At 62.6% G+C, this 105,242-nt stretch carries 87 protein-coding genes and 3 pseudogenes; 57 read left to right on the top strand and 33 right to left on the bottom strand.

The window, feature by feature from the left end:
• From NKH36_RS27170 to NKH36_RS27150, 5 genes are all read left to right on the top strand, one after another.
• Window positions 1–1,673, top strand: a 1,673-nt coding sequence (locus NKH36_RS27170) for a pseudouridine synthase (protein WP_352965230.1), incomplete at its 5' end; no start/stop codon positions are given.
• On the top strand, window positions 1,654–2,208 hold the full coding sequence (gene rsmD, locus NKH36_RS27165; protein ID WP_352965228.1) for a 16S rRNA (guanine(966)-N(2))-methyltransferase RsmD: 555 nt from the start codon (window positions 1,654–1,656) through the stop codon (window positions 2,206–2,208). The genes NKH36_RS27170 and rsmD, both read left to right, overlap by 20 nt.
• Window positions 2,209–2,305: 97 nt before the next feature.
• The gene (locus NKH36_RS27160) at window positions 2,306–3,670 is read left to right on the top strand and encodes a M16 family metallopeptidase (protein ID WP_352965226.1); all 1,365 of its coding nucleotides are present in this window, start codon (window positions 2,306–2,308) and stop codon (window positions 3,668–3,670) included.
• A gap of 262 nt (window positions 3,671–3,932) precedes the next feature.
• On the top strand, window positions 3,933–5,183 hold the full coding sequence (locus tag NKH36_RS27155) for a M16 family metallopeptidase (protein WP_502912120.1): 1,251 nt from the start codon (window positions 3,933–3,935) through the stop codon (window positions 5,181–5,183).
• A gap of 20 nt (window positions 5,184–5,203) precedes the next feature.
• Window positions 5,204–6,088: a patatin-like phospholipase family protein gene (locus NKH36_RS27150; protein ID WP_352960111.1), complete on the top strand. Its 885-nt coding sequence runs from the start codon at window positions 5,204–5,206 to the stop codon at window positions 6,086–6,088.
• A 47-nt stretch (window positions 6,089–6,135) separates the two neighbouring features.
• On the opposite strand, the gene NKH36_RS27145 is transcribed toward NKH36_RS27150, so the two are convergent.
• Both NKH36_RS27145 and NKH36_RS27140 read right to left on the bottom strand, forming a co-directional pair.
• Window positions 6,136–6,999 carry an ADYC domain-containing protein gene (locus NKH36_RS27145; RefSeq protein WP_352960113.1) on the bottom strand — a complete coding sequence of 288 codons (864 nt, stop codon included), beginning with the start codon at window positions 6,997–6,999 and terminating at the stop codon, window positions 6,136–6,138.
• Window positions 7,000–7,094: 95 nt separating this feature from the next.
• The gene (locus tag NKH36_RS27140) at window positions 7,095–7,544 is read right to left on the bottom strand and encodes a hypothetical protein (RefSeq protein WP_352960115.1); all 450 of its coding nucleotides are present in this window, start codon (window positions 7,542–7,544) and stop codon (window positions 7,095–7,097) included.
• A 316-nt stretch (window positions 7,545–7,860) separates the two neighbouring features.
• On the opposite strand from NKH36_RS27140, the gene NKH36_RS27135 reads away from it, so the two are divergent.
• Window positions 7,861–8,571 (top strand): cation efflux transmembrane domain-containing protein, encoded by a 711-nt coding sequence (locus NKH36_RS27135; RefSeq protein WP_352960117.1) that lies wholly within the window; start codon window positions 7,861–7,863, stop codon window positions 8,569–8,571.
• 41 nt (window positions 8,572–8,612) lie between these two features.
• On the opposite strand, the gene NKH36_RS27130 is transcribed toward NKH36_RS27135, so the two are convergent.
• On the bottom strand, window positions 8,613–9,326 hold the full coding sequence (locus tag NKH36_RS27130) for a response regulator (protein ID WP_352960119.1): 714 nt from the start codon (window positions 9,324–9,326) through the stop codon (window positions 8,613–8,615).
• Window positions 9,323–11,986: a hybrid sensor histidine kinase/response regulator gene (locus NKH36_RS27125; protein ID WP_352960121.1), complete on the bottom strand. Its 2,664-nt coding sequence runs from the start codon at window positions 11,984–11,986 to the stop codon at window positions 9,323–9,325. The genes NKH36_RS27130 and NKH36_RS27125 overlap by 4 nt, the downstream gene beginning before the upstream one ends.
• Before the next feature lie 292 nt (window positions 11,987–12,278).
• Here NKH36_RS27125 and NKH36_RS27120 point away from each other — a divergent pair, with 292 nt between their 5' ends.
• Entirely contained in the window at window positions 12,279–12,980 is a 702-nt protein-coding gene (locus NKH36_RS27120; RefSeq protein WP_352960123.1) for a response regulator, read from the top strand.
• 10 nt (window positions 12,981–12,990) lie between these two features.
• Here NKH36_RS27120 and NKH36_RS27115 read toward each other — a convergent pair whose 3' ends face one another.
• Complete coding sequence (locus NKH36_RS27115) at window positions 12,991–14,142, bottom strand: helix-turn-helix transcriptional regulator (RefSeq protein ID WP_352960125.1); 1,152 nt, start codon at window positions 14,140–14,142, stop codon at window positions 12,991–12,993.
• Between the two features lie 378 nt (window positions 14,143–14,520).
• On the opposite strand from NKH36_RS27115, the gene NKH36_RS27110 reads away from it, so the two are divergent.
• Both NKH36_RS27110 and NKH36_RS27105 read left to right on the top strand, forming a co-directional pair.
• Window positions 14,521–14,880: a hypothetical protein gene (locus NKH36_RS27110; protein WP_352960127.1), complete on the top strand. Its 360-nt coding sequence runs from the start codon at window positions 14,521–14,523 to the stop codon at window positions 14,878–14,880.
• A 91-nt stretch (window positions 14,881–14,971) separates the two neighbouring features.
• Window positions 14,972–15,403, top strand: a complete 432-nt coding sequence (locus NKH36_RS27105) for a c-type cytochrome (protein WP_352960129.1) — start codon at window positions 14,972–14,974, stop codon at window positions 15,401–15,403.
• 17 nt (window positions 15,404–15,420) lie between these two features.
• Here the strand turns inward: NKH36_RS27105 and NKH36_RS27100 are convergent, their stop codons facing one another.
• The 3 genes and pseudogenes from NKH36_RS27100 to NKH36_RS27090 all read right to left on the bottom strand — a co-directional run bounded on the left by NKH36_RS27100 (window position 15,421) and on the right by NKH36_RS27090 (window position 17,782).
• Complete coding sequence (locus NKH36_RS27100) at window positions 15,421–15,621, bottom strand: hypothetical protein (RefSeq protein WP_352960217.1); 201 nt, start codon at window positions 15,619–15,621, stop codon at window positions 15,421–15,423.
• A gap of 105 nt (window positions 15,622–15,726) precedes the next feature.
• Window positions 15,727–16,483, bottom strand: a pseudogene (locus NKH36_RS27095) (CapA family protein); the annotation flags it as partial.
• 402 nt (window positions 16,484–16,885) lie between these two features.
• Window positions 16,886–17,782 (bottom strand): MBL fold metallo-hydrolase, encoded by an 897-nt coding sequence (locus tag NKH36_RS27090; RefSeq protein ID WP_352960131.1) that lies wholly within the window; start codon window positions 17,780–17,782, stop codon window positions 16,886–16,888.
• A 170-nt stretch (window positions 17,783–17,952) separates the two neighbouring features.
• Between NKH36_RS27090 and NKH36_RS27085 the strand changes: the two genes are divergently transcribed.
• Window positions 17,953–18,861 (top strand): LysR family transcriptional regulator, encoded by a 909-nt coding sequence (locus NKH36_RS27085; RefSeq protein ID WP_352960133.1) that lies wholly within the window; start codon window positions 17,953–17,955, stop codon window positions 18,859–18,861.
• Window positions 18,862–19,112: 251 nt separating this feature from the next.
• Here the strand turns inward: NKH36_RS27085 and NKH36_RS27080 are convergent, their stop codons facing one another.
• Window positions 19,113–19,655, bottom strand: coding sequence for a dihydrofolate reductase family protein (locus NKH36_RS27080; RefSeq protein WP_352960135.1), 543 nt, complete (start codon window positions 19,653–19,655; stop codon window positions 19,113–19,115).
• A 684-nt stretch (window positions 19,656–20,339) separates the two neighbouring features.
• Between NKH36_RS27080 and NKH36_RS27075 the strand changes: the two genes are divergently transcribed.
• Together NKH36_RS27075 and NKH36_RS27070 are read left to right on the top strand one after the other, a co-directional pair.
• The gene (locus NKH36_RS27075; RefSeq protein WP_352960137.1) at window positions 20,340–21,077 is read left to right on the top strand and encodes a protein-L-isoaspartate(D-aspartate) O-methyltransferase; all 738 of its coding nucleotides are present in this window, start codon (window positions 20,340–20,342) and stop codon (window positions 21,075–21,077) included.
• Window positions 21,078–21,184: 107 nt separating this feature from the next.
• On the top strand, window positions 21,185–23,530 hold the full coding sequence (locus NKH36_RS27070; RefSeq protein ID WP_352960139.1) for an SAM-dependent methyltransferase: 2,346 nt from the start codon (window positions 21,185–21,187) through the stop codon (window positions 23,528–23,530).
• Between the two features lie 880 nt (window positions 23,531–24,410).
• On the opposite strand, the gene NKH36_RS27065 is transcribed toward NKH36_RS27070, so the two are convergent.
• Window positions 24,411–24,587: a hypothetical protein gene (locus NKH36_RS27065; protein WP_023799002.1), complete on the bottom strand. Its 177-nt coding sequence runs from the start codon at window positions 24,585–24,587 to the stop codon at window positions 24,411–24,413.
• A 581-nt stretch (window positions 24,588–25,168) separates the two neighbouring features.
• Window positions 25,169–25,744: pseudogene (locus NKH36_RS27060) on the bottom strand (NRAMP family divalent metal transporter); the annotation flags it as partial.
• Window positions 25,745–25,872: 128 nt separating this feature from the next.
• Between NKH36_RS27060 and NKH36_RS27055 the strand changes: the two are divergent.
• From NKH36_RS27055 to NKH36_RS27035, 5 genes are all read left to right on the top strand, one after another.
• The gene (locus tag NKH36_RS27055) at window positions 25,873–26,052 is read left to right on the top strand and encodes a hypothetical protein (protein WP_352960142.1); all 180 of its coding nucleotides are present in this window, start codon (window positions 25,873–25,875) and stop codon (window positions 26,050–26,052) included.
• 244 nt (window positions 26,053–26,296) lie between these two features.
• Window positions 26,297–29,410, top strand: coding sequence for an MFS transporter (locus NKH36_RS27050; RefSeq protein ID WP_352960215.1), 3,114 nt, complete (start codon window positions 26,297–26,299; stop codon window positions 29,408–29,410).
• A gap of 451 nt (window positions 29,411–29,861) precedes the next feature.
• On the top strand, window positions 29,862–30,245 hold the full coding sequence (locus tag NKH36_RS27045; protein ID WP_352960144.1) for a hypothetical protein: 384 nt from the start codon (window positions 29,862–29,864) through the stop codon (window positions 30,243–30,245).
• Window positions 30,246–30,252: 7 nt separating this feature from the next.
• Entirely contained in the window at window positions 30,253–30,612 is a 360-nt protein-coding gene (locus tag NKH36_RS27040) for a cyclic nucleotide-binding domain-containing protein (protein WP_352960146.1), read from the top strand.
• Between the two features lie 136 nt (window positions 30,613–30,748).
• Window positions 30,749–31,213, top strand: coding sequence for an SET domain-containing protein-lysine N-methyltransferase (locus NKH36_RS27035; RefSeq protein ID WP_352960148.1), 465 nt, complete (start codon window positions 30,749–30,751; stop codon window positions 31,211–31,213).
• 373 nt (window positions 31,214–31,586) lie between these two features.
• Here the strand turns inward: NKH36_RS27035 and NKH36_RS27030 are convergent, their stop codons facing one another.
• Window positions 31,587–31,892, bottom strand: a complete 306-nt coding sequence (locus tag NKH36_RS27030; RefSeq protein WP_352960150.1) for a hypothetical protein — start codon at window positions 31,890–31,892, stop codon at window positions 31,587–31,589.
• Between the two features lie 342 nt (window positions 31,893–32,234).
• Between NKH36_RS27030 and NKH36_RS27025 the strand changes: the two genes are divergently transcribed.
• Both NKH36_RS27025 and NKH36_RS27020 read left to right on the top strand, forming a co-directional pair.
• Window positions 32,235–32,480 carry a hypothetical protein gene (locus NKH36_RS27025; RefSeq protein ID WP_352960152.1) on the top strand — a complete coding sequence of 82 codons (246 nt, stop codon included), beginning with the start codon at window positions 32,235–32,237 and terminating at the stop codon, window positions 32,478–32,480.
• 72 nt (window positions 32,481–32,552) lie between these two features.
• On the top strand, window positions 32,553–34,079 hold the full coding sequence (locus NKH36_RS27020) for a hypothetical protein (protein ID WP_352960154.1): 1,527 nt from the start codon (window positions 32,553–32,555) through the stop codon (window positions 34,077–34,079).
• 179 nt (window positions 34,080–34,258) lie between these two features.
• Here NKH36_RS27020 and NKH36_RS27015 read toward each other — a convergent pair whose 3' ends face one another.
• Complete coding sequence (locus NKH36_RS27015) at window positions 34,259–36,973, bottom strand: hypothetical protein (protein ID WP_352960156.1); 2,715 nt, start codon at window positions 36,971–36,973, stop codon at window positions 34,259–34,261.
• A 21-nt stretch (window positions 36,974–36,994) separates the two neighbouring features.
• On the bottom strand, window positions 36,995–37,192 hold the full coding sequence (locus NKH36_RS27010) for a hypothetical protein (RefSeq protein WP_352960158.1): 198 nt from the start codon (window positions 37,190–37,192) through the stop codon (window positions 36,995–36,997).
• A gap of 1,195 nt (window positions 37,193–38,387) precedes the next feature.
• Between NKH36_RS27010 and NKH36_RS27005 the strand changes: the two genes are divergently transcribed.
• From NKH36_RS27005 to NKH36_RS26975, 7 genes are all read left to right on the top strand, one after another.
• On the top strand, window positions 38,388–39,449 hold the full coding sequence (locus NKH36_RS27005; RefSeq protein WP_352960160.1) for a LacI family DNA-binding transcriptional regulator: 1,062 nt from the start codon (window positions 38,388–38,390) through the stop codon (window positions 39,447–39,449).
• A 57-nt stretch (window positions 39,450–39,506) separates the two neighbouring features.
• Entirely contained in the window at window positions 39,507–40,763 is a 1,257-nt protein-coding gene (locus tag NKH36_RS27000) for an ABC transporter substrate-binding protein (RefSeq protein WP_352960162.1), read from the top strand.
• 478 nt (window positions 40,764–41,241) lie between these two features.
• Window positions 41,242–42,168, top strand: a complete 927-nt coding sequence (locus NKH36_RS26995) for a carbohydrate ABC transporter permease (RefSeq protein WP_352960164.1) — start codon at window positions 41,242–41,244, stop codon at window positions 42,166–42,168.
• On the top strand, window positions 42,168–43,025 hold the full coding sequence (locus tag NKH36_RS26990) for a carbohydrate ABC transporter permease (RefSeq protein ID WP_095496181.1): 858 nt from the start codon (window positions 42,168–42,170) through the stop codon (window positions 43,023–43,025). Before NKH36_RS26995 ends, NKH36_RS26990 begins: the two co-directional genes overlap by 1 nt.
• A gap of 27 nt (window positions 43,026–43,052) precedes the next feature.
• Window positions 43,053–45,062, top strand: coding sequence for a glycoside hydrolase family 127 protein (locus tag NKH36_RS26985; RefSeq protein WP_352960167.1), 2,010 nt, complete (start codon window positions 43,053–43,055; stop codon window positions 45,060–45,062).
• Window positions 45,063–45,217: 155 nt separating this feature from the next.
• Window positions 45,218–46,336, top strand: a complete 1,119-nt coding sequence (locus tag NKH36_RS26980) for a putative hexosyltransferase (RefSeq protein WP_352960169.1) — start codon at window positions 45,218–45,220, stop codon at window positions 46,334–46,336.
• The gene (locus NKH36_RS26975; RefSeq protein WP_352960171.1) at window positions 46,323–46,955 is read left to right on the top strand and encodes a hypothetical protein; all 633 of its coding nucleotides are present in this window, start codon (window positions 46,323–46,325) and stop codon (window positions 46,953–46,955) included. The genes NKH36_RS26980 and NKH36_RS26975 overlap by 14 nt, the downstream gene beginning before the upstream one ends.
• Here the strand turns inward: NKH36_RS26975 and NKH36_RS26970 are convergent.
• The 3 genes from NKH36_RS26970 to NKH36_RS26960 are packed head-to-tail and all read right to left on the bottom strand — an operon-like array spanning window position 46,952 to window position 49,113.
• Window positions 46,952–47,392 (bottom strand): GtrA family protein, encoded by a 441-nt coding sequence (locus NKH36_RS26970; RefSeq protein ID WP_352960173.1) that lies wholly within the window; start codon window positions 47,390–47,392, stop codon window positions 46,952–46,954. The two genes, NKH36_RS26975 and NKH36_RS26970, sit on opposite strands and share 4 nt — an antisense overlap.
• A complete protein-coding gene (locus tag NKH36_RS26965) occupies window positions 47,385–48,077 on the bottom strand; it encodes a class I SAM-dependent methyltransferase (protein WP_352960175.1) in 693 nt (230 codons plus the stop codon). Before NKH36_RS26965 ends, NKH36_RS26970 begins: the two co-directional genes overlap by 8 nt.
• A complete protein-coding gene (locus tag NKH36_RS26960) occupies window positions 48,052–49,113 on the bottom strand; it encodes a glycosyltransferase family 2 protein (protein WP_352960177.1) in 1,062 nt (353 codons plus the stop codon). Before NKH36_RS26960 ends, NKH36_RS26965 begins: the two co-directional genes overlap by 26 nt.
• Before the next feature lie 346 nt (window positions 49,114–49,459).
• Here NKH36_RS26960 and NKH36_RS26955 point away from each other — a divergent pair, with 346 nt between their 5' ends.
• The 6 genes from NKH36_RS26955 (at window position 49,460) to lpxK (ending at window position 55,056) form a co-directional block, all read left to right on the top strand.
• Entirely contained in the window at window positions 49,460–50,803 is a 1,344-nt protein-coding gene (locus NKH36_RS26955; protein ID WP_352960179.1) for a TldD/PmbA family protein, read from the top strand.
• On the top strand, window positions 50,790–51,596 hold the full coding sequence (locus tag NKH36_RS26950) for a 3'(2'),5'-bisphosphate nucleotidase CysQ (protein WP_352960181.1): 807 nt from the start codon (window positions 50,790–50,792) through the stop codon (window positions 51,594–51,596). The genes NKH36_RS26955 and NKH36_RS26950 overlap by 14 nt, the downstream gene beginning before the upstream one ends.
• Window positions 51,597–51,672: 76 nt before the next feature.
• A complete protein-coding gene (locus NKH36_RS26945) occupies window positions 51,673–51,918 on the top strand; it encodes a DUF4170 domain-containing protein (protein WP_352960183.1) in 246 nt (81 codons plus the stop codon).
• Window positions 51,919–51,924: 6 nt separating this feature from the next.
• Window positions 51,925–52,713 (top strand): lysophospholipid acyltransferase family protein, encoded by a 789-nt coding sequence (locus NKH36_RS26940; RefSeq protein ID WP_352960185.1) that lies wholly within the window; start codon window positions 51,925–51,927, stop codon window positions 52,711–52,713.
• Window positions 52,710–54,026 carry a lipid IV(A) 3-deoxy-D-manno-octulosonic acid transferase gene (gene waaA / locus NKH36_RS26935; RefSeq protein WP_352965213.1) on the top strand — a complete coding sequence of 439 codons (1,317 nt, stop codon included), beginning with the start codon at window positions 52,710–52,712 and terminating at the stop codon, window positions 54,024–54,026. Before NKH36_RS26940 ends, waaA begins: the two co-directional genes overlap by 4 nt.
• A gap of 1 nt (window position 54,027) precedes the next feature.
• A complete protein-coding gene (lpxK, locus tag NKH36_RS26930) occupies window positions 54,028–55,056 on the top strand; it encodes a tetraacyldisaccharide 4'-kinase (protein WP_352960189.1) in 1,029 nt (342 codons plus the stop codon).
• Between the two features lie 25 nt (window positions 55,057–55,081).
• Here the strand turns inward: lpxK and NKH36_RS26925 are convergent, their stop codons facing one another.
• Entirely contained in the window at window positions 55,082–55,315 is a 234-nt protein-coding gene (locus NKH36_RS26925; RefSeq protein ID WP_352960191.1) for a DUF2093 domain-containing protein, read from the bottom strand.
• 143 nt (window positions 55,316–55,458) lie between these two features.
• Window positions 55,459–56,385 carry a LysR substrate-binding domain-containing protein gene (locus tag NKH36_RS26920; protein WP_352965211.1) on the bottom strand — a complete coding sequence of 309 codons (927 nt, stop codon included), beginning with the start codon at window positions 56,383–56,385 and terminating at the stop codon, window positions 55,459–55,461.
• Between the two features lie 90 nt (window positions 56,386–56,475).
• On the opposite strand from NKH36_RS26920, the gene NKH36_RS26915 reads away from it, so the two are divergent.
• Window positions 56,476–57,369: a DMT family transporter gene (locus NKH36_RS26915; protein ID WP_352960195.1), complete on the top strand. Its 894-nt coding sequence runs from the start codon at window positions 56,476–56,478 to the stop codon at window positions 57,367–57,369.
• A 204-nt stretch (window positions 57,370–57,573) separates the two neighbouring features.
• Here NKH36_RS26915 and mutL read toward each other — a convergent pair whose 3' ends face one another.
• Together mutL and NKH36_RS26905 are read right to left on the bottom strand one after the other, a co-directional pair.
• Window positions 57,574–59,463 (bottom strand): DNA mismatch repair endonuclease MutL, encoded by a 1,890-nt coding sequence (gene mutL / locus NKH36_RS26910; RefSeq protein WP_352965209.1) that lies wholly within the window; start codon window positions 59,461–59,463, stop codon window positions 57,574–57,576.
• 306 nt (window positions 59,464–59,769) lie between these two features.
• The gene (locus NKH36_RS26905; protein ID WP_352960199.1) at window positions 59,770–60,678 is read right to left on the bottom strand and encodes a LysR substrate-binding domain-containing protein; all 909 of its coding nucleotides are present in this window, start codon (window positions 60,676–60,678) and stop codon (window positions 59,770–59,772) included.
• 92 nt (window positions 60,679–60,770) lie between these two features.
• Between NKH36_RS26905 and NKH36_RS26900 the strand changes: the two genes are divergently transcribed.
• The 5 genes from NKH36_RS26900 to NKH36_RS26880 all read left to right on the top strand — a co-directional run bounded on the left by NKH36_RS26900 (window position 60,771) and on the right by NKH36_RS26880 (window position 66,375).
• Complete coding sequence (locus NKH36_RS26900) at window positions 60,771–62,321, top strand: trimethylamine methyltransferase family protein (protein ID WP_352960201.1); 1,551 nt, start codon at window positions 60,771–60,773, stop codon at window positions 62,319–62,321.
• 42 nt (window positions 62,322–62,363) lie between these two features.
• Window positions 62,364–64,013: an ABC transporter substrate-binding protein gene (locus NKH36_RS26895; protein ID WP_352960203.1), complete on the top strand. Its 1,650-nt coding sequence runs from the start codon at window positions 62,364–62,366 to the stop codon at window positions 64,011–64,013.
• A 132-nt stretch (window positions 64,014–64,145) separates the two neighbouring features.
• Window positions 64,146–64,625, top strand: coding sequence for a DUF3828 domain-containing protein (locus NKH36_RS26890; RefSeq protein ID WP_352960205.1), 480 nt, complete (start codon window positions 64,146–64,148; stop codon window positions 64,623–64,625).
• A gap of 4 nt (window positions 64,626–64,629) precedes the next feature.
• Entirely contained in the window at window positions 64,630–65,184 is a 555-nt protein-coding gene (locus NKH36_RS26885; RefSeq protein WP_352960207.1) for a hypothetical protein, read from the top strand.
• Window positions 65,185–65,190: 6 nt separating this feature from the next.
• The gene (locus NKH36_RS26880) at window positions 65,191–66,375 is read left to right on the top strand and encodes a mandelate racemase/muconate lactonizing enzyme family protein (RefSeq protein ID WP_352965205.1); all 1,185 of its coding nucleotides are present in this window, start codon (window positions 65,191–65,193) and stop codon (window positions 66,373–66,375) included.
• 29 nt (window positions 66,376–66,404) lie between these two features.
• Here NKH36_RS26880 and queF read toward each other — a convergent pair whose 3' ends face one another.
• The gene (gene queF, locus NKH36_RS26875) at window positions 66,405–66,866 is read right to left on the bottom strand and encodes a preQ(1) synthase (protein WP_352960211.1); all 462 of its coding nucleotides are present in this window, start codon (window positions 66,864–66,866) and stop codon (window positions 66,405–66,407) included.
• A gap of 138 nt (window positions 66,867–67,004) precedes the next feature.
• Here queF and NKH36_RS26870 point away from each other — a divergent pair, with 138 nt between their 5' ends.
• The 3 genes and pseudogenes from NKH36_RS26870 to NKH36_RS26860 all read left to right on the top strand — a co-directional run.
• Window positions 67,005–69,050 (top strand): oxidoreductase, encoded by a 2,046-nt coding sequence (locus NKH36_RS26870; RefSeq protein WP_352965203.1) that lies wholly within the window; start codon window positions 67,005–67,007, stop codon window positions 69,048–69,050.
• A gap of 138 nt (window positions 69,051–69,188) precedes the next feature.
• Window positions 69,189–69,431, top strand: coding sequence for a type II toxin-antitoxin system Phd/YefM family antitoxin (locus NKH36_RS26865; RefSeq protein ID WP_352964317.1), 243 nt, complete (start codon window positions 69,189–69,191; stop codon window positions 69,429–69,431).
• 18 nt (window positions 69,432–69,449) lie between these two features.
• Window positions 69,450–69,875: pseudogene (locus tag NKH36_RS26860) on the top strand (type II toxin-antitoxin system VapC family toxin); the annotation flags it as partial.
• A gap of 136 nt (window positions 69,876–70,011) precedes the next feature.
• Here NKH36_RS26860 and NKH36_RS26855 read toward each other — a convergent pair.
• Window positions 70,012–72,084, bottom strand: coding sequence for a putative bifunctional diguanylate cyclase/phosphodiesterase (locus NKH36_RS26855; RefSeq protein WP_352964314.1), 2,073 nt, complete (start codon window positions 72,082–72,084; stop codon window positions 70,012–70,014).
• A gap of 292 nt (window positions 72,085–72,376) precedes the next feature.
• On the opposite strand from NKH36_RS26855, the gene NKH36_RS26850 reads away from it, so the two are divergent.
• Together NKH36_RS26850 and tdh are read left to right on the top strand one after the other, a co-directional pair.
• Entirely contained in the window at window positions 72,377–73,564 is a 1,188-nt protein-coding gene (locus NKH36_RS26850; protein ID WP_352964311.1) for a glycine C-acetyltransferase, read from the top strand.
• Window positions 73,565–73,616: 52 nt separating this feature from the next.
• Window positions 73,617–74,651, top strand: coding sequence for an L-threonine 3-dehydrogenase (gene tdh / locus NKH36_RS26845; RefSeq protein ID WP_352964307.1), 1,035 nt, complete (start codon window positions 73,617–73,619; stop codon window positions 74,649–74,651).
• A 4-nt stretch (window positions 74,652–74,655) separates the two neighbouring features.
• Here tdh and NKH36_RS26840 read toward each other — a convergent pair whose 3' ends face one another.
• Window positions 74,656–75,093, bottom strand: coding sequence for a MarR family winged helix-turn-helix transcriptional regulator (locus tag NKH36_RS26840; protein WP_352964331.1), 438 nt, complete (start codon window positions 75,091–75,093; stop codon window positions 74,656–74,658).
• Between the two features lie 174 nt (window positions 75,094–75,267).
• Between NKH36_RS26840 and hmgA the strand changes: the two genes are divergently transcribed.
• The 5 genes from hmgA to NKH36_RS26815 are packed head-to-tail and all read left to right on the top strand — an operon-like array spanning window position 75,268 to window position 79,674.
• Entirely contained in the window at window positions 75,268–76,581 is a 1,314-nt protein-coding gene (gene hmgA / locus NKH36_RS26835) for a homogentisate 1,2-dioxygenase (protein WP_352964304.1), read from the top strand.
• A complete protein-coding gene (locus NKH36_RS26830; protein ID WP_352964301.1) occupies window positions 76,578–77,480 on the top strand; it encodes an MBL fold metallo-hydrolase in 903 nt (300 codons plus the stop codon). Before hmgA ends, NKH36_RS26830 begins: the two co-directional genes overlap by 4 nt.
• On the top strand, window positions 77,477–78,490 hold the full coding sequence (locus tag NKH36_RS26825) for a fumarylacetoacetate hydrolase family protein (protein ID WP_352964299.1): 1,014 nt from the start codon (window positions 77,477–77,479) through the stop codon (window positions 78,488–78,490). Before NKH36_RS26830 ends, NKH36_RS26825 begins: the two co-directional genes overlap by 4 nt.
• Window positions 78,491–78,494: 4 nt before the next feature.
• A complete protein-coding gene (locus tag NKH36_RS26820) occupies window positions 78,495–79,112 on the top strand; it encodes a hypothetical protein (protein WP_352964296.1) in 618 nt (205 codons plus the stop codon).
• 1 nt (window position 79,113) lies between these two features.
• Window positions 79,114–79,674: a DinB family protein gene (locus NKH36_RS26815; protein ID WP_352965200.1), complete on the top strand. Its 561-nt coding sequence runs from the start codon at window positions 79,114–79,116 to the stop codon at window positions 79,672–79,674.
• Here the strand turns inward: NKH36_RS26815 and NKH36_RS26810 are convergent.
• The 3 genes from NKH36_RS26810 to hppD all read right to left on the bottom strand — a co-directional run bounded on the left by NKH36_RS26810 (window position 79,653) and on the right by hppD (window position 81,436).
• Window positions 79,653–80,030, bottom strand: coding sequence for a type II toxin-antitoxin system VapC family toxin (locus NKH36_RS26810; RefSeq protein WP_352964291.1), 378 nt, complete (start codon window positions 80,028–80,030; stop codon window positions 79,653–79,655). The genes NKH36_RS26815 and NKH36_RS26810 overlap by 22 nt on opposite strands.
• Entirely contained in the window at window positions 80,027–80,251 is a 225-nt protein-coding gene (locus NKH36_RS26805) for a type II toxin-antitoxin system Phd/YefM family antitoxin (RefSeq protein WP_352964289.1), read from the bottom strand. The genes NKH36_RS26810 and NKH36_RS26805 overlap by 4 nt, the downstream gene beginning before the upstream one ends.
• A gap of 72 nt (window positions 80,252–80,323) precedes the next feature.
• On the bottom strand, window positions 80,324–81,436 hold the full coding sequence (gene hppD / locus NKH36_RS26800; RefSeq protein WP_352964328.1) for a 4-hydroxyphenylpyruvate dioxygenase: 1,113 nt from the start codon (window positions 81,434–81,436) through the stop codon (window positions 80,324–80,326).
• A gap of 140 nt (window positions 81,437–81,576) precedes the next feature.
• Between hppD and NKH36_RS26795 the strand changes: the two genes are divergently transcribed.
• Window positions 81,577–82,044, top strand: a complete 468-nt coding sequence (locus NKH36_RS26795; RefSeq protein WP_352964287.1) for an Lrp/AsnC family transcriptional regulator — start codon at window positions 81,577–81,579, stop codon at window positions 82,042–82,044.
• A gap of 16 nt (window positions 82,045–82,060) precedes the next feature.
• Here the strand turns inward: NKH36_RS26795 and NKH36_RS26790 are convergent, their stop codons facing one another.
• The 4 genes from NKH36_RS26790 to aztA all read right to left on the bottom strand — a co-directional run bounded on the left by NKH36_RS26790 (window position 82,061) and on the right by aztA (window position 85,287).
• On the bottom strand, window positions 82,061–82,399 hold the full coding sequence (locus NKH36_RS26790; RefSeq protein WP_352964285.1) for a protein tyrosine phosphatase family protein: 339 nt from the start codon (window positions 82,397–82,399) through the stop codon (window positions 82,061–82,063).
• A gap of 233 nt (window positions 82,400–82,632) precedes the next feature.
• On the bottom strand, window positions 82,633–83,571 hold the full coding sequence (gene aztC / locus NKH36_RS26785; RefSeq protein ID WP_352964282.1) for a zinc ABC transporter substrate-binding protein AztC: 939 nt from the start codon (window positions 83,569–83,571) through the stop codon (window positions 82,633–82,635).
• A gap of 22 nt (window positions 83,572–83,593) precedes the next feature.
• Entirely contained in the window at window positions 83,594–84,469 is an 876-nt protein-coding gene (gene aztB, locus NKH36_RS26780) for a zinc ABC transporter permease AztB (protein WP_352964325.1), read from the bottom strand.
• Window positions 84,469–85,287, bottom strand: a complete 819-nt coding sequence (gene aztA / locus NKH36_RS26775) for a zinc ABC transporter ATP-binding protein AztA (RefSeq protein WP_352964280.1) — start codon at window positions 85,285–85,287, stop codon at window positions 84,469–84,471. The genes aztB and aztA overlap by 1 nt, the downstream gene beginning before the upstream one ends.
• Before the next feature lie 226 nt (window positions 85,288–85,513).
• Between aztA and NKH36_RS26770 the strand changes: the two genes are divergently transcribed.
• Complete coding sequence (locus NKH36_RS26770; RefSeq protein WP_095496140.1) at window positions 85,514–85,858, top strand: RidA family protein; 345 nt, start codon at window positions 85,514–85,516, stop codon at window positions 85,856–85,858.
• A gap of 160 nt (window positions 85,859–86,018) precedes the next feature.
• Here the strand turns inward: NKH36_RS26770 and hutC are convergent, their stop codons facing one another.
• Window positions 86,019–86,753 carry a histidine utilization transcriptional repressor HutC gene (gene hutC / locus NKH36_RS26765; RefSeq protein WP_352964278.1) on the bottom strand — a complete coding sequence of 245 codons (735 nt, stop codon included), beginning with the start codon at window positions 86,751–86,753 and terminating at the stop codon, window positions 86,019–86,021.
• Between the two features lie 2 nt (window positions 86,754–86,755).
• Complete coding sequence (locus tag NKH36_RS26760; RefSeq protein ID WP_352964275.1) at window positions 86,756–88,108, bottom strand: formimidoylglutamate deiminase; 1,353 nt, start codon at window positions 88,106–88,108, stop codon at window positions 86,756–86,758.
• Window positions 88,109–88,206: 98 nt separating this feature from the next.
• On the opposite strand from NKH36_RS26760, the gene hutI reads away from it, so the two are divergent.
• The 7 genes from hutI to NKH36_RS26725 all read left to right on the top strand — a co-directional run bounded on the left by hutI (window position 88,207) and on the right by NKH36_RS26725 (window position 105,045).
• Entirely contained in the window at window positions 88,207–89,442 is a 1,236-nt protein-coding gene (hutI, locus tag NKH36_RS26755; protein ID WP_352964273.1) for an imidazolonepropionase, read from the top strand.
• A complete protein-coding gene (hutH, locus tag NKH36_RS26750; RefSeq protein WP_352964271.1) occupies window positions 89,439–90,980 on the top strand; it encodes a histidine ammonia-lyase in 1,542 nt (513 codons plus the stop codon). The genes hutI and hutH overlap by 4 nt, the downstream gene beginning before the upstream one ends.
• A complete protein-coding gene (hutG, locus tag NKH36_RS26745; protein WP_352964322.1) occupies window positions 90,980–91,798 on the top strand; it encodes an N-formylglutamate deformylase in 819 nt (272 codons plus the stop codon). Before hutH ends, hutG begins: the two co-directional genes overlap by 1 nt.
• A gap of 40 nt (window positions 91,799–91,838) precedes the next feature.
• Window positions 91,839–93,509, top strand: coding sequence for a urocanate hydratase (hutU, locus tag NKH36_RS26740; protein WP_352964269.1), 1,671 nt, complete (start codon window positions 91,839–91,841; stop codon window positions 93,507–93,509).
• 8 nt (window positions 93,510–93,517) lie between these two features.
• A complete protein-coding gene (locus tag NKH36_RS26735) occupies window positions 93,518–94,105 on the top strand; it encodes a HutD/Ves family protein (protein WP_352964267.1) in 588 nt (195 codons plus the stop codon).
• A 246-nt stretch (window positions 94,106–94,351) separates the two neighbouring features.
• Complete coding sequence (locus NKH36_RS26730) at window positions 94,352–102,913, top strand: glycoside hydrolase family 94 protein (RefSeq protein ID WP_352965195.1); 8,562 nt, start codon at window positions 94,352–94,354, stop codon at window positions 102,911–102,913.
• 359 nt (window positions 102,914–103,272) lie between these two features.
• Window positions 103,273–105,045, top strand: a complete 1,773-nt coding sequence (locus tag NKH36_RS26725) for a glucan ABC transporter ATP-binding protein/ permease (RefSeq protein ID WP_352964263.1) — start codon at window positions 103,273–103,275, stop codon at window positions 105,043–105,045.
• The last annotated feature ends 197 nt before the right edge of the window (window positions 105,046–105,242 follow it).

Below are 105,242 nucleotides of genomic sequence, written 5' to 3'. Positions count from 1 at the left end.
ACTTCAAAAGTGGCGACAGGCCATTCAGCAAAGGGCCGCGTCCAGAAGGCAAGCCTTATGAGAAGCGCGAAGGTCCGCGCAAGCCTTACGCGCCGCGCGGCGACCGGCCGGCGGCTGCCGAAGGCGAGCGCCGCGAAAGGCGCTTTGACCGTCCCAAGGGAGACTTCAGTGATCGCCCCAAGCGCGACTTCGGCGACCGGCCCAAGCGCGATTTTGGCGGTGATCGACCCCAGGGGGCACCAGGCGGCTTCAAGCCGCGCCCGCGTCCCGCCGAAGCGACGGAAGAGGCTGGCGAGCGCATTGCCAAGCGGCTGGCCCGCGCCGGCCTTGCCTCACGCCGCGATGCCGAGGAGCTGATCGCGGCCGGCCGCATCAAGGTCAATGGACGGGTGCTGTCCTCACCCGCCTTCAATGTGATGCCCGGCGACATCATTCATCTCGACGGCATGGAGATCCCGCCGATTGAGCGCACCAGGCTGTTCCTGTTCCATAAGCCGGCCGGCGTGGTCACCACCAACCGTGACCCTGAGGGCCGCAAGACGGTCTTCGACGTGCTGCCGGCCGACCTGCCGCGGCTGATGACCATCGGCCGGCTCGACATCAACACCGAAGGCCTGCTGTTGCTTACCAATGATGGCGGCCTGTCGCGCGTGCTCGAACTGCCGGCCACCGGCTGGCTCAGGCGCTACCGCGTGCGCGTCCACGGCAAGGTTGAGGAAAGTGCGCTCGCCGGCTTGCGCGAAGGCATCGCCGTCGATGGCGTCTTCTACGGCGCCATCGAGGCGACGCTCGACCGCGAGCAAGGCACCAATGCCTGGCTGACGCTCGGCCTGCGCGAAGGCAAGAACCGCGAGGTCAGGAACATACTGGGTTCGCTTGGCCTCGACGTGACACGGCTGATCCGCATTTCCTACGGACCGTTCCAGCTCGACGACCTGCCCGAGGGCCATGTGCTGGAGATCAAGGGCCGGGTGCTGCGCGACCAGCTCGGCGAACGCCTGGTCGAGGAGTCCGGCGCCAATTTCGACGCTGAGATCACCAAGCCGTTTTCCAACAGGCCGGTGCGGCGTGAAGCGGTGCGGGAAGCGGAACCGGAGCGGCCGAAATTCACCCGCGACGGCGAACGCCGCCCGATCGGCGAAGGCGGGCTGATCAAGAACCGCAAACGCCGCGAAGGCAGCCGCGACGAGGCGCTGGGCAAGCTGTCGACAAGTCCCGGCAGAAGCTTTGGGCCGGAAAAGAGCTTTGGTGAGCGTGGCCCCAAATCTGAACGCAGCGGCCCCGAACGCGGCGGCTTTGGCGATCGCGGCCCCAAATCTGAACGTAGCGGGCCGGGCGGGTTTGGCGGCAAGCCGGGCGGTGGGAAAAAGTCCGAACGCGAGCAGCGTCCGATCGAGCCGCCGGGCCAGCGCAAGGCGAATGTCTGGATGGCGCCGGGTGCGCGGCCGATCGGCAAGGGCAGGGCGGACGCCGATGCCGCCAAGGCGGCCGAAGCCAAGGAACGCAAGTCGTTCAAGCCGTCTTACGGCAAGCCCGCCAAACCCGGGGGCGCAAAGCCGTTCGGCAAGCCGCGTGGCGAACGCCCAAATTCCGGCAGCAGTGATAGCGGCGGCGACCGGCCGCGCAGCGGCCCCAAGGGATCAAGGGGAGGCAATGCGGATCGTCGGCGGTGAGTTTCGCGGGCGTCCGCTGGCGACGCCCCACTCAAGCGCCATCCGCCCGACCACCGACCGCACCCGCGAGGCTGTCTTCAACGTGCTGGCGCATCGCTTTCCCGATAGGCTGGTCGGCGGGCGCGTGCTCGACCTGTTCGCCGGCACAGGCGCGCTCGGTCTCGAGGCGCTGTCACGCGGCGCATCTTATGGCGTCTTCATCGAAGAATCGGCGGAAGGGCGCGGCCTGATCCGCACCAATGTCGAGGCCTTCGGCCTCACCGGGCGTACCAAGATATTCCGTCGCGACGCTACGGCTCTGGGCGAGGCGGGCACGATGGCCGCGTTCGGCCTAGTGTTCGCCGATCCGCCCTATGGCAAGGGCCTGGGCGAGCGTGCCTTGCGCTCGGCCAAGGCCGGCGGCTGGCTCGCCCCCGGCGGGCTCTGCGTCGTCGAGGAGGCGGCAATGGCGCCGTTCGAGGCGGGGCCGGGCTTTTCGGTTGTCGACGAGCGCAGCTATGGCGAGACGGTTATCCGCTTCATCGAAGCCGCCTGAGTTCGGCCTCCTTTGCGCGCGAAAATGACGAACAAATCACTTTGCCTGTATCGCCATCCCCGCCTATCGTCCCACCCCACGACAACCGGAGCCATTGATGACACCTCAGGCTGAATGGCTGCGCGGAACGCTCTTGGCGCTGGCTCTCGTGATGACCGGCCCGGTTCTGGCCGACAACAAGCCGAACGACGGCAAGGTGACGAATTTCCTGCTCGACAACGGCATGGAAGTTGTCGTCATTCCCGATCACCGCGCGCCGATCGTCACCCACATGGTGTGGTACAAGATCGGCAGCGCGGATGAGCCGCCCGGCAAGTCCGGCATCGCCCATTTCTTCGAGCATCTGATGTTCAAGGCGACGACCAATCACGCGGCCGGCGCGTTCGACCGCGCCGTCTCCGCCATCGGCGGTTCGAACAACGCTTTCACCTCCTATGACTACACCGCCTTTTACGAGACGGTGGTGCCGCAAGCGCTCGAGCAGATGATGGATTTCGAGGCCGATCGCATGCGCAACCTCATCCTCAACGACGATGTCATCGCCACCGAGCGCGACGTGATTCTCGAGGAACGGCGCTCGCGCATCGACAGCAATCCGCAGGCAGTGCTCGGCGAGGAGGTCGACGCCACGCTGTGGCAGAATCAGCCCTATCGCATTCCGGTGATCGGCTGGATGCAGGAGATGGAGAAGCTGAACCGCGCCGACGCCAAGGCTTTCTACGACAAATATTACACGCCCAACAACGCCGTGCTGGTGGTGGCCGGCGATGTCGAGCCGGAGGTGGTCAAGGCGCTGGCCGAAAAGACGTATGGCAAGATTGCGCGTGGTCCAGACCTGCCGCCGCGCATCCGTCCGGTCGAACCCGAGCAGAACACCAGGCGCACGGTGACGCTCACTGACGCGCGTGTCAGCGTGCCCAACTTTTCGACGCAATGGGTGGTTCCGTCCTACCACACTGCGAAGCCGGGCGAAGCGGAAGCGCTGGACCTGCTGGCGGAGATCCTTGGCGGCGGTAGCCGCAGCCGGCTCTATCAGCAGCTTGTCGTCAAGCAAGGCATTGCCGCCGAGGCCGGCGCCTTCTTCCAGGGCACCATGCTCGACGCCACCAACTTCACCGTCTATGGCGCCCCGCGCGGCGACGCCAAGCTGGTCGATGTCCAGGCGGCGGTCGAGGCCGAGGTCGCCCGCATCGCCAAGGACGGCGTAACATCAGGCGAGCTGGAGAAGGCCAAGGATCGTTTCGTCCGCTCGATGATCTTCGCCCGCGACAAGCAGGATTCGATGGCCAACATCTACGGCGCGACGCTCGCCACCGGCGGCAGCGTCAGGGATGTCGAGGAATGGCCGGGCCGCATCCGCAAGGTCACCGCCGACGAAGTCAGGGACGTTGCAGCGCGCTATCTCAATCTCAACCATTCGACATCCGGCTATCTCTTGCCGCAGATACAGGCAGGGAATTGATTTGATGAGGAGCCAGCTTAGCGGCGCGTTTTGCCTTCTCCCCTTGTGGGAGAAGGTGGATTGGCGCGTAGCGCCAAGACGGACTAGGGGTGTTGGCCGGAGCGCCATCGATGCCAAGCTGGAACATCCCTCATCCGACCGAGCTTCGCTCGGCCACCTTCTCCCACAGGGGGAGAAGGGAAGGTCGCGCATAGCCCCTTTGGCCACCCTGCTCCTCTCCCTGCTCTTCCTCGTCCTGCCGGCGCTTTCCGCTCGTGCGGCCATGAGCATCCAGGAGGTGACCTCGTCAAAGGGCATCACTGCCTGGCTGGTGGAGGACTATTCCGTGCCGCTGGTCGCCATCCGTTTCGTCTTCGATGGCGGCACAACGCAGGATCCCGCTGGGAAGGAAGGGCTTGCCAATCTGATGAGCGGCCTGTTCGACGAGGGCGCCGGCAATCTTGACAGCGAGGCCTTCCAGATAAAGCTGGACGACGTCGGCGCCGAGATGAGCTTCGAAGCGTCGCGCGACGGCACCTACGGCTCGATGCGCATGCTGGCCGAGCAGCGCGACGCGGCGTTCGACCTGTTGCGGCTGGCAGTCACCGAGCCGCGTTTCGACCAGGCGCCAATCGACCGCATCCGCGCCCAGGTGCTGTCCGGCATCATCGCCAACGAACTTGACCCCGACACGCTCGCCCAGCGCAAATGGCTGGAGGCACTATACGGCACCCATCCCTATGCGCGACCCGACCAGGGCACCAGGCAAAGCATCGCCACGATTAAGCCGGCCGATCTTATCGCCTTTTACAGGGCGAACTTTGCTCGCGATGGCCTGCATGTGGCGGTGGTCGGCGCCATCGATGCCGAGACGTTAAAGAAAAAGCTCGATATGGTCTTCGGCGACCTGCCGCAACACCAGGCGCTCGCGCCCGTCGCCGATGTCGATCCGAAACTCAACCAGCAGCTCGAGGTCAATTACGACCAGCCCCAGACGTCGCTGCAACTGGCCTATCCCGGCGTCAAGCGGAGTGCGCCGCATTTCTTCGCCGCGGTGCTGATGAACGAGATCCTCGGCGGCAGCGCCTTCACCTCGCGGCTGTTCGACGAGGTGCGCGAAAAACGCGGCCTGGCCTACAGCGCCAGCTCCGACCTGGTCGACCACCAGCATGCCAACGCCCTGGCCATCACCACAGCGACCCGCGCTGACCGGGCGGCAGAGACGTTGGCTGTCGTGCGCGAGGTGGTGAGGCGCATGGCGCAAGAGGGGCCGACCGAAGCGGAACTGGGGGCGACCAAGAAATACTTGATCGGTGCCTATGCCATCAACAATCTGAACTCCTCCGGCGCCATCGCCGCGACGTTGCTCGAACTGCAGCTCGACAAGCTCGGCATCGACTACATGCAGCGCCGCGCCGCCCTCATCAACGCGGTGACGCTGGATCAGGTCAAGGCGGCAGCGAAAAAGCTGCTCTCCGCCGAGCCGGCCATCATGATCGTCGGGCCGAAGGTCGGCGAAGCCAAGAAGGAATGAGCCCAAATGGCGGGCAAGGGATGAGCCCGAGCTTCGGCATCGCCTTCGGCGGCGGCGGCGCGCGCGGGCTGGCGCATATCCATGTCATCGAGGCGTTGGACGAACTGGGTATAAGGCCGGTCGCGATATCAGGCTCATCGATCGGCGCCATCATGGGCGCCGGCATGGCTTCGGGCATGGCCGGCAGCGACATTCACGACTACATGCGCTCGATCCTCGGCCGCCGCGCCGAGGTGGCGGCGCGCATGTGGCGGGCGCGGCCAGGGACCTTTGCCGAGGCGCTGCAGGGCGGGCTGCGTGTCACCCAGTTCAATGTCGAGCGCATCCTCAAGGCATTCATGCCCGACGCCATACCCGAAAGCTTCGCCGAGCTGAAAATACCGCTGAAGGTGACGGCCACGGATTTCTTCGGCCATAAGCTCGCCGTGCTTAGCGACGGCGACCTGCATTCAGCGCTTGCCGCCTCTGCGGCTATTCCCGCGGTATTCCGCCCGGTGATGCGCGACGGCAGGCTGCTGATCGACGGCGGCATCTACAATCCGGTGCCGTTCGACCTGATCGAGCACGACGCCGACATCATCATCGCCGTCGACGTCGTTGGCGCGCCGACCAAAGGCGGGCGCAAATATCCGACCTCCGTCGACCTGATGTTCGGCGCCACGCAATTGATGATGCAGTCAATCATCGCCGCCAAGCTGAGGCAGTGCCAGCCGGACATACTGGTCAGGCCGGCGGTGTCGAAATACCGCGTGCTCGATTTCATGAAGATCGACGCCTTGATGGCCGAAACGGCTGATATCAAAGACGAGCTGAAGCGGGAGATCGAGAAGGCGGTGGAGGCGCGGGCCAAGGTCGACACGGGCAAGCGCACCAAGCAGGTGGGGGGCGTGGCGCGGAAAGTCTGACGCCTGGTGGCCACTCCGATAAGTTCAGCAGACCTTTCGCGATATGACTATTCCGCCGGGGCTTGAACCGTTCGCCGGTCGATCGAACGGTTGAGGATCAGCGCCCCGGCACGGCTTTCGCACGCTGTTCGCGGCTGTTGCCGCACGCCCGGGCAGATCGCCGCCAGTCCCTCCATGGTCAGCACGTCGGGTATTCTCGTGTGGCTGACGCAAAGCGCACCGTCGGCACCCCACGCCGCTTCGAACGACATATCAGGCGCGGCCTCGTCCTGTTGAATGCCCTTGCGGTCGAAGATGACGATCGGAGTCCCGTTCCGGGTGTGGCCAACGCCATCGCCGCAATAATCGGCGCGGATCATGCGGGTGCATGCCTGATGATGATCCCAGAGCGGTGTGCCGTCCGGGGACGTCTCCCAGGGCCGATATCCGAAGCGCGCGCATTTCGCCTGCGCGCCGCCGGTGCAGGTAATGCTGAACGCCGTATCGGACGGCAAATGGCGACCGTCCTGCGTCCAGGTGCCGGCAAGCGGGAAGCCCATGCGCCGACCCTCGATGTCCGGTTCGCAGATGTTGCGCCATGCACCGCTAGCCCGGTCGCGGGTCGACATGGCGTAGAGCATGATCGCGCCATCCGGATTCCTCGGATCGGCCTCGACCGCGTCGATGCGCAGCGGCATCCGGTCTTGTCCGTCGGCAATCGTCAGAACGGCGCCGACGAGATGCTCTTGAGCGACAATGCGACCATCTTCCGTCGTCACCTCGAACCTTGTGCCAACAACGGAGATCGAACTGATCGCGGGCCTGGTCCCGGCCTCCGCATGGGGCACCGCGGCCATGCTGGAAATGGCTGCGGCGACGGCGACTAAGGTGTGGCGGCCGATATGGGCGCGGCGGTTTCTGTGGGCTGACATTGTTGGCTCCTGACGGCAGGTTTTGCTGATGAAACGCGGCCAACGAGAACGGACAGCACAACGCCATCCGTTCCATTGACGACGAACGCCGGACCTTAACGCCTCGGAGTGGCGGTCGGCCTGTCATGGTTGGTCCCGGCGCTGCTGCCGGTGCCGTGCTGGCCAGACGGAAGGCCGCTGCTTTTCTTAGCGGCGGTCGAGGATTGGACATTGCCTTTCTGGACAGCCGGCAAACCGCGGATGCTTGGGTCGATGACGGAGCGGTCGTTCGGATCAATGACAGACTTGCCGGTCGGAGCGAGGCTTTTCGCCAGAACGATGCCGTCGGCATGCACGCCGTTTAGCGCAAGGACGCCGAGGCCGTTGGCGAAAATGGCATTGCTGGTCAGCGAATTGCTGGTCAACGAGTTGCTGGTCAGCGAATTCTGCCTCAGGCCGTTCAGCGATTTGCCGTTCCCGGTGGTGACCGGCCAGTCGGCGCTGGCCGGTGAGGCGAGGCAGACCATTGCCGAGGCAGCAGCAAGGTAAGTCTTGAAGCGATTCATCTCGATTTCCTTTTTCATTTTCAGCGGAGCCATCCCATCGGGTTCGCTCCATGGCGTGGCTTTTGGCTCCCGGCTGTTTCGGACCAATGCCGAAACCCGTCCGAATTGTTTCAGTTGTTGCGATCCGGGCAGCGCGCCTGATCAGCGAACGTCGCGATGCCAACAGCATGACGGCTCGCGTCCGCATGCCCAATGACGACAATCGCTGTGCGCGCACGGCGCGGCGACACAAAGGAAACCTTCAGCCGGCAAATCGGCAAATCCGCGCAACATCCCTGCGTCATCGGTGTCGCCAGAAACGAGGAGATTTCTGGCGATGCAACCTTTGCGAAAAACCAATGACCGATCGAGCGGCGAGCCCACGGCCGCCCAAACGGCGCGTCTGGCGGTTCTGGCGGGCACCCCAGGCCTGCTGCTGACGGCATACGCAGCGGCGACGTCCACGTCGCTGACCATCCGCGCCGATCTCGCGCTGACGCTGATGGACATGCTGGTGCTGGTCACCGTCGCGATTGTGGCTGGCGGCCGCAGGGACGAGGGCGTCAGCCACAAGCGTCAGGCGGCCTTGGCCGAGACGCTCGCCAATGCGTTCGCCGCACTGGGCATGTGCCTTTCAATGGCTGTCGTCGCCGGCATCGCGGTCCAGCGGATCGTGGCCGGCGGTGTCGAACCCCACGGCCAAGGCGTTTTTCTCGCCATGAACCTGAACCTGGCCTACGCGGTGATCAACCTGTGGATACTACGCCGATGGAAGGCCCGCAACAGGCTTGCCGCTTCTGCGCTGGCACGCGCACAAATCTTCCTCTTCTCGGACAAGCTCTCGTCGAACCTGCTCATCGCCGCGTCGCTCGCAACAGCCATGAGTTGGCAAGGCACGTTGATGGCCCGCTTCATCGACCCGGTTGCCGGGCTGCTGATTGCGACGATGACCGCGCGCTGGACCATTCCTGTCGTGCGGGACACTGTCCGAAGCCTGCGACGGGAATATCGCCGGGCGCGCAAGCCGACGTGTAAGGCAAGGTCATGAACCGTACCAGCTGGACGGCTCACCCTCTTTGAAGCTCCTATCTAGCGGCGTCGCGCCTCATCGTAAGCAGGTTCGTAGACATAGCCTTCGCCGCGAACCGTCACCAGGACGGTCGGAGTGTCGGGTTCGGTCTCGAACTTCTTGCGCAGTCGCGTGATGCGGATGTCGATGCTCCGGTCGCCCGGCTCGAGATCGCGGTTGTGCGCCAGCCTGCACAGCTGGTCGCGTGACAATACCTGCCGGGGATGGCGCGCGAAGACGCATAGCAGGTCGAATTCCATGGACGTCAACTGCACGTCGACGCCGTCCAAGTCGACCATCGTGCGGCCGTCCATATCGAGGACGCAGCCCCCGAAACGGATGCGGTCCTCAGGCGTCCGCTCTTCCTCGCCCAGGCGTCGGATGACGCTCCTGACACGTGCCAGAAGTTCGCGTGGCTCAAACGGCTTGGCCATATAGTCGTCGGCGCCGGCGGCAAGACCTTCGAGCCGATGCGGCAGGTCACCGACGGCGGTCAGCATCAGGATGCCGGCGCGGCTCTGCTTTGCAATTTCGCGGGCGAGGTCATAGCCGCTTTCGCCGATGAGATTGACGTCGAGAATGACTAGGTTGGGGCTAAAGCGGTCGAGTTCGGTCAGCATTCCCGCTCCATCCGGAACGGATCGGACATCGAAGCCGTGCATGAGCAGGTAATCCGACAGCATCTCGCGCAACGGCGCTTCGTCGTCGACGATGAGCAATTTCTGTTTTGTCACGCTTCGGCCTCTTCCATTGCGCTGGTTTCCATCGCCCTTAGGCGTTCCATCACGAGCCTGCGAAAGGTCTGCGGATCGAGCGGTTTCTCGATCACCGGCGCGTCCGTCTCGCCGATGAAGCGATCGATTTCGGGTGCCAGCGTGTCGCCGGTCACGAACAGCAGCCGGCTGGCGAGTCCCGGACGCAACTGCTCCAGCGCGCGGTAAAGGCCGGGGCCGTCGAGGCCGGGCATGCGTATGTCGCTGATCAGAAGGTCGATTCCTTCCTCACGCACAGCCTTGAGGGCGGCATTCGCGTCGTCGGCGATGGTGACGTCGTGGCCATCGCGGCGCAGCATCTCGGCGATCATCGAGGCAATGTCGGCATCATCGTCGACCACCAGAATTCGCGCGGCCGAGGGCGCAGGCGGCATCCTGCCGGCAGCTTCGGGCGGAGCGAGCGTCTCGGCTCGGCCGCTCGGAAGCCGGATCGTAAACCGTGCACCGCCGCCCTGCGTCGAATCCAGTTCTATGCTGCCGTCGTGGGCAGTCACGATGCCCTGGCAGACAGATAGCCCGACCCCGGTGCCTTCGCCGGCCATTTTGGTCGTGTAAAAAGGCTCAAAAGCACGCGCGCGGACCATCTCAGGCATGCCTGGGCCATTGTCGGCGACAATGATCTCGACGACATCGTCTTCTCCGGTCGTGACAATGGTCAGCCGCCGCGGGTGCGGGACCTGCAGCAAAGCCTGCTGCGCGTTCACCACTAGGTTGGTGACCACCTGATGAAGCTGGTCCCTGTCGCCCCAGATATTGGGAAGCGGTTCCGCCAGTTCGGTGCGGATCTCGATCCCGGCCGAGCGCAGGCTGTAGGCGGCAAGTTCCAGCGAACCGACGACGACTTCATTGATGTCGACGGCGCCCCGTGTCGGCGGTTTCTTGCGGGCCATCGCCAGAAAGGTCCGGACGATGCGCGAGCATCGCTCGGCCGCCGCGTGGATCTTGTCGGCGCGCCCCACGGTCGCCTCGTCCGTCGCGAATTCCTTCAGCATCGAACTGTAGCCGATGACGACCGACAGCGGATTGTTGAGTTCATGCGCCACGCCGGCCAGCAGCGAACCGAGAGCGGCGAGTTTTTCCGACTGGTACAGCGTCTCGCGCTGGCTTGCGATCTCCGCCTCGGCCTCGCGCTGGCGGGTAATGTCGGTGACTGCCGCAAGCATGGCCGAACGACCGGCCTGCGTGATCAGGCGGGCCGAAACCAGCGTATCGATTCTCGACCCCTGCATATTGGTCATGCCGGCTTCGAATGCGTCGGCGATTCCATCTCTCAGCAAAAGCCGCAGGAGAGCCTCGCGTCGTGAGAGGTCTTCCCAGGTCGACGTCGCTTCGGCTCCGATCTGGCCGACCTCGACGCCGAGTACCTTGCGCGCCGGTTCGTTGACGAACAGGATTTCGGGGCCTTCGATTGCCGAGATGATGATCGGCAGCGGCACGCCTTCGGCGACGGCGCGAAACTGCGCCTCCCTTTCGGCCAACAGCTTTTCGGCCTCCAGTCTGGCTTGCTCGGCCAGGACGCGGTCTGAGATATCGCGGCCGACGGATTGCACTTCGACAAGGCGCCCGTCGCTGTCGAAAATGCCATGATCGTTCCAGGCGAGCCATCGGCGCGCACCATCGGGCATTGCATTGACAAGTTCCATGCTGGCATCCGGCGCCTGCGGGGTCAGGCGGGCAAGGTGGTCCAGGAACCTGCGCCTTTCGTCGGGCGGCAGCACATCGAGTTCGCACCAGGACGGGTCGAGAAGCTCTTCGCGCGTCATCCGGCACGCCCGGCAATAGGCGTCGTTGACGAAGCTCAAATGGCCCTCCGGCGACATCCGGACGACGAATTCGGTCTGCAGTTCGACCACGCTGCGGTAGCGCTGCTCGCTGGCCTCGAGTGCCTGACGGGCGAGTTTCTGTTCGGCAACATCGCGTCCGATCGACTGTATTTCGATGAGCTTGCCGCTTTCGTCGAAGATGCCGCGATCGGTCCAATGAATATGGACCTCGCGGCCATCGCTTAGGGCGCCGGCCTCTTCCACCTCGCAAACCGGGCGTTCGGGGGTCACTCGACCGATGATCTCGTCGAAGCTGCCGAAATCGGCGGAAAACGAGTTGAAATAGTGCCAGTCCGGGCGCAGCAACTCTTCGCGTGTCTTGCCGACAAGGCGGCAATAAGCGTCATTGGCGAAGCTCATGCGCCCGTCCGGCGCGACCCGGATGATATATTCCGTCTGTGCCTCGACAACATTGCGGTAACGCTGCTCGCTGTCGGCCAGTTCGCGCAAGGCAGTGCGGTTTTCGGCGAAGATGCTAGAAGCCATGTCGATCCAGGGCTGCCAGAGCGTCGAGCTTTTGACGGCGGCGCCGGGGTTGTCGGTGGGCCCGCCGGCGGCGCCGGAGCGGACATGGTCGACGAGCAAGGTCGCAGGATCGACGATCTCCCTCAGCAGCACTCTGTGCAAAGCGAATACGCAGACAAGCGAACCGACCAAAATGACCGCATAGGGAACAAAAGACTGTTGATTGGCGTAGGACTGATAGAAGCCGATGCCGGCGACAAGCACGAGCAGCGGCAAAACGCAGTCCGCCATCAGCAACGCGTAATGCCTGGACAGCTTCGAGGAGGTCGGCACGGCGAGGTCTCCACAGACGGATGCGCCGTCACGACGGTTGCTGTTCCCGCGCGGGCCAGTGGACTGAACGGCCCACGGCCTGTCAAGCTGGCCTGCCCGGCCATCTGCCCGACGTCGTTGAATATAACCGCAAGGATGTTTCACAATGATGCCGTACGCCCGATTTCCCGGCTTCTATTGTTTCAAATGTGTCGAACCCGCCAGAAATCGGCAGCAGATGAGGCTGCGCTTGCGATTGACCCGGGGCGAATGCGGCCTGTAGGTTTGGCCGTCGCTCGCCGCGGGGGAACGCATGGCCGACATCATTGTCGTGGACGACGAGACCGACGTGGCGTTCATGATCGCCGACTATCTGCAGTCGAAAGGCTACCGCATACGGATGGCGTCCGGCGGCGCCGAATTGCGCGAGGCGATCGCGGCGGCGAAGGCCGATCTTGTCGTTCTCGACCTCAACATGCCGGGCGAGAACGGCTTTAGCCTGGCCCGCTGGCTGCGTGAACATCACGACACCGGCATCCTTATGCTCACCGGTGCCGATTCGGTGTTCGACAAGGTGGCGGGCCTCGAGATCGGCGCCGACGACTATCTGGCAAAACCGTTTTCACCGGTCGAGCTGGAAGCGCGGATCGCCGCGGTGCTGCGCAGACGCATGCCGAAGGGGGCGAACGGTGCCGACGCTTTGCCGGCCGGGCAATTCGCCTTCGGAACCTATGTGTTCGACGCTCGCGCGAGGAACCTCATCGACGCCGACGGCGTAGCCATTCCGCTGACGCCGATGGAGCTCGATCTGGTGGCGGCCTTCGCCACCCGGGCCGGCCAGGTCATTGGTCGCGACGAATTGCTCGATCTTGCGCCGCCCAGGGGCGACGAGCCGTTCGACCGCAGCATCGACAGCCGCATTACCCGGCTACGCCGCCGGCTCGAAAAGGACCCAGCCAAGCCGGAACTGATCAAGACGATCCGTGGTGTGGGATACCTGTATCCAAGACGGTGAATGAGTGTGATCAGGGACCAGGCTGCCCCGCGGGCGGAACGATCTGCATGACAAGGCGCATCAGATCGGCCTGACGGGAGGCGCCGGTCTTCTGGAAGATATTGTCGAGATGCGTCTTGGCGGTCGCGTTGGCAATGTGAAGGCTGGCGGCGGTCTCGGCCAAGGTGTGCCCGGCCACAAGGCTGGCGAGCACGCGGGTTTCGGCCAGCGTAAGCCCAAAGGCTCTCGCCAGCATTCCGGCGGCGTCATGCTCGTCCGGTGCATTGCCGATGAACACCGCGGCTACCGCCGCGAGTTCCATGCCGGCGCGCAGGTCGCCGCCGGCCATCGGCAGCACGCGGGCGAAGACGGGCGGCAGGCCGGGTTCGGTGAGGAGGACGGCAAGCCCTGTCTTGCCGATGCTGGCCTCATCCTGAGCCGCAAGCATGATGGCGCTGTGAAGCTCCCTGGAAGCCGACGGGATCTTCGCTTGCAGAATGCCCCGGACATCCTGGATCGAGCCGCCGCTCCGCAGCATGTGCTTGGCCGAGCGGTTGGCGTGCAGGACGGCGCCACGTTCATTGGTGAGGACCACGGCGCATGTGAGCGCATCGAGCGCCTCGGCCATTCCTGCGCGCTCGACAGTGCCGATGTCGAGCATGTTCCTGATTATCGCCGAACGGCGCACATGCGGCAGCAACAGTCCGCCAAGCTTGATTTCGCGCTCGGTGATAATGCCTTGCCGCTCATGCCGGGCAAGGGCGAAGCCGGCAAGACGGGTAGGGGTGTGGATCAGGAAGAACGACATGACGTCGATCAGACCTTGCGGCTTCAGCCACTCCTGAAAATATCGGGAGGTCTCCAGGTAGATTTGAGGGGTATGGCGTGAGACCACATGCGGCACATCGAGCGAAGGCCATGTCGAGAGATCCTCGATCAGCCGGGCATGGATCTCGGGGATATGTTTCGCCTGTTGCTCCAGCCAGTATGGCTCTATTCCCACGGTCCTGTAGATCAGCAGCCGATCGTTGGTGAGGTCGTCAAGGTGCAGAACCGCTGTCTGGGCGTTAAGCGCATCCCTGATCCCAGCCAGCGCGTGCTCCCATCGCCCCGGGTCGAGTGCGCAATCGTAGATCGAGCCGATCAGCTTCGACAGATCATGATGCGACAATGCCTTGGCCATCGAAGGCCCCCCCGCATGTCGACAGCGCGTCCGACACGGAAAGCCGCGCGCTCTCACAGGTGCTCTCGCCTCTCCAAATTTTAGCGATCGCTTAAATTCCGATTATCTCCCCCAAACAGGGGATGCGCAAGCAGCCGGGCGGTGAAATACTCGCGCTTCAGAAGAACGTCACACTTACTTCAGAAGAACGTCACACTTAACTGTGACAACAAGTGGGGTTCAGCGCGTTCTCGGCTCGCGGGCCTTCGCCACTGTGATGCAGCGGGGGGGACTAATCAACAATTCTGCCTGCGTGCGCCAACTATCACGGCGCGCGACCTCCTATTGCTGAAATCTTAAGCCGGGCTCGTCCCGGACAATTCTGGATGGAGCAGCATTATGTACAGGTACATTGCTTTTGCAGCACTTTGCATGGCGGCGATGCCCGCGCATGCCGGCGAGCTTGGAGCCATGAAGGCTGAAAGCATCGATCTCGCCGGCTTCCTTGGTGTCGTCTATTACACGCCCGAGGAGGACGGTTATCGGGTGGTCACCACAATCGCGCAGGGCGAGGCTGGCCTGCCCGTGCGTTTCGTGGCGATACTGACCGAGAACCAGAAGGTCGCGCTCTCCGTGCCGGGAAAACTGGGAGAGTCGGACCAGATCGTCGAGATATTGCGCGTTGGCGGCAAGCTTGTCGTCAGCCCGCATCCGATAGACGGGATCGTGGTTTCTTCTCCGAAGGCCGCCGTTGACTGATCCCAAGTCGAGTGATTGGGGGTCGAGTAAGCGAGGGTAGCGTGATCGAGGGTTGCGTGATCCGGGGGCATGCGCGTTGCGGCGGCGCTGGATGAGCCTGCAACTTGGGCGACAGACGATGTCTCCATGGCTGGTGCCGGCTGTCGTCGTCCTTGCCGTCGCCGCCGGAGTCGGCGCGTCTTCGCAAGCCGAGCTGGCCTCAGGCAAGTTCTACGAAATTGTCGACGGCAAGGTCGATGCGCGGACCTATAACGGCTTCCGTCGCTACCATGGCAGCTGCAATCACTGCCATGGCCCCGACGGCATGGGCTCGACCTTCGCCTCGGCCCTTGTCGACCGGCTGCCCGACCTCGAGGTCTTCCGGCGCAATGTTCGCGACGGCGTGCGCAGCGGCCCTTCGGTGATGAAGGGCTTCGCCGACGACCCCAACGTCGCTCCTTACATCGACGACATCTACGCCTACCTGCAGGCCCGCGCCGACGGTGCGCTTGGCCGAGGTCGGCCTGAGAGACTTCAACCTTAGTGCCTCAGGCTGCCAGCTCACCAAACGACGGTGAGACGGTTATCGCTCCCGTGCGCCACATGAGTGCCAAAAGGCGACCACTCGCGCTCAAGCATGGCCGCGAGCCAGGCGGCATCTTCGCGCAGGGCGCGGTTTAACCGGAACTTGGCGAGCTGGAACGGCACGAGGTCGAGCGAAACAAGCGTACCGCCCGGTATCGCGAGCCGCGGCAGGTACATCAGCGCAAGTTCACCGCGAAAGGTTTCGTACTCTGTTATCCCCTCATAGTCGGTGAGGACGTCGCCGCAGCCATAGAGGATCAGCCGGCCGTTGTGGACTTCGATCGGCTTGGGATGGTGGGAGGAATGCCCATGCACGACGTCGAAACCTGCAACATCGATGAGAGCGTGGGCAAGCGCGCGTTTCGGCGGCGACCTGGTAGCCCCAGTTGCCCCAGTGGATCGAGGCCACTGCGAGATCGCCGGGCCGTTTTATAGCCTGCACGGATCGGGCGATCTGCGCGAGCGAGCGGGCCGAGACATCTGCCAGCAGGTTCACCCCAGGCTTATAGGCTCCGGCTGCCCATGAAGGTGGAACGCCGCTCGTCTCGAGCGCGAAGCCGAAGACGAGCACGCGGCCTCCGCCGGCCAGGTCGATGACGGCAGGCGCGGCCGCTTCGTCCGCGTCAAGCCCGGCCCCGGCATAGGCGAGGCCGGCAAGCCGGAGCGTGTCAAGGGTTTCGACAAGGCCGGGCTCATCCCAGTCGAGCACATGATTGTTGGCGAGCACGCAGCAGTCTACCCGCGCCGCCACCAGGCAGCCGATGTTTGCCGGGTTCATTTTGTAGTTGATCCCCTTGGGCGCCAAGGACAGGCTGGTGGTAATGCTGGTCTCGAGATTGATGATCCGCGCATCGGGCGCTTCTCGGTCCAGTTTGCTGAGCGCATCGCCCCAGACATACGCGTCGTCGACCTTTCTCGGGATCGGGCCATTGACGCGTTCGGCAAGCTCGACATAGGTCGTCGCCGATTTGACATAGCGCTCGCTAAGGTGCGGATCGCCCGGACTGGCGAGGATCTGGTCGATGCCGCGCCCGAGCATGACATCGCCGCACAGGAACAGTTTTGCGCTGCTTCGAACGGGCCGTCCGGCGGCGGCATTGTTCGCGATCTGCGGCATCGCTCTCGGATCTCCTCCGTGCCAACACCCAGTGACCCCAAGGGTTCCAGAAGGGGCAATCACCCCAGGTTTGCGCTGCCCCTCATCGCCCTGCCGGGCACTTCTCCCCGTATAGAGACGGGGAGAAGGGGCACTGCCGCAACCTCGGCGCCTGCAACGTTGGCGATTGGCGAAATCGTTCACGAAGGCGTTCTTCTCCCCGTCACTATACGGGGAGAAGGTGCCGGCAGGCAGATGAGGGGCAGCGCGACGTCGACAATTTGCCGCCGTTCTCCTCCTACGACGACCCTTCTCAGGTCGCCCGGATCAGATCGAGATTGGCCCTCAGCCCCACTTCATCTCGCCGGTGGCGACCTTGGAGCCGATGTCAAGCGCGACGCCCATGCCGAGGCCGGGGAAGCGGGCCTCCATAGCACCCTTTAGCGCGGCCGCGTCCTTGGCCTTGGCCAGCTCTTCCTCGAAGGCAATGAGGTAGGCCTTGGTGTGCTCGACGCCCGAAAGGTCGGTGGCTGCCTGCGGCGTCATGTGGCCGGGCACGACGATTTCAGGCTTGGCGGCGGCGATCTTTTCGAGATTGGCGAGCCAGGCGGCGCGCTGTTCCTTGGTCGGCGTGTCGGCGGTCCAGACATGCACGCCGGAAAAAATCATCACCCCGCCGAACACCGCATTCAGCGACGGCACCGAGAGATAGCGCCGGTTGGCGAGGCCTTCCGCGTCGACGATCTCGATGGTCTCGCCATCGACAGTGAGCGTCTTGCCGCCGAACATCTCGGGGATGACGATATCGGCGAGCGCCTGCGGGCCGTTCTCCTTGAGCTGCGGCCCCCAAACGGCGATTTTCTTGTCGACGCTGCCGTTGATGGCGGCCACCGTCTCGGCGGCGGCGATCACCCGCGCCTGCGGGAAAGCCTCCTTGATCGGCTTGAGGCCGAAATAATAGTCCGGGTCGGACTGGCTGACATAGATGGTGGTGAGCGTCTTGCCGGTCGCCTTGATCGCCTCGGCCACGGCGCGGCCGTCAGAATAGGTGAAACCGCCGTCGATCAGCAGCGCCTCGGAGGCGCCGGTGATCAGCACCGGGGCGCGAAAGAAGCCGTTTTCGCCTGCAGGATAATGTTTCCAGGAAAGGCCTGCGGCTGCACGGCCAAGCCCGGCGGGAGCGAAGACGGCGCCGGCGCCGGCGGCGAGGGTGGTTTTCATGATGGCTCTCCGTGTGAACATTGATGTCTCCTGGGGTGAGAATGCGCATATCGGGCGAGGCGAGCGCATCTCCCGCGCGCAGCTTCGATCTCAGGAAGATGGCAGAGGCGGAATGCGTATTGAAGGCCAACAAAATAGACGTAATGTATGCCATTTCCTGACAATGAGGTCGCATTTGCCATGAGCCACGCATGAACCTGAACCGGCTGGCCTATTTCGCCGCGGTGGTCGATGCCGGCTCCTTCACGCGGGCCGCCGAGCGGCTGGGCATCACCAAGGCGGTCGTCAGCCAGCAGGTGGCGCGGCTGGAGCGCGACTTGGGAATGACGCTGCTGATCCGCACGACGCGGCGCGTCCATCCGACCGAGGCCGGCCGGACATTCCATGCCCGGTGCCTAAAAATCCTGCAGCAGGCCGAGGATGCCTTCGACGAGCTCGCGCAGGCGGCCGCCGAGCCGACCGGCACGCTGCGCATCGCCGCGCCCAACGACTACGGCACATCGGCGGTGGTGCCGGTGGTCGCCGCTTTCAGCGCGCGCTATCCCGCCTGCCGGGTGGAGCTGACGCTGGGCGACGAGACCATCGACCTGGCTTCCGGTGGAATGGACGTGGCGATCCGCGTCGGCTGGCTGGCCGATTCCAGCCTCCAGGCACGACGGATCGGCACATTTAGGCAGTTCATGGTGTACGGGGCGGAGTTCGCCGGGCGGTTCACGGCCGGCGAGCCGCAAGACTTGGCCAGACTGCCCTTCGTCGCCAACATGGCGCTGCGCGAACCGCTGCTGTGGCAATTTTCGCGCGGCGACGACGAGCATCAAGCGGTTCGCATGCAGGCAACGATCGCCATCGACGCAACGCCGGCAGTGCTGGCCGCCGTCCGCGCCGGCGCCGGTCTATCGGTGCTGCCGGATTTTTTGGTGAGAGTTGAGCTGGCCTCAGGGCTGCTCGTCCAGATCCTGCCGGAGTGGCGGCTGCCCTCCGGCGGCATCTACACGGTCTACCCCGCCGCGCGCTTCCGCCCGCCCAAGGTGACTAGGTTTGTTGAGATGCTGATTGCGGCTGAGCAGAAGACGGGGCCGGTCGGGGAGGGCGTGCTGTAAGCTTCGGGCGAGGCGCTGATGGCCGAAACGCTCAGCGCGCCGAGGCCGAAGCTGCCGATCTCCCCCTCAAGGGGGGAGATTGGCCGTCATTGGCGCCTTCGCCAATCACCGGCGTTGCAGGATGAGTGCCAACGCCCCGAACTGCCGATCTCCCTGTGGAGGAGATGCCAAGTGGTGGAAAAGGGGGCAGGCCCGAGGGGCGCTGTCCCGCCGGCTTATCAACAAAATCGTACATGCACCATTACGCGCCATCACGACTTCCCCGTCACAGGCGCATACTCAAGCGCCACCACGCCGTTGCTGAATGACGTGGCCGAAATCAGCTCGAGCGGCACTTGCTCGCCGGGCGGGAACAGCTTCTTGCCCTGGCCGACGGCGCCGGGATAGATGAGCAGCCTGACGCGGTCGACCAGGCCGTGGCGCAGCAACTCCTGCGCGACGCTCAGGCTGCCATGCACATAGATGTTGCCGCCGCTGCCTTGCTTCAGTTCCCTGACCGCTTCCGGCAATGCGCCCTTCAGCAACTCGGCCGGTTTCCAGTCGAGCGCCTTCAAGCTCGTCGACGCGATATATTTCGGCAGCGCGTTGAACCGGTCGGCGAAGTCTCCGGTTTCATTGGGCCATGAGCCGGCGAAAATTTCGAAGGTCGTGCGCCCCAGCAGCATGGCGCCGCTGTCGGCAAGCTCGTCTTCCTTGAACCTTTGCATTTCGTCGTTCCAGGTCACCTCAGGCAGCTTCTCGACCTCGGCAATGCCATCGACGCTGATGAATTCGGTAACGATGAGCTTTCGCATGACGCACTCCTTTGTCAGAGGACGAACCGCGCGGGCCTTTTGCGACAGCTTGGTGAAAAATAACGCGGCGCTTTGTTGTTCTTTTGGTCGGTGTCAGACACAAGCGTCGATCTCAGTCGACCTGGAGCCCGGCGCCAATTCCAACCGGTAGGAGAAGCGCGAAGCGGTGGTGGGCAGTCGGTGCTTGGTTGTCCGCGATGGCCGCTTTTGACCCGAAAGCGACGTCCACACTTCAGATTGCGATCGGCAGCTCTGCGCCAATACCAGTCATTGACGAAGCAGATTTTCTACCGTCGCCTTTGGGGCCGACAGCGGACTGGCAGCTTCGGGCCTCGGATCCTCAATAGCGGACCTTTAGGTCGGTGCAAGTTTCGTCCTGACGTGACCCGCTCCGAACCGTCGTGTCGGTTCGTCGGAGGGGCTGCAATAAAATGGATAGCGGACTTGCAGGCAGGTAACCGCGAGGTCCTTGGTACCCCGTGAAGGATGCGTAATGCGGTCAGGCTGCTTGCCGTCCCATTTGCGGTCGCCGCCTGAGGCGGAAGACGCCTTCTGACGCACCGCCAACCTCCAACGGGGTTGATCCGGACCTGGTGCCGCGACATGTTTGGTGTGAGATCGGAGCGGCGTTTGCTTCAAATGGCCGCTGCCTTTGTTCTCGACGTCGTGGGCCAGGAGAGGTTCATGAGTGCTCTAGCCCAGTGCCGAGCGTTGCTGGCCGCGTTTCTCGCGAGTGTCGCCGCCTTCGTTTCGACATCGGCGCCCGCCCAGGACCGCGCAGCCGAGCGTGCGGCCATGATCGAGACGATAAAGGGACACGCCCGCTCCGGGGCACACAGTATCGATCCGGCGGTGCTCAAGACGATGGGCACGGTGCCGCGCGACCGTTTCATACCCCAGGCGCAGCGCGGCGCGGCCTATCATGACCGGCCCCTGCCGATCGGGCACGGTCAGACGATCTCGCAGCCCTTTATCGTCGCGCTTATGACCGACCTGATCAATATCCGGCCTGGCGACACCGTCCTCGAGATCGGCACCGGCTCGGGCTATCAGGCAGCCGTCCTGTCGCCCCTCGCCGCCAAGGTTTACTCGATCGAAATTATCCCGGAACTGGGCAAGAGGGCAGCGGCACGACTTGCGGTGCCCCGCTTCGACAACGTCGAGGTGAAGGTGGACGACGGCTACTACGGCTGGCCTGAGCACGCGCCCTTCGACGGCATCGTAGTGACCGCGGCTGCCAGCCATATCCCGCCGCCGCTTGTCGAGCAGCTCGCTGAAGGAGGTCGGATGGTCATCCCCGTGGGAGGCCCCTTTGCCACCCAGTTTCTCATGCTCGTCGAGAAGCGACGAGACGGAGGCATCACGACCCGGCAGCTGCTCCCGGTGAGCTTCGTTCCGCTGCGGGGAGGTCCCTCCCGGTGAGAGCGGGCCGCATGCTACCAGTCGGTCTCATTTCGGCAGCGGTTCTCGGTTATGAATTGCTGCTGATGCGATTGTTTTCGATCGTTCAATGGCACCATTTTGCCTACATGATCATCAGCATCGCGCTCTTGGGCTTCGGCGCGAGCGGTACGTTCATTGCGCTTGCCCAGCGCTGGCTAGTGGAGCGCTACCCGGCTGCTTTCGCGGCGTCGGCAGCGCTGTTCGGCATGACCGCGGTCGCCAGCTTCGCCATCGCCGAACGTCTGCCGTTCAACGCGCTCGAGATCATCTGGGATCCGCGACAGCTCGGTTGGCTCGCGGCCAGCTATGCGCTTCTGATCCTGCCGTTCTTCTTTGGCGCGACCTGCGTCGGCCTTGCTTTCTGCCGCCATCCCGGACAGATCGGACGCGTCTACGCCTTCGACTTGGCCGGCGCAGGGATCGGTGCGCTGGGTATCGTCGGGCTCCTGTTCCTGGTCTTTCCATCTACGGCGCTGCGTTTCGTTGCAGCACTGGCATTCGCGGCGGCTGCCTTTGCCGCGTTCGGCATGGTCCGCCATCGGTGGCTCGCAGCGGGCGGCCTTGGGTTGGCAGCGGCGTTCGTTGCAGTATCTCTACCGCCGTCCTGGGTGGCCCCCGAGCCGCATATGTCGCAGTATAAGGGCCTCCGCATAGCCCTGGAGGTTCCGAACGCGCGGGTGATCGAGGAGCGGTCGAGCCCGCTCGGGTTGCTGACGGTTGTCGAGAGTCCGACCGTCCCCTTCCGTTACGCGCCTGGCCTCAGCCTTGCCAATACCCAAGAGCCGCCTGCGCAACTCGCCGTCTTCACCGATGGCGACAGTATTGCGGCGATCACCGCCTATGGAGGCGATCCGGCGAAGGTCGCCTATCTCGACCGGACAACGGCGGCGCTGCCGTACCGCATCCTCGAGCGGCCGCGGGTGCTAATCCTCGGCGCCGGGGGCGGCGAGCAGGTGCTGCTGGCGCTACGCGCCGGGGCCGATACCGTGGATGCGGTAGAGGTCAACCCGCAAATGATCGACTTGGCTCGGAATCGCTTCGCCGACTTCGCTGGCGGTATCTTCAGCCGACCGAACCTGCGCTTGCATTTGGCCGAGGCGCGCGCCTTCGCTGCGACTGCCGGCGGGCGCTACGACCTGATCCAGATGCCGCTCCTCGATTCCTTCAGCGCGGCCGCGGCCGGCGTGCAGAGCTTGCATGAAAACTACACCTATACCGTGGAGGCAATTCGGGATTACCTCGCGATTCTCGGACCAGATGGTGTCGTCGCTATCACACGATGGCTGCGAGTGCCGCCGCGTGACAGCCTTAAGCTGTTCGCCACCGCCATAGCAGCGCTTGAGGCGGAAGGCGTGGCCGAGCCGGGCCGGCACCTGGCGCTGATCCGGAGCTGGAATACCGCAACTTTGCTCGTCGCCAAGTCGCCCTTCAAAGGCGAAGACATTCCGGCCATTCGCAGCTTCGCGGCCGAGAACTTCTTCGACATCTCTTGGGTGCCAGGCATCTCCGCGAGCGACGTGAACCACTTCAACCAGCTCGATCAGGAATATCTCTACGAGGGAGCCCTCGCGCTCCTCGGCCCTGAGCGTGCCGACTTTATCGAGCGCTACAAGTTCGCCATCGCACCGGCCACCGACAATCGGCCCTACTTCTTCGACTTCTTCCGCTGGCGCGCCCTGCCCGAACTCCTAGCCCTGCGTACCCAGGGCGGAGCAGCGATGCTCGACTGGAGCTACCTGATCCTCGTGACGACTCTGGTCCAGGCTGCCATCCTCAGCGCCGTCCTGATCCTCCTGCCGCTATGGATTCGCAGACACGCGCTCGGGAAAGCTTTGCACCGGCTGCGCTTCGGGCTCTACTTCCTTGCCTTGGGGCTAGCCTTCCTCTTCATCGAAATCGCCTTCATCCAGCGCTTTGTGCTGTTCCTCGGTCATCCGTTCTACGCTGTCGCTGTCGTGCTTGCAGGCTTCCTCGCATTCGCCGGTCTCGGTAGCGCCGTTGCCGCACGCTGGGCCGCGGCGGTCGGGCGCGGGTCGGCGGTGCGCGGCATCGCCCTCGCTGTCGGGGTTATCGCGGTCCTGGCTGCCACCTACCTTCTCGCGCTGCCCTCAGTATTCGAAAGGCTGCTGGCGGTCCCGGACGCCGCTAAGATCGCGATCGCGCTCCTTCTCATAGCGCCGCTCGCTCTTTTTATGGGCATGCCGTTTCCCCTCGGCCTCGGGCATGTCGGCGCGCGTTCGGAGACATTCATTCCCTGGGCGTGGGGAATCAACGGCTGTGCGTCCGTGCTGAGCGCGATTCTCGCCACGCTGCTTGCAATGCATGTCGGGTTCTCTGGCGTCGTGATGATCGCCGTGGTCCTTTATCTTGTCGCCCCAGCCTTGCTAGCAAATCGGCTCACGATCCGAACCATGATCCCTTTCCGGTCCTGAAGTTCTTCACTGCCATGGCGGCGCGATCGCCGCAACCGTTATGCCCTGACATATCGGATCTGGTCGTCTTTGATCCCCGAGTAACTTGCCCATTCACGCGTCAGCCGCCGATAGATGAATTTCCAGCCTCTTTTTCGTCCTGACTGATCTGTTTCTTGACCTGAGGCAGGAAGTCGCTTTCGGAGACGTCGGTGCCCCAGACGGCGAGGAGGCTCCGTCGGGGGATTGGAAGGCCGCGCCATCGCCGTCCTTTGAACGATGCAACAGTTCGAACTCGGGCGGCACGTCGAAAACAAACCCAAACCTTTCGATCCCGAACTGCTGCCATTCCTGCGCTCCCGCCTGAGCGAAGGAGAGCATTAGCGCCGAGAAAACCAGCAGGGTTCGGCCCATGGCCCGGTTCTCTTGTTTACCTTACACTAATGTAAACTGCGACAATGTAGGGATGTTCCGTTTTCAAGAATCGCCTCTTCAGTAGCCGCACAGGAGACGATTTTCACTGTCGCCGGAGGTTGGTAGAGTTGCACGTCGCGACCGGAAGAGGTCGCGAAATCGATGCCGCCAGGTGAAGTTCTAAACGGCAGTTTCAGACAGATAGGTTGTGCAGAATCGGCCATTGACGTCCCAACTCGGCAGAGTTGTTTAGCGCTCTAAGTCCGACCTTAATGCATATCCAAGGCTTGGTGCGGGAAACCGGCATCGCCGCCGAACAAGGTCGCGAGTTCCGTGTACTTGGCAAGTGCAAATGACCGACAAGCCTGAAGTCACTGATGCGGGTGAGAACAGGCTGTGTAGGTGCTGCGGTCGGTGACCGTCAACGGATCCGAATGTAAGGGTCTAGGCAGCAGGGCCGCGATACGGTTGCGGCCCTGACGTCTGATTAACCCTTGAGACGATCCTTGATCTTGTCCTCGGTCTTCCCAAGGCCCTTCTTGGTGCTTTCGTCAAGCTTGCCGGCAGTTCCGCCGGCACTCATTTTCTTGTCACCAGCCGGTTTGCCAGGCTTTGCCTTAACTTCGCCGCTTTTCGCAGAGCGCTTCACTTCATCCTTGTTCATGGTTTCTCTCCCATAGCTGGGAAACCAACATGCGCTCTCACTGAAAGTTCCAGTAGCCAAGGAAAATAAGCATGGCCGGCTCCGAAATGGAATCGATCGCACATCTCACGCGTGAACGAAGGAAAATGGGTGCGTCGATGAACGCGTTCGACGGAATGCCAAGATGGCCGGATAGTCGAAGATGCGATCAATTGGGAGCAACTCCGCCATGCCGCCAAGCTCAGGCCCCGGTCCAGGTGGGCAAGATGGACGCGGTGATGTCCAACCCGGTTTCCGCAGCGTGGGATCGACCCGCGTAATCGGCATTTGAATTCCACAGCCGGCTCAGCGATCAGAGGCCTTCCCATCGGCTCGCTGCGCAATCGGCTGCATCTTTGCCCCGCAGGCATCCCTCACGCCTGACGGCGTAGTCGAGCGGTTGGATCGGGCATCATGCCGGAATGGCTAACGCTGACCAACGAAACGGCTCGCCCGATCGTCAAATACTGTGAAGGACATGCAGGCAGGCCGCGCAGATTGACCGAATTTGATTTGCCAGGGAATCGGGCCCCTCCTACGCCCGGCACGTCAGGCGAAGGGGCCACCCCCATCGTTACAACAGCCACAGCCATCACGACGGTGGTCAGCCATCCAAGCCATTTGAGCACCCCGGTGACGACGAACTGCCCGAGCACATCCCGGCGTGTGGCGAAATACATCATGATCCCCATGACCGGAACGGCGACGATGCCGTTGATCACCGCCGTCCAGACAAGCGCCTTTATCGGATTTATCGGCGTGAAGTTGAGCACCGCCCCGATCACGGTCGCGAGCATGATTGTTCCGTTGAAGGCTTTTGCTTTCATGGGCTTTCGCGTCAGCCCGATGGGCCAGCGTAGCGCTTCGCCGATCGCGTAAGCTGCCGAGCCGGCCAGAACAGGCACTGCAAGGAGGCCCGTGCCGACGATGCCCAGGGCGAAGAGCGTCGAAGCAAGGGGGCCGGCAAGAGGGCGCAGCGCTTCCGCCGCCTGTGCCGAGGTTTCTATCTCGGTGATGCCGCCCGGGTGCAGCGTGGACGCCGCGGTCAGAATAATCGCCAAGCCGACGATGTTCGAGGCTGCCATCCCGGCCATCGTGTCGAAGCTTATACGTTCAAGAGCAGCCGGGCCTTGGGCGGGCTAATAATCGGAATGTTAGCATCATGAACCTTTATCCTGTGTTCTCCTATCCGGATTACAACCAGTGTCCGCGAAAGGGGGTCGACTCCGGCCGGTGGCTGAAGGTCAGGTAACGAGGCGCGCTGCGAATGACCGGTAGTGGCGCGACCACGACCTCCAGCGTGGTCCCCGGCAAGGTCTGCTTTCAGGCGGTGGCAAAGCTGTTCTCTACGGCCGAGATGAGGCGCAAAGCTGCCATCCAGCCGCAGCAGTCCAGTCAGAATCTGCCGGGGCAATCGGCAGACCAGCGCCAAGCGGCCCCTGAATGACCGCAATGGGGCCGGAAGCAGTAGGTCCGCTTGTGGTGTAGGAAGGCTGATAGCGGACGTTCAACTCCCAAGTTCCGATGTCGTGAGTGACCCAAAGGTGAGATTTGCCGGTCACCGGTTCCCGTCGTGCGTTCTGGGAGCGCTTCTACCGCAAGGCACTATCCTTCGCGCCAATGAAATGGTCTGGTTCCAAGAGACCCTATTGGCGCAACTTAGCTATTCGTGAATGCGACGTTTGACCAAGGTGGAAAAGATTTCGAGTGGCCAACCCATGAGTGCCCCCTCGGGCATCGAAATGCTCCTTCGCTGGCTTCGCAGGCTGCCGATTCCCAACGATCGCATCGGGCATCTCGTACTGAGCGCCTTCCTGCTCGCGACCGCAAACACCTTCGGTTCCTCCTTGGCGGCTGCCCGGTTTCTATCGACCCAAGGCGGCGAGGGGATCGCGATTTACTACATGGTGTTCGCTCTCGTCTCGATTCCCGCGTGGGTTGTCTATGCCCGAATGATCGACCGCGGCAGCCGTGTTGTCCTGCTGCAGCGGTTCATGGTCTCCGTCATTGTGATGACAGCATTGTTGATCCTCGCCAGCGGGTTTGGCGGTACGGCAGCGGACTATGCGCTCTACGCCGGAATCAGCGTGTTGGAGTCGCTGCTCTACAGCGTCTTCCAAGTGGTGTTGATCGACTATCTGACTGCGCGCGAAATGACGCGTTTTTCGACGCGTGTCGCTGTCGCTTTGTCCGCAGGGGGCATGGTGGGTGGCAGCCTCGCCGGCTTGCTTGCAGGTTTCGTATCGCCCTTCTGGCTGCTCTTCGGCATGCCGCTGATACTGTGCCTCTGCCTCGCGCATCTGGCCTGGCTGTCTCTCCGCTGGAAGCCGGCGGGCGAAAGGGAGGAGCAGGGAGAGTCCGGAATACTTGAAAACCTTCGCAGCATAGGCAGCATGATGCAGGGATTTTTAATAGCAATTCTGCTTTCAACCGCACTTTTCCTGAATATTGTTACGCAATGCATCGCTGAGTATATGGTTTTCAACATCTACACCGACAGTTTTCCGGACGAACAGTCGCTTGCCAAGTTCTTCGGACTGATGAGCGGCGCCCTGAATTTTGTTGGCATGGCGATCGGGTTGTGGCTGACCAGCCCGCTGATGCAACGGCTCGGCATCGCGCGCATGAACCTTGTTTTCCCAGCCGCGTGCGGAGTGAGCTTCATCGCCATGCTTGCCAGTCCGACGCTGCCGGTCGCGATGTTTGCGCACGTCGTCTATGATGGTCTTTCCAAGAATATCGATGCGCCGGTCACGGCAATCAACTACAACGCAGTTCCAGCGCGGTTTGCAAGCCGACTGCGCGCCTTCAACGACAGCCTGATCTATCCGATGGCATTGGCCGTATCCGGGCTGCTGGTCTGGGTGGTGGCGCAATTCGCAGGTCTTTTCGGTGTCGGCGTGCTCGGCGTTGTTCTTAGCCTCTGCTTCCTCGTATGCGGATGGAGTATCGGCTGGCGCTATGTCAGCGGGCTTGTAGGGATACTGCGAGAGGGGGCTGTCGATCTCGATCGCGACGAGTTCCTGATACGCGAAGCATCGGCCGTCGCCGCGAGCAACAGTGCGGACCTCGTCGTGATGCTAAGGGGACAGGACAGAACTGCGACCGAACTTGCTCTGCGCATTGTTGCCCATACCTCGATAGGGCCATTCCTCGAACCAATCACCGAGAAACTCACGACATCGGGCGACGAAACGGTCATCGCCCTGGCTCGTGGAGGCGACCGGCATGCAGCAGATCTGCTGACACTCTGGCCCAATGCGGAACCGGTGCTCCGCGTCCGCATCGCCCAGTACCTTGTGGCAGTGGGGCGAACCCTGCCCGAGGGTCGGGATCAGGCACCGGTGATGATCGCGCTCGATTTGGCTGCACGCCTCGGCAAATCGCCGGAAGCGGCGCAAGCGCTCGTAACGATGGCCCAGTCTCAATTGGAGGTGGCCACGGCACTGCTGCCGATCGCCGCCGCGCGGCGCGACGACGCGTTCACGCCGATGCTCGTCAGCATCATTCGCAATCATGCTTCGCTTGAAGAGGTCATAGTCAAGACGATCGCTGCCCTGCCTTATTCCAAGCCCGGGAGTACTGGTCTGCCCCAGGACCTGCTCGAGGAAGCCGTCCGTTCCAACGACACGGGACGACGAGTGATTGGTTATCAACTGGCGGTGCGAGGAGGCTGGCCGGCGAAGCGTATCGCTGTCGGGCTGACGGATCGGGATGAATCGGTACGCCGCGTCGCAATCGCGGCATTGGTCGCCCGCAAGGATTCCGTGGCAGCGGTATTGCCTATGCTGCGAGACGAGAATCCATCCGTCCGCCTCGCCGTCATCGAGGTGCTCGGCCACGTAGGCGCCACCGAAGCCCTGTTCAGCTATCTGCAGAAAGATGCCTTCCCCCGTATTGACAGGTATCGCCAATGGCGTCAGGCAGTGCCCGACAGCAATCTCGCCTGGGCTGCGATCGCCAGAATTGCAATGGCAGAGGCCAATCAGGCCGCGATCGACGAGGTCCTGGTGACGCTTGCTGCCCTCGGCCACAAACAGACGGTCAGCTATATCCGGCGCTTCCTGAGCGCCCGCGACGAGCGTATGCGTGCTCGCGCGGCAGAGGCAATTACCGCCGTCGACCAGCGGCGGTTGGTGACGCCGCTCATCCCACTGCTTGACGGTGATACGGCCAAGCGTGGCAAGACCCTGCCTCTCAAAACCGTGCTCGATGCCATGAGCACCTCCTCGTTGCCCTGGCTACGCCGGGCCGCTGTGGCTGCACGATCATTGGAGTCCGATATGACGAATGCCGAACACGGTTTGCTCGACCGCCTGCTTTTCCTGCGCAATGTGCCAATTTTCGAAAGCTGCTCGCTCGACGATTTGTATGCAGTGCAACAGGTCATGAAGCGCACCGACTACCTATCCGACGAGGTTATCGTCAAGCAGGGCGCGCATGGCGAGGAGCTTTTTGTCCTCCTTGAAGGCGAAGTCAAAGTGAGACAGCGCGGTCCTTCGGGCTTCACCGACTTTGCAACGCTGAAACCCGGCTCGATGTTCGGAGAGATGGCGCTGTTCGGCGAAGGTGAGCGCTCGGCGGATATAGTTGCGGTCGGGTACGCAAGCTGCCTTGTGCTGGAGCGTTCGCATTTCGAGGACCTTGCCCGGCAGCGGCCGGGTATTCTGCTGCAGATCTGCCGGGTGTTGGGTGGAAGACTCCGTGCCGCGAACCAGAAACTCCATGACCTGCAAACAGCGAAGTCAGCAAAGAGTGGGTTGCTGGAATCCAGTTCTACAGCCCAATCGCGCGGATTGCAGTGATTTTCAGGTAATCGGAATGTCCGTTGCGCGGCGCAAAGCGGACGTTTCGGAACGCCATCGCTCGACGCCGTTTAATTAGCCACAACATCAGCACGAGCGGCCCGCCAGCCAATTGTCGGCTTTTGACCCGATACGAACGTCGAACTTTCGAGGCAATCGGACAACTACTCTTGAACGCTGCCGTCGTCATCTGACCTCGGCAGTGGTCCAGGTCGATCGATCCCAACTGTTTCGCTTGCCGACGCAGTGCCTTTTTTCAGCACGGCAACGTCGAGCAGTGCGGTGAGGGAACCGATTGCGGCGCGTGCCGGCCTTGGTGGTCACCTTTTGACCTCAAGGCCCTTGCCGTGATTGCTCTGCACCGGTAGCGCTGTTTCAGTTCCCCCCACGGGCGCAAAGGTCCGCCGGCAGCGCAATCCAACACGTGGTGTGTGTGTGAGGTCTCTATTGGATGGCGAAGAAACTCAAAGTCTATCAGACCTCCATCGGCTTCTTCGATCTTGCTGTTGCCGCACCGTCGATGAAGGCTGCCGCCGAGGCCTGGGGGGCGGACCCCGACATCTTCAAACGAGGGTTCGCGAAACAGACTGAAGACCCCAAGGTGGTGGCAGCGACGATAGCCATGCCAGGCGTCGTGTTGCGGCGGCCGGTCGGATTGGATGGGGAATTCACCGAAAAGGCGGTGCTTCCGATACCCGAGGGGGATCGGCAGGTTCGGCAGGATCGTGCGAAACGCGCGGACAGCAGCAAGAAAGCCGACGATAAGCCAAACGGACCGCGGCCGGCCGGCAACAGGACGCGACGTTCTGACGCGTGCTGCCGATCGCTTTGCTGAAACCGTCATGCCGATCATCGGGTCATTGCAGAGAGCGGGCATCACCAGCCTCCGCGACATTGCAATGGCCGAAGGTACGCCTGAACAAACACGGATTGCCCTGCTCAGGGACGGCGACTATTTTGGCGAGATTGCACTGCTTAAAAATGTCACTCGCACCGCGAGTGTGAAAACGCTCACCCCATGCACCTTTCTGTCGCTGCAGCGCGAACAGTTTTCATATCTGCTCGAACGTGCACCGCACCTACGGGCGCGGCTGGAACAGGTGCTGACCTCGAGAGAGGCAGAAGGTGAAGCGGAGCGGCCTTTGACAAAGGGTGCTGCACATGATCCTCTGACCCGAAGCGTCGGTTTATCGACGGCATGATCCCGACCGAAGCGGCTATACAGTAATGATGCATCACACAAGCCTTCCCTTCGGAGCAAGATGCTAATTACGATAGTAGAGCCGCATCGTCGATTTCCCGAGTCCAACGAACCATCCGTTACGCAGGAGTTTGCTGATGCAAAACGAAATTGTTTTTGCCCATAATCCTTTTAGCGAGCTGACGGAAGTTCGCGCTAGCGCCTTGCATGGTTGGGGTGTGTTCGCGAGACGACTCATCCCTAAGGGGACAGTTTGGTGGCAGGCGCGTTCGCAAGATGTGCTGGTGATAGAGCGAGATCATTACGAAGCTATTGACTCCTTGCCCCGTACCGTTCTTGTCAATGGGCTTTTGGACGCCATTTTGCATTATAGCTACTACCCGAGTGGTCTTAACCGGCTTATTTTGATCCTGGATGGAGCACAATTCACCAACCATTCATTCACCCCCAACTCCGTCGACGACCCAACCAAACTTCAAAGCTTAGCGCTTCATGATATCGGACCGGGAGCCGAAATCCTGGAAGACTATTCCCACTATGGAAAATGTCCGTGGGCCCCTCTGTATGGCGAATTCGCGAAAGCGATTTGGGAACGGATTTGATGCTGCTGTCACGTTTTTCCGTTGATCTCATTACCAAAACTTGCTGATCAGAACCATGGCCCCATTTTCGCTTTCCGGCCCGCGCGCAGTGTCGGCCATGTCGCTCAGGGGGCTTTCCGGAGCCCGGAACGCGACCATTTCTCGGATTGCCTCTTGCTCGGCCTCGTGCGGGAGGTGTTCGCCTTCGCCTCCGAACGTCCGAAAGGGGACCGACTGCGGTCGGTCCTCTTTCAGGACATTAGATAGCCAAGTTGCCATTGCCAAAAAGGTCGCTTCGATAGTGCGACTATGCGGCCTCAAGAACAAATGGCGAGCGCACATCTGAAAAATTGCGGATTGTTCAAAGGATTCGAAGCTTCTTATAACGAGCCGTCTACACTAGTTCAGTCTGCGGTGCGAAGCGCAATCCGAAGAGGTTGTTGGATTTCTCGCTAGGCTCTTCGAGGTTCCAACCCTTAAGAGCCTGTTGCAGTTGCGTCGGCTGTTCGTTCTCGACTTGCTGCACGATAGTCTTTTCGGGGTCACCGATGCGGTGATTGTTCGGATCCCAGCCCAACGCATGAACGTTCTCGAGGTTCTCCGCTCTGCCAATGACGGCAAATCCATCTGGATAGATCGCACCTCCGGATGCTCGCGCACTGGCATAGAGCCCATCGTCGATCGGACCGAGGTTCGCCAAAGAATCTGCCGGGGGAAGACTTGCTTACCCGCTTCATCGCGACGCTTGATCGGGATGAACTGGAACGGGCACGCGATTTGGTGGAGGAGGCGCTCGCCGATTGATCGGTGAATGGAGGCAGGGTCCGCTGACTTTGCCTCCTAAAACTTGCCTGGTCAGGACGGTGCTGCTGCGAGGCCTTAAGACTATGTGCCGCCGCAACGAGGAAGATGGTTGCTTCGGTCGTGCTCGGTATTTTGACGATTCTCCCAATTGTTTAGCATCTGTTAAGTTAGTGCGTGGAGCGGCATGACTCGGTCCGAGCTAAATGATAGCTTTGATTAGATTCAGACGGAGGGGGACATGGCCGCAAACAAGCGCCTGTCGGCGACACCGGTCGAGAAGGTGTTCGAGCACGGCTTCTACCCGCTGAAGGGCGGCTTCAAGGCGATCACCGAAAATCCGTTCGAAATATGCAGCCAGTGGATCGAGGTCCTGCCGACAGACCAAGTAGTACCCGTTCCCGTGCAGTACGACCCGAGGACGGGCCGACAACTGGCACCTGGAGGAACGGGATCGGCTTCACCTCCAATTCCGCCTCCACCCTAATGATCGTCGAGTTAGGGGAATGATATCCTGGAGTGCTGTGCCATAACCCGCCTCGTCGTACACGTGCGAGATGTGAATGGAAGGGAATACACCCCTCAATGGTTCGTTGCCCGTTACAATAGCCGCCCATCGCAAGGTGCTGTTGCGGTTCCAGCTTTCGCCAGGATTGCTCCTGGTGTCCCAACCGATCTTCCCATCATCGACAACGCGGTCAATCTTACGGTCGGGGCCGGCGCCCCCGGATTTTCTGGGGAGACGTTCAACGTTCGAAGGGTCGGCGACCAGTGGCTGGCTGATTCCCGGGCGGCAGCGATCAGTATGCAGGGCGAGACCATTGTTGTGGACGTTGTAGACGGGACAGTCAGGCTCGCCCCCACTAGCTTCATCCCGCCCGATCAAACCGTGAAGGAAAACCCCAACGCACTGCTCTGTGAACCAGGACAGGGGTGGATCTACTACGGAGCCTGGCTTAGCAATCCCGCGATCAACCTTCTCAGGAATCCTGTGTTCTTCGATACCAACGCGCCCACAGGTTACCCCTTCGACGTCAAGGGCGTACAGAACGAAGGCACCGGCAATCTCATTTTTCTTGAATTCGGGTTTGAAACCACAATAACGGCTACGCGCGGACCGCGTTTTCTTATCGCAGTTTGGGCACCGCGCGCTGTTCTCGGCAACACCCCGCAGATTATCGTATTCTACACTCCGCCAACGAAGCCCACGGACTACCCCGCCGACTCTTACCCATTCCTCTCGCGATACCCCTACTTTCCGAGTCCCGATGTGTCCGCCAAACCTACGATAGCAAAGGAAATTGTCCAGCCTTACGCCTACCTTGCCATCAACTACCTATTGGCTGGCTACAAAATAATCCCTCAACTCCAGGCCGCAGGTCGCAATCCTATTGTGATATTCCCCATTCACCCCAGCATGGACTGGGGCCCTCTCGGCACCCAGGCAGGGTTGACCCGGCTTACTAAAGAAGTCGTTCGTTACCTCTATGCGCGACAACTCGTATCTAGCCGTGTCGCCCCCACGGCGCGCGTTTCGCTCGACGCCGGCCGGGTATCCATTTTTCCGAAAGAGGGCCTATTCAATAATGAGCGGATTCCCAACTCTTGGACCCTCACTGTCTCAGGCTTCAGCAATGGAATCGACCGTGTTTTGGATCTCTGCACACCGCGCCAGATCAACGACAAACTCTATGACCCAAAAATATTCGCATCCCCAGAGGCCACACTCGTCGAAAGTTGGCGGGAAATCTGGGACATTGATGGCGTCGCCGATAACGGAGAGGGTGCCGGACGCCACCTGAATACTCTCCGCAATTGGCTAAAGCAGGACCGCCGGCGCGTCCGCTCCTATCACTCAGGCGAAGGCATGAGGACCGCGCCTAGGAGCCTTGTCGAAGCATCCAGAATAACATCGAGTCCCGCACCTCCTTTTAACGGCGTCTATATCGAGGAAGGCACCAGTGCCGACAAAAACGCGACCTGGGTGGGATTCTCAAACCAAGCATTAAGGCCAAGCCCTTACGACGCTCACCACACGGTCCCTGCCGTCGCTTTCGGCCATGCAGCCCAGTTTGCGCTGCCGTGAGACGTTGCTGAGGTGTGCCTCCTCGCGGTCCACCCCCCCTCAAACCTGGCAGACAGTGGCAAGCGCGATTGAGGAGTCCTCACTGCCGCCAGCGACCCTGCCTAGCCAATTTGTCCACGCCGCCTAGTATGAGTTATCCGAAAAGCTTTGTCCCGTCTTGATCGGACGTAACCCCTGAATCAAATGTCCAGTGTCAAGGTCGGTACGTATTCGGCGGCGACGATCTGCTCGGTGGGCAGCACCGTAATCCATTGGCTGAACACTTCGTTTGCTGGTAGTGCCGCGTCGAAGCCGCCCGATAGGGGATCGAAGCCGGTTTCGAAAACCTTGTCCGACGCCAAAACGGTTTCGATATCCACCGTGGCGGACATCCGATCAGCGATGATCGTGAGCACTTCACCGATTGTCTTGCCGGCGAACTCGGCGTCACTTGCTGCCGCACCGAGATAGGGCGAGTCCCATCCATCGTTCTCATGGCCCTCGATGGCACGAAGCCAGTTCAGCGCAGCCGTTTCCCGTCCCGGCCGGATCGGGATCACCGCCTTGACCCAAGGGGCATTCAGGAAAGCATTGCGGAGGTTGTCCCCGTCGAGTTGCATTAGCCAACCCAACGAACTGCCGAGTTTGGCGGGCGTGGAATCCTCGGTGATCCGGTAGTTGTCCTGACGATGGACTCCGCCCCATGACAGCACGTCGTCCGTCTTCACGGCATATGGTTTTCCAGCCACGGTCTGATCGAGGTTCAACTGTCCGAGCCGCCGCTGGGGCATCCACCATTCCGGGGCGACAAAGTAGAGCATGGCGTCGACATCGAATATCGCGCGCACGAGTTCGGAGCGTACGTGGCTCAGCCTTCGGTTCGCCTCGGTGTCCGGTAGTTTCCAGCTATCGAGCATCAGTCGCTGGATCAGCTTGCGGTAGACGATTGTTCGTTCTTCCTCGCGTAAGTCCCACGATGGCCGGGGCTTGATACCGGCGGCGTCCTTGATCCTCGAACGCACATCATCAGCGAAAGCGCGCCTGGCGAGCGCTTCCTTGTCGGCATCGTACTTGGCCAGTGAGAGTTTTTTCTTGGTTTCATAATCCGCATTCGCGATCGCGCCTGGAGCAAATACAAGTTCGACATCCAGGTTCACGACGTTTTCAGAGCCGTAATTGACCTGTTGCATAATCAGTGTGACGCTGTTCGCGGCAGTGTTAACGGCGACGGATTTGACCTGTGCGATCTTGGCGCCCTGTGGACCGAGCACCCGTACATCCTCTGTCAGCACATATCCCGGTGCCGGCGGATCGAATGTAAAAGTGAACGGTCCGAATATGGACTGGCTATCGTCGTCGTTCTCGTTGCCCTTTATGATGCTGAGATGTTTTCCTTTATACTGACTGTTTATTGTCTCCTCATAGGCGTACTCGTAAGTCGATGAAGTATCCATGTAGTCTAGAATTGGCAAATAAGGGATAGGTATAACCACCTTCTTGGTAATGTTAGCAGGAGCCGGCACGTCGGCAGGGTCCTTGAGGCTCGAGAAGTCCGGCGACTGGGCGAAGTGCACCAGCTCCGAAAGGCCGACGGTTCCGCCGGGGTCGTCGACAAAGATCTGCCAGCAGAGCCGGCTGCCAATATCCTGCATCTGCACGCCGACCCGCCGCATTTTTCGGCGGAGTTCGTAATTGACGAGTTTTTCCGATGAATTCTGCAGGACATAGCGACGGCTGCGCATGTCGGTCGTCTCGGTGACGGTGCGAAACACCGATTTGAAATTGTTTTTTATTTCCGACGAAAGCTTTTCGCTCTGCTCGCGCGATTGTTTGTGGCTTTGCTCGCGGGCGTCCTTGCGGGTGCTCTCGATGCCGAACGTCGCCGAAACGGTGCCCTGGTAGACGCCGTAATTCACGGTATTGGTGTTGGTCACGCCAAGCTTAACATTGCTGCCATTCTCGGACTTGATCGAGTCGGCCAGCTCATCCTTTTGGGTGCTTGCGGTCTCACCGCGCGTGGTCGTTTCGCTTGCTGTTTCCAGCATCTTCTCGACGAGGACCCTACGCGTGCTGACCTCGACCAGTTCGAGCGTGGTCCCGGGCGCTAGCCAGACATGCTCCACCGGCTCGCCAAGGAACGATCCGAGATCGAAAAAATACTGACGGAACAGGTGCACCATCCCGACCGGACTGAGCGACCCGGTCGCGTCGCTCGGATTGATGTGGGCCAGCGGATCGGCGGGCCGCAAGATTTCGTCCAAAGTGGGGGCGACCTGAACGCTGAACAAGGCGAGGAGACCGTTTGGATCGAGGCCGCCCTGCCCCTCTGCCATCGCGACCAGGAAGGAAGCGATCTGCGACTCGTATTGCATCAGGTGCAATTGCGTCTGCTTGGCGATGGCCATCGCCGTTTCCGACGGTTGTTGGCCGTCGGCGTCGCGCAGCAGTTGGTCGAACAGGCGCTTGCGATGGATGTCGTTGACTATGCGCAGGTCGCCGGCGTTCGCGTCCATCAGGTTGTTGATGTCGATGATCTGAGTCCATTCGGCTCCGTTGGGAAGCTTACCGGCGTGAACATCGACGAAGGCTTGCACGCGGGCGGCGATGAGGCCCACGAGTTCGGCGCCTAAGTCCTTGGTGACCAGGACCTTGGACGGCGACCTGCCCGAACCTGGTTCCATCGGTTGCGCAAGGAACTCGAGAGGGTGAGAGTTGGCCACGTCGGTTGGTCCGGGCTTGATGCGCCCGTCGAGCACCCGCTTGACCTGGGGATCGAACAGCGCTCCGCCCTTGCCGAGCCACTTCTTGGTCAGGTTGGACTGCCAGCCCAGTAACGGCTGGTAAACGCCGTAGTGTTCGCTCGCGTAAGGCGAAACTCCCTTGGACTTGTCGACGTCCTTTTTCAGGTCGAACATGCTCGTGTCCCCTCCATGCGGCTAAGGCGTCGGACGCAGTCCGCTGGTGCGCGCGGCGTGGCCGAAAGCGAAGTTTGGAATGGTGTGGTGAGCGTCGGCCATCTTGGCGTCGCTGGAAGCCGCGAAGTTCATGAAGGCGTTGCTGAAATAGACCGCCGAGCAGCGCTCGTCGACGCCATGGGCCTCCTCGGCGAGGACTTCGCCCTTGTCGCCCTTCATGGTGTTGACGACCGGCGTGGCGCCGACAGTGGGGCGAAATCGTCCGTGACCGTCAGTTCGGCCGCCGCCGACCAGGTCGTGCCGACCGTGTATTGGGTCTGATAGACGCGTAGCCGGAAAGCCGCCCCAACGCTACACTGCTGGAAATGCCGTTTCAAAAAAAGGCCGACATAAGGGTCGCCGGAACCGGTTCAAGTGTTAAAGCTATTGGAGCATGCATCAAGTGGACCTAATAGTTTTGCCCCTTCATCGCACAATCTGCCTACCTAGTAATTAAGTTCGACTCTCGAATTTGACTGACTTCAGTACTGAACTGACGCAGATGGGACCTGAGGCTAAGCGCGGGTTATAGAGGCAGCCCGGGCAGCGCAAAAACATCACCGCCGCCCATCATCCACCATTACCTGCCAAGGCTGGGCTGCCATTCCTTCGGAAGGGCGGCTCGGTTTACGTCCTATCTCCGTTTCATGCATCTGCTTGAGCCGCACACGTTGGCCGGCTGCGAAGTTCTCGACAATCCTGCGCCACGTTCCCTCGCCGATGCTTGTTGGACTATGCTGGGTTGAACCCTAGCACTCCAGAACCTGCCCGCTACCCGACGGCGGCGTACTCACCGTCGATATCGGTTCAATCACTGACATCGCAGCGGTCTATACGCCCGACGGCACGCCGATGGCGGGGCACCGGACCTGTGAGATTTCTCGCGGGTCGGTCCGACCACGATTAACGTGCGGCGTTACGAGGGTGCATGTGACCGAATGGCCGTTTCTAGGAAAGCCGCCGCCGTTCAGGAACGGCGAAGAAGCGGCGCATTGCCGCCATTCGAAAGGTCGGAACCGAAGGTCTCCGATGGGTCACGCCACGACGATAGTCGAACCGACCTGAAGGTCCGTTATTAAAGATCTGAGGTCTGAAGCTGCCAGTCCGCTAACGGCCCCTAACGCGACATTCGGAGATTGGCGCGGCGATGGCAACTCATGGCGCAAATCGGCCGTAGATCACGGCATCTAGCAAGAAATCTCGGACACGCCCAAGACCACATCTATCCCTCTTGCCATCACCGCATTCTTCGCCTAATTTCCTCTCTGAGAAAACCTTTTCCCAGCTGGCCAATCTCCGCTGACCTCACCCGTCGAGGCCCAAACGGGACATAAGAGAAAAGCTTTTCTCAAAATGGAGTATCAACACCAGAATCATGGCGTCCGACGTTCAGCCAACGCCCGTTTTTGCCAAGCCTGTCACCCTCCGCGAGGTGGCAGCGCTTTCCGGTGTCAGCGTCGCCACGGCATCGAAGGCGCTCAACGGGCAGGGGCGGATGACTGCCGAGACGCGCGAGCGTATTCGCGAGACGGCGCAGCGTCTTGGCTTTCGCCCCAACAGCCTGGCGCAGAGCCTATTGCGCCGGCGCAGTTTTACCGTCGGGCTTTTGACCAACGATACCTATGGCCGCTTTTCGCTGCCGGTCATGTCGGGCATTTCGGATGCGCTGGTCGACAAGGGCGTCTCGGTGTTTTTGTGCAATGTCGAGGACGACCAGCGCCTTGGCCAGCTCCATGTCGATGCCATGCTCGACAAGCGCGTCGACGGCATCATCGCCACCGGCAAGCGCATCGACCGCCACCTGCCGGTCGACCTGTCCAATCTCGGCGTTCCCGTGATTTACGCTTTCACCCAGCCCGACCCCGGCGCCGTCGCTTTCGTCTCGGATGATGCCGGCGGCGCGCGCCTAGCGGTCGAGCACTTTTGGCGGCTTGGGCGGCGGCGCATCGCCCATGTCACCGGACCGGCGAGTTTCGCGGTGGTGCACGCGCGGGCACAGGCCTATCGTGACGTGCTGACCGAGAAAGGCTTGCCGGTCATGGAACCATCGCTCGGATCGTGGTCGGAAGCGTGGGGTCACGAGGCGGTGAAGAAGCTCTTCGACGGCCCAAAGCTCTTTAACGGTAAGGGCGAAAAGCCCGATGCCGTCTTTTGCGGCAACGACCAGATCGCGCGCGGCGTCATCGATGCGCTGCGCGAGCGCGGGCTTGGCGTGCCGGACGATGTCGGCGTCATCGGTTTCGACAATTGGCAGATCGTGGCCGAGGCAACCCGCCCGCCGCTGACCTCGGTTGACATGAACCTGACGGCACTCGGGCGCGAGGCCGGGCTTACCTTGCTTTCGCTCGTCGGCGGCGAACCCGCCGAGCCGGGCATCCGAAAACTGCCGTGCCGGCTGGTGGTACGTCAGTCATGCGGCCGTCCGCCGGGCGGCTGAACAAAAACACCGCGCGGGGAGCGCGGTCGCAGGAAAAAGAACCATGAGGAGGAGAACATGAGGACCATCATTACCGGGCTCGCCTTTGCCGCGAGCGTATTGGGCGCGCTGGCAACAGTCGGACCGTCCGCTGCCGCCGAGACCGCCAACATCTGGGTCCGCGCCGACGGCTCGAATTTCATGCCGCGCATCGTCGATGCCTTCAACAAGGGGCATGAGAACCAGGTCAAGCTGGACATCATCCCCAATGCAGAGATCATCCCGAAATATGGCGCTGCCGCCGCCGGCGGCACAGCACCCGATGCGCTCTCGCTTGACCTGATCTACACGCCGTCCTTCGCTGCCGCCGGCCAGCTGGAAGACATCACCGAATGGGCGAAGTCGCTGCCTTATTTCAACAGCCTGTCGCCGGCGCATGTCAAAACCGGCACCTACAAGGGCCGCATCTACGGGCTGCCGTTCTCCGCCGATAGCTCGGTGCTGATCTGGAACAAAAAACTGTTCAAGCAGGCCGGCCTCGACCCTGAAAAGGGTCCGACCAACTGGGCCGAGATCGAAGCCTATGCCGAAAAGGTCAACGCGCTTGGCGGCGATATCAAAGGCTTCTATTTCTCCGGCAATTGCGGCGGCTGCAACATCTTCACCTTCACGCCGTTGATCTGGGCCTCGGGCGGCGACATCCTCACCGAGGACGGCTCGAAGGCGACGCTCGACAGCCCGCAGCTGCGCGGTGCCATCGACCTCTACCGGTCGATGGTCAAGAAGGATCTGGTGCCGGCAGGCGCGCAGACCGACACCGGCTCCAACTTCTTTGCCGCCTTCGCCGCCGGCAATATCGGCATCTCGCCCTCCGGCGCCTTCGCCATCGGCGCGCTGAACACCCAATACCCGGACATCGACTATGGCGTCACCTTCCTGCCTGGCAAGGATGGCGGCTGGTCGTCCTTTGCCGGCGGCGATAATTTCGTCGTCACCAAGGGGACCACGAAGGTCGCGGTGGTCAAGGAGTTCCTCGATTTCGCCTATTCGCTTGAGGGCCAGACCATACTGGCGAAATACGGCAGCCTTCCCGTGCGCGGCGACATCGCCAATGAGGCGCTCAGGGATCTCGACCCGCGCTACAAGATCGCCGCAGAGGCCATGGCCAAGGGCCGCACGCCCTATTCGGTGGTGTTCAACGACCTGATCAACTCCGCCAACGGTCCTTGGAACCAGATGGTCAACGAGGTTTTCTTCGGCGAAGACGTCGATGGCGCCATCGCCAACGCGCAGGAAACCATGCAGTCGATCATTGACTCGGCGCCGCAGCAGTAAGCGCCGGCTTACCTCCCCCTCGAGGGGAGGTCGGACCGCAGGTCCGGGTCATCTCGGCAGTGCTCGACGTTCTTTTCCGTCGGCGCACCTCGCAGGCGACCCCACCCGCAGCACCCTTACCTCCGCCTTGAGGGGAGGTCGGACCGCAGGTCCGGGTGGGGTCGCCTCGGCAGTGCTCGACGTTCTTTTGCGTCGGCGCGCTTCGCGGGCGACCCCACCCCCGGCCTTCGGCCGGACCCTCCCCTCAAGGGGGAGGGGGACGTAGCGCTAACGGAAAAACAGCCATGAGTTTGATCGCAGCAACCACCGTTGGCTCCCCCTCCTCCCCTTGTGGGAGAGGGTGTCGCCGAAGGCGACGGATGAGGGGTGCTCCAGCTTGGCTCCGACAGCACTCCGTCCAACACCCCTCATCCGTCTCGGCGCTACGCGCCGATCCACCTTCTCCCACAAGGGGAGAAGGAAAGGGGAGCGGCCAGCCATGACCTCCATCGCAGCAATCTCCACCCCCGCCCGCCGCCGCAAACTGGTCGGCGCCGGCCGCCGGCAGTGGATCGGCCTGCTCTATGTCGCGCCGGCCGTGGCGCTTGTCGTCGTCTTCTTCATCATCCCGCTTTGCATGACCGCGTGGATGTCGCTGCACAACTGGCCGCTGATGGGTGCGCACTCCTTCATTGGCCTCGACAATTACTGGGCGATCCTGCGCGATACCAGGTTCTGGAACGCACTCAAATTCACCGGGTACTACACGGTGATCGTCACCATCGCGATCTTCGCCGTCGCCTTTCCGCTGGCGCTGTTCATCGAAAGACCGCGGCCGCTGACCGGCTTCTACCGGACGTCCTTCTTCATGCCGGCCGTCATCGGGTTCGCCTCGGCCAGCCTGCTCTGGTCGTGGCTGCTCAATGTCGATTCCGGCCTGTTCAGCCCGGCCGCCTTCCAACTCGGCCTGACCGAGAAGAAGGTCAATCTGCTGGCGACGTTCCAGCCCGCGTTCTGGTCGATCATCGCCATGGTCGTCTGGAAGGTGGCGGGCTTCACCATGATCATCCTGATGACCGGCCTGCAATCCATCCCGCCGGATCTGCAGGAGGCGGCGATGATCGACGGGGCAGGGCCGCTGGCGAGGTTTCGCGCCATCACCCTGCCGCTGATGCGCCGCACGCTGGCGCTGGCGCTGATCCTGTCGGTTGCCGGCTCGGTGCTCGCCTTCGACCAGTTCTACATCATCCTGCGCGGCGGGCCGCGTAACCAGACGCTGACTGCCGTCTACTGGATTTTCAACCAGTCGTTCGTGTCGTTCAAGCTCGGCTATGGCGCCGCCCTGTCGATGATCCTGCTGGTCATCCTGGTCGCGCTCAGCCTCATCCAGCTGCGGCTGCTGCGCCAACCGGAGGGCGTTGACTGATGGCGCAGGCAAGGAGCCGCAAACGCCGTATCGGCATGCAGATTGCGGAGCACTCGACGGGCATCATCGCCTCATTGCTGTTCCTGGCGCCGATCGTCTGGACCGTGCTTTCGGCGTTCAAGCCGGCGCAGGAGTCGCGTCAGCCGCCGCTGCCGCCCTGGCCGACGACGGGTTTTTCGGTCGAGAATTACGCCACGCTCAACACGTTCGGCGACGGGCTCTGGCTGCCGGCGCAAAACAGCATCTATGTCTCTGTCATGACGGTGGTGCTGTCGGTGATCGTCAGCGTGCTGGCCGGCTACGGCTTCTCGCGCTTTCGCTTTCCGCTGAAGAACCTGCTCTTCGTCCTCATCCTGTCGACGATCATGATCCCGTTCCAGTCGATCCTGACGCCGATCTTCCTGGTGCTGACCAAGATCGGCCTGCACAACACGCTGACCGGGCTGGTCTGCGTCTATGTCACGCTGCAGCTGCCGTTCTCGATCTTCATGATGCGCAACGCCTTCGACGCCGTTCCGCGCGAGATCGAGGAAGCCGCCCGCATGGACGGCGCCAACAATGTCACCATGCTCTTGAGGGTAATGCTGCCGCTGGTCTGGCCGGGCATCGTCACCATCGCGCTGTTCGCGTTCCTCGGCGCCTGGAACGAGTTTTTGGCAGCGCTGGTGCTGATGACCGACCAGTCCAAGTTCACGCTGCCGATCATGATGACGGCGCTGCAGTCCGGCCGCTTCGGCGCCATCGACTGGGGTGCGGTGCAGGCCGGGGTCACCGTGATGATGGTGCCATGCCTGGTGCTCTTCCTGCTGCTGCAGCGCTTCTACATCCGCGGCCTCATGGCAGGGGCCGTGAAGTGACCAATCGAATCGAACCGGAGTAAATTGATGACAGCATCGCAATCCGTCAGTCAGGGCGCCACGCCGGGCCAAACCGGCAGGTCGGGCAAGCCGAAGCTCGCCTTCCGTCCGCTGCCCGTGCCGCAGGTCGATGTGCGCGGCTTCTGGGGCGACCGTGTCGATGCCGTCGCCACCAGGACCGCCGATATCCTCTATGACCGCTGCGTCGAGGCCCGCATGCTCGAGCAGATCGACCCGGACCGGCCATCGCCGGGCGTCGTCATTCCGTTTCACTCACCCTCGCCGGACGAGGCAGCCACCGCCGGCAACGAGTTCACAGGATCTACGGTGACGACGCAGATGTTCTGGGACAGCGATTGGGGCAAGACCATCGAGACCGCCGCCTACTCGCTCTATCGCCGCCGCAATGACGCGCTGGAGAAGAAGATCGACGCCGTCATCGATATGTATGGCAAGCTGCAGCAGCCCGACGGTTATCTCTCCAGCTGGTACCAGCGCATCCAGCCGGGCCTGCGCTGGACCAATCTGCGCGACTGTCACGAGCTGTATTGCGCCGGCCATCTGATCGAAGGCGCGGTTGCCTACTACCAGGCCACGGGAAAACGCAAGCTGCTCGACATCATGTGCCGCTATGCCGACCATATCGCCGAGACCTTCGGCCCCGAGCCCGGCAAGAAGAAGGGCTATTGCGGCCATGAGGAGATCGAGCTGTCGCTGGTCAAGCTCGCGCGCGTCACCGGCGAGCAAAAGTACATGGATCTCGCCAAATACTTTATCGACCAGCGTGGCCAGCAGCCGCATTACTTCGACGAGGAGGCGCGTGCCCGCGGCGCCGACCCGAAGGCCTATCATTTCAAGACCTACGAATACAGCCAGTCGCACAAGCCGGTGCGTGAACAGGACAAGGTCGTCGGCCACGCGGTCAGGGCGATGTATCTCTATTCGGGCATGGCCGACGTCGCCACCGAATATGGCGACGACACGCTGCGGGTGGCTCTCGACCGGCTGTGGGACGATCTCACGACCAAGAACCTCTACATCACCGGCGGTCTTGGACCGTCGTCGCACAATGAGGGTTTTACCGCCGACTACGATCTGCCCAATGAAACCGCCTATGCCGAGACCTGCGCTTCGGTCGGACTGGTGTTCTGGGCGAGCCGCATGCTCGGCATGGGCCCCAATGCACGATACGCCGACATGATGGAAAGGGCGCTCTACAACGGCTCGATCTCGGGCCTTTCGCTCGACGGCTCGCTGTTCTTCTACGAAAATCCGCTGGAAAGCCGGGGGAAGCACAACCGCTGGAAATGGCATCGCTGCCCCTGTTGCCCGCCCAACATCGGCCGCATGGTCGCCTCGATCGGCAGCTATTTTTACAGTCTGTCCGACGATGCACTGGCCGTCCATCTCTATGGAAACAGTACGGCTCGTTTCGATATCGCAGGGACGCAAATAGAGCTGATCCAGACCAGCAATTATCCATGGGACGGCGCGGTTTCGATCGGCGTCGAACCCGAGGCGCCGACCGAATTCACCTTGTACCTGCGCCTGCCAGCCTGGTGCCGCAAGGCGACGCTCAAGGTGAACGGGGAAGCGGTCGATCTGGAGGCTGTCACCAGCGACGGCTATGCCGCGATCCGCCGCGAATGGTGCAAGGGCGACCAGGTCGAGCTCGACCTCGAAATGGCGGTCGACCGCCTCTATGCCAACCCGCAGGTGCGGCAGGATATCGGCCGCGTCGCGCTTGCGCGGGGTCCGCTGATCTATTGCGTCGAGGAGACTGACAATGCCGGCCAGCTGCACCGCATCGCCTTGCCACGCACGGCAGACATCGAGGCGCGTGAGGAGCCCAACCTTCTGGGTGGCGTCGTCACGCTTTCAGCCGTCGCCAAAAAAGAGACCTTTGAAAACTGGGAAGACGGACTGTACCGCACCGAACCGCCCGCGGTTGAGGAAGCAAAAGTCACCGCCGTGCCCTATTTTGCCTGGGACAACCGCGATCCCGGCGAGATGCTCGTCTGGCTGAAAGACTCGTGATCCGGAGACGAAGATGATGCCGCCGACGAAAGGGATGTCTTGAATTTGCCCCGACGGCGCTAGTTTAGAGGGGAGAGTGGCGCCAGCCACTTGAATGGGTGGAGGCAGAGTTGGCGCTCGAAGATGTGGCGCGTCCGAGCGCTGGCGCTCGCGCCATGGTCCTGACCGTCGCAGCGGTGCCGTTGCTGTTCGTGATCAGCGGACTCGCCATTCGCTATGCGGCATTTGCTTCGGTGTCGGAGGAACCAGGTTTCGCGGCTTTTGCCCGCGCGCTCTGCCGCTGGGATTGTGCCTGGTATATTGACATCAGTGAACAAGGTTACGAGCGCTTTCCCATTCCAGACCACAGCAATGTCGGTCGCTGGGGCTTCTTCCCGCTCTACCCGATGCTGGTGGCGGCGATCCGGTCCGTTTTCCCTTTCCCTACGATACTGGTCGCCACCATCACCTCCATTGCCTGCAGCTACGCCGCCTGTCTGGTGGCATGGCCGCTGCTCGAGAAGAACATGCGCGCCTATGTGCTGTATTGCGCGTTTCTGCTCAGCGGCCCGTTCTCCTTTCACTTCACGACCTTCCTGAGCGAACCTCTTTTCGTGCTCCTGACCTCATGCGTTTTTCTGGCGCTCAAGCGCTCCAGCTATCTCGCCGCGGGCGTTTCATCCGCGCTGCTGTCGGCGACCAGGCTGGTCGGGGTTTTCGTCGTATTTGCAACCGTCATTCAAATGTTCAGGGAACACCGCAAGCAGGGCGGATCGACGCTGTCTTTCCCGCGTTGGGTGCTTGGCCGGCCGGATCTGCTGGTCGCTGTCCTCATCTCGCCGGCCGGTTTGTTCGCTTACATCCTGTTCCTGTACCTCACCGTCGGAGACGGCTTTGCGTTCTTGCACATCCAGCGCGCGTTCGGACGGGTGGCGGGTAATCCGCTGGTCTTTCTATGGGACGGGCTCTCCGCCGTCCCGACCACTGGATGGCTGCCCACGGCGCCGCAATGGAGCGCGCTCGCTGCGATCAGCGGATTGGCACTGTCGGCCGTTCTGGCGGCTCGCAGGCAATATGGCGCGGCACTCTTTTGCGCTCTCTGCATCATCCTGCCACTGATCACCAACCTGGCCTCGATGGTCAGATACGTCATTGGGCTTGCGCCTCTGACAATGATGCTCGCCGTCCTGTTGTCGGCGTCGAGGCTTATTTGGCTCGCAGCTTTGGTTCTCTTCCTTGGCGCCTGTTATTTCACGACTGTGGCGTGGATCGGAGGCTACCTTGCCCTGGTCTGACACTCTGGGGCCTTACAGACGCGCCGCCTCGCTCGGCGGCTACGCGCTCGCGGCGGTTCTGGCCGGGTCCGAGATCGTCATCCTTGCGCTTGCTCTCAATCCAAACGTTAATGCCGATTATCGCGCCTATTACATCGATCGGACGACGACCTGCCTCAATCGCGATGCGACCGGCAGCTACGTACTTGGCCAGACGGTATCGTTCCGGAACGACGGCGCCAAACAGGCAGCCGGCATAAAGGTCTGCGGCTGGTCGGGGCCCGTTGCCGACGGCACTCATTCCTTAGGCGAGACCTCGCGGCTTCGCGTTAAGATACCGCCGCTGCGCAACGGGCTGACAGCCACGCTGCAAATGGCCGCCGTCATTCGGCCACCGCAGATCACGCAGAGGGTTGTGATCTCGGTGAACGGTGTTCGGGCGCATGCGGTGACGCTACCTGGCAAAGAACCACGAATGGTCTCGTTCGTCATTCCACCGGCGGCGCTCGGCAAGGCCGATACACTCGAAATTGCCTTCGATTATCTCGACGGCATTCCGCCAACTCCGGCCGCCAGCAACATCTATAAGCGCTCCATCAAGCTGGTGTCGTTCCGGCTGGATGCCATTGAGATAGATTAGGTAGAGCGGTCGTCTTGCCGACCGGGCCTTCTTTGCGCAAAAACCCATCGGTCGAGCATGAGCAGATTGACCGCCGGAATAAGCAGGCATGTAACCAGAATGCCAATGATGGGCGGCAGGCCGAGTTTCGCCGTCAAAAGCGCCGGCGCCGCGTAAGCCACGGCGAAGCCTGTCGCCGTCAGCAGGAGAAAACGCGCAGCTTCCGATCGGTGCGATCCGTTCGACATGAAGGTTACCGATTTGTGGGCGAGATACGAAAACACGGCAGCCGCGGCGTAAGCCGCAAGCGACGCCTGGACAGGCGAGAAGCCGATCCATCTCGATTCGACCAAAGCGATAGCCAAGACAGTATACAGCGTTGTCGCGGCGATGCCGACCACCCCGAAGCGCGCCAGCAGCTTCAGCCCGGCGCCGGCGGTCGAACGGCGCTCAGACATGCGCACTGCACGCATACTGGGCTCCGAACGGTAGGGGCGCGAGCAGACGCTCGAGTTTTCTGGCAAAACGCCTGGCCGACGGCAGCAGCAGGAAGTGCTCGGATCGGACATCCCTGAAGCCCGTCTCCTGAAAAAGGTACCTTGCTTTGGCGGCGTTGAGCAGGACCGCATCCTGATCGAACGGACACCGGAACACCGCAAGACGCGTCAGCGGATTATAGGGATTGTGCTCGATGATGCAGGCGACGCCGCCCGGCCGCACGACGCGCCGCATTTCCCGGAAGAAATCGCGCCAGGAGGCGGGCGGAACATGATGGACGACACAACTGGCGAAAGCCAGATCGAACGCGCCGTCGCCATAAGGCAGGCTCGGCGTGGTGCAGGCCCTGTAGCTCACACGTGGATTGTCCTGGCCGGCGCGCCGGATCGATTCTTCCGAGACGTCGCAGCCATCCAGGCGCTCGAAGGCGCCTTCGAGATAAGGGTGGAGCGACCCGACGCCGCAGCCGACATCCAGCGCCCGCACACCGGCACCATCCTGCCGAAGCCTTCGCTCGACGACAAGACGCCGCAGCAGGTCGGCTTTGGCGATAAGAAAGAAGTCGTGCCTGAGGCCGGAAAACCGGATGGATCCTGCGACCGCCTCGCCATAATTTGATTTATAGCTGTCGAAGAGTTCGGCCATCAGCCGAGGCTCCGTTCCTGGGTTTTCGAAACGATCGACGGCTCTCATCCGGGGTGGTTGCACGCACCGCCTTCTCGAAGCCGGCGACCCTGTCGATCACGTAGAGCGGACGGCGTTTGACCTCGGCGTGGATACCGCCGACATAGAGCCCGACCACGCCGGTCATGAAAAGATTGATGCCGCAAAGGAGCGACACGATCACCACGGTGGATGTCCAGCCGGCAATGATGCCGGTTTCAAAAATCCAGGCGAAGATGGCGTAAGCACCGAACACCACCGCAAGCGCGGAGATGGCCAATCCGCCCCACAACGCCATGCGCAGCGGCTTCTCGGAGAAGCTGACGATACCGTGAACGGCAAGGTGCATCATCTTCCAGAATGGGTATTTGGTCTGGCCGAGGGTCCGCGCGGGACGTTCGAAAGGCACCGCCGTCTGCTTGAACCCCATCCAGGCAAACATGCCTCTGACGAAACGGTCGTGTTCGGGCATTTGCTTGAAGGTTTCCAGAGCCTTGCGCCCGACCAGGCGAAAATCGCCGACGTCGCGCGGGATGTCGACCGACGTCATCTTCTCCAGCAGGCGGTAGAAGAGGCTCGCCGTGAAGCGCTTGAACCAGGATTCGCCCTCACGCTTGACGCGGCGGGCATAGACGATCTCGAAGCCTTCCTTCCACTTCGCCACCAGATCGAGAACCACCTCCGGCGGGTCTTGCAGGTCGGCATCCATGACGATGACGGCATCGCCCGCGGCAGCGTCCATGCCAGCCGTGATCGCGATCTGGTGGCCGAAATTGCGGGAAAGCTCGATCAGCCGGAAACGCGGCTCGACGGCGACCACGTTCCGAAGGTATTCGACGCTTCCATCAAGGCTTCCATCATCGACGAAGATCGCCTCAGCCTCTCCGTCCAACCGGCAGATCAGGGAGCTGATCCGCTCGATCAGTCGAGGCAGTACCTGCTCTTCATTGTATATGGGAAGGACCAGCGAGTACCGCGGCGGCGACACGTTCACCGCAGTCCTGATGCTTTGGATCACAGAGTCTCGCATGCGGTTGAAAATGGAACGCAAGCTACAAAGTTCCAATTGTACACAAGAAATTGCTAACTTAATGGGTTTGGGCAGGTGACGATCATGAGTGGAACGGACATAGGCGGCGTTACCGCAATTGAAGATCGAGACACGGTATCAAAGAGGCTGTCGACCAATCCGAACCTGGCGCGAAGCAGCCTTTGAGGTACCGCTTCGATCATGCCGCCTAAGCCGATGTCTGCTGGCCGATCTATCCTGCTTGCGACTTCTGCCATTGCACAAGCCACATCGGAACAATAGATGGTGCGGAGCGGCCGCCCTTTTATGTCAGGCGGAAAACAGGATTACGTGCATGACCGATACGCTGGACTCAGCGAAATTGACCGACCGCGTCGCGGCCCTGGTCGAGGCTGCCAAACGCGCCGGCGCCGACGCCGCGGACGCGGTTGCGGTGCGCGGCCGTTCGACGGGCGTTTCGGTGCGGCTTGGCAAGGTCGAAGGCACCGAGGCATCCGAGAGCGAGGATGTCTCGCTGCGCGTCTTCGTCGGTAAACGGGTGGCGAGCGTCTCGGCAACCGCAGCCTCCGACCCGAAAGCGCTCGCCGAGCGCGCCGTGGCGATGGCGAAAGTCTCGCCGGAAGATCCCTATCAGGGGCTCGCCGATCCGGCCTTGCTGGTCAAGAAGCCGCGCGACCTCGATCTGTTCGACGCGACGGAAGTTTCGGCCGACCAGTTGAAGGAAGCAGCGCTGGCCGCGGAAGCGGCGGCCCTTGCCGTCAAGGGCGTTACCAATTCGGCCGGCAGCGGCGCCAGCGCCGGGCTTGGCGGGCTGGTGCTCGCCACCTCGCACGGCTTTGTTGGCCACTACGTCGCGTCCCGCTTTTCGCGCTCGACCAGCGTCATTGCCGGCGAGGGCACCGGCATGGAGCGCGATTATGAATTCTCCTCGCGCCAACATTTCTCCGACCTGGACGCGCCCGAGGACATCGGCCGCAAGGCTGGCGAACGCGCCGCGCGGCGCATCGGCGCGCGCAAGGCGGCGACCGGGCCGGTCGATGTGGTGTTCGACCCGCGCGTCGCCCGCGGCATCGCCGGCCATCTCGCCGGCGCCATCAACGGCGCGTCCGTCGCGCGCAAGACCAGCTTTTTGCGCGACATGATGGGCAAGCAGGTAGCGGCGGCGGCGATCACCGTCACCGACGAGCCGCTCCGGCTCCGTGGGCAGGCATCGCGCCCGTTCGACGGCGAAGGCATCGAGGGCGAAAAGCTGCTCATGGTTGAGAAGGGTATTTTGAACCACTGGTTCCTGTCGACCTCGGTCGCGCGGGAATTGGGGCTGACCACCAACGGGCGCGGCTCGCGCAACGGCTCCTCCGTCTCGCCGTCATCAACCAACGTCGCTATCGAGCCGGGCGAGCGGACGCCCGAAGACCTCATCAAGTCGCTCAAATCAGGCTTTTACGTCACCGAAGTGTTCGGCCAGGGCGTCGACATGGTGACTGGCGAGTACAGCCGCGGCGCTTCCGGCTTCTGGATCGAGAATGGCGAGCTCGCCTATCCGGTTGCGGAAGTGACCATAGCCTCGAACCTAACGACCATGTTCCTCAACATGGTTCCGGCGAGCGATCTCGATCGCAATTTCGGCACCGCCGCACCAACGCTTCTGATCGAAGGCATGACCCTTGCCGGAGCTTGACCAGGTCACCTCCGCCGGGGCTCGCGAGGATCTGCCGCTGCTGCGCGACGCCGCCCGCGAGGCGGGCGCCATCGCCATGCGCTATTTCGGCAACAATCCGCAAGTGTGGATGAAGGGCGGCACCTCGCCGGTGAGCGAGGCCGATCACGCCGCCGACGCCTATCTGCGCGAAACTTTGCTTGCAGCGCGGCCGGACTATGGCTGGCTGTCGGAGGAGACGGCCGACGATCCGGCAAGGCTTGCCGCCCGCCGCACCTTCGTCGTCGATCCGATTGACGGCACGCGCGGCTTCCTCGAAGGCCTTCGCTCCTGGTGCGTCAGCGTCGCGGTGGTCGAGGACGGCCGCACGCTTGCCGGCGTGCTCGAATGTCCGGCCACGGAGGAGACCTATTGGGCGCTGCCGGGTGAGGGGGCGTTCCTGAATGGCCGTCGCATTGCCGTGCGCCGCCCGGCGGCGATGGTCGAAATTGGCGGCCCGAAGCCGTTGATCGCCCTGATGCCGGCGGAATGGCAGGGCCGGCTGAGCCGCGTGCCCTATATTCCCTCGCTCGCTTACCGGCTGGCGATGGTCGCCAATGGCAGGCTCGACGCGACCTTCGTCAAACCCAACGCACATGACTGGGACATCGCCGCGGCGGATCTCATCCTGCGCGAAGCCGGCGGCGCGTTGCTCGACCAGAAGGGCCGCGCACCGCGCTATGCTCGCGAAGTGATCCACCACGGCGCGCTGGTTGCCGGCAGCGGCGAACTGCTCGCCGTCCTCTCCGGCGTCGTCGCAGGGCTGGACGGCTGAACATATCATCAATGGTTCCAAAGTCGGCGGCTTTGGTCTAGACCTGTCACAAACTCACGATATGTGAAGGACCGACATGACCGCAGAAGACGGCAAGAAGCAGCTTTTGCACCTGGTGTTCGGCGGCGAACTGAAGACGCTGGGCGGGACGGAATTCCGTGATCTCGACTCGCTCGACATCGTCGGCATCTATCCGGATTATCAATCCGCGCAAACGGCGTGGAAAGCCAAGGCCCAAGCCAGCGTGGACAACGCCCACATGCGTTATTTCGTCGTTCACCTGCACCGGTTGCTCGACCCCGACAACAAGGCTGCCGGTTGACATCTGATGGATCATGACGCCGTGAAAGGACCGGCCACGAGGTCCGCGGTCAGAGGGCGCCGCGGTGGCACCTCGAAGACATTCTGGCGCAAGATACGCGAACCGCTGGCGCAATCGCGATTCGTCAAGAACGCCATCGCCAGCCTGTTTGCGCAGTTCGTTCGCCTCGTCCGCCTGACCAACCGTGTCGTCGACGGATCGGCGCCGATGTCGGGCGGCGCCTACTCGGAGTTCGAACCCGCCATCATCGCGCTGTGGCACGGCCAGCATCTTCTGACTCCGGCCTACTATCCCAGGGGACGGCCGGTGGTCGCCATGGTGTCGCGTAGTGCCGATGCCGAGCTCAACGCTCTGATGATCGAGAAATTCGGTATCCAGGCGGTGCGCGGCTCGGGTGGACGCGAAGGCTCGAAGCGTCGCGACAAGGGCGGCGCCAAAGCGCTGATCGCCCTGAAAAAGTCACTCGGCACCGGCAAGAACGTCGCCATGATCGCTGACATTCCGCATGGCACGCCGCGCGACGCTGGGCTTGGCATCGTTCTCCTGGCGCGGCTTTCGGGCCGCCCGATCCTGCCTGCCGCCATCGCCACCAGCCGCCGCAAGGTGCTGGAGCGCAGCTGGGACAAGACCACGATCAACCTGCCGTTCGGCCGCTCCTCGATCGTTCTGGGAACGCCGGTTTTCGTACCGGCCAATGCCGATGAGGCCGAAATGGAACGCAAGCGCCAGGAGGTCACGGCCGCGCTCAACGCCGCGACCGCCGAGGCTTACCGCCTCGTGGATGGCTCAAAATGAGCGAGCGCTGGGCGCGCACCTTCCTGACGGCGTATCGTTTCGCAGGCGCAGTCGCCTACCCGCTGATCGGACCCTATGTCGCCTGGCGCACCTCCAGGGGCAAGGAGGACCGAATTCGCCGGCGCGAGCGCTATGGCATCGCCGGGCGCGAGCGCCCCGAGGGACCGGTGATCTGGATCCATGCGGCGAGCGTCGGCGAGACAATCGCTGTCGTGCCGCTGGTTGAGAGCATCCTCGACTACGGCGTCAACATCGTGCTGACGACGGGGACTGTCACCTCCGCTCAGGTTGCCGACGAACGGCTCGGCGACCGCATCATCCACCAATATGTGCCGCTCGACCTCAAGCCGGCGGTCAGCCGCTTCCTCGACCATTGGCGGCCGGATCTGGCGATCATCGCGGAATCGGAGATCTGGCCGATGACCATCCTGGAGCTCGGCGCGCGCCGTGTGCCGCAGGTGCTGGTCAATGGCAGGCTATCCGACCGTTCATTCAAATCCTGGAAGAAGCGCGCCAACATCGCCGAGGCGCTGTTCGAGAATCTCGCCCATGTCGTCGCCCAGTCGGATGTCGACGGCGAGCGCTTCCTCTCGCTCGGCGCCCGGCCGGTCACCGTATCCGGCAATCTCAAGGTCGACACCACGCCGCCGCCGGCCGATGAAAGGGCGCTGTACACGCTGAAGCGCCAGATCGGCGCCCGCCCGACCTGGGCGGCGATCTCGACCCATGACGGCGAGGAGGTGGTCGCTGCCGAGGTTCACGCGATGCTGCACAAGCGGCACCACGGTCTTTTGACGATCGTCGTGCCGCGCCATCCCGATCGCGCCGAAGCGCTTGCCGCGCAGATTTCCGGCATGGGCCTGAAAGTCGCTCGGCGCAGCAAGGGCGACCGAATCACCGCCGATACGGACATTCTGCTCGGCGACACGATGGGAGAGATGGGGCTTTATCTCAGGCTGACAGAGATCGCCTTCGTTGGTCGTTCGCTTACCTCCGAGGGCGGCCAGAACCCGCTGGAGCCGGCCATGCTCGACACGGCGGTGCTGGCCGGCCGCAATGTCCAGAATTTTCGCGAGACCTATCAGCGCCTGCTCGACAGCGGCGGCGCCAAGCTGGTGCGCGACCGCGACATGCTGGCCGGCGCCGTCAATTTCCTGTTGAGCAACGAGGTGGCTCGCCATGAGATGATGGCGGCCGGCGCGGCGACCGTCGACGAGATGCGCGGCGCGCTGGCGCTCACTTTGAAGTCGCTCGAACCCTACATTCAGCCGTTGGTCGTCAAGTCGCGCCTCAAGGGCGCCAACGGCCGCTAAGATGGCCAGCGAAGCGCCTCCCTTCTGGTGGGAAGAATCGGACTGGCGGGCGCTGGCGCTGGCGCCGCTGTCGGCGATCTATGCGCTCGTTGCCGGCCGCCGCATGCGGTCAGCGGCGCGCGAGAAGGTCGCGGCGCCGGTGCTTTGCGTCGGCAACTTCACCGTCGGCGGCACCGGCAAGACGCCGGTGGCGATCGCACTGGCTAGGCAGGCCAGGCGCATGCAGCTCAATCCCGGTTTCCTGTCGCGCGGCCATGGCGGCTCCTTCGCGCAGCCGCATGTCGTCGATCCGCATCACGACGCCGCCAAGCATGTCGGCGACGAGCCGCTGCTTTTGGCCGAGCAGGCGCCGGTCGCGGTAACGCCGAACCGAGCCGCCGGCGCGCGTCTTCTGCTGGAAAAGCATGGCTGTGATTTCCTGATCATGGATGACGGCTTCCAGAGCGCGCGCATCCATATCGACTATGCGCTGGTCGTCGTCGATGCACGCTACGGCGTCGGCAACGGCCACGTTATTCCTGGCGGACCGCTCAGGGCCGATATCGTCGACCAATTGGTTTTCACCAGCGCGCTGCTGAAGATGGGCGAGGGCCTTGCTGCCGATGCGGTCGTCCGCCAGGCGGCGCGTGCCGGCCGGCCGATCTTCGAGGCGCGTACACGGCCAAGCAGCAAGGCGGGGCTGGCCGGCAAGCGATTTCTCGCCTTTGCCGGCATCGGCCATCCCGACAAGTTCTTCGACACGGTCCGCGAGGCCGGCGGCGAGGTCGCGCTGACCCGGTCGTTTCCGGACCATCATTTCTATGGCGAGGACGAGCTTGCCGAACTGGCAACGACAGCGCGAGGTGCCGGACTTGGCCTGATCACCACCGCCAAGGACGCCGCCCGGCTGCGCCATGATGCCGCGTCCGCGGATTTCCTCGGACAGCTCGATGTGCTGGAGATCGACACCGTCTTCGATCCGGACGACGTGCCCGAACGCATCATCGACGAGACGCTGGATGCCTGGCGGCAGCGCAAGCTGCAGGGCTGACTTTGGAGCCGATCCGGAAGCTGGTTTAGCGCCGGCGGCGCAGTTCGGGATTTGCCTCGATCTCGCGGCGCAGCGAGGCCGCGGCACTCACATAGGGCTCCTGCCTGGCGACGCTCCAATATTTGAGCTCATCGAGCGGGATGCTTTCGCCGGTGACTGCGCAGCGCACGAAGGCGCCGGGGCTGGTCACCTGGAAGTCACCGTCTAGGTAGCGGATACGGGCTTCCTTGCCGCCGGGGCCTTCGAAGCGGTTCATCATGACAGGGAGCCAAGGTTCATGACGATGTCATCGCCACAAAATGCCGGCAAGGTCAAGCTTGGTGCGAGACAAGATTGGGTTTGGTCGGCTCTGTTTCAGACGACAACAAGCCGAGCAAGCCGGCAAAGTGGATGTCCGGCATCCTACTGCTCGGCTACGATGAAATCCTCGATCTTTTCCGCCCCCAGCCCGGCCTGGGCCGCGATGCGCCGGGCAAGCTCGGCGGCGGCGGCGCGCGGTCGCCCTAGAGGCCGGTCGAGCCAGTAGGATATCGGGCTGAGGACGCTGCGGTCGTCCACAGCGACGATGCGGCCTGACTTCAGTTGATGCTCGATCATCGGCGGCCGCGCCAGCGCGATGCCGAGGCTATGGGCGGCGGCATCGAGCACCAGATTGTAGTCCTCGAAGCGGCGGTCGTGCGGACGCGGGCGATAGTCCATGTCGTGGGCGGCAAACCAGGCGCGCCAAGCCAAAGCATCCGAATCATTGATCAGCGGGAATTTGAGCAGCCGGGCAGGGTCGCCACGGCCGATCTCGCGGGCGAGGTCCGGCGAGGCGACCGGAAACACATGTTCCTCGAACAGCTGCACCGAGACGCGGCCGGGGATGCGGCCGCGGCCGCAGCGGATCGACAGATCGATGCCCTCGTCGGCAAGGTCCGCCTGGCGGATATCGACGTCGAGCACGATACGCAGCTTGGACGGATTGTTTTCCAGCGCCGCCATGCGCGGCATCAGCCACAGCCCGCTGACCGAGGGGATCGAGGTCAACCGCACCACGGCGGTGCCGCGCGGCTCGACCCAGCGGTCCGAATTGCTGGATATCAGGGCGAAGGCCTCAGTGGTGCGCAGATGCAGGCGGTTGCCTTCGATCGTCAGCGACACCCCACGCGCGCCGCGATCGAACACTTTCAGCCCGAGCCAGTCCTCGAGCTTGGCGATCTGCCGGCTGACGGCGCCATGGGTGAGGTTGAGTTTTTCGGCAGCCGCCGAAAAGCTGCCCGTCCGGGCCGCGGCGTCGAAGGCGCGCAGGGTCTCGAGTGGCAGCATCGCGTCTGAGCTGTGATCCATAGTCACAGCTGACTCTCGATTTGGTCGTTTGTCAATCGGCCAGGAAAGGCGCTTTGTGTGTTTGGGGACATGAAACGCGAGAATAATGAAATGAGCGCCTGTACCGGCACGTTGAATACGACACAGCGGATCGACACCACTGCAATCATAGCGGTCGCGCTAACAGTGGTCGGCTGGGCTTCGGCCTTCCCGGCGATCCGCGCCGGCCTCGTGGCTTTCGGGCCGTTGGAACTCGGCGCGCTTCGCTTCGCCATTGCGGCGGTACCGGCGGCGATCTTCCTCGCAGTCAAGCGGCCGGCACTGCCCCGGCTCGATGAATTGTGGCGCTTCGGGTTCGGCGGCGCTGTCTTCGTTGCGCTGTACACGGCAATGCTCAATTTCGGCGAGCTGACCGTCTCGGCGGGTGCCGCCGGCTTCATCATAAATGTCAGCCCGATCTTCACCGCGATCATGGCGATGGCGCTGCTCGGCGAACGCTTCTCAGGCCTGGCCTGGGTCGGCACATTGCTGTCCTTCGCCGGCATCGGCATCATCGCCATGGGCGAGGGACAAGGGCTTCGCTTCGACAATGGCGCGCTGCTGATCCTTGGCTCGGCGCTGTGCTCGGCCGTCAACACCATCGTGCAGAAGCCGCTGTTTGCCACCCATCATCCGCTGACCATTTCGGCCTCGAATATGGTGCTCGGCGCGCTCTGCCTGCTGCCTTTCCTGCCGAGCGGCCTGGCGCAGGCGGCGGTTGCCGATACTGCCGGCCTTAGCGCCGTGATCTTTCTCGGCATCGTGCCAAGCCTGATCGCTTACGCCGCCTGGGCAACAGCACTTTCCCGGCTGCCTGCAGCCCGTGCCTCGAACTTCCTCTATCTGGTTTCGCCGGTGGCGACGCTGATCGGCTTCTTCTGGCTGGGCGAGGTACCGACGCTGCTCGGTGTTCTCGGCGGCGCGCTGGCGCTTGGCGGCGTGATCGTGGTGAATTTGAAGAGGTAAATCAGAGGGTGGGCCGTCTCTTGACTCGAAAAGAGCCGCTATACAGCGGCTCTTTTCGGACCCCCACCCCGCTGCTCCGCAGCGACCCTCCCCACAAGGGGGAGGGTAAGCTCCTCGCGAGACGTCCGCGGCCAAGCTCCCTACCTCCCCCTTGTGGGGAGGTCGGACCGAAGGTCCGGGTGGGGGTCTGCGCCCTGCGCCTCCTTAGCGCCTGCCGAACAGTCTTTCGATGTCGACAAGCTTGAGCTCGATGTAGGTCGGCCGACCATGGTTGCAGGTGCCGGATCCCGCCGTTGCCTCCATCTGGCGCAGCAGCGCGTTCATCTCCTCGGGTTTGAGCAGGCGGCCTGACCGCACCGAGCCGTGGCAGGCCATGGTCGCGGCTATTGTGTCCAGCCGCTCCTTCAGCGTCTCGACCGTGTCGTTGTCGGCGATCTCGTCGGCAAGGTCGCGCACTAGCTGCTGGACATTGGTTTCACCCAGCATCGACGGCGTCTCGCGCACGGCGACAGCACCCGGGCCGAAACGCTCTATGCCGAGGCCGAAGCGGGCCAGCGTTTCGGAATGCATAGCAAGCCGCTCGGCATCCTCTTCCGGCAGATCGACGATCTCGGGCAAAAGCAGCATCTGCGACGGCACGGCGTGCGCATGCAGCGCGTTCTTCAGCGCCTCGTAGACCAGCCGCTCATGCGCCGCATGCTGGTCGACGATGACAAGCGAATCCCTGGTCTGCGCGACAATGTAGTTCTCATGCACCTGCGCCCGTGCGGCACCCAGCGCCATGCCGAGCAGCGTTTCCGCCGCCTGTTCTTGCCCCGCACGCGCGTCGGCGCTGTGAAGCGGTCCGGCGTCGAACGCCGCCTGATCGTTTTCGCCGAAGCCGCCGTTTCCTGGTTCCGTGTCCTCAAGTCCCCCGCCTTCCAAGCCCATGTCCAGCGGTCGCTGCGGCGAGCGGGCCGGATCGAAACCGGCGGAGCCGGAGGCCCGATAGGCCGCCTCGTAGCTGCGGTGGCCGTTGGCCGGACCGGCATGCGCATAGAACGCTGCGCCCGGCCGGAATGCCGCCATCATGCCGGCGGCTCCTGATGTGGCGGCACGGATGCCGGCATTGGCCAGCGTCTCGCGGATGGCGCCGACGATCAGCCCGCGCACCAGCCCCGGATCGCGAAAGCGGACATCGGCCTTGGCCGGGTGGACATTGACGTCGACGATGGCCGGATCGAGCGTCAGGAACAGCACCGTCACCGCATGCCTGTCGCGCGGAAGCACGTCGGCGAAGGCGCCCCGGATAGCGCCGGCGATCAATTTGTCACGCACCGGCCGGCCGTTGACATAGGCGTACTGCTGCAGCGCGTTGGCGCGGCTGAAGGACGGGATCGAGATGTGGCCGGCGAGATGCACGCCGTCGCGCATGGCATCGATAGCGATGGCATTGGCCGGGAAGTCGGCGCCCATCACTTGTGCGACGCGACGCAGCCGGCCTTCCGGGCTGTCGTCGGTCGCCGGCAGTTCCAGCGTCGAGCGGTCGGAACCGGCCAGCGTGAAGCGTACGGCCGGGAAGGCGATAGCGATGCGTTTGATTACGTCGCTGGTGGCCGAGCTTTCAGCGCGCTCGCCCTTCATGAATTTGAGCCGCGCCGGCGTGGCGAAGAACAGGTCGCGCACCTCGACCGTTGTGCCGCGATTGGCGGCCGCCGGCTTGACGGCGGACACGCGTCCGCCCTCGATGCCGATCTCGGCGGCGCTATCGCCGCTGGCCGTGCGTGAGCGGATCGACAGCCGCGCCACTGAGCCTATCGACGGCAGCGCTTCGCCGCGAAAGCCGAGCGAGCGGATGTCGTGGATGTTGTCGGCGAGCTTCGAGGTGCAGTGGCGTGCGATCGCCAGCGCCAGTTCCTTCTCCGGGATGCCCGAGCCGTCGTCGGTGACGCGGATCAGGTTCAGCCCGCCGCCGGCGGTGACGATCTCTATCCTGGCGGCGCCGGCATCGAGTGCGTTCTCGACCAGTTCCTTGACCACGCTCGCCGGACGCTCGATGACTTCGCCGGCGGCGATCTGGTTGATCATCGTTTCGGAAAGCTGGCGGATGGGCATGGGAGCACTATAGGCGGATTCGAGACGTGCGCGGAAGCACTAGATACGTGTGGCAGTGGAGAAGCCCGCGGCAGAGGGGGCTGTTCCGCCACGGTGCGTTGAAATGGGAATGTTGTTGAAGTGAACGGGTTTGGCCACTAAGTGACATAGTGAATTATCGGACGGAAAGCCAAAACCTGAAACGAATTGCGGTCGGTGGCGACAATTGGATGTCATTCTAGATTTTATCTGCTGTATATTCGGAATTTGACCACATAGTTATCTTGTTTATCATTGCGCTAGAGCGCGTAGCACGGCCGGGCGAACTCACGCCTGCGCGGCCAGCCAGTCCCGTACCTTGCGGGCGTTGTCGCTGAGTTCGCGGTTCTTCGGCCAAATGATGTGGAAACGCGTGCCGGTTCTCATCACATGGCTGGTGGCGCTCACCAGCAGGCCCGATGCCAGGAGCCGCTCGGCAAGGTGCCGCCAGCCGAGCGCGATGCCTTGCCCCTCCATCACCGCCTGGATCACCAGCGCGTAGTCGTTGATGCGCAGGCCGCGCCCGGCGTCGGCCTCCTTCAGGCTGGCCCCGGCGGAGTGGAACCACTCTTCCCAGCTTGCCGCCTCGCGAAACGGCTCTTCCAGATGGATGAGGCGGTGTGCCGCCAATTCCTCGACAGTCTGCGGCAGGCCGAACTTCGCCACATAGCTGGCGCCGGCAACGGGAAAGATTTCCTCGTCGGCCAGTGGCAGTGAATGATAGTCCGGCCATTCCCGGGGCTCGCCACCGCGCACAGCGAGTGGGATGCCCTCGGCGATGATGTCGAGATCGCGGTCGGCGGTCTGGATGCGCAGATCAATGCCCGGCAGTTCGTCGCGGAACTGCTGCAGCCGCGGCATCATCCAGAAGGAGCCGAAAGCGGTCGACGCGGCAAGCGTCACATGGCCGCCGGTCGCCTGTAGGCGCAAATCCTCCGCCGATTTGCGGATGTGCGACAGGCCAAGCGAGACGTCGGCGTGAAAACGGCCACCGGCTTCGGTCAGGCTGACCTGCCGATGGCGACGCTGGAAGAGTTTCGCGCCGAGCTGCTCTTCAAGCCCCCGGATCGCGTAGGACACGGCAGCCTGCGTCATGCCAAGCTCTCGCCCGGCGGCGGTAAAACTCGACAGCCGCCCGGCGGCTTCGAAAACGATCAGGCTGCCGGCGGACGGCAGCAGGTGGCGCAGGCTTCGCATAAGCTGAACTTATACAAGAGATCAAGATTTTCCAGCGTCACAGCTGTATTTTGTCTCGCTAAGTTGACTGGCTCTGGGAGGATGGAGTTTCCATGAACGCACAGGCTGCTGAAGTGACCGAACACGCCAATCGTCGAGCGGGTGGCCGCCTGGGGCGCAAGGCGCTGCGTGGAACTCCCATGGCGTCGTTTCCGACCCTGGTCCGTAAGATCCCGGTATATCAGATGGTCCCGAACGAGGCGGTGGAGCTGATCCATCAGGAGTCGCTCAGCATCCTCGAAGAGGTGGGATGCGAGTTCCGCGACGACGAGGCCATTGCAATGTGGAAGGCCGCGGGAGCCGATGTCTCGGACACAAGAGTCCGGATCGACCGCGCCCTCCTGATGGAGCTCGTATCGAATGTCCCGTCGGAGTTCACGCTCAATGCGAGAAATCCGGAGCGTTCGGTGCGCGTCGGCGGAAACAACTCCATCTTCGTGCCGATGTATGGCGCGCCTTATGTGCGCGACCTCGACAACGTCAGGCGCTATGGCACGCTCGCCGACCTTCAAAATTTCCACAAGCTCGCCTACATGGCGCCGGCGCTGCACTCGTCGAGCTCGATCATCTGCGAGCCGATGGAAATTCCTGTGCCGAAGCGTCACCTCCACATCATCCATTCGGCGCTGAAGCACTCCGACAAACCGTTCATGGGCATCGTGACGTCAAAGGATCGAGCGGAAGACACGATGGCGATGGCGGGCGTCGTGTTCGGCGAGGACTATGTCCGTGACAACCCGGTCCTGGTTGCGATCACCAACTGCAATTCGCCGCTCGTCTGGGACGCCACCATGCTGGACGCGATGAAGATCTATGCGCGCCACAACCAGCCATTGATCCTGGCGCCGTTCGCGCTGTGCGGCGCCTCGACTTCGGCCTCTGCCGTCGGCGCGGTCGCGCAGGTCAATGCGGAAGCGCTGGCCGGCGTCGCGTTCACGCAGCTGCTGCGTCCGGGTTCACCGCAGATCTACGGACAGTTCATGGTCACGGTCGACATGAAGACCGGAGCACCCATGGGCGGCACGCCGGAGGCCGCCCAGATGATGTATCTGATGGGGGCACTGGCGCGGAAATACCGGCTGCCCTGGCGCACGTCGGGCTTCCATGTCGGATCGAAGCTGAACGACGCCCAGGCGGGCTACGAGGCGAACATGCTGATGCATGCCGCCATCCTTGCCGGCGCCAACTACATCTGGCACTCCGCCGGATGGCTTGAGGCCGGCCTGACCTGCGGCTATTCAAAATTCGCGACGGACTGCGAACAGCTTGTTGGCTGGTACAAATACGCAGGCGGCCTTCCGTTCGACGATTTCAAGGAAGCGATGGCGGCGATCCGCGAGGTGGGGCCGCAGGGCCATTTCCTCGGCACCCAGCACACGCTTGAACATTTCGAATCCGCCTTCTTCATGCCCAGCATCATGGACTTCAATTCGTACGAACAGTGGAAGGCTGAAGGGGCAAAGGACCACGACACCCGCGGCCGCGAGAAAGCGCGCAACATGCTCGCGGATTATGAGGAGCCGAAGCTCGATGAAGGCATCGCCGACGGCCTGACAGACTTCATCGCGCGGCGCGAGGAGCGGCTGCCGGACAGCGTTAGTTGATGCAACGGGCGAAGACCCAACGGGAACCACAAGGAGAAAAAAATGGCACTCTTCAGAAGCAACGGTGATCGTGTCCCGAGCACTATCGAGGCAATGGCGGCAGAGACGCGTGCAGGTCGTATGGACCGGCGCGAATTTCTGGCGCTGGCAAGCGCCTTCGGCGCATCGACTGCCCTTGCCTACGGTATGATCGGTCTTGCGATGCCCGAACAGGCCTTGGCCGAAGAGCCGAAGAAGGGTGGAACGCTGCACGTATCGATGTCGGTGAAGGGACAAAAGGATCCGCGCACCTACGACTGGGTGGAGATGGCAAACATCACCCGCACCTGGCTCGAACCGCTTGTCCGCTATACGCGCGAGTTCACATTCGAGCCGGTCCTGCTCGAAAGCTGGGACGTCAACGACGACGCCACCGAATATGTGCTGCATCTGCGCAAGGGCATCACCTGGAACAACGGCGACGCTTTCAACGCCGATGATGTCGTCTACAATCTGACGCGCTGGTGCGAGAAGGGTGCCGCCGGCAATTCCATGGCCGCGCGCGTCGGTGCGCTGATTGATGAAAAAACCGGCAAGGCAAGGGATGGAGCGATCACCAAGGTCGACGACAATACGGTCAAGCTTAAGCTGAACGAACCAGACATCTCGCTGATCCCGAACTTCACCGACTATCCGGCGCTCGTCGTCCATCGCAAATTCGACGCCGACGGCGCCGATCCAATCGGCAAGCCGATCGGCACCGGGCCTTTCGAGCTCGTTTCCTACGATGTCGGCCAGAAAGCCGTCGTCAAGCGTCGCGAAAACGGCAAGTGGTGGGGCGGTGAAGCGCCGCTCGACAGTGTCGAATTCATCGACTACGGCACCGACTTCAATGCTTCGGTGAATGCATTCGAATCCGGCGAGATCGATGTCAATTTCGAGACACCCGCCGACTTCATCGACATCCTCGACAAGATGGATCTGGTGAAAACGGAGGTCGCGACAGCAACCACGCTCGTTGCCCGGACCAATATCACGCACAAGCCCTATGATGACAAGCGGGTGCGCAACGCCCTGCAAATGGCTGTCGACAACAATGCGGTGCTCGAACTTGGCTACGCCGGGCGCGGCACCCCAGGTGAAAACCACCACGTCAGCCCGATCCATCCGGAATACTACCCGCTGCCCAAGAAGACACGCGACGCGGCGGCCGCCAAGACGCTGATGGCAGAGGCCGGACAGGCCGATTTCGAGCATGAACTGATCACCGTCGAGGACGATTGGCAAAAGAACACCGGCGACGCGATTGCCGGCCAGCTGCGCGATGCAGGGATCAAGGTGAAGCGCACGGTGCTGCCGGGGTCGACCTTCTGGAACGACTGGACGAAATACCCCTATTCCATGACCATCTGGTACATGCGCCCGCTCGGCGTTCAGGTGTTGGCGCTCGGCTATCGCACCGGCGAGGCCTGGAATGAAACGGCGTATTCGAATCCCGATTTCGACGCCAAGCTCAAGCAGGCCCTCTCGCTGATAGACGTGGAGAAGCGCCGCGAGGTCATGAAGGACGTCGAGCAGATCTTGCAGGATTCGGGCGTCATCGTGCAGCCGTTCTGGCAGAAGCTGTACAGCCACATGAACAAAAAGGTGAAGAATTACGCTGTCCACCAGACGTTCGAGATGGATCTCCAGAACGTCTGGCTGGACGCCTGAGTTAAACGCCCAGGGGCGCCTGAGTTAACGCCCCTGGGATTACACGGGCCGGGTTTCATGGGCTGCAAAAAAGCCGGGATGCAGGATTCGTGGTATGAACGGCTCCCACCACGAAAGCCTGGAGATTATCGGATGAGACTGACTGTGCTTGCCGCCGTTCTCTCGATCGCAGCGCCTGCGGCCGCTCTGGCCGGGCCGGCTTCCAACGCGGTGAAGTTCTTCTACGTGCCCAAGGTCAAGTTCGAGGCCGACGCGAAATACCGCGACCGTTTCACCGAGCCGGTGATCAAGCTGTTCGACCTCAACGACCAGGCACAGAAGAACAAGCCGGACGAAGTGCCTTGCATCGACTTCGCCCCCGGTCTCGACGCGCAGGACTATGACGAGAAGACCGTCGCCAAGACGCTGAAGCTGTCTGAAGCGGTGGATGGCGACAGCGCCAGTGTGACAGTGACGTTCAACCTTTTCCCGGAAGGCGATGGTTCCAAACGCGAAATGGTCTGGTCGCTGAAGAAGGTTGACGGCAAATGGAAGGTCGCCGACATCACCTCGAAGACGAGCGGCTGGACGCTGAGTGCGCTCGAATGCCTCGCTGGCCAGACTCCGGAGTGATGCCATGGCCCGCGCCCTGGCCTTGGCGACTGTGTGCCTGCTGGCGGCGGGTTTGAGCAACACCGCTGCTCAGGACCTGTTCGGTGCGCCACCCGCAAACGCGCCTGCCGACAATGCTGCAACTTCGCCGACCGCGTCCCAGCAGACTGATAGCGCCCCGGCAGCGCCGGTGCAGCTGGGTTCGCCAACGGCGGTGGTGAAACCGTTCTACGAGCATGCCGGGCTCGAGCTCGATCCGGCAGAGCGCAGCCACTTCGCCGATCCGGCGAAGTCGGTGCTCGACAAAAGCGATGCGCTGCGGAAATCCGGGCAGGGCGAGTGTCTCGATCCCAACATGGCGCTGGACAATGCGGCGTACGACAGGGCCGAGATCGACAAGAGCCTGAAGACTATTGAAGCGGTCAAGGGCGACGAAGCCAAGGTCGTCGTCGCTTTCGTCGTCGCCGGCAATCCGCACCGGCTGGAGTGGAAATTCAGGAAGGTCGAGGGCGATTGGAAGATCACGGACCTTCTGTCGGTGACCGGCGAATGGGCGCTCAGTCAGTACCAGTGCGAGTGAGAACCGATGAAGATCACCAACATCCGCGTCACCCATGTCAACGTTCCGCTCGATGCCCCCTTCTGGTGGACGGCTGGTCTCTACGGCGGCGCCTCGAAGTCAATCATCGAGGTCGAGACGGACGAAGGCGTGGTCGGACTGGGCGAGGCGCCTTGGTGGCATTTCGGCGAGGTGATCAAGGCCGAGATCGCGCCGGCGCTGATCGGCGCCGATCCGCTCGACATCGCCGACTGCGAGGCGCGCTGCGTGCCGCCCTGGCAGATTACCGCCAACACCGGCGAGAATGCCGCCTCCGTGGCGTTTGGAGCCGTCGAGCTGGCGCTTTGGGACATCAGAGGCAAGGTCTTCGGCATGCCGCTCTACAAAGTCCTCGGCGGCGCCGTGCGCAAGGACGTTCCGTTTTCGGAATATTTCTCGTTCCGCACCGCGCAGGGCGGAGCGGGTGGCGAGATGACGTCCGAAGCGATCGTCGAGTACTGCCTAAAGATGCGCGAGGAGCATGGCTCGACAATCTTCGAGGGCAAGCTGATCATGGGCGATCCCGCGCTCGAGATCAGGACCGTGCGCATGCTGCGCGAGGCGCTTGGCGATAAGGCGCAGATCAAACTCGATTCCAACATGCAGTGGTCGCTGACCACGGCGCGCTGGGTGCTGCGCGAGATCGAGCCGTTCAACATCCGCAATTATGAGGATCCGGTCGCGACCTTCGAGGAGATGGCGGCGCTGCGCCAGCACTCGCGCATTCCGTTTTCCACGCACATCCCGGATCTCAGACGAGCGGTTGCGCTCGGTGCGCCGGATTACTTCGTCTGCAATTTCGCAGCACTCGGCGGACTGTCGAAAACCCTGAAATTCATTGCCGCCTGTGAGGCGATGGGCAAGGGGTTCTGGTGCTATTCGAACGATCTCGGCATCATGACATCGGCCTATCTGCACGTCGTGGCGGCGACGCCGTGGATCACCGAAGCATCGCAGTCGCTGTTTCGCTGGCAGATCGGCGATGTTATCAAGGACGGTCCGTTCCGGCAGACCGGCAACACGGTGCGTGTGCCGGAGGGCAACGGGCTGGGCGTCGAACTTGACCCCGCTGCAATGAAGCGCTGGGCGGGGCATTTCGCCGAACACGGGCCGATGGGCCATTTCAGCGACCCGAACAATCCCGGCCGCTACCGGCGGCTGCCGCTCAACTGATGCAACATACGTTCCGTAGAAACTCAGGCTCAGCCGCGCCCGCGATAGGGTGCGACGCCGGTGTCGGGCAGCCAGGCGCCTTCAGGCGGCGCGCCGGTCTGCCAGAATACATCGATCGGAATGCCGCCGCGCGGATACCAATAGCCGCCAATGCGCAACCACAGTGGTTTGGTCGCGGCGATGATGCGGCGGCCGATCATGACGGTGCACTCTTCATGAAAGGCGCCATGGTTGCGAAACGAGGTCATGAACAGCTTGAGCGACTTCGATTCCACTAGCAGCGTATCAGGTGCATAGTCGATGACGATATGGGCGAAATCCGGCTGGCCGGTGACCGGACAGAGCGAGGTGAATTCCGGGCAGGTGAAGCGAACGATGGCCGGCGGCCCGTCGCCGCGCGAAAACGGCACGGTTTCCAGGACTGCCGCTTCAGGGCTCTGTGGCGCCTCGACGTTGGTGCCGAGCTGGGTAAGGTTTTTCGTATTGGTCATGGGCGGGTTCCTTACTGCATGTCGCCCAAAAGCCTGTCCACGGGCCTGACCCGAGGGTGCGCAGCGGTTTTGGGATACGACATGCGCGAAAACAAAAATTTGCCGCTCTTTAGCACAATTTGAAACAGCAGGAAGACGATGACCACCAACGATCCGCTTCTCCAGCCCTATCAGCTCAAACACCTGACGCTGAAGAACCGGGTCATGTCGACCAGCCATGAGCCGGCCTATTCCGAGGACGGCATGCCGAAAGAGCGCTACCGGCTCTACCACGCCGAAAAAGCCAAGGGCGGCATGGCGCTGACCATGACTGCCGGTTCGGCGATCGTCTCGCGCGACAGCCCTGCCGCCTTCGGCAATCTGCATGTCTATGACGACCACATCGTGCCCTGGCTCACCGAGCTCGCCGATGCCTGCCACGAGCATGACTGCAAGGTGATGATCCAGATCACCCATCTCGGCCGCCGTACCGGCTGGAACAAGGCCGACTGGCTGCCGGTGCTTTCAGCCTCGCCGGTTCGCGAGCCGGCGCACCGCGCCTTTCCCAAGACCATCGAGGACTGGGACATCGAGCGCATCGTGGCCGACTACGCCGCTGCCGCTCAGCGCTGCCAGGCCGCCGGCCTCGACGGCATCGAGTTCGAAGCCTACGGCCACCTGATGGACGGCTTCTGGTCGCCCGCCACCAACCAGCGCGACGACGATTTCGGCGGCTCGCTCGACAACCGCTTGCGCTTCACCGGCATGGTGCTCGACGCGGTGCGGGCAGCGGTCGGCGAAAAGTTCGTCGTCGGCGTCCGCATGGTCGCCGACGAGGATTTTGAGAAGGGCCTTTCGAAACAGGAAGGTGTCGAGATCGCCAGGCGGCTGGCCGGCTCCGGCAAGGTCGACTTCCTCAACATCATCCGCGGCTCGATCGAAACCGACGCTGCGCTGACCAGGGTCATCCCGGTGACCGGCATGCGCTCGTCGCCGCATCTCGACTTCGCCGGTGAGGTGAGGGCGGCGACGAAATTCCCGACTTTCCACGCGGCGCGCATTTCCGACGTCGCCACGGCGCGTCACGCCATCGCCACCGGCAAACTCGACATGGTCGGCATGACCCGCGCCCATATCGCCGATCCGCATATCATCCGCAAGGTGATGGAGGGCCGCGAGCACGAAATCCGCCCTTGCGTCGGCGCCACCTATTGCCTCGACCGCATCTATGAGGGCGGCGAGGCGCTGTGCATCCACAATGCGGCAACCGGCCGCGAGGCTGATATTCCGCACATCATCTCGAGAACCGAGGGACCGAAGCGGAAGGTGGTCGTTGTCGGCGCCGGGGCCGGCGGGCTGGAAGCGGCGCGTGTCGCGGCCGAGCGCGGTCACCAGGTGACGGTGCTGGAAGCGTCGAGCCAGGCCGGCGGGCAGGTGCGGCTGGCGACGCAAAACCCGCGCCGCAAGGAGCTGATCGGCATCATCGACTGGCGGCTCGCCGAACTCGACCGGCTCGGTGTCGAGATCCGCTACGACACCTGGGCGGAGAAGGACGATGTTCTGGCGCTGTCGCCCGACGTGGTGGTGGTCGCCACCGGCGGCCTGCCGCAGAACCCGCCACTGGCGGCGGGCGACAACCTCGTCACTTCGAGCTGGGATATCATGGCCGGCAGCATCAAACCGGCCGAGAACGTGCTGCTCTACGACGACAATGGCGGCCATCAGGGTATGGGTGCCGCCGAATTGATCGCCAATAGCGGTGCAAAGCTTGAGCTGGTTTCGCCCGAACGCTTCTTCGCCCCGGAGATGGGAGGCATGAACCACGTGCCCTATATGCGCGCTTTCCAGGAAAAGGCCGTCACCATAACCATCAACACGCGGCTGCGTTCGGTGCGGCGTGAGGGCAATCAACTGGTTGCGGAGCTCGGCTCCGACTTCGCCGATGGCTGGCGCGGCGAGCGGCGGGTCGATCAGGTGGTGGTCGAGCACGGCACGCTGCCGCTCGACGATCTCTATCTGGCACTGAAACCGCTGTCGAAGAACGGCGGCGCGGTCGATTACGAGCGGCTGGTCAAGGGTGGCGACATTTTTCCGGCGCGCAATCCGCAAGGCGGTTTCGTGCTCTTCCGCATCGGTGATGCGGTCGCCTCGCGCAACATTCACGCCGCAATCTATGACGGCATCAGGTTTGGGTTGCGGATCTGAAGATTACTTTTGATTGATGGCGCGCAGCCGAACCTCCGTACGGAGAGCCGCCAGGCACATAAGTCCGATCTGCGCGCATTGCTTGAGTGGGGACAAGACGCTATATATGACTACAATGGTCACAATCTAGGCAGCAGCATGCGCGAAATCCAGTTGAAGGATGCCAAGGCTATGCTTTCGGCGGTGGTCGATCGGGCCGTCGCGGGAGAACCTGCAATCATCACGCGTCACGGGCGCAAGCAGGCCGTGATCCTGTCGTTCGAAGACTACGAACGGCTGTCGCGGGTGCCTAGCTTCGGACAATTGCTGGCGGCCTTCCCCGGTGACAAAGGCGATATTCCTCCCCGTTCCCGCAAACAGGTTCGCAAAGTTGCGTTGTAACGCGGTCGATTGGTCCTGATGTTTCTGCTGGACACCAACATCATCTCGGCAATCGCTCCGGCCAAGAAGGCTGATCGGGCAGCGCTGGCAACATGGCTCGACAAAGCCAGCGAATACCTGTTCCTGTCCGTTGTCACTGTATCCGAAATCGCTGCAGGGATAGCCAAGGCCGAGCGCGAGGGTGCGACGACAAAGGCGAATTTGCTACGCAACTGGTGGCAAGCGGTCGAGCACCTTTATGGAGAGAGGGTTCTTCCCTTCGATTTGCGCGCCGCACATGCCGCCGGGTCCATCCTCGATCGGGCAAGGGCGCATCGGCCAGGGTTCGAAGACATAGCGATCGCCGCGACGGCCGAGGTCCACGGTTTGACGATACTGACCGACAACGAGCGTCATTTTGCACCGCTCGGGGTGGCGATGCTCAACCCGCTGAAGAACTTGCCGCTTGCACCGCTCGGGGTGCCGATGCTCAACCCGCTGAAGAACTTGCCGCCATTGCGGCAGTCAGCGGCAGATCGGCCTTAGCCGGACTCACCCGTCAGCCCGCCATTTCCGAAGAGGCGTTGTCAAGGCTGGCGCCTTACGCCCGGCTTCCCCGCAGCAGCGTTAGCCTGGCTTTCTTCGGCGCCCGCGCGACCAGCCATTCGCGTGCCGTGTCCTGCGGCATCGGGAAGGCGATGGAATAGCCCTGCACCTGGTCGCAGCCGATCGCCATCAGCGAATCGAGCTCGGCCTCGGTTTCGGCGCCCTCGGCGACGATCGAGATGCCGAGGCCGCGGGCGAGTTCGGTGATGGCCCGCACGATCTTGGTGTTGTCGTCGTTCTCATTGATATTCTGGACGAAGCGTCGATCGATCTTCAGCCGGTCGATCTCGTTCGGGTTGACGTGGCTGAGCGACGCGTAGCCGGTGCCGAAATCGTCGAGTTCGAGATGAACACCGGCGGCGCGGATGTGCCGCAGCTTTGCCGCTATGCCGGTCTTCTCGTCGTCGAGAATGACGGATTCGACGATTTCCAGCGAAAGCTTTTGTGGCGGCAGGCCGGCCTTTTCCAGCGTATCGAAGAGGAAGGCGTCGAAATCGGGCTCACGCAATTCTGAGCCGGATACGTTGACGGCGAGCCGTCCGAAGGCGACGCCGGCGCGGTTCCACTCGGCCGCCTCGCTGATTGCCTTGGCGATGACAATGCGGCCGATCGCAGGCATGAGTCCGCATTTTTCGGCAACGGGAATGAATTCGCCTGGGGCGATCATGCCGCGTTCGGCATGTTCCCAGCGAACCAGCGCCTCGATGCCGCCGATCGTGCCGTTCGACAACGAAACCTGTGGCTGGAAATAAACCTGGAACGCCTTCTCCGCGATCGCGATCCTAATGTCATGCTCGAGCTGCTTGCGGAAATCGAGTTCATGCCGCAACTCCTCGGAGAAGAATGAGAGGCTGCCGCCACTCTGCTTCTTGGCGGCGTGGAGCGCGAGATCGGCATGGACGAGCAGATCTTGCGCATTGTCGGCGTCGATCGGATAGACGGCGACGCCGGCGCTGGCGCCCGGAAGGATGGTCGTGCCCTGAAAGACGATCGGTTCGTTGATCTGCGTCAGGACGCGCCTGGCGACCATGTTGATATCCTCGGTGCCGCCGGCACCATTGAGGATCATTACGAACTCATCGCTGCCGAGACGCGCGCAGAGATCCGACGCTCGGCAGGAATCGCGCATGCGCTGCGCCGTCACCACCAGCACATAGTCGCCGGCGGCGTGGCCAAGCGTGTCATTGATCTGCTTGAACCGGTCGAGGTCGAGGTGCACCGCCGCAAGCCGCTCTCGCCGACGCTGTGCCCCCTTTATCAGCGTATCGAAATGGTCGGTCAGGAAGGTGCGGTTGTGCAGGCCGGTAAGGCCGTCATGCACGGCGATGAAGGCCATGGAATTGCGGGCATCGATCAGTTCATGCGTCTTGCGCAGAATGGCATTCGACATCGGCCTGAAGATGAAAAGTGCCACCAGCACGATGACGCCGATGGTGGTGTAGAACAGCGTTCGATGGAGATCGAGAAGTGTCTCCGATCGCGCATCGGCATGGGCGCTGATGCGCTGGCCGAGTGCCGCATAGCCCGACAGGGTCGCATTGGCGATGGAAGCGTCGAGGTTGACGCGTTCGCCGCCGCCCTTGTAGCCGCCATTGTCGGCCATACCGAGTTGCGATTCAAACGCCGAAACCAGGCGTTCGCCGTTGGCGATAAGCCCGACCGAGAAGTAATCGAGATGAAACGGCTTGGCGAAAAGCACGCTTTCGACTGATTTTGGATCGAACCTTGCCGGTGACGCCGGGTCGGCGACGACCCGCTCGAGCAGAAGGTCGTAGTTCCTCTCGAACTCCGCCGTGGCCTGTTTGAATGCGGTGACCAGAGCCGGTTGTTGGTTGCGCGAAGCAGCACCGGCCGCGTTGGCAAGGAAGACAATGCGTTGCGACAGCGCCTTTTGCGTGCCGACAATATCGAGCAGCGTATCGTCGTGCCGCTGGGCAGCCATCATCTGCTGGAGAAGGATGAAGGAGGCCATCACCATGGCTGCAATGATGAGCAGCGCCAGCCAATAGCCGGCCTTGATCAACAGTATGAGCCTGCTCGAAATGGTTTGCGCCGGTTGCTGCGACATTTTCTGGGGCGGTCCCTCTCGCCGACAGATTTGTTGGGTGTGAGAACCATTGGCTTGAAAGTGTTAACAGCTCTGGAAGTCGATAGAGCTACGACAGCGCCAGTGGTGGAAAGCTCGCGAAATGGTTATCGCGTTCTTTCGCGCGGCACCTGCATTTGAGCATCCGCCATTTGGCGGCATTCTGGGGCGGCATTCTGGTCACTGGCCGTCGCATCACCGAAGCGGTCGCTTTTGCGGTGGATTTTTCGTCCGCGTGGCGCGACAGTCCATTCAATCTCAACAGGGCCTGATCATGAGCGCAGCATTACTCTCCCATATCGACAGCGAGCTTCAAGGGCTGAAATCGGCCGGCCTCTACAAATCCGAGCGGGTGATCACCTCTACGCAGTCGGCCGAGATCGAGGTGGGCGGCGAAAAGGTGCTGAATTTCTGCGCCAACAACTATCTCGGCCTCGCTGATAGCGCCGACTTGCGTGACGCGGCCAAGCAGGCGCTTGACCGCTACGGGTACGGCATGGCGTCGGTGCGTTTCATCTGCGGCACACAGGAAGAGCACAAGCAGCTCGAGGCGACGATTTCTAGCTTCCTGGGCATGGAGGATACGATCCTCTACGGCTCGTGCTTCGATGCCAATGGCGGCCTGTTCGAGACGCTGCTCGGCGAGGAGGATGCGGTCATCTCCGACGCGCTGAACCACGCCTCGATCATCGATGGCGTGCGGCTGTCGAAGGCGAAGCGCTTCCGCTACGCCAACAACGACATGGCCGACCTGGAGGCGCGGCTGAAGGAGGCAAGGGATTGCCGTTTTCGGCTGATCGCCACCGATGGTGTATTTTCCATGGACGGCATCATCGCCAATCTGAAGGGCGTCTGCGATCTCGCCGAGAAGTACGATGCAATGGTGATGGTGGATGACAGCCATGCAGTCGGCTTCGTTGGCAGGAACGGCCGCGGCTCGGCCGAGCATTGTGGCGTCGAGGGCAGGGTGGACATCATCACCGGCACGCTCGGCAAGGCATTGGGCGGCGCATCGGGCGGCTACACATCGGCCAAGAGCCAGATGGTTGACTGGTTACGCCAGCGCTCGCGTCCCTATCTGTTTTCCAACACGTTGATGCCGGCGATCGCCGGCGCCTCGATCCGGGTTTTCGAACTGATCGGCAATGGCGATGCGCTGCGTCAGCGTCTCTATGCCAATGCGGCGCACTTCCGGTCTGAAATGGGTAAGCTCGGCTTTACGCTTGCCGGCGCCGATCATCCGATCATTCCGGTCATGCTGGGCGATGCGACACTGGCGCAGGAGATGGCGGCGCGCATGCTGAAGCGCGGCATCTATGTTATCGGCTTCTCGTTTCCGGTGGTGCCGAAGGGCCAGGCGCGCATCCGCACGCAAATGTCGGCCGCCCATTCCAGCGGCGACATCGATCGCGCGGTCGAGGCATTCGGCGCGGTCGGGCGCGAACTCGGTGTGATTTCCTGAACGGCCGGAACCAAAAAGCGATTCCGGATCAATAGATTCAAGGTACAAAAGAATGTCGAACATGATGAAGGCGCTGGTCAAGGCCAAGGCCGAGCCGGGCATCTGGATGGAAGAGGTGCCGGTACCGGAAATCGGCCCTAACGACGTGCTGATCAAGATCAAGAAGACCGCGATCTGTGGCACCGACGTCCACATCTACAATTGGGACCAGTGGGCGCAAAAGACCGTGCCGGTGCCGATGGTGACCGGGCACGAGTTCGTCGGCACGGTCGCCGATTTCGGTGCGGCGGTGACCGAATACAAGATCGGCCAGCGTGTTTCGGGCGAAGGCCACATCGTCTGCGGCCACTGCCGCAACTGCCGGGCGGGCAGGGGGCATCTGTGCCGCAACACGCTCGGCGTTGGCGTCAACCGGCCGGGTGCTTTCGGCGAATATCTGGCGATCCCGCAGCACAACGTCGTGCCGATCCCCGACGAGGTGCCCGACGAGATCGCCGCGATCTTCGATCCCTTGGGCAATGCCGTGCACACCGCATTGTCCTTCGATCTCGTCGGCGAGGACGTGCTGGTTACCGGCGCCGGGCCGATCGGCATCATGGGGGCGCTGGTGGCGCAGTGCGTCGGCGCGCGAAAAGTCGTCATCACCGACATCAACCCGGTGCGGCTGGCGCTGGCGAAAAAGCTCGGCGTCCAGCATGTGGTCGACGCGTCGAAGGAAAAGCTGCGCGATATCATGCCGGCGCTCGGCATGACCGAAGGTTTTGACGTCGGCCTCGAAATGTCGGGCGCCGCACCCGCCTTCCGCGACATGATCGACGCCATGAACAATGGCGGCAAGATCGCCATTCTGGGCATCGCGCCGACCGGCTTCGAGATCGACTGGAACAAGGTGATCTTCAAGATGCTGCATCTCAAGGGCATCTATGGCCGCGAGATGTTTGAGACCTGGTACAAGATGATCGCGCTGGTGCAGGGCCCGCTCGATGTCAGCGGTCTGATCACCCACCGCATCGGCATCGACGACTTCCAGACGGGCTTCGACGCGATGCGCAGCGGCAATTCGGGCAAGGTGGTGATGGACTGGTGAGCGCCTAATCCTTGCCCAGAGCTTTCTTGAGCGCAAGCAATCCGTTTGTGATCGCGGTGCGCTCGCCAGCGCTGAGTTTTGCCAGCAATTCCTGCTCGAATTCCATCGCCAGCGGCACCATCTCGCGATAGGCGGCGAGGCCTGCCCTGGTCAGCGTCAGATGTTCGATGCGGCGGTCTTTTTCATCCGGTGTTCGCGTGAGCCAGCGGCGCCGTTCGAGTTCGGCGACGGCGCGCGAAACCTTGGTCTTGTGCATGGCGGACTGCTCACCGAGCGCTGTTGCGGTCATGCTACCGTGTTGGCCGAGGCCGGCCAGCGTGCGCCATTCGGGCCGCGTCAGGCCGTGGCGATCTTTGTAAATCCTGGAAAATTCGCGGCTGACGGCATCGGCGAGCCGGTAGAGCCTGTAGGGCAGGAAGCTTTCGAGTTCGAGAATTTCCAGTTCGTCTGAGGTCTCGCGCTTGGTCGTCATTTTCGCAGCCGCCGCATCTTTTTAGTCAGTTGATGGTTACATTTTCAATGGTTACAAATGAAACCAGTGTGGTCAATCCAGAGCGCGGCGCGCACTCGTGGACGCGCAAAGGCCGCTCTGGCACTGTGGATTCGGGAGGAAACCATGGCCTATTCCTACATGCCGGGGTTCGGCAACGACTTCGAAACCGAAACCTTGCCTGGCTCGCTACCGCAGGGGCGGAATTCGCCGCAGCGGCCAGCCTACGGCCTCTATGCCGAGCAGCTCTCGGGCTCGCCCTTCACCGCCCCACGCGGCACCAACGAGCGCTCCTGGCTTTATCGCATCAGGCCGAGCGTTAGGCACACCGGCCGCTTCAAACCAGCGAATTATCCGCTGTGGAAGAGCGCGCCGAATGTCGGCGATCACGAACTGGCGCTTGGCCAATATCGCTGGAGTCCGGTGCCGATGCCAAAGGAGCCGACCGACTTCATTGCCGGCATCCGCAGCATCACCACCGCCGGCGACGTGCTCGGCCAGACCGGCATGGCGGCTCATGTCTATGTCGCCAACCGTTCGATGGTCGACGACCATTTCTTCAACGCCGACGGTGAGCTGCTGGTCGTGCCGCAGGTCGGCAGCCTGCGCTTCGTTACCGAAATGGGCGTCATCGAACTGCGACCGGGCGAGATCGCGGTGTTGCCGCGCGGCCTTGTGTTCAAGGTCGAACTGATCGATGAAGCAGTGCGCGGCTATGTCTGCGAGAATTACGGTGCCAAGCTGGCGCTGCCGGATCGCGGCCCGATCGGCGCCAATTGTCTGGCGAATCCACGCGATTTCAAGACGCCTTGCGCCTGGTTCGAGGACAAGGAGACGCCCTGCCGGCTGGTCGTGAAATGGTGCGGGCAGTTTCATGTCACCGAACTCGATCATTCGCCGCTGGATGTGGTGGCATGGCACGGCAACTATTCGCCTTACAAATATGATCTTGCAACGTTTTCGCCGGTCGGCGCTATATTGTTCGACCACCCCGATCCTTCGATCTTCACGGTGCTGACCGCGCCGAGCGGTGAGGAGGGCACCGCCAACATCGACTTTGTCATCTTCCCGCCGCGCTGGCTTGTGGCCGAAAACACGTTCCGCCCACCCTGGTATCACCGCAACATCATGAGCGAGTTCATGGGCCTGATCCATGGCCAATACGACGCTAAGGAAGAAGGCTTCGTTCCCGGCGGCATCAGCCTGCACAATCTGATGCTGGCCCACGGCCCTGACGCGTCTGGCTTCGAAAAGGCCTCGCGCGCCGAGCTGAAACCGGTCAAGCTCGACAACACCATGGCTTTCATGTTCGAGACCCGATTCCCGCAGATGCTGACCCGCTACGCCGCCGAGGTTGAAACTCGGCAGGACAATTACATCGACTGCTGGGCCGATCTGAAAAAGCGCTTCAATGGCACGCCCGAGGGCGACTGGTCTTGAGCGCTGATCCGACGCGGGATCGGCTGGTGCTGCTGGGCTCAAAGGGCGGCCCGGCACTTCGGCCGGGCGGACCGTGGCCGAGTTCGTCGCTGCTGGAGATCGGCAGCCGCACCATCGTCGTCGATTGCGGGCTTGGCGTCACGCGCGGGCTGGCCGATGCCGGCATCAGCTTGAAGGCGCTCGACCTGGTCTTCATCACGCATCTGCATTCCGACCATGTGCTGGAACTCGGTCCGCTGATCCACACCGCCTGGACGGCGGGTCTGGCGACACCGGTCACCGTGTACGGCCCGCCTAGTACCGCCCACTACTGGCAGCGTTTTTGCCAGGCGATGGAATTCGACATCGAGATACGCATCATCGATGAAGGTCGGCCCGATATCAGAGACATGGTTTCGATCGTCGAGCTAGACGAAGGCCGGGTGATGGAGGAGCGCGGCCTGAAGGTGTCAGCGCTGCGCGTCGACCATCCACCGGTGACCGACTGCTTCGCGCTGCGCTTCGAGCATGCCGGACAAAACGTCGTATTCTCCGCCGATACCGCATACTTTCCGCCATTGGCCGACTTCGCCAAAGACGCCGACATCTTCGTCCACGAAGCCATGCTGGAAAAGGGCATCGAGCGGCTCGTTGCGAAAACCAGCAACGGCGCGCGGCTGAGGGAACATCTGCTCGCCGGCCACAGCTTCGCCGGGGAGGCGGGGCGCATCGCCATGGAGGCCGGGGTCGGGCGACTGGTGCTCAACCACCTCATTCCGGCCGACGATCCCGAGATCGGCGAGGCCGACTGGATCGCCGCCGTCAGGAAAACATGGGCCGGCGACTTGACGATCGCCCGCGACGGCCTTGTTGTGGGATTAAGCGGCACCAAAGCCGCATCAGGAGAGGAAACCGCATGAAGCTTGCCACATTGAAGGACGGGACGCGCGACGGAAAGTTGGTCGTCGTCTCGCGCGACTTGACGCGGTTCACCGATGCCTCGTTTCTGGTGCCGACACTGCAGGCGGCGCTCGACGACTGGAGCCGGATCGCGCCGCACCTGGCCGCCATGGCGGAATCGCTGGAGAACCATGCGGTGCCGTCAGCGCGCTTTCACGAGCATGACGCCCATTCGCCGCTGCCGCGCGCCTACCAATGGGCCGATGGCTCGGCCTATGTGAACCATGTCGAGCTGGTGCGGAAAGCGCGCGGCGCCGAAATGCCGGCAAGCTTCTGGACCGATCCGCTGATCTATCAGGGTGGTTCGGACAGTTTCATCGCGCCGCGTGATCCGATCCGGGCGACCGACGAGGCTTTCGGTATCGACATGGAGGCAGAGATCGCCGTCATTGTCGACGATGTGCCGATGGGGGCAAGCCTCGATGAGACGCGGGCCGCGATCCGGCTGGTCATGCTGGTCAATGACGTCACGCTGCGTTCCCTTACCGCGCCAGAGCTTGCCAAGGGCTTCGGCTTCTTCCAATCAAAGCCGTCGTCGGCTTTTTCGCCCGTCGCGGTGACGCCGGACGAGTTGGGTGAGGCGTGGGAAGGCGGCAAGGTCAGCCTGCCGCTGCTGGTCGATCTCAATGGCAAGGCGTTTGGCCGGGCGAACGCAGGCGTGGATATGACCTTCGATTTTCCGGCGCTGATTGCACATGCCGCGAAAACCCGGCCGCTGGCCGCCGGCACGATCATCGGCTCGGGCACGGTTTCCAACCAGCTCGACGGCGGCCCGGGCAAGCCTGTCTCGGCGGGCGGCGCCGGCTATTCCTGCATTGCCGAGTTGCGTATGATCGAGACCATCGAGGCCGGCGAACCGATAACCTCGTTCTTGCGCTTTGGCGACACGATACGCATCGAGATGAAGGACAGGACCGGACATTCGATTTTTGGTGCGATCGAGCAGAAGGTCGAGAAATACGGGGCATAAGAGAATGGCAGGCGGGACATTCTATCTTCTGTGCGGTGTCTGGGCCCTTGTCATGCTGGGGATCTTCATCCGGGCGATCCGGCTGAGCTATCGCATCGAGGCGCGCTCTCCCGACCTGACCAACCGCAGCGGCTTTCCGCGCAACGCAATGATGTTCCACACCGTCACCAACATAAACGTCGCGCGGGATCAGGAAACGCAAGCCATCCGGCGGCGCATGAATCGGCTTCTGCTGATCGTTCTCGCCGGATTGGCACTTCTGTGGGCGGGCGTGTCTTTGGTCCAGTCAGCGGAGCGGTCTAGCTTAATCGTTCCAAACGCTGGTGGACCCAAGATGCCTTACACCGCTACTTACCTTTGGTTTGTGGGAATTTTTAGCATCGCTACTGCCTGGCTTTTGATTTCGGTGATCCGGCTCTGCCGTCAGGTCGAGGATCGATCTGAAAGACTGCGCAACTTCAGTGGCGTGGCGCGTCGGCCGAAGCTTGTTAACGTCGCTATAAATCGGGACGTTGCGAGCGATGTTGAAACGCAAGCGCTGCGCCGTGGAATGATCAGTCGTCTGTTAGCCATAGGTGCTATCGGTATCGCTGTGAATTTGATTGCCTGGGCTGGTGTGTGACGTGGACCTGCTCGACCATCTTCGCCGCATGGCGCGCAACAATCTCTGGTCGAATGATCGGCTCTACCGCGCCGTGCTGCAGCTTGAGCCCGGTGAATTCGAAGCCGAGCGCACCAGCTTCTTCCCGTCGATCAAGGCAACGCTCAACCACATCCTGGCGGTCGACCAACTCTATCTCGATTTTCTCGAGCAGGGCGGCGTTGGCGCCGCGGCCCATGACGATTTCGTGCCGTTCGATGAACCATCAGCGCTGTTTGCCGCCCAGGTCGCGGCCGACCGGCGGCTGATCGCCTTTTGCGACCGCCTGTCGGCCGACGATCTCGATCGCCGCGTCATCACCGACCGGCGCGAGGACGGAAAAATACCGGAGCGCATCGGCGATCTGCTTGCCCACCTTTTCATCCATGACATCCATCATCGCGGGCAGGTGCACGCCATGCTGTCCGGCACCTCGGTTAAGCCGCCGCAGCTCGACGAGTTCTTCCTCGACTATGATCTGAAACTCAGGAAAGCCGAGGTCAAGCGGTTGGACTTAGGCGATCAGGCGAAGGCGACATCGTAACGGGCGAAATGCGGGTCAGCCGTCAGAATGGTTAGGTTCTCCACTTGCGCCTGTGCGATGAGAAGCCTGTCGAATGGATCACCGTGATGATGAGGCAGGCCGCCAACCCTTTGCGCATGTTGAAACGTAATGGTGAGGGGAAGAAAGCGCATCTTCGGAAGCAGCGTTGCCAGATCGTCGGGAGCTTCAAGCTTTCCGATAGCGCGCTTGATGGCGATCTCCCAAACGCTGGCGGCGCTAGCAAAGACCACAGCATCTGACGCTAGAATGGCACGATGCGGCTCGCGAAGACGAGGGTGGTCCGCAATCGACCAAAGGATGATTTGCGTGTCGGCGAGAAACGGGCCGAGCGTCATTTAACGTACTCGTCCCATTCGGGACCGAGTTCGTCAAAATCGTCTGCGACCCGGATTTTACCCTTCAAAGCGCCGATGCGAGGCAGGAGGTCGGGCGATGCTGGCGGTACGAGGCGAGCAGCGACCTTGCCATGCCGGGTGAGCACGATCTCTTCGCCAGCTTCCGCCCGGCTGACAAGTTCCGACAATTTCGCTTTGGCTTCAGCAATCGAGACATTCATGGGTTGATCCTTTATGACCAGAATTTAGGTCATAATTGATCAAGCCGCAAGGAAATTAGAGGCGCGGTCGCCTCATTCCGCCGCCTCCACCTTCAGCACGCCGCGCTTGATCTGGTCCTGCTCGATCGATTCGAACAACGCGCGGAAATTGCCCTCGCCAAAACCTTCGTCGCCCTTCCTCTGGATGAATTCGAAGAAGATTGGGCCGATCACGGTTTTTGAAAAGATCTGCAGCAGGATCTTGGTCGTGCCGCCGTCGACCACGCCTTCGCCGTCGATCAAGATGCCGTGCTTTTTCATGCGCTCGATCGGCTCGTCATGACCGTGCACGCGGGCATGAGACATCTCATAATAGGTTTCCGGCGGGCCGGGCATGAACTTCAGCCCGTTGGCTGCCAGTTTGTGGGTGGCGCCGTAGATCTCGTCCGTGCCAACGGCGATGTGCTGGATGCCTTCGCCATTATACTTTTTCAGATATTCGGCGATCTGGCTGGTCTCGTCCTTGGACTCGTTGAGCGGGATGCGGATCTTGCCGCAGGGCGAAGTGATGGCGCGGCTGACCAGGCCGGTGATCTTGCCGTCGATGTCGAAGAAATGGATTTGCTTGAAGCCGAACAGGTCGCGATAGAAATCCCACCATTTGTCCATGTTGCCACGGTAGACGTTGTGGGTGAGGTGGTCGAGATAATAGAAGCCGACGCCTTCCGGCTTCGGATCGCGCGCGCCCAGCCAGTCGAACTCGGCATCGTAGGCCGAGCCCTTCTCGCCATAGGTTTCGATGAAATAAAGCAGCGAGCCGCCAATGCCTGATATCGCCGGCACGTCGAGCGCCTTGTCGACGTCTTCATAGGGTGTGGCACCCTTGGCGATGGCATGGTCGAACGCGTGCTTGGCGTCGACCACCCGCCAGGCCATCGAGGCCGCGCAGGGGCCGTGCTTGTCGACGAACTTCATCGCATGCGAGCCGGGCTCGGCATTGACGACATAGTTGATGTCGCCCTGCCGCCAGACGGTGATGGTCTTGGTGCGGTGCTTGGCCACTGGCACATAACCCATACGCGTGAAAAGCTCGGCGAGCTTTTCGGGCTCGGGATGGGCGAACTCGACGAATTCGAAGCCGTCGGTCCCGGCGGGATTGGCCTTGCTGATCTTTGCGGGCGGTGCGTCGTGCGGGAAGGGACCCATGGTGTTGTCCTCCGAAAGCTGCTTGGCGGCAAAGGGCCATTTCGACGCAATCATACCGCGGAGCGGGTGCATGGTGCTTGCATTTAAACGCTTGAAATGATCAGGTGATGCGCGAACTGTGCATACGTAGGGAGTAATCCATGGATGATGCGCGTATCGATCAGTTTGACCGCAAGATAATGGCTCTGTTGCAGGGCGACGCGCGGCTGACCAACAGCGATTTGTCGGAACGGGTGAACCTGTCGGCGTCGCAATGTTCGCGCCGCCGCCAGAGGCTGGAGGAGGATGGCTACATCAGGGGCTATCGGGCGGTGCTCGACCGCGACAAGCTCGGCTTCTCGCTGGTCAACGTCATCTCGGTGACGCTGGCCACCCATAACCGCGACAATGCACAGCGCTTCGGTGAACTGGTGGCGCGGCTGCCGGAAGTGCAGGAGGCGCACGCGCTGACCGGCGAGATGGATTATATCCTGAAAGTCGTGACGCCGGACCTGAAGTCACTGTCGGAATTCGTCAGCGGCGTGCTATTGCCGCACGAATCCGTGCAGCATGTGAAGACGGCGATCGTGCTCGAAACGCTGAAGGAAACCGGCGCGCTGCCTATCTGACGGCGCGCTGCCGTAATCAGCCCTTCGATTGCAGGATCAGCCCATAAAGGTTGGTGCAGCGCGCGCCGGAACGGCAATAGGCGAAGATCGGGCCTTCGAGTTCATCGAGCGCCTCGGCCTGGTCCTCGACATTCTCGGCCGTAATCTGACCGCTGATGACCGGGATGTAGCGGAAAGCGAGCCCGGCAGCTTCGACCGCTGCCTTGATGCTGTCCGCTGATGGCTGGCCGGGCTGCTCATCATCAGGCCGGTTGCAGATGACGCTCTTGAAACCGGCGGCCTTGATGGTGGCGACCTCATCGGGGTGGATCTGACCCGAGACCGAGTAGTCCTCGCTGATCTGACGATATTCCATGATGGCGTCCTCGCAATGTTCGATGCCTGCTGGCCATGGGCGGAATCTTGCCACTCCCTGGCCTGGGCGGCAATCCGCGCGGAAAGAAATCCCGCTGCGCAGATAGACATTCTCATGCGGGAAATCCAGCCGGGCTACCTACGGCGTCGTGCATCCTTTGAATCCACAAAGGACGCTGTAGCACTTTGTTGCCCGCACGGGCGCAAGCCGACCGAGTGGACGGCGTCGACCGCTCAGCTTCCGAGGATCGCGCCTTTGATCTGGGCGATATTGTTGTGCATCAGGTCGATATAGGTCGAGGCCGGGCCGTCGGGTTGCGACAGCGCATCCGAATAGAGCGTGCCGCCCACCTTGATGCCGGTCTCGCTGGCGATCTGCTCGATCAGCCGCGCGTTGGTGATGTTCTCGATGAAGACCGCCGCCGCTTTGTCCTGCTTCACCTGGCTGACCAGCTTGGCGACGTCGGCAGCGGAAGGCTCCGACTCCGTCGAGACCCCTTCGGGGGCCAGGAAGGTGAGGCCATAGGCCTTCTCGAAATAGCCGAAGGCGTCATGCGAGGTGATGACAACGCGTTTCTCCTCCGGAATCGACTGGATCGCCGTCTGCACGTCGCCTTCGACCGCATCGAGCTTCTCGGTATATACTGCGGCATTGGCCTTGTAGCTGTCGCAACCCGCAGCGTCGGCGGTGCAGAAGGCGTCGGCGATGTTCTTCACATAGATCTTGGCATTGGCAATCGACTGAAAGGCATGCGGATCGGTGGCCGTCTCGCCATCAGTATGGGGGCCTTCAGCCGCATCGGCATCGGCGAATTCGGGTTTGAAGTTGATCGGAGTGACACCATTGGTCAGAACGGCGATTGTTGCCTTGGTGGCGCTAGCGTCGACCAGGCGCTGCAGAAAGCCTTCGAAATGCAGGCCGTTGACCAGCACCACATCCGCACCCGCCATTGCCACCGCGTCAGCCGGGCTCGGCTCGTAGACATGGGCATCGCCATCCGGCCCGACGATGGTGGTCAGATTGATGCGGTCGCCGCCGACATGTTTGGCGAAATCGGCAATGATCGTGAAGCTGGCGACCACTTTCAACGGCTCCGCGAGGGCCGACGACGCGCCAAAGGCGGTTAATGTTATAACACCCACTGCCAAGGCGGCGCGGATCGATTTCAGCATGGACAGCTCTCCTCTGTTGGGATCAGGCGGTTCTGTGGCGGTGATGGATAATACGGGCCCGCAGGATGCCGCGCGTGCCGAACAGGATCGAGGCAAAATAGACGACGCCCGCAGACAGGATGATGGCCGGGCCGGAAGGCAGCGACACGTGGTAGGACAAGAGCAGCCCCGCGACGCAAGAGGCAAAGCCAATCAGCACCGCCAGCACGCACATCGGCTCGACGCGCATGGTCCAGAAGCGGGCGGCAGCCGCAGGCAGCATCATCAGCCCCACGGAAAGCAGCGTGCCGAGCGCCTGGAAGCCGCCGACCAGGTTGAGCACAACCAGGCCGAGGAAGATGAAATGCACCGGGCTGCCCAACCGGCTGACCGAACGCAGGAACAGCGGGTCGAGACATTCGGCGACCAGCGCCCGCCAGAAGATGGCAAGGCTGATCAGCGTGACCAGCACGATGCCGCCGATCAGCGTCAGCGCTTCATTGTTGAGTGCCAGCACGGTGCCGAACAGCACATGCATGAGATCGACGCTGGAGCCGCGGATTGACACCATCAGCACGCCGATGGCCAGCGAAATCAGGTAGAAGGCCGCCATCGAGGCATCCTCGCGCTGGATGGTGAAGCGCGAGACGGCGCCGGCGCCGAGCGCGACGATAATGCCGGCAATCAACCCGCCGATGGTCATCGGCAGGATCTCCAGCCCATAGAACAGGAAACCCGCGGCAGCACCCGGCAGGATGGCGTGGGCCATGGCGTCGCCTGAAAGGCTCATGCGCCGCAGCATCAGGAAGACGCCGACGGGGCAGGCGCCAAGCGACAGCATCAGCGAGCCGAGAAGCGCCCGCTGCATGAAGGCGAAATCGGCGAACGGAGCGATGAAAAGACCGTAGAGCGTGTCCATCATGCCGCCCTAGGCCCGGGGCCGTGATGATGGTCGTGCTGATGGTCGTGCCCAGGGTCATGAGCGTGATCACCGTGCTCATGATTGTCGGGCTCGCACCAGGGCGCGTTCTCCTCCCAGGCTTCGTGGAAGCGGCGCGCGCGCAGCAGGTTTTCCGGCCGCAGCGTTTCCTTGGTTTCGCCCCAGGCGATTGGCTGGCGCGCCAGCAGCAGCGTCTCGGGGAAATTTTGGCGCACCAGCTCCAAATCGTGGACGACAACCATGATGGTGCGTTCCTCACCGTGCCAGCGCTTGATCAGCGCTATCAGGTCGCCGACGGTCTTGGTGTCGACGGCGTTGAACGGTTCGTCGAGCAGGATGAGGTCGGCATCCTGCAGCAGCACGCGGGCGAACAGTGTGCGCTGTAGCTGGCCGCCCGACAGCGTGTCGATCGGGCGCTTCTCGAAGCCGCCGAGGCCGACGGCCATCAGCGCCTGGCTGACCGAATCGCGATCTTCCCTGGTGTAGCGGCCGAGCAGCCCGCGCCGTGGCCACAGCCCGAGCGAAACCAGATCGACGACCCTGGCCGGAAAGGAGCGGTCGAGCTCCGACTGTTGCGGCAGATAAGCGGCGCGCACGCCGGCCGCGCGGACAACCATGCCGGCCATCGGCTTCAACACGCCGACGATGCCCTTCATCAGGGTCGACTTGCCCGAGCCATTGGCGCCGACGACGGCGGTCAGCGATCCCCGGTGGATCGTGCCGTCGAGATGATGGATTGCCGGATGGCTGTTGTAGCCCAGCGTCAGGTCGCGGAAGGTCAGGCAGGTTTTGGTCATGTGACGATCCGTGGGGCACGACTGGTACGGGTGGCGGCGATTGGATATGTGATGTTATTACATTAGTCAACAAGCCAATCGGGCGGAATTGCGGCGACCGGAGCAATTTGCTGTGTGCCTATTTTCGTCCATGCCCTGCTGGCTCAAGAGGATTCAGTCAGGCGACCTTGCCCCCAGCGAACCGCGACTCTAAAGAGGCGCGACCCACAAAGGAAGGAAACGTCCCATGAGCATTCGTCGCATCGATGTTGGCCCGCGCATGAGCCAGATCGTCATCCACGGCAACACCGTCTATCTGGCCGGTCAGGTCGGCGAACCCGGCGGAAACGTCGGCGCCCAGACCAGGGACATCCTGGCGGCCATCGATGAGTTGCTGGCCAAGGCAGGCACCGACAAGACCAAGATCCTGCAGGCGATCATCTGGCTGGCCGACATGAGCACGTTCGCCGAGATGAACGCGGAATGGGACAAGTGGGTGCCGCAGGGCCATACACCGGCTCGCGCCACCGGCGAGGCCAAGCTTGCCGGACCGGAATATCTGGTCGAGATCATCGTTACCGCTGCCATCTGAGATGCGGCTCTTAACCCTCCCCGGGGGGCGGCGAGTAGTCGGAGCGAAGCGGAGATTGCGAGACGGGGTGGGGTCGGCGAGGTTGCACCGACCCCACCCCGCGTCACAAAATGCCGCCATGCGGCATTTCCTCCGCGACCCTCCCCTCGAGGGGGAGGGTTTACCCCTGCGACGGCGTGAACCGCGCGACCAGCGTGTGGCTCTCGGCCGCATAGGTGAAACGGACATAGGTGACGGGGTGCTCGGCGCTCCATGTCCGCCGCTCGACCACCAGGCACGGTGCGCCGGCCGCGATATCGAGTGCGGCCGCAATGTGTTTGTCGGCGGCGATGGCGCGGATGCGGTGCTCGGCGGCACTCCACGGCACGCGGGCGATCAGCCACGGCCCAGGTGCGATGGCAAGAAATTCCTCGTCGCCGGCCTCGGCCACGGCGGCCAGGTTGATTAGCCGCTGTTCGTGGGCGAACGGCCGCTGGCCGGCGAAATGCCGGCATTCCAGCGCCAGCACAGGTCCGGCAGCGTCGAGTTCCAGCAAGGCGCGATCCTCCGCACTGCTGCGCCTTTTGTGTCGCGCCAGACGCTCGTAGCGATAGGGCAGGCCAAGCGCCTCGACCTCGATCCTGATGTCGTGGATTTCCAGCACCGCGGCTTGCGACTGCGGCCGCCGGACAAAACTGCCGGAGCGGCGGCGGCGCTCGATAAGCCCGGACTTGGCAAGCTGCGACAGCGCCTTGTTCACCGTCATGCGCGAACATTTGTACTCGGCCGACAGTTCGTGCTCGAACGGTATGCGGTGGCCGGGCGCCCAGGCGCCCGACAGGATCCGTTCGCTGATGTCGGACAGGATGCGCTGATGCAGCGAGAGAGGCTCGCCGACGTCCATTGTTCCGGTCATGCTCACGCCGCGAGTTCCGTCATCACCTTGCGAAAACGCTCGGCAACGGCATCGCGCCTTGTGTGCCTGCCGCCGCTGACCAGTTTCTTGCCATGCACCCAGACACAATCGACCTTGGTGCCGTTGGCGAAGATCCAGGCATCGAGCACCGCATCGCCCGTCTTGCCGGCCAGCGAGGGATGCTTGCCATCGAGCGAGATGAAATCGGCTGGGGCACCAGCGGCGATCCGCGAGGGGCCTGCGCCAAGCGCGGCGCTGCCGCCGTCGAGTGCTGCATCGAACAGTGCGCGGCCGGTCGAACCGCCGGCGACCGCCAGCACGTTACGGGCACGGTGGGCGAGGCGCTGCGAATATTCGAGCTGCCGCAATTCGTCGGGCAGGCCGATCAGCACGTTGGAATCGGAGCCGACGCCGAAGCGGCCGCCATGTTGCGTGAACAGGAGCGCGGCAAAGGTGCCGTCGCCGAGATTGGCCTCTGTGATTGGGCAGAGGCCGGCGATTGCCCCGCTTTTCGCCATGGCCGCCGTCTCGGTCTCGGTCATGTGGGTAGCGTGGATCAGGCACCAGCGCTTATCGACCTTGGCATTGGCGAGCAGCCATTCGACCGGTCGCGCCCCGGACCAGGCAAGGCAGTCCTCGACTTCCTTCACTTGCTCGGCGACATGGATGTGGATCGGCCCGTCCGGCGCCATCGCAGTAACTGCGGCGAGTTCTTCCGGTGTCACGGCGCGCAGACTGTGCGGAGCGACGCCAATGACGCCCTGATTCAAGGCGCGAACGGATTCGCGGCATTTCTCAACAAGCCGCGAGAACCGATCCACATCATTGATGAATCGCCCCTGGCCTTCATTCGGCGCGGCGCCGCCGAAAGAGGAATGCGCATAGAAGACCGGCAGCAGCGTCAGCCCAATGCCGGTGTCGGCAGCCGCGGCAGTGATGCGTTCGGCCATTTCGGCGATGTTGGCGTAGGGCTGGCCGTCGCGTTCGTGATGCAGATAGTGAAACTCGCCGACGCGTGAGAACCCAGCCTCCAGCATCTCGACATAGAGCTGCGCGGCGACCGCCTCGACCTGGTCAGGCGTCATCCACAGCGCGAAGCGGTACATCACCTCGCGCCAGCTCCAGAAACTGTCGGCGGAAGGGCCGCGCAGCTCGGCAAGGCCGGCCATGCCCCGCTGGAACGCGTGGCTGTGCAGGTTCGGCATGCCTGGCAGCAGGATGGCATGGCGTTCGTGGCCGGGCTGGGATGCAGTATTTGGCTCGACCGTGGCGATGCGCCCTTCACTGGCGACGATCCGGGCATTGGAATGCCAGCCGTCGGGCAGAAGCACCTGTTCCGCAAAGATCGCCGTCACGTTTTCTCTCCGATTCCCTGTGTCCGTGCAATGATACCACTTGCAGTACGTTCCAATATGTATATACATAATCGTCGCCGATTGAAACGGAAAAGATGATGGTTGGAGAGAGCAAAAGCCGGGCAGGGGAGGTTCGCCTCTGGCGCAATGCGCGTCTGGCGACCATGGCTGAAAGCGCCGCTGGACTGGGCATCGTCGAAGACGGCGCGATCGCCGCGCGCGATGGCCTGATCGTCTACGCCGGCCCGGAAGCCGACATGCCGGCAGCGCTTGGCAAAGCAGCCGAGAGTATCGATTGCGAAGGGCGTTGGATAACGCCGGGCCTGATCGACTGCCACACTCATCTGGTCCATGCAGGCAACCGCGCTAACGAATTCGAGATGCGGCTGGCCGGCGCGACTTATGAAGAGGTCACCAAGGCTGGCGGCGGCATCGTCTCGTCGGTCAAGGCGCTGCGCGCCGCCAGCGAGCGCGAACTGGTTGCGCAGTCGCTGCCACGCCTCGACGCGCTGATCGCCGAAGGCCTCACCACTATCGAGATCAAGTCGGGCTACGGGCTCGACATCGAAAACGAGAAGAAATCGTTGCGTGCCGCGCGGCTCCTGGGCGAACATCGTCCAGTAACAGTAAGGACGAGCTTCCTCGGCGCCCATGCGCTGCCGCCTGAGGCGAAAGGCGACAAGGACGTTTTTGTTGATCTCGTTGCTAAACAGATTCTTCCAGCGGTCGCTGCCGAGGGCCTGGCCGATGCCGTCGACGGTTTTTGCGAGGGCATCGCCTTTTCGCCCGAGCAGATTTCTCGCGTGTTCGACGCGGCGAAAGCAGCAGGCCTGCCGGTCAAGCTCCATGCCGACCAGTTGTCCAATCTGCACGGCGCGGAACTTGCGGCGCGCTATGGCGCCCTGTCGGCCGACCATCTCGAATACACTGACGAAGCGGGTGCTGCGGCGATGGCGAAGGCGGGAACCGTGGCGACGATCCTGCCCGGCGCCTACTATTTCATCCGCGAGACCAAGAAGCCGCCGATCGGTCTGTTTCGCCAGCACGGCGTCAAAATAGCGGTCGCCACCGATTGCAATCCCGGCACCTCGCCGCTGACCTCGCTGCTGCTGACCATGAATATGGCGGCGACTTTGTTCGGTCTGACTGTTGAGGAATGCCTTGCCGGTGTCACCCGTGAGGCCGCCCGCGCGCTGGGACTGCTCGAACAGACCGGTACGCTGGAGGCCGGAAAGTCAGCAGATCTGGCGATCTGGGACATCGAGCGCCCGGCCGAGCTAGCCTATCGCATGGGCTTCAACCCGCTGCATGCCCGCATCTGGAGAGGACGATGAGCGAACTCAAACTCAAGCCGGGGAACACAACGCTGGCCGACTGGCGCGAAATCTATCGTGGCGCCGTGCCGAAGCTGGACGCTGGCTGCCGGCCAAAAATCAAGGCCAGCGCCGAGGCGGTTGCGCGGATCGTCGCCCGGGGTGAGCCGGTCTATGGCATCAACACCGGCTTCGGCAAATTGGCCAGCGTCCGCATCCCCGCCGCCGACCTCGAGACCCTTCAACGCAACATCGTGCTGTCGCATGCCGCCGGCGTCGGCGAGCCGATGCCGGTTGCGATCACCCGGCTGATGATGGCGCTGAAGCTGGCCAGCCTGGCGCAGGGCGCTTCCGGCGTGCGGCCGCAGACGATCGAATTGCTGGAAGCGATGCTGGCCAATGACGTCATTCCGGTGGTGCCGGCGCAAGGCTCCGTCGGCGCATCCGGCGACCTTGCGCCGCTGTCGCATATGACGGCGGTAATGATCGGCGTCGGCGAATGTTTTACCCCGCATGGCCGGTTCCCGGCCAAGGTCGCCTTTGTCTCGCACGGGCTGGAGCCGGTCACGCTTGGCGCCAAGGAAGGGTTGGCGCTGCTAAACGGCACGCAGTTCTCGACCGCCTATGCGTTGGCCGCCCTGTTCGACGCCGAAGTGCTCTACCAGTCGGCGCTGGTCGCCGGCGCGCTTTCGACCGATGCCGCCAAGGGTTCCGACGCTCCATTCGATCCGCGCATCCACCTGCTCAGGAAGCATCCTGGCCAGATCGAGACGGCAGAGGCGCTGCGCAATTTGATGGCCGGCAGCGCCATCCGTGAATCGCACCGGGTCGGCGACGAGCGCGTGCAGGATCCGTACTGCCTCCGCTGCCAGCCGCAAGTGATGGGCGCGGCGCTCAGCGTGCTACGCCAGGCCGCCGACACACTGGGCACCGAGGCCAACGGCGTCACCGACAATCCGCTGATCTTCGCCGAGGACGACACAGCACTTTCCGGTGGCAATTTCCACGCCGAGCCGGTGGCTTTTGCCGCCGACATGATAGCACTCGCCGTCTGCGAGATCGGCTCGCTGTCGGAACGGCGCATTGCCATGCTGGTCGACCCGGCGCTGTCGGGCATGCCGGCTTTCCTGACGCCGAAGCCCGGGCTGAATTCAGGCTTCATGATCCCGCAAGTGACGGCGGCGGCACTCGTGTCGGAAAACAAACAGAAGGCTTATCCGGCCAGCGTTGATTCGATCCCGACCTCGGCCAACCAGGAAGACCACGTCTCGATGGCAGCGCATGGCGCGCGCCGGCTGATCGGCATGGTCGAGAATGCGACGGCCGTCATCGGCATCGAATTGCTGGCCGCCACACAAGGCTGCGATTTCCATGCACCGCTGGCGTCGAGTGCGCCGCTCGAAGCGGTGCGCAGGCTGGTCAGGGCAGAAGTGCCGCATCTCGACAATGACCGGCATTTCCACCCCGACATGGAAAAGGCCATCGCCATCGTGCGCAGCGGCGCTGCGGTGAAGGCAGGGGGCGCGGTGGCGCTGCCCTCGATCTCGGAAGCTCGATGATGGACAACGCACCTTGGCTCACGCTAACGCGCGGCACGGCGCCTCTGCTGGTCTCGGTCCCGCACACCGGCATCGATCTCGCCGGCCTCGAAAGCCGGCTGCTATCGCCCTGGCTCGGCCGCCGCGACGCCGACTGGTGGATCGACAAGCTGTATGACTTTGCCGAAGACCTCGGCGCGACGGTGGTGAATACGGCGATTTCGCGCACCGTCATCGACGTCAATCGTGACCCGTCCGGCGCCTCGCTCTATCCAGGCCAGGCGACCACCGGGCTCTGCCCGACCGAGACCTTCGATGGCGATCCGCTCTATCGCGCCGGGGAAGAGCCTGGGCCGTCGGAGATCGATGAGCGCCGCGAGAGATATTTCGTACCCTATCATGCCGCCTTGCAGGCCGAAATCGACAGGCTTCGCGCCCTGCACCAGAAGATCGTCGTCTATGACTGCCATTCGATTCGTTCGGTGCTGCCGCGCCTGTTCGAAGGCACGCTGCCGGTGTTCAATCTCGGCACCAATGACGGCAAGAGCGCCGATCCGGCCTTGCAGGCAATGGTCGGCCAGATCCTCGCAGAGACCGGCGAAAGCTACGTCGTCAACGGCCGCTTCAAGGGCGGCTGGATCACGCGCCATTTCGGCCAGCCGCAGAACAACGTCCACGCGCTGCAGATGGAACTGTCCAACCGCGGCTATATGCGCGAGCCCGAGGGCAAGGGGACGCCCGATAATTGGCCGGTGCCTTACGACCCCGCATTCGCCGCGCCGATCCGCGCCACGCTGAAGCGGATCCTGGAAAGCGCGATTGCCTGGGCCGGGCGCTGACGCTCCTCCGCACAGCTCATTCGAAAGGAAAAGTGACGCCATGACCGATCCTCGTCAGAACATCCGCGAAGTCCGCAGCCCACGCGGCAGCGAGCTCAATGCCCGCTCATGGCTGACGGAAGCGCCGTTGCGCATGCTGATGAACAATCTCGATCCCGACGTTGCCGAAAATCCCAACGAGCTGGTCGTCTATGGCGGCATCGGCCGGGCGGCGCGCACCTGGAACGACTTTGATCGCATTGTCGCCTCGCTGAAGACGCTTGGAGACGACGAGACGCTCCTAGTGCAGTCGGGCAAGCCGGTCGGTGTGTTTCGCACCCACACCGATGCGCCGCGCGTGCTGATCGCCAATTCCAACCTCGTGCCGCACTGGGCGACATGGGAGAAATTCAACGAGCTCGATAAGAAGGGCCTGATGATGTATGGCCAGATGACGGCCGGCTCGTGGATCTACATCGGCACGCAAGGCATCGTCCAGGGCACCTACGAGACCTTCGTCGAGGCCGGCCGCCAGCATTACGGCGGCAACCTCAGGGGCAAATGGATCCTGACTGGCGGCCTCGGCGGCATGGGTGGCGCACAGCCGCTGGCTGCAGTTATGGCCGGCGCCTGCTGCCTGGCGATCGAATGCGATCCCGACCGCATCGATTTCCGGCTGCGCACCCGCTATGTCGACGAACGCGCCGACACGCTCGACGAGGCGCTGGAAAAGATCGAGCGCTGGACCAGGGCCGGCGAGGCGAAATCGGTCGGCCTGGTCGGCAATACCGCCGACATCGTGCCGGAACTGGTGCGGCGTGGCGTGCGCCCCGACTTGGTCACCGACCAGACGTCGGCGCATGATCCGCTCAACGGCTATCTACCCAGGGGCTGGTCGCTCGCCGAATGGCGCGAGAAGCGCACCAGCGATCCGAAGGCGGTCGAGAAGGCGGCGCGCGCGTCGATGCGCGAACATGTCGAGGCGATGGTGGCGTTCTGGAACGCCGGCGTGCCGACGCTCGATTACGGCAACAACATCCGTCAGGTGGCGAAGGAGGAAGGATTCGAGAACGCCTTTGCCTTCCCGGGTTTCGTGCCGGCCTATATCCGACCGCTGTTTTGCCGCGGCATCGGCCCGTTTCGCTGGGCAGCCCTCTCAGGCGATCCCGAGGACATCTACAAGACCGACGCCAAGGTGCGCGAGCTGACGCCCGGCAACACCCATCTGCACAACTGGCTCGACATGGCGCGCGAGCGTATCGCCTTCCAGGGTCTGCCGGCACGCATCTGCTGGGTCGGTCTCGGCGACCGCCACCGGCTCGGCCTCGCCTTCAACGAGATGGTGGCGAAGGGCGAGCTCAAGGCGCCGGTGGTCATCGGCCGCGATCATCTCGATTCCGGCTCGGTCGCCTCGCCGAACCGCGAGACGGAATCGATGAAGGACGGCTCGGACGCCGTCTCCGACTGGCCGCTGCTCAATGCGCTGCTCAACACCGCCTCCGGCGCAACCTGGGTATCGCTGCATCATGGCGGCGGCGTCGGCATGGGATTTTCGCAACATGCCGGCATGGTCATCGTCGCCGACGGCACACGCGAAGCGGCCAAACGCCTGGAGCGGGTGCTGTGGAACGACCCCGCGACCGGCGTCATGCGCCACGCCGATGCCGGTTATGACCTCGCCATCGACTGCGCCAGGAAACACCAACTCAACCTGCCAGGCATTCTCGGCTGAGCCGCGTCTTGCGCGTCCTCCAGGCAGCCGAATACCGGTCTATGCCGTGGAAGAACGGCGGCGGGGTGACGACGGAGATCGCCATCTCGCCCGCAGGTGCCGCGCTCGACGATTTCGACTGGCGCGTCTCCATGGCGCGCGTCGAAAGCGGCGGGCCGTTCTCAGGGTTTGCCGGAGTGGACCGAACCTTGGCCGTGCTGGAAGGCGAGGGGATTGTCCTTGATATCGCCGGCCGCCCGGCGGCTACGGTGACCAGGGCTTCCGCCCCGCTCTCCTTTCCGGCCGATGTGCCGACGCAAGCGGCGCTGATCGCCGGTCCGATCACCGATCTCAACGTCATGACGCGGCGCGGACGGATGACCCACGCCGTCGAGCGCGTGGTGATTTCGGCCCCGACAGATATCCGGTCGGCGCCCGATACTACCCTCATCCTGTGTTTTGACGGCGAGATCACGGTGGCCGGCGCGACGCCTGTCCGCATCGGGCCGCGCGACACGCTGTTGCTCGGGCCGGGGGCCCTAAAATGGCGCCTGGAGCCAGCCCGAACGGCGACGCTGTTCGTGATCAGGATCGAACGGGTTGCTGCAAACGATTAACGCCTGTTTCGAAACATGATCGCAACACCGGCGAAATATGCCGTAAGCTCAAGCCCACATCACGAAAAAGCCCGAATCCCTCCTTCGATCAAGTCTCGGCGGGAGCGAAGGGGTGATCGTCTGAAAGTTGTGGTGCGAAAACAAACTTTCGACCTGTGTTTCGATGCAACCAATTGCATCTGAATCGGTTTTAGGGACATTGCCGTGGCGGTGACGCCGCTATGCGTCCCCCACGCGGAATTTTCAATGAATATTCAGACGGCCCCCACCCAAATGGAAAAGACGAGCGCGGGCTTCCCGGCCATCACCGAAGAGCCGATACGCTCCAATTTCCTGCCGGAAGAGCGCCTGCGCACGCTGGGTACAACCCTCGCCAAGGGCGACGTCAAGGATCTGTTCGGCCTGGAGCCGTTCGATTTCCAACCACGCGTCCGCGACAGTGCCAGCAAGATCCTCGAAGTCTACCGCTCGACCAATGCCGCGCAGGCGAGGGGCGAGACGATCACGCCGGCGGCGCAATGGCTGCTCGACAACAACTATCTGGTCGAGGAAACCATCTTTCAGGTCAAGCGCGACCTGCCGCGCCGTTTCTATCGGGAGTTGCCGACACTGAAGCTGTCCAACGGCGCCAGCGTGCCGCGCGCGCTTGCGCTGGCCTGGACCTATGTCGCGCATTCGGACAGCTCCGTCTCTGCGACCATGTTCAAGGCAATCGTCGAGGGCTTTCAGTCTGTCGAGCCGCTGAAGATCGGCGAGCTCTGGGCGCTGCCATCGCTGCTGCGCTTCGTTCTGATCGAAAATCTTCGCCGGATTGCGGTCCGGGTCAATCGTACCCGGCAGATGCGCCAGATTGCCAACGAGGTTGCCGACCGCGTGCTGGCGATCGACGACAGCACCGACCGTCAGGCGATCCTGTCGAACTACGTCGCCCATGCACAGGACACCACCTTTGCCACCCAATTGCTCTACCGTCTGCGCGACGGGTCGCAAAATGCCGGCAGGGCGCTGGAATGGCTGGAGGGCGAGCTTGAAAAGTCCGGCTCGGATGCCGAGGAAATCATCATCAGCGAGCATCGCACGCTGTCCGGCGGCAACGTAACCACCGGCAACATCGTCCGCGGCCTCCGGCTTATCAACGACATCGACTGGACGGTTTGGTTCGAAGGTGTCAGCCGTATCGACACCTTGCTGCGCGAGCGCACCGATTTCGCCACGCTCGATTTCTTCTCGCGCGATCAGTACCGGACCGCGATCGAGGAAATGGCGCGCCGCTCCGATCGTTCTGAATTCCGCGTTGCTGAAAAGGCGATCGAACTCGCTGGCCATGCCGCTGTCGCCGATACCACCGGCACCGGTCCGACCGCTCACACCGACGTCGGGTTCTTTCTGGTCGGCCCGCGCCGGCTGGAACTGGAAAAGGCGATCGGCTATCGGCCGACCGTCAGCGTCACGGTCAAACGGGCGTTCCGCAAGATCGGATGGCTGGGCATTGTCGTGCCGGTGTTCGCGCTGACGGTCCTGCTTCTGGTTCTCTCCGGCAATGCTCTTGCCAATCTCGGCCTGTCCGTGCCGTCGATCGTCTTGATGCTGGCGCTGTTTGCCGTGCCGGCCAGCGAAGGCGCGCTTGCCTTCTTCAACACCGTCGTATCGTTGTTCCTCAAGCCCACGCGCCTCGTCGGCTACGACTACAGACGCGGCATGCCGCCCGAGGCCCGCACGCTGGTGGTAGTGCCGTCGCTGATCGGCTCGCGCGACGACGTCGAGGAGAACATCCGCAACATCGAAGTGCATCACCTGGCCAATACGGCGGACGAAATCCATTTCGCTCTGCTTTCGGATTGGCCGGACAGCAAAACAGAAATCGACGCGGCGGATATGGAGATCCTCCAATATGCTCGCGACGAGATCGCGCGGCTGAACGCCCGCTATCCCAGCAAAGGCGCGCCGCGTTTCTACGTCCTGCACCGCCGGCGGCTCTACAATGAATCCCAGGGCGCCTGGATGGGCTGGGAACGCAAGCGCGGCAAGCTGCACGAACTGAATCTTCTGCTGCGCGGTGACAGCGACACCACCTTTTTGCCGCTGGATGTGCCGTTGCCGGAAAACGTCATCCATGTGATGACGCTGGACGCCGACACGCGCACCACCCGCGATGCCGTCGCCAGTTTGGTTGGAAAGCTTTGCCATCCGCTGAACCGCCCGCACTACGATGCGGCAAAGCGCGTTGTCACCGCCGGCTACACCATCCTGCAGCCGCGCATCACCGCCTCGCTGACCAGCGGCGACGACGCATCCTTCTTCCAGCGGGTCTTTTCCGCCAATCGCGGCCTCGATCCCTATGTCTTTGCCGTCTCGGATATTTATCAGGACGTCTTCGGCGACGGCTCCTTCACCGGCAAGGGCCTCTATCATGTCGACGCCTTCGAAGCGGCGCTGAAGGGCCGCATCGACGAAAACACCATCCTCAGCCACGATCTGCTCGAAGGCGCCTTGGCACGTGCGGCGCTGGTCACGGACGTCGAACTGGTCGAGGACTATCCGACCCGCTATTCGGTCGACGCGTCGCGCCACCATCGCTGGGCGCGCGGCGACTGGCAGCTTCTGGGCTTCATTCTCGATCCGCGCTCCGGCGTGCCGGCGCTGTCGCGCTGGAAGATGGTCGACAATCTGCGCCGCTCGCTGACGCCGATCTTCTGGGTGATGGCGGCGATCGCCGGCTGGACGCTGCTGCCTTTCACGCAGGCCGCGCAATGGCAGGCGCTGCTGATCCTCACACTGTTCATGGCGCCGACATTCGACATCGTCCACGCCATCTTGCCGAAAAGCGGCGACCAGACGCCGCGCGGCCATTTCTCGGCGCTGGCGCGCGACGTTGTCTTCGGCACCGCCTTGGTGGCGCTGAAGATCGTGCTGATGGCGCATCTGGCTTGGATGATGGGCGATGCCTTCATTCGTACGCTCTACCGCCTGTTCGTCAGCCGGAAAAACCTGCTCGAATGGCGCGCTGCCTCGCAGGCTCACAAGAACGGCGACAACGATCTCGGCTCCTATTACGGCATAATGTACGGCGCGGTGATTGTCGGCGTCGTCGGCCTCGCCATCCCTGTTCTGGCCGATTCCACTGGAGCTTTCGTCGCCTTCTTCTTCGCGCTGTTCTGGATCGGCTCGCCGGCGTTCGCCTTCTGGATCAGCCGCTCGGCCGAAACCGAGGATCGTTTGCGCATATCGGCGGCCGACATCCATGCGCTGCGCACGATTGCGCGGCGCACATGGCATTATTTCGAGACCTTCGTGACGGCCGAGCATCACAATTTGCCGCCCGACAATTTTCAGGAAAGTCCGGCGCCTGTCGTGGCGCCCCGCACCTCGCCGACCAACATCGGCGTCTATCTCCTGTCGGTGATTTCGGCGCGCGATTTCGGCTGGATCAGCCTGTCAGACGCGACTACCCGCATCGACGCCACGATGTCGACCATCGAGAGCATGCCGCGTGAGCGCGGCCATCTCTTCAACTGGTATGACACGACGACGCTGAAGCCGCTCTATCCGCTCTACATTTCCGCCGTCGATAGCGGCAATCTCGCCGGCCATCTGGTGGCGGTGGCGGCCGCCTGCGCCGAATGGGCGGAAGCGCCTGCAGTCCACCTTCAGGGCGACTTCGAGGGTATCCTCGATACGGTGACGATCCTCGACGAAAGCCTGGCGGAGTTGCCTGACGACCGTCGCCAGTTGCGGCCGTTGCGCCAACGGCTTGCCGATCGCCTCGACGGCATGCGGCGCGCGGTCGAATCGATCAAGGCACAGCCCGAGATGGCGTCGATCCGCACCATCAACCTGGCCGTTCTGGCCGGCGAGATCCGCAAGCTCGCCATCGCTATCCATACTGAGGCCGCATCGACGCAGAGCGACATCATCGCCGACTGGGCGGCGAGACTGGAAGCGACCTGCGAAGCGCATGTCCACGACGCGCATAGCGACGACAGTGCTGTCGAAGCGCTGCGGGCCAAGCTTCTTTCGTTGCGCGAGCGCACGCGCCGCTTCGCCTTCGAGATGGATTTCTCCTTCCTTATGCGAAAGGAACGCAAGCTCCTGTCGATCGGCTACCGGGTCGAGGAGCATCAGCTCGATGAAAGCTGCTACGATCTTCTGGCTTCCGAGGCGCGGCTGACCAGCCTGTTCGCCATAGCCAAGGGCGATCTGCCGACGGAGCATTGGTTCCACCTCGGCCGGCCGATCGTGGAGATCGGGTTCAAGGGCGCGCTGATGTCCTGGTCCGGCTCGATGTTCGAGTATCTGATGCCGCCGCTGGTGATGAAGGAGCCGCAAGGCAGCATCCTCAATCAGACCAGCAAGCTCATCATCAAACGCCAGATCCAGTACGGCCGCTCGAAGAACGTGCCCTGGGGGATTTCGGAAGCGGCCTACAACGCCCGCGACCGCGAACTGACCTACCAGTACACCAATTTCGGCGTGCCTGGGCTCGGCCTGAAGCGAGGTCTTGGCCAGAACACGGTGATTGCGCCTTATGCGACCGTGCTGGCGGCGCAGTTCACCCCGCGTGAATCGGTGCAGAACCTGGCCAGGCTGAGGCGGCTCGGCGCCCTTGGCCGGCACGGCTTCTACGATGCGGTCGATTTCACGCCGCAGCGCGTGCCGGAGGGCACCGACCATGTCGTCGTGCTGAACTACATGGCCCATCATTCCGGCATGTCGATCGCCGCCGTTGCCGACGCCATCTTCGAAGGACGCCTGCGCGACCGTTTTCACAGCGATCCGGTGATCGAGTCGGCCGAGTTGCTGCTGCAGGAAAGAGCGCCGCGCGACATCCCGACCGCCACCGTCAGGACAGAGGCCGACGAACGGTCGAAGGACGAAACGGAAGTCGAGAGTCCCGATACGCGCATCGTGCTCAACCCGCTCAAGGCGCTCCGTTCGACCAGCGTCATGTCCAATGGCCGCTACTCGGTCATGGTTACCGCAACCGGCTCCGGCTATAGTCGCTGGGGCGAGCTTGCCGTCACGCGCTGGCAGCCGGATCCGACCGAGGATCGGCTTGGCTCCTATATCTTCCTGCGCGACTCCGGCACCGGCGACTGGTGGTCGGCCACCGCCGAGCCGAAGCGTGCCGCCAACGAAGAGGTGCAGACGCTGTTCTCTGATGACAAGGCGAGCTTCGTCAAATCGGTGGGATCATTGCGTTCGGAGGTCGAATGCATCGTCATCTCGGAAGGAAACGGCGAAGGCCGGCGGGTGACGCTCTATAATGACGGCCCGGTCGACCGCCATATCGAAGTGACCTCCTTTGCCGAACTGGTGCTAGGCTCCGACGCATCCGACAACGCGCATCCGGCGTTCTCGAAAATGTTCGTGGAAACCGAAATCGCTGCGAACAACGGCGCGATCTTCGCCACGAGACGCAAGCGGGAAACGGACGAGCCTGATGTCACCTTGGTGCATTTCGTCACCGACCCGTCTGGGTCGACGCGCGACGCCGAGGCCGAAACCGACCGGCGCGCCTTCATCGGCCGCGGCCGCACCATTACCGAGGCCGCCGCCTTCGATCCCGGCGCCAAGCTTGGCGGCCATTCCGGCTTCACGCTGGATCCGGTCGCAGCACTTCGCCGACAGGTGCGCGTGCCGGCCAACAAGAAGATATCGCTGACCTTCTGGACTGCCGTCGGCGCCAACCGTGCCGAACTCGAAGAAGCCATTGCACGGCTCGATCATCCGGAAGCCTTCGCCCGCCAGGCGATGCTCGCCTGGACCCGCTCGCAGGTGCAGACCCGTCATCTCGGTCTCAGCCTTGCCGATGCCGCCAATGTGCAGAATCTGGCGCGCTATCTGATTTATCCGGATCCGTTCCTGCGCCTCCCGGCCGAATCGATCGCCTCCGGGCTCGGTAAGCAATCGGGCTTGTGGCCGACCAGCATATCCGGCGACTTTCCGATTTTCCTGGTCAGGATCGGCGATGTCGCCGACCTGGAAATCGTTGCCCAGGCGCTCCGCTTCCAGGAATATATGCGCGCCCGCGGCATGATGATCGACTTTGTCGTCGTTAACGAGCAGGCTTCATCCTACGTGCAGGATCTGCAACGGGCAGTCGAGACGCTGTGCGAAAACAGCCGTCTGCGCGGCAAGGAACTCGGACCCCGCCAGCACATCTTCGCGGTGCGCCGCGACCTGATGGACGAGACGACCTACAAGACGCTGCTCGCCGTCGCCCGCGTCGCCCTGCACACGCGCAACGGCATCATCTTCGATCAGATCGAGCGCGCCGAGGCCGCTGCGCTGCAAGCGCGGGACGCGTTGCAGCCGGCAGGTGCAGCAGCGCTTCGTGCGCCGTCTTCGCCGGCGCCACAGCCATCGGCTGCCCAACCCACGATCGAAGGCAGTGCCGACGGCAGCGGGCTCAACCAATGGAACGGTTTTGGCGGCTTCGAGGGCGACGGACGCCACTATGTCGTGCGCCTAGCTGGCCGGCGCACGACGCCGCAGCCCTGGATCAACGTCGTCTCCAACGCTTTGTTCGGTTTCCATGTTTCGGCTGAAGGCGCTGCCTTCACCTGGAGCCGAAACAGCCGCGACTATCAATTGACGCCGTGGGCGAACGACCCGGTCACCAACCGGCCCGGCGAGGGCATCTATATCTACGATCACGCCAGCGGCCGGGCGTTCTCACCGCTGGCCGCCGTGGTGCGCGATCCCGCCATGACCTACGAAACATGGCACGGGCAGGGTTTTTCGACCTTCCGTTCGAGGCGCGGGTCGCTGTCGATGGACCTTACCCATGTGGTGGATTCTGTCGATCCGGTGAAAATCTCCCGATTGCGCATTCAGAATTCGGGTTCGGTGCCGGCGCGCCTGCGCGTCTACGCCTACGCGGAATGGGTTCTTGGTAGCCATCGTTCGCGCACGGCGGCGACCATCATTCCGTCCAGGGATGCCGCGACGGGCGCGTTGCTGGCGCAAAATCCCTATGGGCTCGACTTCAGCGAGCGGGTCGCCTTCCTGGCCGCCGACAGCGCGGCACATTCGGTGACGGCCGACCGCGGTGAGTTCATCGGCCGGCACGGCACCAGCGAACTTCCGCATGCCGTGCTCAGCGGCGCCAGCCTGTCGGGCCGCGTCGAGGCCGGCGACGATCCCTGTGCTGCAATTGCACGCGACATCGACATCCCCGCCGGCGGCGACGTGACGCTGCTCTGGCTGCTCGGCGATGCAGCCTCTGCCGAGGAAGCCAGCGCGCTGGTACAGCATCATAGCAGCAAGGATTTCGATCAGCGGCTGGCTGACAACGAACGCACCTGGCGAGGGTTTCTCGACACCATCCAGGTTGAGACGCCGGACAAGGCGCTCGACGTCATGGTCAACCACTGGCTGCCCTATCAGAGCCTTGCCTGCCGTATCCGCGCCCGCTCCGCGTTTTACCAGGCGAGCGGCGCCTTTGGCTTCCGCGATCAGTTGCAGGACACGCTGGCTCTGCTTGTCCATGATCCGAAATTGGCGCGCGACCAGATCCTCAACGCGGCGCGGCGGCAATTCCCTGAAGGTGACGTACAGCACTGGTGGCTGCCGCGCACCGAGGCAGGCGTCCGCACCATGATTTCCGACGACGTGGTCTGGCTCGCCCATGCCACGGCACACTACTTGCAGGTGACCGGCGATACCGCGATCCTCAGGGAACAACTGCCCTTCATCGACGGGCCGCCTCTGGAAGAAGGCGAGCACGACGCCTTCTTCACCCCGGAGATCTCGAAGAAGACAGCTTCACTCTATGATCATTGCGCGCGCGCACTTGATCTTGCCATCAAGCGCAGCAGCCCCGCCGGACTGCCGCTGATCCTCGGTGGCGACTGGAACGACGGCATGAACCGTGTCGGCGAGCACGGTAAGGGCGAGAGTGTCTGGCTGGGCTGGTTCCTGCTGAAGACGCTGGGGGACTTTGCACCTGTCGCCAAGGCGGAAGGCGATACCAAGCGCGCGCAAGCCTGGACAAAACACGCCGACGTGCTGAAGCGGGCGCTGGAAAGCACGGCCTGGGATGGCGAATGGTATCGTCGCGGCAGCTTCGACGACGGCACGCCGCTGGGGTCGCGCAGTTCGCAGGAATGCAAGATCGACTCGATTGCCCAATCGTGGAGCGTGCTGTCGGGCGAGGGCGATCCGGCGCGGTCGACGACGGCGATGCAGCAGGCGATGAAAATGCTCGTCGACGACGAGCTCAAGATCGTCAAGCTTTTCACCCCGCCCTTCTCCAGGACGGAACAGAACCCAGGCTACATCAAGAGCTACCCGCCGGGTGTCCGTGAAAACGGCGGCCAGTACACCCACGCGGCGACATGGTTCGTCATTGCGCTCGCCGAAATGGGGCGCACCGACGACGCCTACCGCTGTCTCTCGATGCTCAACCCGGTCAACCACGCGCTCGACGAGGCCGCTGCCGAGCACTACCGCGTCGAGCCTTATGTCGTGGCGGCCGACGTCTACGCCGGGCAAGGCAAGGGCGGCCGCGGCGGCTGGACCTGGTACACCGGCTCGGCCGGCTGGCTTTATCGCGCGGCGGTCGAGGGCATCCTCGGCATTGAGCGCAGGGGCGAGCGCATTCAGTTCAGGCCGAAACTCCCCAGCCATTGGGATGGTTATACAGCAACGCTCAAGGTGCTGGGGGCCGAACTCAGGGTTCGCGTTGTCCGCGACGCCAAGCTCAAAGCCATCTCGCTAGAGGTAGATGGTAAAAAGACGAAAGCTTCGTCTTTCGAACCGAAAGCCGGCGACAAGGCTGAGGTGGTCGTCAGGATACCGGCGTAGTTCAAGGATTTTAGCGTTTTTTGCACGTCTTGGGGATGCGCGTTGTTTAAGGTTGCTCTAGAACTTCTACTGCGCATGAGCTTTCCCAAAAGCCGATGCAGGCTTTAGGGATTCGTACATGACCAGTTGCTGATTAAAATTGCGGCAGTGCTTGCCGCCTGCCACGATTTTGCCGCAGGGCTGACATTTTACCTTTTTTCTCAAACCGTTAGGTGATCACGACAGATTTCGCAGCGTCGCGATCTTTTGTTCGCGAATTGGGAACTGAAGGGGTACACGAGCATTGTTTCGCGACACGTCAACGGGTACGAGTCAGAAAATGATGCAGTGCACAATAACAATTTGCCGGAGTAGCTGAAGTGTCCCTTCTGCAAATCTACTGGAGAGCGCTTGGTTACCTCGCTGCCGACAGAAAACGCGTAGCGTTTATCTGCGGGGCGAATGTCGCGCTGGCCATTATCGCCATCCTTGAGCCGATCATGTTCGGACGGGTGATCGATGCTATTTCGGACGGCGGCTCGGTCTTTTCGACGCTCGCCGTATGGGCCGGTATCGGCGTCTTCAACGTCGTCGCCTTCGTTCTGGTGGCGCGCGGCGCGGACCGCTTTGCCCATGCGCGGCGCAGCGAGGTGCTTTGCCAGTCATTCGAGCGCGTGATCACCATGCCGCTTGCTTGGCATCATCAGCGCGGCACCTCCAATTCACTGCATACGCTTCTGCGCGCGGTCGAGACCCTGTTCAGCCTCTGGCTCGAGTTCATGAGGCAGCATTTGTCCACTGTCGTCGCACTGGTTCTGCTGGTGCCGACGGCGCTCAGCATGGATATTCGCATGTCGATGGTCCTGCTGGCGCTGGGCGCGCTCTACGTCGGAATCGGGCGGCTGGTGATGCGTCGCACCAGGGAAGGCCAAGCGTCCGTGGAGAGGCATTTTCACAAAGTGTTCGCGCATGTGAGCGACTCGGTCAGCAACGTCGCCGTGCTGCAGAGCTACAATCGCATCGGCCACGAGACCGACGCCTTGAAGCGCTATGTCAAGAATCTGCTTGATGCCCAGTATCCGGTGCTCGACTGGTGGGCACTGGCCAACGCCCTGCACCGTCTGTCCTCGACCATTTCGATGATGGTCGTGCTGTTGATTGGCTCCTATCTGGTCATGCATGGCCAATTGCGTATCGGTGACGTTATCGCCTTTACCGGCTTTGCTACGCTGCTGATCGCCCGGCTCGACCAGATGTCGGCCTTCGCCAACCAGATTTCGGAAGCTAGGGCCAAGCTCGAGGAATTTTACCGCCTCGAGGACTCCGCGGCCGACGCCGCCGAGCCGGACGGGTTGCGCGACCTCGGCAACGTCACTGGTCATGTGCGTTTTGAAAACGTCAGCTTCGAATTCGCCAATTCGGGGCAGGGCGTGAACGATGTGTCGTTCGAGGTCCGTGCCGGCCAGACCGTGGCCATCGTCGGTCCGACGGGCGCAGGCAAGACCACCCTTATCAATCTTTTGCAGCGCGTCTTTGCACCGTCCAGCGGCCGTATCCTGATCGATGGCATCGATACCCGCACGGTGACCCGCAAGTCGCTGCGCCACTCGATCGCCACCGTGTTCCAGGATGCGGGTCTGCTCAACCGCTCGATCGAGGACAATATCCGCGTCGGGCGTGCCGAGGCGACCTATGATGAGGTCCACGCCGCCGCCAATGCCGCCGCCGCGCAGGATTTCATCCTGTCGAAGGGCAACGGCTACGATACGGTCGTCGGCGAACGCGGCGGGCAGCTTTCGGGCGGCGAGCGCCAGCGTATCGCGATCGCGCGCGCGGTGCTGAAGGATTCGCCCATCCTGGTGCTCGACGAAGCGACCAGCGCGCTCGATGTCGAGACGGAAGACCGTGTCAAGGAAGCGATCGACGAACTGCGGCGCGGCCGCACCACCTTCATCATCGCCCACCGCCTGACGACCGTTCGAGATGCCGATCTGGTTGTGTTCATGGACAAGGGCAAGGTGGTCGAAATGGGTGGCTTCGCCGAATTGTCGATGCGCAATGGCCGCTTCGCCAGCCTGCTGCGCGCCGGCGGCCTGCTCAACGACGAGGAAGTCCGCCGCCTCAGCCGCACCATCACGGAGGAGGCCGCCTGAGCGGCCAGGCTCGCCCTTCTCCCCCTGTAAGGCAGGGGAATCGCATATGGCGATTTTGGGGTTGAGTTTAGGCAGAGAAAGGATTCTTTGGAGAGGCAGTTGAGCGAAGGAGCGACTGCCATTTCCTGCCTTGAGAGCTATTTTGGCGCGCTGCCTGATCCACGCGCGCCCAACGCCACGCACCGGCTTGGCGACCT

The organism is Mesorhizobium sp. M1312 (assembly GCF_040318115.1).
Taxonomy (GTDB): domain Bacteria; phylum Pseudomonadota; class Alphaproteobacteria; order Rhizobiales; family Rhizobiaceae; genus Mesorhizobium.
Note: the sequence above shows the minus strand (reverse complement) of the source record. Positions and strands in the feature narration are given on the sequence as shown.

What these genes read in the sequence shown, in the direction of transcription:
- rsmD (WP_352965228.1), top strand. Translation starts at nt 1,654, where the DNA reads ATGCGGATCGTCGGCGGTGAGTTTCGCGGGCGTCCGCTGGCGACGCCC.
- NKH36_RS27160 (WP_352965226.1), top strand. Translation starts at nt 2,306, where the DNA reads ATGACACCTCAGGCTGAATGGCTGCGCGGAACGCTCTTGGCGCTGGCT.
- NKH36_RS27155 (WP_502912120.1), top strand. Translation starts at nt 3,933, where the DNA reads ATGAGCATCCAGGAGGTGACCTCGTCAAAGGGCATCACTGCCTGGCTG.
- NKH36_RS27150 (WP_352960111.1), top strand. Translation starts at nt 5,204, where the DNA reads ATGAGCCCGAGCTTCGGCATCGCCTTCGGCGGCGGCGGCGCGCGCGGG.
- NKH36_RS27145 (WP_352960113.1), bottom strand. Translation starts at nt 6,999, where the DNA reads ATGTCAGCCCACAGAAACCGCCGCGCCCATATCGGCCGCCACACCTTA.
- NKH36_RS27140 (WP_352960115.1), bottom strand. Translation starts at nt 7,544, where the DNA reads ATGAATCGCTTCAAGACTTACCTTGCTGCTGCCTCGGCAATGGTCTGC.
- NKH36_RS27135 (WP_352960117.1), top strand. Translation starts at nt 7,861, where the DNA reads ATGCAACCTTTGCGAAAAACCAATGACCGATCGAGCGGCGAGCCCACG.
- NKH36_RS27120 (WP_352960123.1), top strand. Translation starts at nt 12,279, where the DNA reads ATGGCCGACATCATTGTCGTGGACGACGAGACCGACGTGGCGTTCATG.
- NKH36_RS27115 (WP_352960125.1), bottom strand. Translation starts at nt 14,142, where the DNA reads ATGGCCAAGGCATTGTCGCATCATGATCTGTCGAAGCTGATCGGCTCG.
- NKH36_RS27110 (WP_352960127.1), top strand. Translation starts at nt 14,521, where the DNA reads ATGTACAGGTACATTGCTTTTGCAGCACTTTGCATGGCGGCGATGCCC.
- NKH36_RS27105 (WP_352960129.1), top strand. Translation starts at nt 14,972, where the DNA reads ATGAGCCTGCAACTTGGGCGACAGACGATGTCTCCATGGCTGGTGCCG.
- NKH36_RS27100 (WP_352960217.1), bottom strand. Translation starts at nt 15,621, where the DNA reads ATGTACCTGCCGCGGCTCGCGATACCGGGCGGTACGCTTGTTTCGCTC.
- NKH36_RS27090 (WP_352960131.1), bottom strand. Translation starts at nt 17,782, where the DNA reads ATGTTCACACGGAGAGCCATCATGAAAACCACCCTCGCCGCCGGCGCC.
- NKH36_RS27085 (WP_352960133.1), top strand. Translation starts at nt 17,953, where the DNA reads ATGAACCTGAACCGGCTGGCCTATTTCGCCGCGGTGGTCGATGCCGGC.
- NKH36_RS27080 (WP_352960135.1), bottom strand. Translation starts at nt 19,655, where the DNA reads ATGCGAAAGCTCATCGTTACCGAATTCATCAGCGTCGATGGCATTGCC.
- NKH36_RS27075 (WP_352960137.1), top strand. Translation starts at nt 20,340, where the DNA reads ATGAGTGCTCTAGCCCAGTGCCGAGCGTTGCTGGCCGCGTTTCTCGCG.
- NKH36_RS27070 (WP_352960139.1), top strand. Translation starts at nt 21,185, where the DNA reads ATGATCATCAGCATCGCGCTCTTGGGCTTCGGCGCGAGCGGTACGTTC.
- NKH36_RS27065 (WP_023799002.1), bottom strand. Translation starts at nt 24,587, where the DNA reads ATGAACAAGGATGAAGTGAAGCGCTCTGCGAAAAGCGGCGAAGTTAAG.
- NKH36_RS27055 (WP_352960142.1), top strand. Translation starts at nt 25,873, where the DNA reads ATGACCGGTAGTGGCGCGACCACGACCTCCAGCGTGGTCCCCGGCAAG.
- NKH36_RS27045 (WP_352960144.1), top strand. Translation starts at nt 29,862, where the DNA reads ATGGCGAAGAAACTCAAAGTCTATCAGACCTCCATCGGCTTCTTCGAT.
- NKH36_RS27040 (WP_352960146.1), top strand. Translation starts at nt 30,253, where the DNA reads ATGCCGATCATCGGGTCATTGCAGAGAGCGGGCATCACCAGCCTCCGC.
- NKH36_RS27035 (WP_352960148.1), top strand. Translation starts at nt 30,749, where the DNA reads ATGCAAAACGAAATTGTTTTTGCCCATAATCCTTTTAGCGAGCTGACG.
- NKH36_RS27025 (WP_352960152.1), top strand. Translation starts at nt 32,235, where the DNA reads ATGGCCGCAAACAAGCGCCTGTCGGCGACACCGGTCGAGAAGGTGTTC.
- NKH36_RS27015 (WP_352960156.1), bottom strand. Translation starts at nt 36,973, where the DNA reads ATGTTCGACCTGAAAAAGGACGTCGACAAGTCCAAGGGAGTTTCGCCT.
- NKH36_RS27010 (WP_352960158.1), bottom strand. Translation starts at nt 37,192, where the DNA reads ATGAAGGGCGACAAGGGCGAAGTCCTCGCCGAGGAGGCCCATGGCGTC.
- NKH36_RS27005 (WP_352960160.1), top strand. Translation starts at nt 38,388, where the DNA reads ATGGCGTCCGACGTTCAGCCAACGCCCGTTTTTGCCAAGCCTGTCACC.
- NKH36_RS27000 (WP_352960162.1), top strand. Translation starts at nt 39,507, where the DNA reads ATGAGGACCATCATTACCGGGCTCGCCTTTGCCGCGAGCGTATTGGGC.
- NKH36_RS26995 (WP_352960164.1), top strand. Translation starts at nt 41,242, where the DNA reads ATGACCTCCATCGCAGCAATCTCCACCCCCGCCCGCCGCCGCAAACTG.
- NKH36_RS26990 (WP_095496181.1), top strand. Translation starts at nt 42,168, where the DNA reads ATGGCGCAGGCAAGGAGCCGCAAACGCCGTATCGGCATGCAGATTGCG.
- NKH36_RS26985 (WP_352960167.1), top strand. Translation starts at nt 43,053, where the DNA reads ATGACAGCATCGCAATCCGTCAGTCAGGGCGCCACGCCGGGCCAAACC.
- NKH36_RS26980 (WP_352960169.1), top strand. Translation starts at nt 45,218, where the DNA reads ATGGTCCTGACCGTCGCAGCGGTGCCGTTGCTGTTCGTGATCAGCGGA.
- NKH36_RS26970 (WP_352960173.1), bottom strand. Translation starts at nt 47,392, where the DNA reads ATGTCTGAGCGCCGTTCGACCGCCGGCGCCGGGCTGAAGCTGCTGGCG.
- NKH36_RS26965 (WP_352960175.1), bottom strand. Translation starts at nt 48,077, where the DNA reads ATGGCCGAACTCTTCGACAGCTATAAATCAAATTATGGCGAGGCGGTC.
- NKH36_RS26955 (WP_352960179.1), top strand. Translation starts at nt 49,460, where the DNA reads ATGACCGATACGCTGGACTCAGCGAAATTGACCGACCGCGTCGCGGCC.
- NKH36_RS26945 (WP_352960183.1), top strand. Translation starts at nt 51,673, where the DNA reads ATGACCGCAGAAGACGGCAAGAAGCAGCTTTTGCACCTGGTGTTCGGC.
- NKH36_RS26940 (WP_352960185.1), top strand. Translation starts at nt 51,925, where the DNA reads ATGGATCATGACGCCGTGAAAGGACCGGCCACGAGGTCCGCGGTCAGA.
- waaA (WP_352965213.1), top strand. Translation starts at nt 52,710, where the DNA reads ATGAGCGAGCGCTGGGCGCGCACCTTCCTGACGGCGTATCGTTTCGCA.
- lpxK (WP_352960189.1), top strand. Translation starts at nt 54,028, where the DNA reads ATGGCCAGCGAAGCGCCTCCCTTCTGGTGGGAAGAATCGGACTGGCGG.
- NKH36_RS26925 (WP_352960191.1), bottom strand. Translation starts at nt 55,315, where the DNA reads ATGATGAACCGCTTCGAAGGCCCCGGCGGCAAGGAAGCCCGTATCCGC.
- NKH36_RS26920 (WP_352965211.1), bottom strand. Translation starts at nt 56,385, where the DNA reads ATGGATCACAGCTCAGACGCGATGCTGCCACTCGAGACCCTGCGCGCC.
- NKH36_RS26915 (WP_352960195.1), top strand. Translation starts at nt 56,476, where the DNA reads ATGAGCGCCTGTACCGGCACGTTGAATACGACACAGCGGATCGACACC.
- mutL (WP_352965209.1), bottom strand. Translation starts at nt 59,463, where the DNA reads ATGCCCATCCGCCAGCTTTCCGAAACGATGATCAACCAGATCGCCGCC.
- NKH36_RS26905 (WP_352960199.1), bottom strand. Translation starts at nt 60,678, where the DNA reads ATGCGAAGCCTGCGCCACCTGCTGCCGTCCGCCGGCAGCCTGATCGTT.
- NKH36_RS26900 (WP_352960201.1), top strand. Translation starts at nt 60,771, where the DNA reads ATGAACGCACAGGCTGCTGAAGTGACCGAACACGCCAATCGTCGAGCG.
- NKH36_RS26895 (WP_352960203.1), top strand. Translation starts at nt 62,364, where the DNA reads ATGGCACTCTTCAGAAGCAACGGTGATCGTGTCCCGAGCACTATCGAG.
- NKH36_RS26890 (WP_352960205.1), top strand. Translation starts at nt 64,146, where the DNA reads ATGAGACTGACTGTGCTTGCCGCCGTTCTCTCGATCGCAGCGCCTGCG.
- NKH36_RS26885 (WP_352960207.1), top strand. Translation starts at nt 64,630, where the DNA reads ATGGCCCGCGCCCTGGCCTTGGCGACTGTGTGCCTGCTGGCGGCGGGT.
- NKH36_RS26880 (WP_352965205.1), top strand. Translation starts at nt 65,191, where the DNA reads ATGAAGATCACCAACATCCGCGTCACCCATGTCAACGTTCCGCTCGAT.
- queF (WP_352960211.1), bottom strand. Translation starts at nt 66,866, where the DNA reads ATGACCAATACGAAAAACCTTACCCAGCTCGGCACCAACGTCGAGGCG.
- NKH36_RS26870 (WP_352965203.1), top strand. Translation starts at nt 67,005, where the DNA reads ATGACCACCAACGATCCGCTTCTCCAGCCCTATCAGCTCAAACACCTG.
- NKH36_RS26865 (WP_352964317.1), top strand. Translation starts at nt 69,189, where the DNA reads ATGCGCGAAATCCAGTTGAAGGATGCCAAGGCTATGCTTTCGGCGGTG.
- NKH36_RS26855 (WP_352964314.1), bottom strand. Translation starts at nt 72,084, where the DNA reads ATGTCGCAGCAACCGGCGCAAACCATTTCGAGCAGGCTCATACTGTTG.
- NKH36_RS26850 (WP_352964311.1), top strand. Translation starts at nt 72,377, where the DNA reads ATGAGCGCAGCATTACTCTCCCATATCGACAGCGAGCTTCAAGGGCTG.
- tdh (WP_352964307.1), top strand. Translation starts at nt 73,617, where the DNA reads ATGTCGAACATGATGAAGGCGCTGGTCAAGGCCAAGGCCGAGCCGGGC.
- hmgA (WP_352964304.1), top strand. Translation starts at nt 75,268, where the DNA reads ATGGCCTATTCCTACATGCCGGGGTTCGGCAACGACTTCGAAACCGAA.
- NKH36_RS26825 (WP_352964299.1), top strand. Translation starts at nt 77,477, where the DNA reads ATGAAGCTTGCCACATTGAAGGACGGGACGCGCGACGGAAAGTTGGTC.
- NKH36_RS26820 (WP_352964296.1), top strand. Translation starts at nt 78,495, where the DNA reads ATGGCAGGCGGGACATTCTATCTTCTGTGCGGTGTCTGGGCCCTTGTC.
- NKH36_RS26810 (WP_352964291.1), bottom strand. Translation starts at nt 80,030, where the DNA reads ATGACGCTCGGCCCGTTTCTCGCCGACACGCAAATCATCCTTTGGTCG.
- NKH36_RS26805 (WP_352964289.1), bottom strand. Translation starts at nt 80,251, where the DNA reads ATGAATGTCTCGATTGCTGAAGCCAAAGCGAAATTGTCGGAACTTGTC.
- hppD (WP_352964328.1), bottom strand. Translation starts at nt 81,436, where the DNA reads ATGGGTCCCTTCCCGCACGACGCACCGCCCGCAAAGATCAGCAAGGCC.
- NKH36_RS26795 (WP_352964287.1), top strand. Translation starts at nt 81,577, where the DNA reads ATGGATGATGCGCGTATCGATCAGTTTGACCGCAAGATAATGGCTCTG.
- NKH36_RS26790 (WP_352964285.1), bottom strand. Translation starts at nt 82,399, where the DNA reads ATGGAATATCGTCAGATCAGCGAGGACTACTCGGTCTCGGGTCAGATC.
- aztC (WP_352964282.1), bottom strand. Translation starts at nt 83,571, where the DNA reads ATGCTGAAATCGATCCGCGCCGCCTTGGCAGTGGGTGTTATAACATTA.
- aztB (WP_352964325.1), bottom strand. Translation starts at nt 84,469, where the DNA reads ATGGACACGCTCTACGGTCTTTTCATCGCTCCGTTCGCCGATTTCGCC.
- aztA (WP_352964280.1), bottom strand. Translation starts at nt 85,287, where the DNA reads ATGACCAAAACCTGCCTGACCTTCCGCGACCTGACGCTGGGCTACAAC.
- NKH36_RS26770 (WP_095496140.1), top strand. Translation starts at nt 85,514, where the DNA reads ATGAGCATTCGTCGCATCGATGTTGGCCCGCGCATGAGCCAGATCGTC.
- hutC (WP_352964278.1), bottom strand. Translation starts at nt 86,753, where the DNA reads ATGACCGGAACAATGGACGTCGGCGAGCCTCTCTCGCTGCATCAGCGC.
- hutI (WP_352964273.1), top strand. Translation starts at nt 88,207, where the DNA reads ATGGTTGGAGAGAGCAAAAGCCGGGCAGGGGAGGTTCGCCTCTGGCGC.
- hutH (WP_352964271.1), top strand. Translation starts at nt 89,439, where the DNA reads ATGAGCGAACTCAAACTCAAGCCGGGGAACACAACGCTGGCCGACTGG.
- hutG (WP_352964322.1), top strand. Translation starts at nt 90,980, where the DNA reads ATGGACAACGCACCTTGGCTCACGCTAACGCGCGGCACGGCGCCTCTG.
- hutU (WP_352964269.1), top strand. Translation starts at nt 91,839, where the DNA reads ATGACCGATCCTCGTCAGAACATCCGCGAAGTCCGCAGCCCACGCGGC.
- NKH36_RS26730 (WP_352965195.1), top strand. Translation starts at nt 94,352, where the DNA reads ATGAATATTCAGACGGCCCCCACCCAAATGGAAAAGACGAGCGCGGGC.